This is a genomic window from Archangium primigenium, from assembly GCF_016904885.1.
Taxonomy (GTDB): Bacteria; Myxococcota; Myxococcia; order Myxococcales; family Myxococcaceae; genus Cystobacter; species Cystobacter primigenius.
Genome location: NZ_JADWYI010000001.1, coordinates 6,410,384 through 6,521,733, shown reverse-complemented (window position 1 = coordinate 6,521,733; position 111,350 = coordinate 6,410,384). Strand labels below are relative to the sequence as shown.

113 protein-coding genes (2 of these 113 running past the window's edge) are annotated in these 111,350 nt (G+C 69.6%); 81 read left to right on the top strand and 32 right to left on the bottom strand.

The window, feature by feature from the left end; all coding sequences use genetic code 11:
* Positions 1-558, bottom strand: partial view of a transglycosylase SLT domain-containing protein gene (locus I3V78_RS26625; protein WP_204491293.1) — the 5' portion only. It extends 156 nt beyond the left edge of the window; the window shows 558 of its 714 coding nt (coding positions 1-558); the start codon lies at positions 556-558; its stop codon lies off the left edge, out of view.
* Between the two features lie 320 nt (positions 559-878).
* Here I3V78_RS26625 and I3V78_RS26620 point away from each other — a divergent pair, with 320 nt between their 5' ends.
* From I3V78_RS26620 to I3V78_RS26545, 16 genes are all read left to right on the top strand, one after another.
* A complete protein-coding gene (locus tag I3V78_RS26620; protein WP_239576620.1) occupies positions 879-1,025 on the top strand; it encodes a lmo0937 family membrane protein in 147 nt (48 codons plus the stop codon).
* Positions 1,022-1,582 (top strand): hypothetical protein, encoded by a 561-nt coding sequence (locus I3V78_RS26615; protein ID WP_204491289.1) that lies wholly within the window; start codon positions 1,022-1,024, stop codon positions 1,580-1,582. The genes I3V78_RS26620 and I3V78_RS26615 overlap by 4 nt, the downstream gene beginning before the upstream one ends.
* Before the next feature lie 62 nt (positions 1,583-1,644).
* On the top strand, positions 1,645-2,691 hold the full coding sequence (locus tag I3V78_RS26610) for a HupE/UreJ family protein (protein WP_338023758.1): 1,047 nt from the start codon (positions 1,645-1,647) through the stop codon (positions 2,689-2,691).
* 136 nt (positions 2,692-2,827) lie between these two features.
* Positions 2,828-3,226, top strand: a complete 399-nt coding sequence (locus I3V78_RS26605; RefSeq protein ID WP_239576618.1) for a hypothetical protein — start codon at positions 2,828-2,830, stop codon at positions 3,224-3,226.
* Positions 3,227-3,263: 37 nt separating this feature from the next.
* Positions 3,264-4,037 carry a hypothetical protein gene (locus I3V78_RS26600; RefSeq protein WP_204491285.1) on the top strand — a complete coding sequence of 258 codons (774 nt, stop codon included), beginning with the start codon at positions 3,264-3,266 and terminating at the stop codon, positions 4,035-4,037.
* Positions 4,038-4,184: 147 nt separating this feature from the next.
* On the top strand, positions 4,185-4,862 hold the full coding sequence (rplC, locus tag I3V78_RS26595) for a 50S ribosomal protein L3 (protein ID WP_204491283.1): 678 nt from the start codon (positions 4,185-4,187) through the stop codon (positions 4,860-4,862).
* Between the two features lie 299 nt (positions 4,863-5,161).
* Complete coding sequence (locus tag I3V78_RS26590) at positions 5,162-5,977, top strand: outer membrane beta-barrel domain-containing protein (protein ID WP_204491281.1); 816 nt, start codon at positions 5,162-5,164, stop codon at positions 5,975-5,977.
* Positions 5,978-5,991: 14 nt separating this feature from the next.
* On the top strand, positions 5,992-7,053 hold the full coding sequence (locus I3V78_RS26585; RefSeq protein ID WP_204491279.1) for an outer membrane beta-barrel domain-containing protein: 1,062 nt from the start codon (positions 5,992-5,994) through the stop codon (positions 7,051-7,053).
* An 11-nt stretch (positions 7,054-7,064) separates the two neighbouring features.
* On the top strand, positions 7,065-8,603 hold the full coding sequence (locus I3V78_RS26580) for a tetratricopeptide repeat protein (RefSeq protein ID WP_204491277.1): 1,539 nt from the start codon (positions 7,065-7,067) through the stop codon (positions 8,601-8,603).
* Positions 8,604-8,930: 327 nt separating this feature from the next.
* Positions 8,931-12,530, top strand: coding sequence for a tetratricopeptide repeat protein (locus I3V78_RS26575; RefSeq protein ID WP_204491275.1), 3,600 nt, complete (start codon positions 8,931-8,933; stop codon positions 12,528-12,530).
* A complete protein-coding gene (locus tag I3V78_RS26570; RefSeq protein WP_204491273.1) occupies positions 12,527-13,834 on the top strand; it encodes a tetratricopeptide repeat protein in 1,308 nt (435 codons plus the stop codon). Before I3V78_RS26575 ends, I3V78_RS26570 begins: the two co-directional genes overlap by 4 nt.
* 153 nt (positions 13,835-13,987) lie before the next feature.
* Positions 13,988-14,254, top strand: a complete 267-nt coding sequence (locus I3V78_RS26565) for a hypothetical protein (RefSeq protein ID WP_204491271.1) — start codon at positions 13,988-13,990, stop codon at positions 14,252-14,254.
* A gap of 46 nt (positions 14,255-14,300) precedes the next feature.
* Positions 14,301-16,229, top strand: a complete 1,929-nt coding sequence (locus I3V78_RS26560; RefSeq protein ID WP_204491269.1) for an AgmX/PglI C-terminal domain-containing protein — start codon at positions 14,301-14,303, stop codon at positions 16,227-16,229.
* A gap of 92 nt (positions 16,230-16,321) precedes the next feature.
* A complete protein-coding gene (cglE, locus tag I3V78_RS26555) occupies positions 16,322-16,918 on the top strand; it encodes an adventurous gliding motility protein CglE (protein ID WP_204491268.1) in 597 nt (198 codons plus the stop codon).
* Between the two features lie 55 nt (positions 16,919-16,973).
* Entirely contained in the window at positions 16,974-18,536 is a 1,563-nt protein-coding gene (sitA5, locus tag I3V78_RS39475; RefSeq protein WP_338023757.1) for a SitA5 family polymorphic toxin, read from the top strand.
* A gap of 11 nt (positions 18,537-18,547) precedes the next feature.
* Positions 18,548-19,174 (top strand): hypothetical protein, encoded by a 627-nt coding sequence (locus tag I3V78_RS26545; RefSeq protein WP_204491267.1) that lies wholly within the window; start codon positions 18,548-18,550, stop codon positions 19,172-19,174.
* 9 nt (positions 19,175-19,183) lie between these two features.
* Here I3V78_RS26545 and I3V78_RS26540 read toward each other — a convergent pair whose 3' ends face one another.
* Positions 19,184-20,107, bottom strand: a complete 924-nt coding sequence (locus I3V78_RS26540) for an alpha/beta fold hydrolase (RefSeq protein WP_204491266.1) — start codon at positions 20,105-20,107, stop codon at positions 19,184-19,186.
* 1 nt (position 20,108) lies between these two features.
* On the bottom strand, positions 20,109-20,456 hold the full coding sequence (locus I3V78_RS26535) for a MerR family transcriptional regulator (protein ID WP_204491265.1): 348 nt from the start codon (positions 20,454-20,456) through the stop codon (positions 20,109-20,111).
* Between the two features lie 180 nt (positions 20,457-20,636).
* Between I3V78_RS26535 and I3V78_RS26530 the strand changes: the two genes are divergently transcribed.
* The 3 genes from I3V78_RS26530 (at position 20,637) to I3V78_RS26520 (ending at position 24,625) form a co-directional block, all read left to right on the top strand.
* Positions 20,637-22,985, top strand: coding sequence for a glycosyltransferase (locus I3V78_RS26530; protein WP_204491264.1), 2,349 nt, complete (start codon positions 20,637-20,639; stop codon positions 22,983-22,985).
* Positions 22,982-23,731, top strand: a complete 750-nt coding sequence (locus I3V78_RS26525; RefSeq protein WP_204491263.1) for a hypothetical protein — start codon at positions 22,982-22,984, stop codon at positions 23,729-23,731. The genes I3V78_RS26530 and I3V78_RS26525 overlap by 4 nt, the downstream gene beginning before the upstream one ends.
* A 129-nt stretch (positions 23,732-23,860) precedes the next feature.
* Positions 23,861-24,625, top strand: coding sequence for a polysaccharide lyase family 20 protein (locus tag I3V78_RS26520; RefSeq protein ID WP_204491261.1), 765 nt, complete (start codon positions 23,861-23,863; stop codon positions 24,623-24,625).
* 16 nt (positions 24,626-24,641) lie between these two features.
* Here the strand turns inward: I3V78_RS26520 and I3V78_RS26515 are convergent, their stop codons facing one another.
* Genes I3V78_RS26515 through I3V78_RS26505 form a run of 3 tightly spaced genes read right to left on the bottom strand, consistent with a single transcriptional unit; the run spans position 24,642 to position 25,990 of the window.
* Positions 24,642-25,154, bottom strand: coding sequence for an SRPBCC family protein (locus tag I3V78_RS26515; RefSeq protein ID WP_204491260.1), 513 nt, complete (start codon positions 25,152-25,154; stop codon positions 24,642-24,644).
* Positions 25,138-25,473: an ArsR/SmtB family transcription factor gene (locus tag I3V78_RS26510; RefSeq protein WP_204491259.1), complete on the bottom strand. Its 336-nt coding sequence runs from the start codon at positions 25,471-25,473 to the stop codon at positions 25,138-25,140. The genes I3V78_RS26515 and I3V78_RS26510 overlap by 17 nt, the downstream gene beginning before the upstream one ends.
* Positions 25,474-25,525: 52 nt before the next feature.
* A complete protein-coding gene (locus I3V78_RS26505) occupies positions 25,526-25,990 on the bottom strand; it encodes a hypothetical protein (protein WP_204491258.1) in 465 nt (154 codons plus the stop codon).
* Between the two features lie 66 nt (positions 25,991-26,056).
* On the opposite strand from I3V78_RS26505, the gene I3V78_RS26500 reads away from it, so the two are divergent.
* Both I3V78_RS26500 and I3V78_RS26495 read left to right on the top strand, forming a co-directional pair.
* Complete coding sequence (locus I3V78_RS26500) at positions 26,057-27,049, top strand: LysR substrate-binding domain-containing protein (RefSeq protein ID WP_204491257.1); 993 nt, start codon at positions 26,057-26,059, stop codon at positions 27,047-27,049.
* A gap of 32 nt (positions 27,050-27,081) precedes the next feature.
* Positions 27,082-27,585, top strand: coding sequence for a PTS sugar transporter subunit IIB (locus I3V78_RS26495; protein WP_204491256.1), 504 nt, complete (start codon positions 27,082-27,084; stop codon positions 27,583-27,585).
* On the opposite strand, the gene I3V78_RS26490 is transcribed toward I3V78_RS26495, so the two are convergent.
* Genes I3V78_RS26490 through I3V78_RS26480 form a run of 3 tightly spaced genes read right to left on the bottom strand, consistent with a single transcriptional unit; the run spans position 27,582 to position 31,423 of the window.
* Positions 27,582-28,355 (bottom strand): zf-TFIIB domain-containing protein, encoded by a 774-nt coding sequence (locus I3V78_RS26490; RefSeq protein ID WP_204491255.1) that lies wholly within the window; start codon positions 28,353-28,355, stop codon positions 27,582-27,584. The two genes, I3V78_RS26495 and I3V78_RS26490, sit on opposite strands and share 4 nt — an antisense overlap.
* Before the next feature lie 30 nt (positions 28,356-28,385).
* Positions 28,386-30,107 (bottom strand): MDR family MFS transporter, encoded by a 1,722-nt coding sequence (locus tag I3V78_RS26485; RefSeq protein ID WP_204491254.1) that lies wholly within the window; start codon positions 30,105-30,107, stop codon positions 28,386-28,388.
* Between the two features lie 11 nt (positions 30,108-30,118).
* A complete protein-coding gene (locus I3V78_RS26480) occupies positions 30,119-31,423 on the bottom strand; it encodes a glycosyltransferase (protein ID WP_204491252.1) in 1,305 nt (434 codons plus the stop codon).
* Between the two features lie 189 nt (positions 31,424-31,612).
* Between I3V78_RS26480 and I3V78_RS26475 the strand changes: the two genes are divergently transcribed.
* From I3V78_RS26475 to omp85, 4 genes are all read left to right on the top strand, one after another.
* Positions 31,613-32,224 carry a TetR/AcrR family transcriptional regulator gene (locus tag I3V78_RS26475; protein ID WP_338023755.1) on the top strand — a complete coding sequence of 204 codons (612 nt, stop codon included), beginning with the start codon at positions 31,613-31,615 and terminating at the stop codon, positions 32,222-32,224.
* Positions 32,225-32,354: 130 nt separating this feature from the next.
* On the top strand, positions 32,355-33,677 hold the full coding sequence (locus tag I3V78_RS26470; protein WP_204491249.1) for a pyridoxal phosphate-dependent decarboxylase family protein: 1,323 nt from the start codon (positions 32,355-32,357) through the stop codon (positions 33,675-33,677).
* A complete protein-coding gene (locus I3V78_RS26465; protein WP_204491247.1) occupies positions 33,674-34,798 on the top strand; it encodes a DUF819 family protein in 1,125 nt (374 codons plus the stop codon). The genes I3V78_RS26470 and I3V78_RS26465 overlap by 4 nt, the downstream gene beginning before the upstream one ends.
* A gap of 35 nt (positions 34,799-34,833) precedes the next feature.
* The gene (gene omp85 / locus I3V78_RS26460) at positions 34,834-36,195 is read left to right on the top strand and encodes an Omp85 family outer membrane protein (protein ID WP_204491245.1); all 1,362 of its coding nucleotides are present in this window, start codon (positions 34,834-34,836) and stop codon (positions 36,193-36,195) included.
* A gap of 76 nt (positions 36,196-36,271) precedes the next feature.
* On the opposite strand, the gene I3V78_RS26455 is transcribed toward omp85, so the two are convergent.
* The 3 genes from I3V78_RS26455 to I3V78_RS26445 form a co-directional block, all read right to left on the bottom strand.
* A complete protein-coding gene (locus I3V78_RS26455) occupies positions 36,272-39,445 on the bottom strand; it encodes a multidrug efflux RND transporter permease subunit (protein ID WP_204491243.1) in 3,174 nt (1,057 codons plus the stop codon).
* Positions 39,446-39,529: 84 nt separating this feature from the next.
* Positions 39,530-40,711, bottom strand: coding sequence for an efflux RND transporter periplasmic adaptor subunit (locus I3V78_RS26450; protein WP_204491241.1), 1,182 nt, complete (start codon positions 40,709-40,711; stop codon positions 39,530-39,532).
* Positions 40,699-42,081: a TolC family protein gene (locus tag I3V78_RS26445; protein ID WP_204491239.1), complete on the bottom strand. Its 1,383-nt coding sequence runs from the start codon at positions 42,079-42,081 to the stop codon at positions 40,699-40,701. The genes I3V78_RS26450 and I3V78_RS26445 overlap by 13 nt, the downstream gene beginning before the upstream one ends.
* A gap of 118 nt (positions 42,082-42,199) precedes the next feature.
* Between I3V78_RS26445 and I3V78_RS26440 the strand changes: the two genes are divergently transcribed.
* Positions 42,200-42,649: a MarR family winged helix-turn-helix transcriptional regulator gene (locus tag I3V78_RS26440; RefSeq protein WP_204491237.1), complete on the top strand. Its 450-nt coding sequence runs from the start codon at positions 42,200-42,202 to the stop codon at positions 42,647-42,649.
* A 160-nt stretch (positions 42,650-42,809) separates the two neighbouring features.
* Here I3V78_RS26440 and I3V78_RS26435 read toward each other — a convergent pair whose 3' ends face one another.
* On the bottom strand, positions 42,810-43,448 hold the full coding sequence (locus I3V78_RS26435) for a hypothetical protein (RefSeq protein WP_204491235.1): 639 nt from the start codon (positions 43,446-43,448) through the stop codon (positions 42,810-42,812).
* Between the two features lie 766 nt (positions 43,449-44,214).
* Here I3V78_RS26435 and I3V78_RS26430 point away from each other — a divergent pair.
* Positions 44,215-46,005 carry a hypothetical protein gene (locus tag I3V78_RS26430; RefSeq protein WP_204491232.1) on the top strand — a complete coding sequence of 597 codons (1,791 nt, stop codon included), beginning with the start codon at positions 44,215-44,217 and terminating at the stop codon, positions 46,003-46,005.
* 44 nt (positions 46,006-46,049) lie between these two features.
* Here the strand turns inward: I3V78_RS26430 and I3V78_RS26425 are convergent, their stop codons facing one another.
* From I3V78_RS26425 to I3V78_RS26410, 4 genes are all read right to left on the bottom strand, one after another.
* Complete coding sequence (locus tag I3V78_RS26425) at positions 46,050-47,276, bottom strand: hypothetical protein (protein ID WP_204491229.1); 1,227 nt, start codon at positions 47,274-47,276, stop codon at positions 46,050-46,052.
* 122 nt (positions 47,277-47,398) lie between these two features.
* Positions 47,399-47,800: a DUF3037 domain-containing protein gene (locus I3V78_RS26420; protein WP_204491227.1), complete on the bottom strand. Its 402-nt coding sequence runs from the start codon at positions 47,798-47,800 to the stop codon at positions 47,399-47,401.
* Positions 47,778-48,566, bottom strand: coding sequence for a HipA family kinase (locus tag I3V78_RS26415; RefSeq protein WP_204491225.1), 789 nt, complete (start codon positions 48,564-48,566; stop codon positions 47,778-47,780). The genes I3V78_RS26420 and I3V78_RS26415 overlap by 23 nt, the downstream gene beginning before the upstream one ends.
* A gap of 31 nt (positions 48,567-48,597) precedes the next feature.
* A complete protein-coding gene (locus I3V78_RS26410) occupies positions 48,598-49,767 on the bottom strand; it encodes a CPBP family glutamic-type intramembrane protease (RefSeq protein ID WP_204491222.1) in 1,170 nt (389 codons plus the stop codon).
* Positions 49,768-49,876: 109 nt separating this feature from the next.
* Between I3V78_RS26410 and I3V78_RS26405 the strand changes: the two genes are divergently transcribed.
* From I3V78_RS26405 to I3V78_RS26395, 3 genes are read left to right on the top strand one after another with little or no spacing between them, the layout of a single operon-like run.
* Positions 49,877-51,280 (top strand): hypothetical protein, encoded by a 1,404-nt coding sequence (locus I3V78_RS26405; protein WP_204491219.1) that lies wholly within the window; start codon positions 49,877-49,879, stop codon positions 51,278-51,280.
* The gene (locus I3V78_RS26400) at positions 51,281-52,456 is read left to right on the top strand and encodes a cytochrome c3 family protein (RefSeq protein WP_204491215.1); all 1,176 of its coding nucleotides are present in this window, start codon (positions 51,281-51,283) and stop codon (positions 52,454-52,456) included.
* Positions 52,456-52,893, top strand: coding sequence for an Ig-like domain-containing domain (locus I3V78_RS26395; RefSeq protein WP_239576614.1), 438 nt, complete (start codon positions 52,456-52,458; stop codon positions 52,891-52,893). The genes I3V78_RS26400 and I3V78_RS26395 overlap by 1 nt, the downstream gene beginning before the upstream one ends.
* Positions 52,894-52,915: 22 nt before the next feature.
* Here I3V78_RS26395 and I3V78_RS26390 read toward each other — a convergent pair whose 3' ends face one another.
* The 5 genes from I3V78_RS26390 to dnaJ form a co-directional block, all read right to left on the bottom strand.
* A complete protein-coding gene (locus I3V78_RS26390; RefSeq protein WP_204491210.1) occupies positions 52,916-55,468 on the bottom strand; it encodes a 1-acyl-sn-glycerol-3-phosphate acyltransferase in 2,553 nt (850 codons plus the stop codon).
* 38 nt (positions 55,469-55,506) lie between these two features.
* Positions 55,507-57,225, bottom strand: coding sequence for an arginine--tRNA ligase (argS, locus tag I3V78_RS26385; protein ID WP_204491208.1), 1,719 nt, complete (start codon positions 57,223-57,225; stop codon positions 55,507-55,509).
* 100 nt (positions 57,226-57,325) lie between these two features.
* Positions 57,326-59,008, bottom strand: coding sequence for a histidine kinase dimerization/phospho-acceptor domain-containing protein (locus I3V78_RS26380; protein WP_338023754.1), 1,683 nt, complete (start codon positions 59,006-59,008; stop codon positions 57,326-57,328).
* Between the two features lie 206 nt (positions 59,009-59,214).
* Positions 59,215-59,856: a HEAT repeat domain-containing protein gene (locus tag I3V78_RS26375; protein ID WP_204491204.1), complete on the bottom strand. Its 642-nt coding sequence runs from the start codon at positions 59,854-59,856 to the stop codon at positions 59,215-59,217.
* A 103-nt stretch (positions 59,857-59,959) separates the two neighbouring features.
* Positions 59,960-61,129 (bottom strand): molecular chaperone DnaJ, encoded by a 1,170-nt coding sequence (gene dnaJ / locus I3V78_RS26370; RefSeq protein WP_204496805.1) that lies wholly within the window; start codon positions 61,127-61,129, stop codon positions 59,960-59,962.
* A gap of 152 nt (positions 61,130-61,281) precedes the next feature.
* Here dnaJ and I3V78_RS26365 point away from each other — a divergent pair, with 152 nt between their 5' ends.
* The 36 genes from I3V78_RS26365 (at position 61,282) to rplQ (ending at position 83,895) form a co-directional block, all read left to right on the top strand.
* Positions 61,282-61,944 carry a hypothetical protein gene (locus tag I3V78_RS26365; RefSeq protein WP_204491203.1) on the top strand — a complete coding sequence of 221 codons (663 nt, stop codon included), beginning with the start codon at positions 61,282-61,284 and terminating at the stop codon, positions 61,942-61,944.
* A complete protein-coding gene (gene rimI / locus I3V78_RS26360) occupies positions 61,941-62,456 on the top strand; it encodes a ribosomal protein S18-alanine N-acetyltransferase (RefSeq protein ID WP_204491201.1) in 516 nt (171 codons plus the stop codon). The genes I3V78_RS26365 and rimI overlap by 4 nt, the downstream gene beginning before the upstream one ends.
* 203 nt (positions 62,457-62,659) lie before the next feature.
* Positions 62,660-63,031 carry a 30S ribosomal protein S12 gene (gene rpsL, locus I3V78_RS26355; protein ID WP_002623636.1) on the top strand — a complete coding sequence of 124 codons (372 nt, stop codon included), beginning with the start codon at positions 62,660-62,662 and terminating at the stop codon, positions 63,029-63,031.
* A 141-nt stretch (positions 63,032-63,172) separates the two neighbouring features.
* A complete protein-coding gene (gene rpsG, locus I3V78_RS26350) occupies positions 63,173-63,643 on the top strand; it encodes a 30S ribosomal protein S7 (protein ID WP_071900193.1) in 471 nt (156 codons plus the stop codon).
* Positions 63,644-63,746: 103 nt separating this feature from the next.
* A complete protein-coding gene (gene fusA, locus I3V78_RS26345; RefSeq protein ID WP_204491199.1) occupies positions 63,747-65,822 on the top strand; it encodes an elongation factor G in 2,076 nt (691 codons plus the stop codon).
* Between the two features lie 120 nt (positions 65,823-65,942).
* The gene (gene tuf / locus I3V78_RS26340; RefSeq protein ID WP_204489684.1) at positions 65,943-67,133 is read left to right on the top strand and encodes an elongation factor Tu; all 1,191 of its coding nucleotides are present in this window, start codon (positions 65,943-65,945) and stop codon (positions 67,131-67,133) included.
* A 184-nt stretch (positions 67,134-67,317) separates the two neighbouring features.
* The gene (rpsJ, locus tag I3V78_RS26335) at positions 67,318-67,626 is read left to right on the top strand and encodes a 30S ribosomal protein S10 (protein WP_002625389.1); all 309 of its coding nucleotides are present in this window, start codon (positions 67,318-67,320) and stop codon (positions 67,624-67,626) included.
* Between the two features lie 52 nt (positions 67,627-67,678).
* Positions 67,679-68,302, top strand: coding sequence for a 50S ribosomal protein L4 (rplD, locus tag I3V78_RS26330; RefSeq protein ID WP_204491196.1), 624 nt, complete (start codon positions 67,679-67,681; stop codon positions 68,300-68,302).
* Positions 68,299-68,592, top strand: coding sequence for a 50S ribosomal protein L23 (locus I3V78_RS26325; protein WP_095981174.1), 294 nt, complete (start codon positions 68,299-68,301; stop codon positions 68,590-68,592). The genes rplD and I3V78_RS26325 overlap by 4 nt, the downstream gene beginning before the upstream one ends.
* A gap of 31 nt (positions 68,593-68,623) precedes the next feature.
* Positions 68,624-69,469, top strand: a complete 846-nt coding sequence (gene rplB, locus I3V78_RS26320; RefSeq protein WP_204491194.1) for a 50S ribosomal protein L2 — start codon at positions 68,624-68,626, stop codon at positions 69,467-69,469.
* Positions 69,470-69,484: 15 nt separating this feature from the next.
* Positions 69,485-69,766, top strand: coding sequence for a 30S ribosomal protein S19 (gene rpsS, locus I3V78_RS26315; RefSeq protein WP_002625385.1), 282 nt, complete (start codon positions 69,485-69,487; stop codon positions 69,764-69,766).
* Positions 69,767-69,806: 40 nt separating this feature from the next.
* Entirely contained in the window at positions 69,807-70,151 is a 345-nt protein-coding gene (gene rplV, locus I3V78_RS26310; RefSeq protein ID WP_204491192.1) for a 50S ribosomal protein L22, read from the top strand.
* A gap of 48 nt (positions 70,152-70,199) precedes the next feature.
* A complete protein-coding gene (gene rpsC, locus I3V78_RS26305; protein ID WP_095981177.1) occupies positions 70,200-70,865 on the top strand; it encodes a 30S ribosomal protein S3 in 666 nt (221 codons plus the stop codon).
* 58 nt (positions 70,866-70,923) lie between these two features.
* Positions 70,924-71,343, top strand: a complete 420-nt coding sequence (rplP, locus tag I3V78_RS26300) for a 50S ribosomal protein L16 (protein WP_204491190.1) — start codon at positions 70,924-70,926, stop codon at positions 71,341-71,343.
* A 59-nt stretch (positions 71,344-71,402) separates the two neighbouring features.
* Entirely contained in the window at positions 71,403-71,609 is a 207-nt protein-coding gene (gene rpmC / locus I3V78_RS26295; protein WP_204491188.1) for a 50S ribosomal protein L29, read from the top strand.
* Positions 71,610-71,620: 11 nt separating this feature from the next.
* On the top strand, positions 71,621-71,935 hold the full coding sequence (gene rpsQ, locus I3V78_RS26290; protein ID WP_204491185.1) for a 30S ribosomal protein S17: 315 nt from the start codon (positions 71,621-71,623) through the stop codon (positions 71,933-71,935).
* 108 nt (positions 71,936-72,043) lie between these two features.
* A complete protein-coding gene (gene rplN, locus I3V78_RS26285; protein ID WP_002625379.1) occupies positions 72,044-72,412 on the top strand; it encodes a 50S ribosomal protein L14 in 369 nt (122 codons plus the stop codon).
* Between the two features lie 37 nt (positions 72,413-72,449).
* Positions 72,450-72,785 (top strand): 50S ribosomal protein L24, encoded by a 336-nt coding sequence (gene rplX, locus I3V78_RS26280; RefSeq protein ID WP_204491182.1) that lies wholly within the window; start codon positions 72,450-72,452, stop codon positions 72,783-72,785.
* Positions 72,786-72,962: 177 nt separating this feature from the next.
* A complete protein-coding gene (rplE, locus tag I3V78_RS26275; protein ID WP_204491181.1) occupies positions 72,963-73,613 on the top strand; it encodes a 50S ribosomal protein L5 in 651 nt (216 codons plus the stop codon).
* Between the two features lie 15 nt (positions 73,614-73,628).
* Positions 73,629-73,814: a type Z 30S ribosomal protein S14 gene (locus I3V78_RS26270; protein WP_204491180.1), complete on the top strand. Its 186-nt coding sequence runs from the start codon at positions 73,629-73,631 to the stop codon at positions 73,812-73,814.
* A gap of 155 nt (positions 73,815-73,969) precedes the next feature.
* Positions 73,970-74,371, top strand: coding sequence for a 30S ribosomal protein S8 (gene rpsH, locus I3V78_RS26265; RefSeq protein ID WP_204491179.1), 402 nt, complete (start codon positions 73,970-73,972; stop codon positions 74,369-74,371).
* A 55-nt stretch (positions 74,372-74,426) separates the two neighbouring features.
* Positions 74,427-74,996, top strand: coding sequence for a 50S ribosomal protein L6 (gene rplF, locus I3V78_RS26260; RefSeq protein ID WP_204491178.1), 570 nt, complete (start codon positions 74,427-74,429; stop codon positions 74,994-74,996).
* A 96-nt stretch (positions 74,997-75,092) separates the two neighbouring features.
* Entirely contained in the window at positions 75,093-75,449 is a 357-nt protein-coding gene (rplR, locus tag I3V78_RS26255) for a 50S ribosomal protein L18 (RefSeq protein WP_204491177.1), read from the top strand.
* A gap of 28 nt (positions 75,450-75,477) precedes the next feature.
* Positions 75,478-75,996, top strand: coding sequence for a 30S ribosomal protein S5 (gene rpsE / locus I3V78_RS26250; protein ID WP_095981188.1), 519 nt, complete (start codon positions 75,478-75,480; stop codon positions 75,994-75,996).
* A gap of 2 nt (positions 75,997-75,998) precedes the next feature.
* Entirely contained in the window at positions 75,999-76,268 is a 270-nt protein-coding gene (rpmD, locus tag I3V78_RS26245; protein ID WP_204491176.1) for a 50S ribosomal protein L30, read from the top strand.
* A 17-nt stretch (positions 76,269-76,285) separates the two neighbouring features.
* Entirely contained in the window at positions 76,286-76,804 is a 519-nt protein-coding gene (gene rplO / locus I3V78_RS26240) for a 50S ribosomal protein L15 (RefSeq protein WP_204491175.1), read from the top strand.
* A gap of 126 nt (positions 76,805-76,930) precedes the next feature.
* A complete protein-coding gene (secY, locus tag I3V78_RS26235; RefSeq protein ID WP_204491174.1) occupies positions 76,931-78,277 on the top strand; it encodes a preprotein translocase subunit SecY in 1,347 nt (448 codons plus the stop codon).
* Between the two features lie 138 nt (positions 78,278-78,415).
* A complete protein-coding gene (locus I3V78_RS26230) occupies positions 78,416-79,063 on the top strand; it encodes an adenylate kinase (RefSeq protein WP_204491173.1) in 648 nt (215 codons plus the stop codon).
* A gap of 25 nt (positions 79,064-79,088) precedes the next feature.
* On the top strand, positions 79,089-79,853 hold the full coding sequence (gene map / locus I3V78_RS26225; protein WP_204491172.1) for a type I methionyl aminopeptidase: 765 nt from the start codon (positions 79,089-79,091) through the stop codon (positions 79,851-79,853).
* A 136-nt stretch (positions 79,854-79,989) separates the two neighbouring features.
* Positions 79,990-80,208 (top strand): translation initiation factor IF-1, encoded by a 219-nt coding sequence (gene infA, locus I3V78_RS26220; RefSeq protein ID WP_002614803.1) that lies wholly within the window; start codon positions 79,990-79,992, stop codon positions 80,206-80,208.
* Between the two features lie 78 nt (positions 80,209-80,286).
* The gene (gene rpmJ, locus I3V78_RS26215; RefSeq protein ID WP_043321360.1) at positions 80,287-80,403 is read left to right on the top strand and encodes a 50S ribosomal protein L36; all 117 of its coding nucleotides are present in this window, start codon (positions 80,287-80,289) and stop codon (positions 80,401-80,403) included.
* A gap of 55 nt (positions 80,404-80,458) precedes the next feature.
* A complete protein-coding gene (rpsM, locus tag I3V78_RS26210; RefSeq protein WP_095981194.1) occupies positions 80,459-80,842 on the top strand; it encodes a 30S ribosomal protein S13 in 384 nt (127 codons plus the stop codon).
* 68 nt (positions 80,843-80,910) lie between these two features.
* Entirely contained in the window at positions 80,911-81,351 is a 441-nt protein-coding gene (gene rpsK, locus I3V78_RS26205; RefSeq protein WP_204491171.1) for a 30S ribosomal protein S11, read from the top strand.
* A 66-nt stretch (positions 81,352-81,417) separates the two neighbouring features.
* Entirely contained in the window at positions 81,418-82,044 is a 627-nt protein-coding gene (gene rpsD, locus I3V78_RS26200) for a 30S ribosomal protein S4 (protein ID WP_095981196.1), read from the top strand.
* A gap of 201 nt (positions 82,045-82,245) precedes the next feature.
* Positions 82,246-83,292 carry a DNA-directed RNA polymerase subunit alpha gene (locus tag I3V78_RS26195; protein WP_204491170.1) on the top strand — a complete coding sequence of 349 codons (1,047 nt, stop codon included), beginning with the start codon at positions 82,246-82,248 and terminating at the stop codon, positions 83,290-83,292.
* 177 nt (positions 83,293-83,469) lie between these two features.
* Positions 83,470-83,895 carry a 50S ribosomal protein L17 gene (gene rplQ / locus I3V78_RS26190; protein WP_204491169.1) on the top strand — a complete coding sequence of 142 codons (426 nt, stop codon included), beginning with the start codon at positions 83,470-83,472 and terminating at the stop codon, positions 83,893-83,895.
* Between the two features lie 120 nt (positions 83,896-84,015).
* Here rplQ and I3V78_RS26185 read toward each other — a convergent pair whose 3' ends face one another.
* Genes I3V78_RS26185 through I3V78_RS26175 form a run of 3 tightly spaced genes read right to left on the bottom strand, consistent with a single transcriptional unit; the run spans position 84,016 to position 86,882 of the window.
* Positions 84,016-84,645 carry a hypothetical protein gene (locus tag I3V78_RS26185; RefSeq protein WP_204491168.1) on the bottom strand — a complete coding sequence of 210 codons (630 nt, stop codon included), beginning with the start codon at positions 84,643-84,645 and terminating at the stop codon, positions 84,016-84,018.
* A gap of 43 nt (positions 84,646-84,688) precedes the next feature.
* Positions 84,689-86,080, bottom strand: a complete 1,392-nt coding sequence (locus tag I3V78_RS26180; RefSeq protein ID WP_420840430.1) for a tetratricopeptide repeat protein — start codon at positions 86,078-86,080, stop codon at positions 84,689-84,691.
* A gap of 10 nt (positions 86,081-86,090) precedes the next feature.
* A complete protein-coding gene (locus I3V78_RS26175) occupies positions 86,091-86,882 on the bottom strand; it encodes a lysophospholipid acyltransferase family protein (protein ID WP_204491166.1) in 792 nt (263 codons plus the stop codon).
* Between the two features lie 189 nt (positions 86,883-87,071).
* Here I3V78_RS26175 and I3V78_RS26170 point away from each other — a divergent pair, with 189 nt between their 5' ends.
* The 3 genes from I3V78_RS26170 to I3V78_RS26160 are packed head-to-tail and all read left to right on the top strand — an operon-like array spanning position 87,072 to position 90,578.
* Complete coding sequence (locus I3V78_RS26170) at positions 87,072-87,686, top strand: deoxynucleoside kinase (RefSeq protein WP_204491165.1); 615 nt, start codon at positions 87,072-87,074, stop codon at positions 87,684-87,686.
* Positions 87,683-88,855, top strand: coding sequence for a DUF2314 domain-containing protein (locus tag I3V78_RS26165; protein ID WP_204491164.1), 1,173 nt, complete (start codon positions 87,683-87,685; stop codon positions 88,853-88,855). Before I3V78_RS26170 ends, I3V78_RS26165 begins: the two co-directional genes overlap by 4 nt.
* A gap of 19 nt (positions 88,856-88,874) precedes the next feature.
* Positions 88,875-90,578, top strand: a complete 1,704-nt coding sequence (locus I3V78_RS26160) for a sigma-54-dependent Fis family transcriptional regulator (RefSeq protein WP_204491163.1) — start codon at positions 88,875-88,877, stop codon at positions 90,576-90,578.
* Here the strand turns inward: I3V78_RS26160 and I3V78_RS26155 are convergent.
* Positions 90,575-91,414 carry a DMT family transporter gene (locus I3V78_RS26155; protein WP_204491162.1) on the bottom strand — a complete coding sequence of 280 codons (840 nt, stop codon included), beginning with the start codon at positions 91,412-91,414 and terminating at the stop codon, positions 90,575-90,577. The two genes, I3V78_RS26160 and I3V78_RS26155, sit on opposite strands and share 4 nt — an antisense overlap.
* Positions 91,415-91,563: 149 nt before the next feature.
* On the opposite strand from I3V78_RS26155, the gene I3V78_RS26150 reads away from it, so the two are divergent.
* A complete protein-coding gene (locus I3V78_RS26150) occupies positions 91,564-92,481 on the top strand; it encodes a pseudouridine-5'-phosphate glycosidase (RefSeq protein WP_204491161.1) in 918 nt (305 codons plus the stop codon).
* A gap of 10 nt (positions 92,482-92,491) precedes the next feature.
* Here the strand turns inward: I3V78_RS26150 and I3V78_RS26145 are convergent, their stop codons facing one another.
* Positions 92,492-94,642 carry a lytic transglycosylase domain-containing protein gene (locus tag I3V78_RS26145; protein WP_204491160.1) on the bottom strand — a complete coding sequence of 717 codons (2,151 nt, stop codon included), beginning with the start codon at positions 94,640-94,642 and terminating at the stop codon, positions 92,492-92,494.
* A gap of 408 nt (positions 94,643-95,050) precedes the next feature.
* Between I3V78_RS26145 and I3V78_RS26140 the strand changes: the two genes are divergently transcribed.
* Positions 95,051-95,287 carry a hypothetical protein gene (locus I3V78_RS26140; protein WP_002625343.1) on the top strand — a complete coding sequence of 79 codons (237 nt, stop codon included), beginning with the start codon at positions 95,051-95,053 and terminating at the stop codon, positions 95,285-95,287.
* A gap of 83 nt (positions 95,288-95,370) precedes the next feature.
* Here the strand turns inward: I3V78_RS26140 and I3V78_RS26135 are convergent, their stop codons facing one another.
* From I3V78_RS26135 to I3V78_RS26125, 3 genes are all read right to left on the bottom strand, one after another.
* Positions 95,371-96,978 carry a CAP domain-containing protein gene (locus I3V78_RS26135; protein WP_204491159.1) on the bottom strand — a complete coding sequence of 536 codons (1,608 nt, stop codon included), beginning with the start codon at positions 96,976-96,978 and terminating at the stop codon, positions 95,371-95,373.
* Positions 96,979-96,986: 8 nt separating this feature from the next.
* On the bottom strand, positions 96,987-97,280 hold the full coding sequence (locus I3V78_RS26130) for a DciA family protein (RefSeq protein WP_204491158.1): 294 nt from the start codon (positions 97,278-97,280) through the stop codon (positions 96,987-96,989).
* Positions 97,281-97,344: 64 nt separating this feature from the next.
* Positions 97,345-98,592 carry an SGNH/GDSL hydrolase family protein gene (locus I3V78_RS26125; RefSeq protein ID WP_204491157.1) on the bottom strand — a complete coding sequence of 416 codons (1,248 nt, stop codon included), beginning with the start codon at positions 98,590-98,592 and terminating at the stop codon, positions 97,345-97,347.
* Positions 98,593-98,782: 190 nt separating this feature from the next.
* On the opposite strand from I3V78_RS26125, the gene I3V78_RS39985 reads away from it, so the two are divergent.
* From I3V78_RS39985 to I3V78_RS26085, 8 genes are all read left to right on the top strand, one after another.
* A complete protein-coding gene (locus I3V78_RS39985; RefSeq protein ID WP_204491156.1) occupies positions 98,783-101,323 on the top strand; it encodes a carboxypeptidase regulatory-like domain-containing protein in 2,541 nt (846 codons plus the stop codon).
* A gap of 53 nt (positions 101,324-101,376) precedes the next feature.
* On the top strand, positions 101,377-102,255 hold the full coding sequence (locus I3V78_RS26115) for a GGDEF domain-containing protein (protein ID WP_204491155.1): 879 nt from the start codon (positions 101,377-101,379) through the stop codon (positions 102,253-102,255).
* On the top strand, positions 102,252-102,860 hold the full coding sequence (locus I3V78_RS26110) for a hypothetical protein (protein WP_204491154.1): 609 nt from the start codon (positions 102,252-102,254) through the stop codon (positions 102,858-102,860). Before I3V78_RS26115 ends, I3V78_RS26110 begins: the two co-directional genes overlap by 4 nt.
* A gap of 25 nt (positions 102,861-102,885) precedes the next feature.
* Positions 102,886-103,317: a hypothetical protein gene (locus tag I3V78_RS26105; RefSeq protein ID WP_204491153.1), complete on the top strand. Its 432-nt coding sequence runs from the start codon at positions 102,886-102,888 to the stop codon at positions 103,315-103,317.
* Between the two features lie 4 nt (positions 103,318-103,321).
* Positions 103,322-103,486 carry a hypothetical protein gene (locus I3V78_RS26100; RefSeq protein WP_204491152.1) on the top strand — a complete coding sequence of 55 codons (165 nt, stop codon included), beginning with the start codon at positions 103,322-103,324 and terminating at the stop codon, positions 103,484-103,486.
* Positions 103,487-103,501: 15 nt separating this feature from the next.
* On the top strand, positions 103,502-103,915 hold the full coding sequence (locus I3V78_RS26095) for a hypothetical protein (protein WP_204491151.1): 414 nt from the start codon (positions 103,502-103,504) through the stop codon (positions 103,913-103,915).
* A 215-nt stretch (positions 103,916-104,130) separates the two neighbouring features.
* The gene (locus I3V78_RS26090; RefSeq protein WP_204491150.1) at positions 104,131-106,008 is read left to right on the top strand and encodes an amidohydrolase; all 1,878 of its coding nucleotides are present in this window, start codon (positions 104,131-104,133) and stop codon (positions 106,006-106,008) included.
* An 85-nt stretch (positions 106,009-106,093) separates the two neighbouring features.
* Positions 106,094-107,452, top strand: coding sequence for an aminotransferase class III-fold pyridoxal phosphate-dependent enzyme (locus I3V78_RS26085; protein ID WP_204491149.1), 1,359 nt, complete (start codon positions 106,094-106,096; stop codon positions 107,450-107,452).
* A gap of 43 nt (positions 107,453-107,495) precedes the next feature.
* Here I3V78_RS26085 and I3V78_RS26080 read toward each other — a convergent pair whose 3' ends face one another.
* On the bottom strand, positions 107,496-107,945 hold the full coding sequence (locus I3V78_RS26080; protein ID WP_204491148.1) for a VOC family protein: 450 nt from the start codon (positions 107,943-107,945) through the stop codon (positions 107,496-107,498).
* Positions 107,946-107,959: 14 nt separating this feature from the next.
* Positions 107,960-108,688 carry an iron-containing redox enzyme family protein gene (locus tag I3V78_RS26075; RefSeq protein ID WP_204491147.1) on the bottom strand — a complete coding sequence of 243 codons (729 nt, stop codon included), beginning with the start codon at positions 108,686-108,688 and terminating at the stop codon, positions 107,960-107,962.
* 257 nt (positions 108,689-108,945) lie between these two features.
* Between I3V78_RS26075 and I3V78_RS26070 the strand changes: the two genes are divergently transcribed.
* On the top strand, positions 108,946-110,550 hold the full coding sequence (locus tag I3V78_RS26070; RefSeq protein WP_204491146.1) for a PKD domain-containing protein: 1,605 nt from the start codon (positions 108,946-108,948) through the stop codon (positions 110,548-110,550).
* A gap of 87 nt (positions 110,551-110,637) precedes the next feature.
* On the top strand, positions 110,638-111,350 hold the 5' portion of the coding sequence (locus I3V78_RS26065) for an FAD-dependent monooxygenase (RefSeq protein ID WP_204491145.1). The gene runs 544 nt beyond the window's last position; only the first 713 of its 1,257 coding nucleotides appear in the window; it begins with the start codon at positions 110,638-110,640; the stop codon falls past the right edge of the window.

Below are 111,350 nucleotides of genomic sequence, written 5' to 3'. Positions count from 1 at the left end.
CAGGGTGGGCCCGGCGTTGTAGGCCACCAGGGCGCGCTCGGGCGTGCCGAAGCGGCTGATGAGGTTGGCCAGGTAGGCGGTGCCCAGCTCCACGTTGAGCTCGGAGTCGAACAGGTTGGTGCTGCGCTGCAGCTTGAAGCCGGCCTTGTCCGCCAGGTAGGTGCCCGTGTCCGGCATCACCTGCATGAGGCCCATGGCGCCCACCTGGGACACCGCGTAGTTGTTGAAGGAGCTCTCGGTGCGGATGACGGCCACCACCAGGAGCGGATCCAGCCCGTTGGCGCGCGCCTCGCGCACGATGGCCATGGCGAGCCGCCGCTGCTGGCGATCGGGCAGCTGCGAGGCCTGCACCGCCGCGGCGATGCCCAGGAGTTCCGCCTCGGCGTAGAGCTCCGCCTCGCGCTCCATGCGCGCCAGTTTGTCCTCCTGCTCGGCCAGCTTCGCGCGCAGCTCGCGCATCTCGGCGCTCTTGCCCCCGGGGATGTAGGGCTGGAAGGCCTGCGCCATCGTGCTCCCCAGACCCACCACCACCACCAGCGCCACCGTCCACGCCTTCATACCGTTCTCCCCCACACGCGCCATCGTTTGGGCCGCGTGTCCCCTTGCGGCAGTTGCCGAACCTCAAAGCAGTCCACGTGCCAGAGGCTAACTCCCTGGAATCACGGGTAGCGCGTCCAGGGTAGGACAATCCCCTCCAGGAAAAACGCCCGTTCCCCGCGTCTCGGGTCCAGGACGGGGCCTGTCGAAAGGAGGGGATGAAGAGGGGTTGCCCCCGCCCCCGGGGCACCCCAGCTTTGCGCCCGAGGCCTGGCGTGGCGCGCGCGAGAGGTGTGCGGGGCGCCCTGGGGTGGAGAGGAGTGGGCGGCGTGTATTGGACGATGAGCGCGATCCTGTTCTTGTTGTGGGTGCTCGGCTCGGTGACGGGTTCCACCGAGGGCCACTGGGTGCACCTGCTGCTGTTGTTCTCCGTGGTGACGCTGACGCTGGCGCTGGCGCAGCGGGGCAGGGGGTCCATGGCGTCATGAAGGACGCGCCCTCGGTCGTCCACGTGGAGCTGCCCCGGGACGCCGGGGGCTTCGTGCGGCGGGAGTGCCCGCGCTGCCAGCGGGACTTCAAGACGCGGCCGTGCCGCCACGACGCGAACATCCTGCAGCGCCGGCTCGCGTCGCTCTTTCCGTTCGAGAACGCGCACGAGAGCTTCGAGGACGTGCCCGACGGGTGGTGTCCTTATTGTGGGCACCGGGCCGCCGGGGACGAGTGGCTCACGCCGGCGCAGCAGGCCCACGTGGAGGACGTGGCGCGCTCGTGGGCCAACCACGTGCGCTACGAGCAGCTCGCGCACGTCTCGCGCACGCTGGCGGTCAATCCCCGGCCCACCTTCGTGAGCGCGCCGCCGGTGGCGATGCCCGGGCCCATGTCCCCGGACTCGGACGACCTGCGGCTCTTGCCGCTCGTGTGCTGTGGCGAGGACGTCAAGGCGCTCTGGGACTGGGAAGGGCCGCTGTTCTGCCCGCGCTGTGGCACCCGGCACGGGGGCCCGGAGGGCGCGCACGTCCCGGAGTGGGTGTTCATCCAGGAGTAGACGGGCGCGGAGCCAAGAGGGCAGGCTGCCGGCCCATGCGCTGGACGTGGACAGCCCGGAGGGTGGCGCCGCTCGTGTGGCTGGGCCTGCTCGCGCTCCCGGCACGGGCGCATGACGCGGACATCCTCTACGCGCAGCTCTGGCGCCCGGAGGCGGCGGGCGCCGAGGTGCGCGAGCGCATCACCCTCACGGCCGACACCCTCGCGCTGCTCCTCCCCGCGGACGCGGACGGCGACGGGGTGCTCACCCAGGCGGACCTCGACGCGCGCGCGCCCGCCCTGGCCCTGGGCTTCTGGGACGCCGTGCCGCTGAGCGCCGGGGACACCCCCTGCGCGCGCGGGGAGACGAGCGCCCGGGTGCGCGAGACGTACGTGGCGCTGGAGGCGCGCTTCACCTGCCCCCCCGGGGTGCTGCGCCAGCGCTTCTCCCTGCTGGCGCTCCTGCCCCCCTCCTACAAGGTCGTGCTGGGCAGCCTGGCCGAGGGCGAGCGGGGCCAGCGCTTCGCGGACGCGGCCCAGCCCACGGTGGTGATGGAGGAGCGCGCCGCCTCGGGGCTGCTCGAGTGGGTGGGGCTGGGGCTGTTCCACATCTTCCAGGGGGTGGATCACCTGGCGTTCCTCCTGGCGGTGCTGCTGGTGGGCGGCTCGCTCCAGCGGGTGCTGCTGCTGGTGACGGCCTTCACCGTGGCGCACTCGTTGACGCTGGGCGCCACGGCGCTGGGCTGGCTGCGGCTGGGGGAGGGCAGCGGCGGTTGGGTGGAGGTGGCGATCGCCGCGTCCATCCTCTGGGTGGCGGTGGAGAACCTCACGGGCCGGGGCCTGGGCCACCGCGTGGGGCTCACCTTCCTGTTCGGCCTGGTGCACGGCCTGGGCTTCGCGAGCGTGCTGGCCGGCTACGGGCTCGGCGACTCGGTGGTGGGCGCGCTGTTCGGTTTCAACCTGGGCGTGGAGCTGGGCCAGGCCCTCGTCGTCCTCGGGCTGCTGCCCGTCATGCGGCTCTTGCGCCGACGCCCCAGGTTGTACCAGCGGACAGTGCGCGTTCTGTCGCTCCTCCTCGCGGCCGGGGGAGGGTATTGGTTGGTGGAGCGGGCATTCGCGTTGATCGGTTGAATCCTGGCGAACCCGTTCATAGCTTCGAAACGGGGTAGGGGGCAGGACTTGGGGAGGGATGATGGGCGCGAGACATACCCGATTGGCCGCCGCACTCGCCGCGGCATGGGAATCCGAAGTGGTATCCGCACGGCGCATGACCATGCTCGCCGAACGGTTGGGGGACAGCCGGGGGCGGGCCCGACTGATGGTCCTCGCCGCGTTCTGCCGGGCACACGCCTCTCGGTTGCTGGCCCGTCTGGCGGCGCTGGGGCGCGGTCCCCTGCCCGTACCGCCCGAGGAGCTGACGCTCGACGACGACACGGTGCGTGAACTGCGGCGCGAGGCGGCTTTCGCCCGTGCGTCCGCCGCCCGCTACGAGTCCACCGCCGAGCTGGCCCGCCAGCACGCGGACCTGTCGAGCGCCTGGGTGTGCGAGCTCAACCGGACCGAGGAGCAGGATCGCTCCCGGGAGCTCTTCGCCCTGGCCGAGGGCGCCGCCCAGAGCGGAACCGTGGAGGCGCGGCCGGTCCAGGTCGCCGCCCCCGCCGAGTAGGCTGACAGCGCCCGCGCCTTTTGCGTAAAAAGGCGCCATGGCCAAGGCCGAGACCTACGACGATTTGATCTTCCAGTTGGGCGACCTCGCGCGGGATCGCCTCGCGGGCAAGCCCAACTGCCCGCGCACGATGGACCGCGTCTACCGTGCGGAGGCCGCCCTGGGCGCCCGGCAGGAAGAGCTGGCGGCGCTCGAGCAGCAGATGAACGACGAGGACGCCGCCTGGCAGGAGTACCTCGGCCAGTACGATCAGCGGAGAGCCGTCCAGGCGGAGATCGTCAAGAAGTGGAAGAAGGCGGTGGACGCCGTGGAGGGTCAGCTCAAGACCATCCGCAAGACGCTCATCTCCCGCCGGGCCGACCTGCGCTACGCGCAGACGTCGCTCAAGAAGATGGAGGCCAAGCACGCCGACCTGGAGCTCACCACCCAGGACGACTCGAAGCTGGCCATGTCCCGCGACAACATCAAGAAGAACCGCCTGCAGTCCATGCGCATGACGCGCGAGGTGGAGGACCTGGAGCGGCAGGTCGAGTTGGCGCTCACGCCCAAGCCCGGCCAGCCCGGCGCCCCGGGCCTGGTGGCCCACAAGCGCATGCTGGACATGGAGGACCAAATGACGGCCCGCAAGGAGGCGCTCGAGCAGGCCCTGGCGGACTACGACGCGGCGATCGCCCAGAAGGAAGACGAGGTGAAGGCCGCGGATGAATACCTGGAGCAGGCGCTGTTCCTGCTCGGCGAGGACGTGTACGCCCAGCGCATCGCGGACGCCCAGCTCGCCCCCTTCTACCCCCGGCTGGATCGCGCCCGGTGAGGGCCGCCCGCGCCCACGGTGCTTGACCCCGGGGGGGCAACTGGTACATTGCGCCGCTTCCCGGCGTCCGGGGAAGGGTCAAAACGGACGCAACTTGCTGAATTCATTGATGTTTTCGCGCGAGGCCGCGCGAGCTGTGAGGACGACGTGAAGGGTTTGATCGGTAAGAAGATTGGCATGACGCAGGTGTTCAACGACGAGGGCAACCTCGTTCCCGTGACGGTGGTCGACGTCAACACCTGCCACATCGTGGGCAAGCGCACGCCGGAGAAGGACGCCTACTCCGCCATCACGCTGGGCTTTGGTGAGATCCGCGAGAAGAACGTGAACAAGCCCCAGCTGGGCTTCTTCAAGAAGGCGAGCGCCCCGCTGCGCCGCCACCTGAAGGAGTTCCGCGTGACGGCCGAGGAGGCCGCCGGCTTCAACGTGGGCGACGCCGTCAAGGCGGACCTGTTCACCAAGGGCGAGCTCGTGGACGTCACGGGCATCACCAAGGGCCGCGGCTTCCAGGGCGTCATGAAGCGCTGGAGCTTCAAGGGCTCGCAGACGGCCACGCGCGGCACCCACGAGTACCGCCGTCACCCGGGCGCCATCGGTCAGCGTAAGACGCCCGGCCGCGTGTACCCGAACAAGAAGCTGCCCGGTCACTACGGCGTGGAGAAGGTCACCACCCAGAACCTGACCGTGGTGGACGTGGACGTGGAGAAGGGCCTGCTGCTCATCAAGGGCGCGGTCCCCGGCCACAACGACGGCATCATCGTCGTGCGCCCGAGCATCAAGGTCGCCATGCGCGCCCAGCACAAGGCCGCCCGCGCCGGGAAGTAGTCCGCCGCCCGCCCTGTGTGTGCTCCCTCCTTCCCGGGCCCTCCCGGGAGCGAGGGCCGGGCATCTCGTCCTACCGAGCCTCCAGGCACCGCCACAGGGTCTCCTCGACGCCCCGCTCCGGTCTCCCACCGGGCGGGGCGTTCGTGTTTTCCCCGGCAAGGGCCCCCGGCCCTCGTGCCCGGGGAAACGTTCTCCAGAGAGCGCTCGGTCTCTTCTCCGTATGAAAGCGCGTGCCCTGCAAGGCGCGCTCCCTTGATCCTAGGGAGCGGCATGCCCAGATGGATGCGCCATACGGACATATGACTCCACGGATCTCCTTTCGTTTCGTCTCGCTGGCCCTGGTGCTCTCGGCCCTGAGTGCGTCGGCCCAGCAGCAGGTACTGGATCCCGCCGCCGTGCGTCACCGGCTCTACTCGCCGGAGAACCGGCTGGAACTCTCGCTGGCGGTGGGTCTGCCCGCGCGTGAGTACCTCACGGGGCACTACAACCTGAACGTGGGCGTGGCCTACAACGCCTTCCGCACGCTCGGCCTGGAGGCGCGCGGCGGCTACGCGCTCAGCCGCCACACGGGCCTGGCGCGCTCGCTCTCCGAGAGCTTCCTCAACCGCGAGGACAAGCGCATCACCGACGAGCTGTCGGACATGTGGGAGATGGGCGCGCACGGGGTGGTGGGGGTCCGCTGGGCGCCCATCTACGGCAAGCTGTCGCTCCTGTCGGACGCGACGGCGCACTTCCAGGCCTACCTCTGGGCGGGCGGCGGACTCGCCTCGCTGCGGCGCGAGTCCATCGTGCAGTGCTCGCGCGTGGTCGATCGGGCGCGGGGCGTCTGTGACAACCGCACCAACCCCACGGACGCCTCCACCGCCACCGAGTCCTACTGGCGCACGGACAGCCGCGTGGCGCCGGTGGTGTCGGCCGCGGTGGGGCTGCGCTTCTTCCTCACCCAGCGCCAGGCGCTGCGCCTGGAGCTGCGCGACTGGGTCTTCCAGGACCAGTTCCGCGTCAACGTGGACCGTGAGCGCTGGGAGGCGGGGCAGGAGAGTGGTGAGCCCTCGCCCAACCCGGGATTCACGCACCTCGTGCAGTTCGACCTTGGCTACACCTTCCTTTTCTGAGGCCGCGCCCTCCCATGCGATCCACCGCGCTCTTGTCGTCGTTGCTCCTGGCGGCCGCGCCCGCCCTGGCCCAATCCCCCACCGGGACGCCGCCCTCGCCCGTCCGGCCGGAGACCCAGGTGTCTCCGCCCCTCCGGGCCGAGCCCGCCCCTCCCGCGCCTCCCGCCGACGCGCCCCTGGCCGCCGCGGCCGGGGACGCCCCCCTGCCCGTGGCCAACGCCGAGCAGCAGCGGCTGATCAACGGCGCGCCCCTGAACAACCCGAATGTCGCCGTGCACGTGGTGCAGAAGAAGCGCTTCGCGGACGCGGGCCGGCACGAGTTCACGCTCTACCCGGGGGTGCCGCAGATCAACGGCCGCTTCACCCGGCACGCGGGCACGGGCCTGCAGTACACCTACCACCTGCAGGAGAACTTCGGCCTGCAGCTGACCGGGCACTACAACTGGTACGCCAACGAGAGTGACTTCAACCTGGAGCTCATCGACAAGGTGCGCGAGCAGGCCCAGGCGGCCTCGGCGCTGCTCCTGTCGTGGGGGGCGCTCGCGGGCGTGGAAGTGACGCCGCTGTACGGCAAGTTCGCCTTCTACGACAACCACCTCTTGCAGTTCAGCGTGGTGCTCAGCGGCGGGGCGGGCTTCGGCTCCACGCGCGTGCTCATCCGCCCGGAGGTCACCCAGCAGGTGGACGGCGTGGGCTCGGTGGTGCCGGCGCGCTTCGGGGACACGGGCGGCAAGTTCCTCGGCTCGGTGGGCGGCGGCCTGCGCGTGCAGTTCGGCGACTCCATGGCCCTGCGCCTCGAGGTGCGCGATCAGGTCTACACCGCGCGCGTGGACCGGGTGGACGGCTGCAACCAGCGCGACTTCGGCCTCCTGGAGGAGGCGCGCGGCAGCGGCCAGACGTTCGCCGAGCTGGACCTGAGCGGCAGCTGCCGCTTCCAGAAGTTCGACGGCGTGGATCCGAAGACGGGCAAGAACTACCGGGAGGACATCGTGCTGGGCAAGGACCTGGTCGGCAATCCCTCCTCGGACGTGCTCAACAACCTCGGCTTCTACGCCGGCTTCTCCTACCTCTTCTGAGACCGCGCGCCATGTACCGACTCCTCCTGTCCTCGCTGCTCCTCCTCGCGCCGCTGGCCGCGTCCGCCCAGGACGCGGGCGCGTATGACCAGGCGCTCTCGGCCTTCAACTCGGGAGACGTGGCGCGCGCCGCGCCGCGCTTCCAGGAGCTGGCCACGCGCGCGAGCGACCCCGCCGTGCGCGCCCGCTCCGAGTTCTACCTGGCCCAGAGCCTGGTGCGCATGAAGCTGCCGGTGAGCGGCCTGCTCGCCTACGCGCGCGTGGTGGCCGCCGGGCCCCAGCACCCCTCCTACCTCCAGGCGCTGGAGGGCCTGGTGGACGTGCAGGAGACGCTCAACGAGCAGAACCTCGTGCCCAACCTGCTCGACAAGGCGTACACGCCCGAGGTGCGCGACACCTGGACGAAGCTGCCGCCCGGCGTGCTCGCCCGCGTCCACTACCAGCTGGCCACCATCAGCCACCGCCGCGGCAAGCTCGAGGAGGCGCGCACGCTGCTCGAGGCCGTGCCCGCCGACAGCCGCTTCTACGCCCGCGCGCGCTACCTGCTGGGCGTGGTGCTCGCGGATCCGCACTACCCGGGCCGTCCCGCCGAGGCCGATCGCCTGGACAGCGCCGCGCGCGCCGCCTTCCAGTCCGCGCGCGACGCGCTCCGGGACTCGAAGCAGGCGGGCCGCGAGGAGGTGGAGCAGCTCGCGCCGCTGGGCCTCGGCCGCCTGCACTACGGCCGCCACGAGTACCCGGCCTCCATCGCCGCCTACGAGTCCGTGCCGCGCTACGGCCGCTTCTGGGACCAGGCCCTGTTCGAGAACGGCTTCGCCCGCTTCCAGGACGAGGACTTCGGCGGCGCACTGGGCAGCCTCCAGTCCCTGCACGCCCCCCAGTTCGAGAACGCCTTCCAGCCCGAGTCGTGGATCCTCAAGGCGACCGTCTATTACTACTCCTGTCTCTTCGACGAGGTGAAGACCACGCTCGCCGCCTATGACGCGCTCTACGAGCCCATGGCGAAGCAGCTCGAGCCCTTCACCCGCGAGGACGTGACGCCCCTGAGCGCCTACAACCTGGTGGTGGCGGAGAACCGGCGCCTGCCCCAGCCCATCTACCTGTGGATCCACGACAACGAGCGCATCCAGGACGTGCGGCGCATGGTGGCGCGCGTGGAGGGCGAGCGCCGCCAGCTCAGCGAGCAGGGCGCCTGGCGCGGCACGGGGCTCGTGCAGGAGACGGTGTCCGCCCTGGAGGAGGCGCGCGACACCCTCACGCAGATCGGCGGACGCTACGCCAAGAGCCGGCTCCAGGAGGCCGCCCAGAACCTGCGCACCTTCTCGGATCAGGCGGAGATCATCCGCGTGCAGACGGCGCTCGACGAGAAGGACCTGCTGCTCGCGGGCGTGGATCAGAAGGGCCTGCTCAAGACGCAGTCCATCTACCGGCCGAAGATGCCGGGCGCCGACTGGAACTACTGGAAGTTCCAGGGCGAGTTCTGGCGCGACGAGATCGGCTACTACCAGTACACGCTCAAGCGCGGCTGCCCGGCCCGGCCCGAGCCCTGATCCACCGCTCCGGGCGGTTGTCCCCCTCGCGGCTGGCGGCCCGTTCCGCCAGCCGCGTTCGTTTGCGGGAGCGCCTCTGCCCGGTGGTGGACACTTCGAGCGAGGAGCCGGGCGAGCCGATCTCCGAGGTCCCCTCTCGGCGCTGTTCAGCCCTTGCCGATCTCCGAGGGTAGAGCACTTCTCATTCCAACTCCGCGTTTCTACTTTGGCCCGTACCTTACGGTGGGTGGTGACGGAGGCGGTTGGGGTGGTTCGGAGTGGCTCCACTGGGGAGAGCTTCGGCTGCCAAGGTGCCCTCTTTTTCCTGGCCCCACCACAGGAGCTCTCATGAAGTCGGTCCTTCGTTTCGGTGCGCTGGCGGTGGGGGTGGTGCTCACCACGGGCGGAACAGGAGAGGCGGCTCAACCCACGCGAAAGCCCACGGCCGCCGCGTCCAAGCGTCCCCCGTCCAAGAACGCCAAGGCGGCGAAGAAGCCCGCCAGCGCGGCTCGCAAGGCCCCGGTGGCGGCGGCGGCGGCGCAGGCCCCGGGTGCCATCGCGGCCCCGGAGCCCGAGCCCACGCGCGTGGGTCCCGCGCGCATGAGCCCGGCGGCCATGCGCGACGCGCCGCGCATCGCGGATGATCAGAAGGACGCCCTGGCGGACCGCAAGCGCGACGAGGCCCTGGAGGGCTTCAAGCGCCTCATCCCCAAGCTGCAGGCGGGCTCGCCGCGCAAGGCGGACATGCTCTACCGTCTGGCGGAGCTCAACTGGGAGAAGTCCAAGTACCTCTACCAGCAGGAGATGAACACCTACCTCAAGGCGGAGAAGGCCTTCGACGCGGCCACCGCCCGCGGCGAGAAGCTGGAGGCGCCCCAGCAGGATCACCGCGAGAGCGAGCACTACCGCGCGGAGACCATGTCGCTCTACCAGGAGATCCTCCGCGACTACCCGGAGTGGCCCCAGCGCGACGAGGTGCTCTTCTACCTGGGCTACAACCAGCAGGAACTCGGCAAGCGCGACGAGGCGGTGAAGACCTACCTGGAGCTGGTGGCCAAGTACCCCCAGTCCCAGTTCGTGCCGGACACCTACGTCCAGCTGGGCAACCACTACTTCGAGAACAACAAGCTCAAGGAGGCGCGCGGCTACTACGAGAAGGCGCTCGCCTCCAAGGTGCCCAAGGTCTACGCCTACGCCGTCTACAAGCTCGCCTGGTGTGACTACAACGCCGGCGGCTACGACGAGGGCCTCACCCGGCTGCACGAGGTGGTGGACTTCGCCAGCCAGCGCGGCGAGGAGCTGGGCGACCTGCGCACCGAGGCGCTCAACGACCTCATCATGTTCTACGTGAAGCTGGACAAGGCCCAGGAGGGCATCGCCTTCTTCAAGGCCAAGGCCCCGGAGAAGCGCCAGGAGCGCCTCATCTCCAAGATGGCCGTGCAGCTCGTGGACGTGGGCCTGTACGACAGCGCCATCGAGACCTACCGCGTGCTGCTGCAGGACCGGCCCATGGGCGCGAGCGCCCCGGAGTACCAGCAGGCCATCGTCCACGCCTTCGAGGGGCTGCGCCAGCGCGACAAGGTGCGCGCCGAGATGAAGACCATGGTGTCCGGCTACCGTCCGGGCAGCGCGTGGTGGAAGGCCAACGAGGGCAACACGCCCGTCCTGCGCAACGCCTTCAGCGTCACGGAAGAGGCCATGCGCGTCATGGTGACGGACTACCACCAGGAGGCGCAGAAGACGCGCCAGGTGGAGACGTACCGGCTCGCCCGCGACATCTACAAGCAGTACGTGGACACCTTCGCGTCCAGCACGGATCCCGAGTTCCTCTCCGACTCCGCCTTCAACATGCGCTTCTTCTACGCGGAGATCCTCTGGGCCCTGGAGGAGTGGGAGGCCGCCGCCACCCAGTACGACGCCGTGGCCGCCTTCCAGGTGCCCGACCGCGACTCGGCGCGCGAGGTCTCCAACGAGACGTACCGCAAGAGCGCCTCCTTCGCCGCCATCATGGCCTACGACAAGCTCGTGAAGATCGAGCGCGGGGAGCTCTCCAAGAGCGACCTCAAGGACGGCCAGAAGGTGGACGAGAACAAGTCCAAGGGCCAGGTGGAGAAGAAGGGCCGCATCACCAAGAAGGACGCCCACCAGGCCGAGGAGCCCCTCACGCGCCACGAGGACAAGCTCGTCGCCGCGTGCGACACCTACAACCGCCTCTTCCCGGACAACCCGGACGAGATCGACCTGCGCTACCAGGCGGCCCTCATCGTCTACGACCGGCACCACTTCCTGGAGGCCGCGCGCCGCTTCGGCGACATCATCCAGAAGTACCCCGCCGAGCGCCGCAGCCGCGACGCCGCCGACCTGACCATGTACGTGCTCGAGTCGCGCGAGGAGTGGGACGAGCTCAACAAGCAGGCGCGGCTGTTCCTCGCCAACGACAAGCTCATCAAGCCCAACCCCGAGTTCGCCGCCCGCGTGGCGCGCGTGGCCGAGGGCGCGCGCTACAAGTGGATCCACGAGGTCATCTACCAGAAGCAGAAGGAGCCGGCGCGCGCCGCCAGCCTCTTCCTGGACTACGTGAAGGAGTACCCGCGCTCGGAGAACGCCGACCGGGCCATCACCTCCGCCATGGTCATCTTCGAGGAGGCGGGCCAGGTGGACCGCGGCATCGCCGCCGGCGAGCGCCTGCTGCACGACTACCCCGGCAGCGTCTTCGAGCCCAAGGTGCGCTACACGCTCGCGCGCCTCTACGAGAAGATGGCCGAGTACGCCAAGGCCGCCGCCATGTACTCGGCCTTCGTGGACGCCCAGGACTCGGGCCAGCGCCTGCTGCAGTCCCAGAAGGCCCGCAAGGCCGAAGCGCGCGCCCAGGCCAAGAAGGCCAAGAAGGGCAAGCCCGAGGCCGCCGAGTCCGCGGAGACGCCGCCCGACGCGGCCGCGGGCTCGCGTGACGAGGAGCGCCGCGCGCTGCTCGCCGAGTCGGAGAAGTGGGTGTCCGACGCGCTCTTCAACGCGGGCCTGTGGTGGGAGGGCGTGGGCGAGAGCGACAAGGCGCTCGCCGCCTACCGCGCCTACCTCAAGCGCTTCAAGGATCGGCCCGACGTGCCGCGCATCGCCTACAACCTGGGCATCGTGTACGGCAAGGACGGCAAGTGGCCCGAGGCCTCGCGCACCCTCGAGTACTTCCTCACCGTCTACGGCAAGGACGCGCGCGTCTCCCAGGCCGAGATCTACCGCGCGCGCCACGAGCAGCTCGTCGCCTACCAGCACCTCAAGAGCGCGCGCAACGTGGATCGCGTGCGCTCGGACCTGCTCTACGGCTGGAGCAAGCTGAGCGCCGAGGACAAGCAGCAGCCGGACCTGATCGACGCCTACGGCCAGGCGCGCTTCCTCGCCGTGGAGGAGGACTGGCAGGCCTTCACCGCCATCCGCTTCAAGCGCGTGAGCACGGTGCGCGCGGACCTGGCCGCCAAGCAGAAGGCGCTGCAGAAGCTGGAGAAGCAGTACGTGGACGTGCTCGCCAGCGGCTCGGGCGAGTGGGGCATCGCCGCGCTCACCCGCATCGGCCTGGCCTACGCGGACTTCGCGCGCAACATCATCGACTCGCCCAACCCGCCGGGCCTCGACGAGGAGCAGCTCGCCATGTACCGCGGCGAGCTGGAGAACCTGTCCCTGCCGCTCGAGGACAAGGCCAGCGAGGCGCTGGAGAAGGCCCTGGGCAAGGCCTACGAGCTGTCCGTCTACAACGAGTGGACGGTCGCGGCCCAGGATCAGGTCAACCGCTATCACCCGGGCGCCTACGCCCAGGTGCGCCAGATGCCCTATCGCGGCAGCGAGTTCTTCGCCACCGCCGACAGGGTCAAGGACTCCGGAGTGGGCGCCCAGACCCCGTCCCAGGACGAGGCCTCGCCCACGCCGCCCACCGCCTCCCGGGAGGTGCTGCCGTGAAGACTTCCATCCTGCATCCCGCCATCCGCCTCGCCCTGTCCGCCGCCGCGCTGAGCCTGGCCGCGTGCGCCACCACCGCCCAGGTGCGGCCGGTGCCCGTGGCCACCGAGAGCCACCCCACGCCGGTGGCCGAGGCCCCCGCGGCCGAGGCCGCCGCCGAGGCCGCGAAGTCGCCCGAGCGCACGCCCGACAAGCCGCACCCGGCCCAGGCCGTGTTCACCGAGGCCGTGGCCGCCTTCGACGCGGGAGACTACGACGGGGCGCGCGCGGGCTTCGAGAAGGTGCTCAAGCTCGCGCCCCAGAGCCTCAACGCCCAGTTCAACCTGGGCCTCATCGCCGAGCGCCAGGGCCGCGTCGACGACGCCGTGGCCGCCTACGAGAAGGTGCGCTTCCTGGAGCCCGGCCACGTGTCCATGCTGCTCAACCTGGGCCGGCTCTACCGGCAGCAGGAGAAGTACCCGGACGCCATCTCCCTCTACGAGACGGGGCTCAAGACGCCCGGCAACGAGTTCGAGCCGGCGCTGCTCAACAACCTGTCCACCGCGTACCGGCTCGCGGGCAAGCCCGCCCAGGCCGAGTCGAGCGCCCGCCGCGTGCTGGCGCGCCACCCGGAGGACGCCGAGGCCTTCAAGAACCTGGGGCTCGCCGCGCTCGCCCAGGGCCGCTACCGGCTCGCCGAGACGGTGCTGCTCCAGGCGCGCAAGCTCGCGGACAAGGATCCCGGCGTCCACAACGACCTGGGCATGGTCTACCTCAAGCTGGAGCAGCGCCCGCGCGCGCTCGCCCAGTTCCAGAAGGCCGTGGCGCTCGACGAGCGCTTCGCCCCGGGCCACGTGAACCTGGGCGCGCTCGCGCTCGCCTGGCGCGACTACGCGGGCGCCGAGCGCGCCTTCGCCAAGGCGGTGGAGCTCGAGCCCGGCTCGTCCTCCGCGTGGCTGTCCTACGCCTGGGCCCTGGACGGACAGAAGGGGAGGGATCCCCAGAAGGGGCTCGCCGCGGGCGCCGCCTTCGAGAAGGTGCTCGCCCTGCGCGCCGAGTCCTCCGAGGCCGTGTGCGGCGCGGGCTGGGCCTACGCCGTCGAGCGCGCCGGCTGGGACAAGGCCGAGGGCTTCCTGCAGCGCTGCAAGGCCTCGGCGAGCACCAGCGCCCAGGACAAGCAGCTCATCGACTCGAAGCTCCAGGGCCTGGCCGCCCTGCGCAAGAGCGCGGCGGCGGCTCCGGCCGCGGTCGGCGGCAGCGGGGCGCTCCCGGACGCGGCTCCGGCCGAGTCCCCGGCCGAGCCCGCGCCCACCCCGGCCGAATAACCTTCCACCCCCGGGGAGAAGTTTTTTCCCCCGGGGGGTGGATCGCCAGCCGGGTGGATCTATTTTCCCAAGCAGTTTCGCGGAGTTCCACGGCTCCGCGACGTTGGATCGAGGCATGCAAGAGCGGTTGGGGTGCCTGCGAGGAGACCGCGGATGAGACGACTGATGATGGCGGTGACGATGACGCTGGCGGTACCGGCGCTCGCGCAGCAGGACCAGGTGAAGGTCATCCAAGAGGAGGACAAGGTGGTGGTCCGCAAGAAGACGACCATCGACTTCACCGACATGGCGGTGGAAGGCGAGCTGACGAAGCCCGAGGGCTCGTACGTGCTCAACCGCAAGAAGACAGATTTCCAGAGCCTCATCCGCGTCCGGGACAACTTCAATCCGGAGCTTCAAAAGTCAGTCGACAACCTCTAGCGGGCGGCAACTGGTTCACCGGGGACGGAAGGGCGAGGAGGGAGTTATGGCGGCGGGGAAGAGGAACGGTTTGACGCTGCGAATCACCGGTCCGGACGGCACCGTGCACGAAGCCGTGTCGGATGCCGAGAGCGTCATCGTCGGTTCGGGGGCGCAGGCGGCGGTGAAGATCTTGGACCCGGGTGTGTCCAACCTTCACGTGATGCTCAAGGTGGACGGTGGCGCGGTGACGGCCATCGACCTGGGCAGCGAGGCGGGCACGCAGGTGGGCGGCCAGCGGGTGGTGGGCCCCAAGCGGCTCGAGCCCGGAGACGTGCTGAGGCTGGGCGGCTCGCAGGTGGAGGTGCTCTTCGGCGAGCACTCGGCCGCGGGCGCCCAGGTCAACGAGGGCTCGCTCCAGGGCTCGGTGCTGCACCCGCCCACGCGGGTGGCCGAGCCCGTGGGCCCGCCCCGGACGGTGGGGCCCGCGGCGGGCGTGCCTCCGGGGATGCGCAACCGCGCTCCGGCGGCGGCTCCGGCGCGTCCCGTGGCGGCCCGTCCGGCGGTGGCCCATCCGGTGGTGGCCGGCAAGGTGCCGCGGCCCGCGGCGGCGGCCCACATCCAGGAGCCCCTGCCGCCCGAGGCGCTGCCCACCCAGGAGGAGCGCGTGCTGCAGGTGCGCCAGCTCTGGGGTGACCAGATGCTGGGCGTGCAGCACTTCGCCGACGGCGTGCCGGTGACGGTGGGCGAGGGCAAGAAGAACTTCTTCCACGTGTACGCCGACGACGTGGGCGCCCGGCACGTGCTGGCGGTGGCCCAGGGCGGCAAGTTCGAGCTGCGCGTGCCGGCCTCGGCCGGGGTGTTCGTCACCCACAACGGGGACGTGCGCACCAAGGAGTCGCTGCGCGCCGAGGGCCGGCTCACGGGCACCCAGGCCGAGCACGTGTACACGCTCGACCTGCACGAGCGCGCCGAGGTGTCCATCGGCACCCTCGCGTTCGTGGTGCGCTACGTGAAGCCCTCGCCCCTGGTGGAGGTCAACCGCCTGGCGGCCGCGGACTTCACCTGGCTGAAGATCGCGAGCATCACGATGCTGGCCGCGGGCGCCTTCGTGGCGGCCATGGTGTTCACGCCCCGCTCGGACGTGCCCACCCAGGACGACATCCTCCAGAGCCAGCAGCGCGTGGCCAAGCTGCTCGTGGCGCCGCAGAAGCCCATCGACATGAAGCGGTTCAAGAAGACCGCGGAGGAGGGCGAGAAGGCCAAGGGCGAGGAGGGCAAGTTCGGCAAGGAGGAGGCCCAGAAGGCCGAGGCCGAGCCGTCCAAGCCGGGCACCGCCATCGTCAACAAGAGCAAGAAGGAGCAGGACCGCAAGATGGTGGGCTCGGTGGGCCTCCTGGGCGCGATGAAGGGCCTCAAGGGCGGCGCCTCGGACGTGTTCGGTCCGGGCGGCCTGGGCACCGGCATCAACAGCGCGCTGGGCGGGCTCAAGAGCGGCGCGGGCATGGGTGACGCGCAGGGTGTGGGCGGCCTCGGCTCGCGCGGCAAGGGCGCGGGCGGCGGCGGCACGGCGCTGGGCATGGGCGGCCTGGGCACCCGGGGAGACGGCCGGGGCACGGGCGGCAGCGGCGGCATCGACCTGTCGGGCCGCGGAAAAACCATCACCAAGATCGTCCCGGGCAAGACCACCGTGGTGGGCGGCCTCGACAAGGACGTCATCGCGAAGATCATCCGCAGCCACCAGAACGAGATCAAGTACTGCTACGAGACGGAGCTGAACAAGAATCCGAGCCTCGCGGGCAAGGTGGCGGTGGCCTTCACCATCGACCCGGCGGGCGGCGTCGCCGAGGCGAACGTGACGGAGACCACGCTCAACAGCTCCGCGGCCGAGGCCTGCATGCTCTCGCGCATCCGCCGCTGGAAGTTCCCCGAGCCCAAGGGCGGCGGTGTCGTGGCGGTGACGTATCCCTGGTTGTTCTCGCCGGCGGGTGAGTAGAGGCCTTGCTGGCTGCCTAGAGTATCGCGGGTGAAGTCCGCCCCTCTCCCGGTCCGGGAGGGGGGCGGTTTTTTAGGAGAGGGTTCGTTGCGATGACCAAGCCGTTGTTGACCGCCGTGCTCGCGCTGCTGCCCACCGCCGCCCTGTCGGCCACGCCCCCCGAGGGCGTTCCCCTGGAGGTGCGCCGGGGCTTCTTCACCGAGGCGGACATCGGGGCGTTCTTCACGCTGGGCGGGGAGAACGCCTACTCCAACGCGCAGACGTACGTGCAGTTGGGCGTGGGTGTGGACGTGACCGAGCGCTTCACCCTGGGGCTGCACTTCGGCCTGGGGGCCTCCGCCGCCAACTGCTTCGCGGGCTATGCGCCGGGCACGCAACTGTGTGGCCGCACGGAGAACTTCACGGTGGCGCTGGCGAACGTGACGGCGGGCTACCGGGTGCCGCTGGCCACGCGCTTCTACCTGGTGCCCAAGCTGGCCGCGGGTGTGGCGCGCCTGGACCCGGCGCCCACGGGCTCGGGAGATCCGAGCCTCGCGGTGACGGCGCCCAACGCGGGCGTGGGCCTGGGGGTGGAGTACGCCACGCCGATGGACCACTTCACCGTGGGCGCGGACGTGCTGGCGCGCTACCTCATCGGGCCCAACATCCCGACCTTCGCCCTGTTCCCCCGGGTGAAGTACACGTTCTGATACGGTCCTCCTCGCGGCGGCGGCTCCTTCGCCGCCTCGTCGCTGGAGGAAGCCCGTGTCCACCCGTGCCGTGGGCCCCCGCCTGGCGGGGAGCGCGTGGCTGCTCGTCTTGTCCCTCCAGGTCGCGTGCGCGACGGTGCCGCGCACCGCGCCGCTCGGGGACAGACCGATTCATGACGCCGCCGGGGTGCTCCTGGAGCCGGACGCCGTCGCGACCCGGCCCGTGTCGATCGAGCGCGCCGCGTTCCAGCACGCCCTCCGGGGCCTCGTCCGAGACATGCGGGCAGACGGATCGCCTCGGCTGGCCGCGCACGACCGGCTGAAGACCGAGCCCTCCTCGCCCGACGAGGTGGAGACCGTCGGGATGGCGGGGGAGTGGTTGCTGGAAGCGGACGGCGACCGGACCCACACCTTCGTGCCCCTGCGCCAGACGGGGCCCGTGCCGCTCACCCCCGAGGCGGAGGAGTCCCTGCGCACCGGTTACCTGCGGTGGTGCGAGCACCAAGGGGGAGGCGATTGCCTGGGCCTGCTGGACGACGGTCCCTACCTGCGCGCGGATGACCGGAGGACGCTCGCCCTGGCGCTGGCCCTGGGCTCCGTGCTCGATGAAACGCGCGAGGCCCTGACGCGCGAGGTGCTGGATGCGCGGGCGTTGGTGTCCCTGGTGGTGTGGACGGCGGCCGTGTACTGCGCGATGTGGGCGGTGCCCGAGCCGACCTTGAAGGCCGTGGCGGCCACGCTCACGGTGCTGCTCGTGGGATGGTTGGGCGTGGACACGGTGTGGAGCCTCATGGATGGCTGGGCGCGGCTCACCCGGTCCGCGCATGACGCGAGCACCTTCGAGGACCTGCGCGCGGCGGGCGGAGCATTCGGGGCCGTACTGGGGGAGGACGCCGCCCGGGCGATGATCCTGGCGGTGGCTACGCTCTCGGGACGCACCGCGGGGGAGCTCGCGGCGAGGGTGCGATCGCTTCCGGGCTACCGCCTGGCGGGCGCCCAGTGGAAGGCACAGGGTGGGGCGGCGGTCCTGGAGACGGTGGAGGGGAAACAGGAGTCCCTCGCGGTGGCGGTGGCGGCCGTGGAGGCCATGGCGATGTCCCCCCAGGGCCCCACGGCGGTGGTGCTGCTCAAGAGCAGGGGGAGTGGGGGCCACGCACCCAGCGGCAGAGGTGCGACCACGGTCATCCGTCACCGGGCGGGCAACCGGCAGGTGGAACTCGCCAACGGGCAGCGTTGGCACCTGCCCCGGGGCAAATCCCTCGCGGACATTCCCACGGAAGACAAGGCGGGAGATGTGTTGCAGGAGGCCGTGACCCGGGCGGCGAAGGAATGGGGTCCTGACGGGCTCTCGGTCGCGGAGAGGAGCGCCATCAAGAAGGCCGTGGATCAGGGGAAGTATTGGCTGGCGCGGCTATTGGAGCGGGAAGCCCGAGGTCGTTACGTCCACGAAGCGGTGAGACATCAGCTTCAACCAGGTTGGCGGTTCAATGTCCGAGGCGTCGACATCATTGACCTGAAGACTGGCCATCAGTACGAGCTTCTCTCTGGAACTGAGTCCAATGTGGCTCGACACGGTCGTCGCATGGCGCGCGAGTTCTTCCGGATGATCATTTTTTGAGCGGAGTGGCCATGGCATGGTTTGAAAATGTTGTCCTCAAGAGCAAGTTGCTCGAGAACGAGCGACTGGATTTGAGCGACAAGAACTCGCTTTATTTTCTGGGCCCCGATCTGACGCTCAAGAGGTGCTCGGTCATCCTGAAGGTGTCCGCGAGAAACCTGCTCATCAAGCAGGCACGCTTCATCGATTGCTCCTTCGAGGTGAAGCAGCAACTCAAGAACCATCAGCAATGGGTATTCGCCTCGCTCGAGGGGTGCCGTTTCAAGGGGCGCCTGTCGGGGTGCGACTTCGGGCACTGGCCCGAGTATGGAGGGGGGGCGGAGCACGGTGCCATCAAGGACTGTGACTTCTCCGAGGCCCAGATGGACAGCTGCCGCATCATGGGGAGTGATCCGGCGACGCTGCGCTTCCCGCGGTGGCCCTGCTTCACCTTCCTGGATCCGATTGGCCACGCGGCGAAGTTGCGCGAAGCCCCATGGCCCGCCTTGTTTGGCCGCATCATCGTGAACGACCTGCATACCCATCCCGCCTGCACCACGGCCCTGACCTTCCACGCCCCCACGATCGCGAAGTTCGCTGAAACCACGCCGGAAGAACTCCGGGCCGTCATCGAGCGGTTCGACTGTCTGGTGTATTGAGCGGGCGTCTCACCGCAGCCCGGCCAGGAGCCGGGCGAGCTGCTCCGGCTGCGACGCGAACGGCGAGTGGCTGGTCTCCAGGGTCTTCTGCTCGAAGCGGTTGCCCGGCGTGAAGGCATCCGCCTCGCGGATCATCAGATCCTGCAGCGCGGGCGCCAGGGCACGGTCCTGGGCGCACCGCAGATAGGTCCGGGGAATGCGGCCCCAGCGCTCGCGGGTCGCGTGCACCTCGGTCGTGAAGAACGTGCTCGGCAGGTCCGGGGTGAGCGCGAGCGCGAAGGGCAGGAACGCGGGCAGCTCCACGTCCTGGTAGTACGCCGCGCGCAGCGCCTCGAGGTACGCGGCATCCCCTCGGGGGTTGATGCGGAACACGCCCACCACGTCCGGGTCCCCGATGAAGAGCGTCTCGCCGTAACCGGTCTTCGCCTCGGGCAGGGCGGCGTAGGCGCTCGCCGACTTGAGCTGGAGGGGGCAGTAGGCGCTCAGGTACACGAGTCGGCCGATGAGCTCCGGGGCCTGCTCGCCGACCTGCGTCAGCATCGTGCCCCCCATGCTGTGGCCCACCAGGATGGGCCGGGGACCCGGGCGCGGCGCCTTGAGCACGTCGATCACCGCCTGGGCGCCTTCCTCCAGCCGGATGTTGCGCAGGGGCGAGGGCTCGCGCGCGAATTGGGCCGCGTCTCCCGTGAGGTACGAGGCGGGGAAGCGCGCGTGGAGGCCATGACCCGGCAGGTCGACGGTGTCCACGCGGTGGCCGAGCGCCACGAGGTGCTGGATCACACGTGCCCAGTGCAGGGAGTGGTGCCAGGCGCCGTGCACGAGCACGAAGTTCTTGCTCGGAGGGCGAGGGGCCGCGTGGGCCCGTGCGCCTTCCACGAGCGGCAGCGTGGCGGTGGCGAGCGCCGCGTTCTTCAAGAGGTCTCTGCGATTCATGTCATTCTCGGGGAGTGGACAAGGTTTCGAGGAGCCGGACCCGGCGGGCCTCCAGCTCGGAGATCTGCCGCTCGACGTCGGCGAGCTTTTCCCGGTGGGCCTCACGCGCGTTGGGGCAGACGACATTCGACGCGTTCGTGAACATGCACGGCGAGAAGGTGGCGATCTCCTCCAGGGAGAAGCCCAGGCGGATCATGCGGACGATGTGCTGGATGCGGCGCACGGCGTCGGGGCTGAAGGTCCGGTAGCCATTGGACTGGCGGGTCGAGACGAGCAGTCCGGCCTTCTCGTAATGGCGGATCGACCGCGCGCTCGCGCCCGACAATCTGGAAAGCTGTCCGATGTTCATTCCCGCCTCGATGAAGAACGCTAGCACCTGACACGGGTGTCAAGGTCAAGCCCTGGTGCATGGTGCCACGGGGCGGCGGGGGCGGACACCAGCCGCCTCGGGGTCCTCGTTCTGTTTCCTCTTGAACGACCCCTGCTTTTCGCCGGAGGGAGGGTCCTGTCGCGCCGAGACTGCGGGGTCATGCGCGTCCTGCAAGTCATTCACGGCTACCCCATGCGGTTCAACGCGGGCTCGGAGGTCTATACCCAGGCCTTGTCCCAGGGGCTCGCCGAGCGGCACGAGGTGCACGTCTTCACCCGGTACGAGGATCCCTTCCGTCCGGATTACACCCTGCGCCAGGAGCGGGATCCGGATGATCCGCGGATCGCGCTGCACCTGGTCAACATGCCCAACAGCCGTGACGGCTACCGCCACGCGGGCGTGGACCAACGCTTCGCCGAAGTGCTGGAGACCCTCCAGCCCCACGTCGTCCATGTCGGGCACCTCAACCACCTGTCCACCTCGCTGCTCGAACAGGCGGCGTCCCGGCGGGTGCCCATCGTCTTCACCTTGCATGACTATTGGTTGATGTGCCCTCGAGGGCAATTCATGCAAATGCATCCGGAGGATCCCCAGGACCTCTGGGCCGCGTGCGAGGGCCAGGAAGACCGCAAGTGCGCCGAGCGCTGCTACGCCCGCTACTTCTCGGGCGCGGCCGAGGAGCGTGAGACCGACGTGGCCCATTGGGCGGACTGGGTGGGTCGGCGCATGACCCACGTGCGGCGCATGGCCGGGCTGGTGGATGCCTTCATCGCGCCCTCGCGCTACCTGCTCCAGCGCTTTCAGGAATTGCCCCTGCCCGCGCACAAGCTGCACTCCCTCGATTACGGTTTCGACCTCGGCCGACTGTCGGGCCGGGTGCGCCAGCCCGAGCAGGACTTCGTCTTCGGGTACATTGGCACGCACATTCCCGCCAAGGGCATTCATCACCTCATCGAGGCTTTTGGTCGGGTCCGTGGCCCGGCGCGGTTGCGCATTCATGGTCGACCCCGGGGCGCGAGCACGGAGTCGCTCCAGGCCCTGGCGCGGGCGCTCCCGGGAGACGCGGGAGCGCGGGTCGAGTGGCTGCCCGAGTACCGCAATCCCGACATCGTCCGGGATGTGTTCGACCACGTGGATGCCATCGTGGTCCCCTCCATCTGGGCGGAGAACTCACCCCTCGTCATCCATGAGGCGCTCCAGGCCCGCGTCCCCGTCATCACCGCGGATGCGGGAGGCATGCGCGAGTATGTCCAGGATGGGGTCAATGGCTTGCTCTTCGCGCACCGGGACGCCATGGCGCTCGCGCGGGCCATGCAGCGGCTGGTGGACGAACCCGCGCTGGCCGCGCGGCTGGGCGCACGGGGCTACCTGCAATCCGAGAGCGGCGACGTGCCCGACATGAAGGACCACGTCCACGACGTGGAAGCCCTCTATGCCCGGGTCATCCGCGACAAGCGTGCCACCCGTCCGCCGACCCGGCCCGGTCCCTGGCGCATCACCTTCGACACCAACCCGGACGACTGCAACCTGCGCTGCATCATGTGCGAGGAGCATTCTCCCCACAGCGACAAGCAACTCGTGCGCAAGGCGGCAGGGCTTCCCCGCCGCCGCATGCCCATCGCGCTCCTGCGTCGGATTCTCGAGGACTCACGCGACACGCCCCTGCGGGAGATCATCCCCTCCACCATGGGAGAGCCGCTGCTCTATCCCCACTTCGACGAGCTCATCGAGGTGTGCCGGGAGCAGGGGCTGTTGATGAACCTGACGACCAATGGCACCTTTCCACGCCTGGGCGCCAGGGAGTGGGCACGGCGTCTGGTGCCCATCCTCTCGGACGTGAAGATCTCCTGGAACGGAGCCACGCGCGCCACGCAGGAAGCCATCATGCCCGGCACGTGCTGGGAGCGGGTGCTGGAGAACCTGCGCACGTTCATCGCCGAGCGGGACGCGCGGGCACGGGCCGGAGGGCATCGCTGCCGGGTGACCCTCCAGCTCACCTTCCTGGAGACCAACGTGGGAGAGCTGGCCGACATCGTGCGGCTCGCCGCGAGCCTGGGCGTGGATCGGGTGAAGGGCCACCACCTGTGGGCGCACTTCGAGCAGATCAAGAACCTGTCGATGCGGCGCGACCCCGAGTCCATCCGGCGCTGGAACGCGGCGGTGCGTGAGGCCCGGCGGGCCGTGGCCGAGCACCCCCTGGCCGGTGGGCGGCACCTGCTGTTGGAGAACCTCCACGAACTGGCCGAAGGGGCCGTGGACGATATCGCTCCGGGGGCGCGCTGCCCGTTCCTGGGCAAGGAGGCCTGGGTGAGTGCCCTCGGCCGCTTCGACCCCTGCTGCGCGCCGGATGCGCAGCGGCGCTCGCTCGGTGAGTTCGGGGACCTCATCCAGGTGGGAATCCAGGACGTCTGGACGGGCGTGCCCTATCAGCGGCTGCGGGAGACCTACCAGGAGCAGCCGCTGTGCCGGGGCTGCAACATGCGGCAGCCGGTGGAGGTGGGCCCGTGAGCGCCTGGACGGAGACGCGGGTGGCGGCGGACCGGACCCATCACGTGCGTGCGGGCGTCGCGCTGTACCCGGCCCGGTTCCTGGAGGTGTTGTCCTTTCATGCCCCGGGCCTGGCGGCGGCGAGGGACACCACGGGCGCCTTCCACATCGACGTGTCGGGTCAGCCCGTGTACGCGCGGCGCTTCACCCGGACCTTCGGCTTCTACGAGGGACGGGCCACCGTGGTGCAGGGGCGCGAGGCCTTCCATCTGCGTGAGGATGGCTCGGAATTGTCCGCCGAGCGCCATGCCTGGTGCGGCAACTTCCAATCCGGCCGCTGTACGGTGCGTGACCGGGACGGGCGCTACTTCCATGTGGACCGGGAGGGCCACCCCGTCTACGCCCAACGCCACGCCTACGCGGGTGACTTCCGGGACGGTCTCGCGGTCGTGCAGGACGCCGAGGGATTGCACCTGCACATCCACGAGGATGGCCGGCCCCTCAACGGACGGCGTTTCCTGGACCTGGATGTCTTCCACAAGGGGTTCGCGCGGGCCCGGGATGAGCGCGGGTGGCACCATGTGGACACGGCGGGCGCGCCGCTCTACGGCGAGCGCTTCGCGATGGTGGAGCCCTTCTACAATGGACAGGCGAGGGTGGAGCGCGAGGACGGCGCCCTGCTCATCCTGGGGGAGGGGGGCGAGATCCTGCACACGCTGCGACCGCCCCGCCGGGACGAGTCGCAAGCCCTGTCCGGGGAGCGTTGACCGCGCCCTGGAGGTGCTCGGCACGCACTGAAAAGCCTTGAGGGCGTTTTCCTGGAAATGCGGTTATGATACGATATCCGTGTTTTGCTGCTCTGCGTCAGGCTTTTCCCCGCTCCCCCTCGAGGAACCATGAAGCTCAAGCACATCGGTCTGGTTGGCGCCTCCGTTCTCACCTCCGCCCTGGTCGCGCACGCGGCGGTCGGCTTCCACAACACCGGCACCCTGTCGGGCTGGAATGCCATCAACCGGGAGCACAAGGGCACGGTGAACGAGGTGACGAACGTCACCTACGAGGGCCCGACGGCCCTCAAGGTGACGCAGATCTACGACCCGTCCTATACCGGCCGCTACCACTCGGAGGTCGTGAAGCACAACGTGTACCGCCGGGGCGACACGGGCTTCTATGGCTTCGCCTTCCGGCTGCAGAACGACTGGCAGTTCCAGAGCCAGTCCTTCAACATCGCCCAGTTCATCGCCGATTTCGGCGACACGGGCTGTGACGACTACATGCCCTCGACCATGGTGTGGCTCTCGGGCAACCAGCTCAACACGCGCGTCAAGCAGGGCTCGGTGTGCAGCCAGAAGACGGTCAACTTCACCAACCTGGCCACGGTGAGCGCGGGCGACTGGCACAAGATCATCATCCAGACGAAGTGGGCGAGCGACAACACCGGCTTCATCAAGATGTGGTTCGACGGCCAGAAGGTGCTCGAGCAGTACAACCTGGCCACCACCGTGTCCGACGATCGCTCCTTCCAGTTCCGCGTGGGCCTGTATGCCAATGGCTGGCATGACAGCGGCTACATGCAGGGCAGTCAGGGCACGCGCAGCATCTGGTTCGACGAGATCGGCACGGGCACGACCTTCGCCGATGCCGACCCCGATCAGTGGTAGCGCGCGAGCCCGGGCGTCAGCGCAGCGAGGCGACGAGCGCGTCGAGCTGATCCATCGTCTCCAGCATGCCGGTCTCCATGCCCGAGGCGAGTGCTCCGGCGCGCGCCTCCGCGGACGGATACACCTCGTGTGACACGAGGTGTGTCTTGCCCTCGCGCTCGTCGAACGTCACGGTGATGCGCATCTCGCCCGCCTCGGCCATCGGCTCGAACACCTGGGTGTAGACCAGGCGCGAGGGCGGGGTGATCTCGGTGTACCGGCCCGAGAACGCGAACGCGTTGCCGTCCGGCGTGCGCAACTGGTAGCGGTAGGCGCCGCCCACGCGCACGTCGGCCTCACAGCCCACCAGGGTGACGCACAGGGATTGGGGCGCCCACCAGCGCTTGACGAACTCGGGCCGGGTCCAGGCGTCGAACACGATGCGGGCCGGCGCGTTGAAGGTGCGCGAGATGATGATCTCCCGCTCGCCGTGCAGCTCCACGGACGTGCGGTTCTTGGGGGCGGACTCCGGGCTAAGACTTGCGACCATGGGGCGTCTCCTTGTCCTTGAGCTCCTCGAGGAGCTCGTCCAGTTGGTCGAAACGCTCTTCCCAGAGCTGGCGGTAGCCCTCCAGCCACACGTGCAGCTGGCGGAGGGACTCCGCGCGCAGCGCGTAGAGCCGCTGTTGGGCGCGCGGGTGCACGTCCACCAGACCGGCTTCCTTCAACACCCGCAGGTGCTTGGACACCTGGGGTTGGTTGAGCTGGAGGCGCTCGCCAATGTCGTTCACCGCGTGGGGCCCCGAGCGCAGGAGCTCCACGATGCGAAAACGGTTGGGCTCGGAGAGCGCCGCGAACGTCTCGATCATGCGGGAGTATATGCCCATCATGGCATATGCCCGTCAAGGCATATGTTTCGGTTCAGGGCGAGGCACCGGCCAGGCCCAGCGAGGCCCGCCAGATACACAGGGTGAGCGCGAGGAGCAGGGGGGCGCGCAGGAGGCTCCAGCGCACCCAGCGCCGGGCCCGCGCGGGGTCCGTGTCCGTTCCCTGCTCGAACCGGATCACCCGGGGAATGAAGTAGGCGAACGTCCAGCCCCGGAGCACGACGTACAGCCCGGTGGAGGCGAGCAACCAGGCGCGCACGTCGGGCCGACCCCAGCAGGCCCAGAGCGCCACCGGCAGCGCGAGGGTGAGCACGCCGTGCAGGGGCACCCAGAAGCGCTTGCGGTCCAGGCCGCCGCGTTGGGGTTGGATGACCGCCAGGTTCGAGGGCCAGACGGTGTCGACGACGGCGTACTCGTACAGGCTTCCGCCGCACTCGAGGAGACACGCGACCAGCGCCAGCCGGAGAGCGCCCTCTGCGATGAGTTCCGAGACAGTCATGGGGGCAATGTAGCGGGGGGCATCCGTTTGTTCGCGTGATGGCTCGTGATGTTAAACATCACCGCCGTGAATCTTTCCGCCATCGATCTCAACCTGCTCCACGTGCTCGCCGTCGTCCTGGAGGAGCGCAGTGCCACCCGGGCGGCGCGGCGGCTGCATGTCACCCAGTCCGCGGTGTCCAACGCGCTCGCGCGGCTGCGGGAGGTGCTCAAGGATCCGCTCGTGACCCGACGGGGCAGGGGGCTGGTGCCCACGCCCCGGGCGCTCGAGTTGCAGCCCCGGTTGGCGGCGGCCCTGAAGGAACTGGAGCGGGTCGTGGAGACCGCTCCGGCCTTCGATGCGGCGCGCTGCGACCGGGAGTTCACCCTGGCGTGCGCGGACAACCAGCAACTCGCGGACCTGCCGCGGCTCTGTCAGGCGCTGGAGCGCGAGATGCCCCGGGCCCGGCTGCGCGTGGTGAGCATCGACGTGCTGCTGGCCACGAACGGGCTGGTGACGGGCGAGGTGGACCTGGCCATCGCCCCCTCCGGCGCGCCCCCCGGGATGCACGCGGCGCCCTTGTACGTCGAGTCCCCCGTGGCGGTGGTCCACCGCGATCATCCCTTCCGGGGCGCCGTGCTCACGCCCGAGGCCTTCGCGCGGATTCCCCAGGTCTCCTTCAACGTCGCGCTCGGACGGCCGGGCATTGGCAGTGCCCTCACCGACCGGGCGTTTCGCGCGGGGGGGCTGGACGCCGTTCCCACCCTGTACGTGCCGAGCTTCGCGGCGGCGGCGATGGTGGTGGCCTCGACCGAGCGGCTCGCGTGCATGCCCCGGCGCGTGGCGACGGTGCTCGCGGCGCATCTGCCCCTGCGGCTCGTGCGGCTGCCCATCGAGGGCCTCGCGATGCCGATGTCGCTCGTCTGGCATGCCCGCACGGAAGGCGATGCGGCCTCCGCGTGCTTCCGGGACCTGTTGCTGCGCACGCTGCGTGAGCCCGGCGAGCCGGCGCCCGCCTCCAGACGTTCACGGCCATCACGTGGAGCACCGAAGGGGTTGCCCGCTCCGTCCCCGATGTGACAAGGAACCCGCTCCACGGAGGAGGCGAGCCTATGGCTGTCGTCATGACCGTCGTGAATGCCAAGGGGATGGACGGACAGCTCTTGTTCCGGTGGTTGCCCCCCAAATGCGATGGATGTCTCGTGCTGGACGACGAGGTGGCGCTCACGGAGTCGCTCGCCTTCGTCTACAAGAACACGGCGCCCGAGAACCTCCCGGTGCACCTGCTCAGCGTGGCTCAGGCCGTCACGAAGCTGCCAGAGGCGGTGGCGAGCGCCAAGTCCTATGTCCTGCTGCTGCGCAGCCCGGCGCCCCTGGAGCGGTTGCGTCAGGCGGGCGTGGCCCTGGACTTCATGCGGGAGCTCTTCATCGTATCGACGCTCAACGCGGGAGAGCTCCACCCCGTCGCGGGCTCGTGGTCCTGCACCCGCGAGGAGCTGCGGGCGGTGGATCAGCTGGATCTGCTCGGCATCGACGTGCACTTCCAGCTCGTGCCCGAGGCCCCCTCGCACGACTGGGTGAACCTGCGCCGCCACTTCACGCGGCTGCTGGACTAGAAGATCGAGAAGAGCTCACCGAGCAGCTCCACGACGTCCAAGCCGACGCTCCACGAATCCACGTCGACGAGATCCACCGCCTCGGCCGAGCCCTTGGCGTCCTGGGAGAGGGCGACGGGGGTAGCGGCCAGGGCGGCCGCGGCGGCGGCCCGGCGGGCATGGAAGTCCTTCATGCCCAGGTGCTTCATCACCAGGTGGCCCGCGACGTGCGGCGCCACGTCCCGGCGCGAGCCGACCGCCTGCTCCGCGTCCCGGATGGTGCTCTCCACGCACTCGGGGTCCATCAGACACACCGGGGCCTGACAGCGCGCGCAGGCGGTCATGTTGGCCAGGCGGATGGGCTCGCCGCAGTCGGAGCACAAGAGGGTGTCCACGTGCTTGCGCAGCTCGACGAGCTCCTTGGCGTGCAGGGCCCGCACCAGCCCCTTCTCCCGGAGGAACTGGAAGAAGGTGATGAAGTGGCCGTGGTCGCCCGCGGTGCAGCGCCAGGACTGGTAGCGGTTGCCGTTGGCCAGGTCGTGGCACAGCACCAGCTTCGTGTCACAGCGCGGACAGGACAGGGGCCCCGTGCGCTTCGGAGGGCGGGCGCGGCGCTCGCCATACACCGCGCGAAAGAGCCGCAGGGTGCCGCCCGCGGACAGCTTCAGGCTCTCGTGGGTGTCGAACCACAACCCGCCACACGCCTGGCACACGTCGAGCTGGAGGGTGCCTCCCGTGCGTGTCCCCAGGGAGTGCTCCCCCATGGGCTTCTTGCACTCCGGACAGTTCATGCCCGCCAGTGTAGCGCGCCCGGGCCCCGCTCAGGACGCGGGCGCGTTCGTCCGGCGCAGGGGGATCTCCCGGGTGAACACGGCGAGCACCAGGGCGCACAGGCTCAAGAGCAGCGCCCAGTCGAAGACGCGCGCCACGGCCCGGGCGAACGCGGCGCGCACGGCCCGCTCGCCCGCGTGGGTGGCCTCGAGCGCCTGGGCCTCCTCCCGCGCGAGGGCCGCCCCATCGGCGCCCGGCGCGTGCCGCAGGGCCTCGTAGCGGGCGCGCACCTCGGCGGTGGGCGTGGAGGCCCCGGGCCCTGGACTCCCGGGGGCGTCCTCCTGGGTGCCGCCCCCCCTGCGGATGCGCTCGGCGTCGAACCAGGCATCGAACCGGGCGTGCAGCCCCGGGGGCACCCGCTCGCGCACCCCGGGCAGCGTGGTGGTGAGCGAGTGGGTCAGCGACAGGGTGAGGATGAGGCCGAACACGGCGCTGCCCAGGGCCTGCCCGAGCTGCTGGAAGAACTGCCGGCCCGCCGTGGCGGTGCCCACCTGGTGCGGGGCCACCGCGTTCTGGATGGACAGGGTGAGCATGGGCTGGAGCGGGCCCATGCCGCAGCCGAACACGAAGGTGCCCACGCCGATGTGCCAGAGCGTGCTGTCCACCGTGAGCCGGCTGAGCAGGTACAGCCCGAGGCTCGTCAGCACGAGCCCGCCCAGGACGACGGGCTTGTAGTGCCCCGTGCGGCTCACCAGGCGCGCCGTCACCAGGGACGTGGGCACCACGGCGAGGGTCAGGGGAATCATCGCGAGGCCCGCCTCGCGCGCCGTGGCTCCCAGGCCGTTGACGGCGAAGATGGACAGGAAGAGCAGGGCGGCGAAGAACGCCGCGCCCGTGAACACCGACGTCAGGGAGATGAGCGAGAAGACGCGGTTGTGGAACAGGGTGAAGGGGATGATGGCGTGGGGGCTCTTTCGCTCCACGCGGATGAACAGCACCAGCCCCACGAGCGACACGCCGAGCATGCCGAGCACGGGCGCGGACAGCCACGCCGCGAGCGGCCGGTCTCCCCGGAGCGTGAGCAGGAGGGGCACCGTGGCCACCACGAGCAGGAAGGCGCCGAGCCAGTCCACCCGGGCGCGCACCCCGCTGTGCAGCCGCGGCATCTTGCTCACGATGAACGCCACCGCGAGCGCCCCGAGCGGCAGGTTGATGAAGAACACCCAGCGCCAGCCCACCGTGTCCGTGAGCGTGCCGCCCAGCAGCGGGCCGATGATGCTGGAGGCGGCGAACACCGTGCCGAAGATGCCCTGGTAGCGCGCGCGCTCGGCGGGCGCGAAGAGGTCCGCCGGGACGGCGAAGGCCGTGGAGGTGATGGCCGCCGCGCCCATGCCCTGGATGCCCCGGAAGACGACCAGCGCGAGCATGGAGCCCGCGAGGCCACACAGCACCGAGCCCACCAGGAAGATGGCGATGCCCACGAGGATGATGGTCCGCCGGCCCAGGCTGTCCGACAGCCGGCCGTAGATGGGCACGAGCGTGGTGCTGGCGAGCAGGTAGGACGTCGACGTCCAGGCGAACAGCTCCATGCCGTGCAGCTCGGACACGATGCGCGGCAGGGCCGTGGCGACGATCGTCTGATCCAACGCCGCGAGGAACAGCGCCATCATCACCCCCGCCAGGACGAGCGCCTTGGTGCGGGGCGTGAGGGTGCTCACGTAGTCGATGCGCGCGTCGGGCGGCGCCGGGGTGGCGGTGGCGGTCAGGGACATGGGCGGGCTCGTCAGGCGGCGGAGGCGAGCGCCGCGACGTCCACCCGGCCCGAGCGCGCGAGCTGCTCGAGGGCGCGCACGGCGACCTGCTCTTCCTTGAGGTGTTGGATGTCCGAGGCGACGCGGCGCGCGCGGGCCCGCAGGCCCTCGTCCGCGAGCAGGTCCTGGAGCGCGGCGCGGATGGCCTCGGGCGTGGCCTTGTCCAGCGGCAGGTAGCGCCCGAGGCCCGCGCGCTCCACCAGGGTGGCGTTGAGCGGCTGATCGCCGAACAGGGGGATGACCAGCATGGGCAGACCATGGAGCAGGGCGCGGCCCACCGTGCCCCAGCCGCCGTGGGTGATGAGCGCCCGGGCCTGGGGGAACACCGCGTCGTGCGGCACGTACTTCTCGATGCGGACGTGGCCGCCCAGCCCCTCGGGCACGTCCTGGGCCCCCGCGGCCGTGGCCAACACCGGCACGCTCAGGGGCGCCACGGCCTCCAGCACCCGGCGGAACAGGCCCTTGTCCCCGGGCGTCGTCGTGGTGCTGACGATCACCGTGCCGGGCACCACGCGCGGCGCCTCCTGGAGCGTCTTGGCGGAGACGTTGAAGGTGGTGGGCCCCACGAAGAGCTGGCGGTCGCGCAGCGCCAACCCCGAGGCGAGGCCGCGGTGCCCCATGACGATGTGCAGGTGCGGGGACACCATGCCCTGGATGAGCTCCGCCGTGCGGCCGGTGTAGGGCGGCAGGCCGAGCATGGCGCGCTGCGCGTTGAGGGGAATGAGCTGGCCGAGCAGCGTGTGCGCCACCCCGGGAAAACGGCGCACGTGCCGCAGGGGAGAGGCCTCGCTGAGCATCAGGGGGACACTGTCCTGGGTGAGCGTGGTGCCCATGTTGCCGGCGCTCGCGTGGGGAATGCCCGCGCGCTCCGCGGCCCAGGCCGCGCCCACCTCGAAGAAATCATAGACGACGCAGTCCACCCGCTCGCGCTTGAGCAGTGCCTCCAGCTCCTTGGCGAGCTGGACGTTGTTGGCCTGCACCACGCTGCGCATCTGCACGAACGTGAAGGGCGCCTTGGGCAGCCACGCGGGCAGGCGGACATGCGGGGCGAGCGCCGTGAAGTCCTGGAGGTCGAGCATGTGCTCGTAGGGCACGTGCTCCGCGCCCGCGGCCTTCGCGTCCGGAGTGGCGCTCGCGCGGGCCTTGAACAGCACCCGGTGGCCCCGCGAGGTGAGCTGCTGCGCGAGGTCCAACACCCGCAGGTAGTGGCCCGGCGCCGAGGAGCTGGTCAGCAGGAACGTCGCGGGCTTGGAAGACACTTCCGTCGTCGAGGTCATGCGTGTCCGTCCTGGAATCCGGCGGCGGCCACGTGTCACACGTGACCACCGCAACGGGTTGTTGCGATGGATATAGACGCCGCGTGTCATCATCGCAACTGGAAGTTGCGATGGACGCTGGGCGGGAGGGAGGCCATGTTGTGGGGCAGGGGCGCGGGATGTGCGTCCGGCAGGGGAGCGAGCGGACACGTGGCGGTCAGGCGGACGACGTCCAAGAAGAGCGCGCTCGTGCGGGGAGAGCCCGTGGTGCGCGGGGTGCTGGAGGCCACGCTCGAGGAGCTGGTGGCCAAGGGGTATGGGGCGCTGCGCGTCGAGGACGTGGCGGCGCGCGCCGGGGTCAACAAGACCACCATCTACCGGCGCTGGCCCACCAAGCCCGAGCTGGTGAAGGCGGCGCTGCGCGCGTCCACCCTCGAGCAGCTCGTGCTGCCGGACACCGGCTCGCTCCGGGGGGACTTGTTGGGGGTGGTGGGCCACATGGCCTCGGTGATGAAGTCCCCCGAGGGCCAGGCGCTGCGGCGCATCCTCATCGCCGAGGAGCAGGACCCGGAGTTCTTCGCCCTCGCGACCGTGATCCGCGAGGCCCTGGACGCCCGGCCCCAGCCCTTGTTCGATCACGCGCGGGCGCGCGGGGAGATCGGGCCGGAGGGCGTCGACGGCAAGGTGGTGATCAGCATGATCGCGGGCATCGTCCAGCACCGGCTCTTCGTGGAGCGCCGCGAGCCCGACGCCGCCTTCCTCGAGCGCGTGGTGGACCTGCTGCTCCACGGCCTCCTGGCGCCCGGCGGGCGCGGCCGCTGAGCGCCGGAGTCCGGGCGGTGTCGCGGCACGTCAAGGGCCGCTCCCACGGGTTGTGAACATCCGGACACGCGTGACGGGTGGTTTCTCTTATAGTGCGCTCCACCCGTCCCCCCCCTCTCTTGGAGTCGAGATGTCGAAGAGTGCCCGCCTGGCGTCCCAGGGGCTGAGTCATCTGGAAGTGCTCGCGCGCATGCGCGACATGCGCACCGAGGACGCCAACTGGAGGGAGGGCCGGACGTGGAGCCTCGTGTACAACGCGGGGGAGGACGTGCGCCGGGTGGCCGCCGAGGCCTACACGGAGTTCATGTCCGAGAATGGCCTGAGCCCCCTGGCCTTCCCGAGCCTGCGGCGCTTCGAGGCCGAGGTGCTCGCCATCGCGGCGGAGCTCTTCCACGGGGACACCGCCGCCGGGACGATGACGTCCGGGGGCACCGAGTCCATCCTCATGGCCGTCAAGACGGCGCGCGACTTCGCCCGGGCGGAGCGGGGCATCACCGAGCCGGAGCTGGTGCTGCCCGCCTCCGCGCACCCGGCCTTCCAGAAGGCCGCGCACTACTTCGGCCTCAAGCCGGTGAACGTGCCCGTGGCGGCGGACTTCCGCGCGGACGTGGCCGCCACGCGCGCCGCCATCGGCCCGCGCACGGCGCTCGTGGTGGGCTCGGCGCCGTCCTATCCGCACGGGGTGATGGATCCCATCCCCGAGCTGGCCGCCCTGGCCCAGGAGCGGGGCGTGCTCTTCCACGTGGATGCGTGTCTGGGCGGCTTCCTGCTGCCGTTCGCCCGGCGGCTGGGCCACGCGCTCGTGGACTTCGACTTCGCGGTGCCGGGCGTCACCAGCCTGTCCGCGGACCTGCACAAGTACGGCTACGCGGCCAAGGGCGCCTCGGTGGTGCTCTACCGCACGCCGGAATTGCGGCGGCACCAGTTCTTCACCTACGCCGGGTGGAGCGGGGGCCTGTACGTCTCGCCCTCCATGGCGGGCACGCGGCCGGGCGGCGCCATCGCCGCGGCGTGGGCGGTGCTCAAGTACCTGGGGGAGGAGGGCTACCTGCGGCTGGCGGGCCAGGTGCTCGACACGGCCCGGGCCCTGCGCGAGGGCATCGCCGCGGTGCCGGGCCTGCGGCTCATCGGTGAGCCCGGGCTGAGCATCTTCGCCTTCACCTCGGACACCCTGGACGTCTACGCGCTCGGGGACGTCATGGAGGCGCGGGGCTGGAAGCTGGACCGGCAGATGTCGCCCCCGGCGCTGCACCTGATGGTGACGCCCGCCCACGCCCAGGTGGTCAAGCCCTTCCTGGAGGACCTCGGCGCGTGCGCCGCGAGCCTCGCGCGCGGAGAGCCCGCGCCGGATGGCAGCGCCGCCCTGTACGGCATGCTGGGCTCCCTGCCCGACCGCAACGAGGCCGAGGGCTTCCTCCTGCAGTTCATGGATGGCCTGTACTCGGGCGAATGACGGCGGTGCTCCAAGTCCTGGCCCTGGTGGGCTTTCCTGGCCTCGTCCTGTTCGCCGCGCGCCACGTCCGGCCGCTCGCCTGGGTGGGGCCGGTGGTCGTCTGTTACGGCTTCGGCATCCTCCTGGGCAACCTGCCCGGGTGGAGCCCGGACGTGAAGCTGAGCCTGACGGTGAGCGAGGCCGCCGTGCCGCTCGCCATTCCGCTGCTGCTCTTCTCCACGGACGTGCCCCGGTGGAGCCGGCTGGCGCGGCCCACGCTGGTGTCCTTCGCGCTCGCGTGCGTGTCCGCCATGGTGGGCGCCGCGGGGGTGGGGTGGCTGCTCAAGGACGGCTCGGACGAGTGGTGGAAGATGTCCGGCATGCTGGTGGGCGTCTACACGGGCGGCACCGCCAACATGAACGCCGTGGGCCTGGCGCTGCGGGTGCGCGAGGAGACGCTCATCCTGCTCAACACGGCGGACATCGTCGTGGGGGCCGTGTACCTGCTCTTCCTCGTCACGGTGGCCCAGCGCGTGGCGCTCGTCTTCCTGCGGCCCTTTGCCAACCCCTCGGGCTGGGTGGACGGCGGCGAGGCCTCGGAGACGTCCGGGCCGCTGGGGCCGCGCGCGCGGGGCATGGCGCTGGCCCTGGGGCTGGCGGCCGGGCTCGTGGGCGTGTCCGTGGGGGCGTCGTGGCTCGCGCTGGGGGGGCTGGAGCCGCCGGTGGTGCTCCTGCTGCTCACCTCGCTGAGCCTCGCGGCCTCCTTCGTGCCCGCGGTGCGGCGGCTGCCGGGCAGCTACGCCCTGGGGGACTACGCGCTGCTCGTCTTTTGCGTGGCGGTGGGCACGCTCGCCGACGCCAGCCGCCTGCGGGACACGGGCGCGTTCGTCTTCCTCTTCTGCGCGGGCGTGGTGCTCGCCTCCGTGGTGCTGCACTTCGCCCTCGCGGCGCTCTTCCGCATCGACGCGGACACCGCGCTCATCACCTCCACCGCCACCATCTTCGGGCCGCCCTTCATCGGTCCGGTGGCCCGCGCGCTCGGCAACCGCGAGCTCGTGGTGTCGGGCCTCACCACCGGGCTCATGGGCTACGCGGTGGGCACCTACCTGGGATTGGCCGTGGCCTGGTGGCTGCGGCCCTGAACAACTCATCCTCTTCCGTGCATCTGGAGTCGTACATGCCACCGATTCAAAAGACGTGGGCGGGCGTGGTGTTGGCGCTGTGGGCGGCCTCGGCGGGCGCGCAGGACACCGCGCCGCCGGAGCCCGTGCCTCCTCGTGAAGTGGAAGTCCCGCCCGCCGTGGAGCGCTCGCCCGTGCGCACGGGCTGGCGCGTGCAGGGCCTGCCCCTGGTCAACTACAACAGCGACGAGGGCCTCGGGTATGGCGCCCGGCTGATGCTGGTGGACCGGGGCAACGGCACCGAGCGGCCCTACCGCATGGTGTTCGTGGCGCAGTTCTTCCAGACGACGCGCGGGGTGGCCAACCACCGCCTGTTCCTGGACGCGCCCCGCTTCCTGGAGTCGCGCTGGCGGCTGGCCGCCTCGGTGGGCATCATCAACGATCGCTTCTCGCCGTACTTCGGCCTGGGGCAGCGCGCCGGGTACACGGCCGCGTACGCCACCTGCGCGGACCGGAGCACGCTCTCCACCAACCCGGACGTGTGCCCGGACAACCCGGACTTCCGGGGGCTGCGCTACTACACCTACGATCAGCGCACCCTGCCGAGCATCATGCTCAACGGGCGCCGGCAGCTCGGGGACAGCCCCTGGCAGTTGGAAGTGGGCTACCGCTTCCGCCTGACCGACGTGCGCACGCGCTACGGCGCGGACGACCTGGGCCAGGCGCGCGAGTCCCTGCTGGAGGAGGACATCCGCGCCGGGCTCGTGGGCGGGCTGGGCGAGGAGCGCGCGGGGGGCCTGTTGCGCCTGCGCTCGGGTGAGGTGAACGCGGGGGTGATCCTCGACCTGCGGGACAACGAGCCGGCGCCCGTGCGCGGCATGTTCCACGAGTTCGCCCTGCGCGGCGCCGCGCCCGCCACGGGCAGCGCCTTCACCTACGGCGGCGCCTCGCTCAACCTGCGCTTCTACCACCCGCTCTTCACCGAGCGCCTGGTCGCGGCGCTGCGGCTGTTCGGCGACGTGGTGGCCGGGGACGTGCCCTTCACGCTCTTGAGCACCTTCACGGGCATCGAGTGGCGCGAGGGCTTTGGCGGCATCGGCGGCGTGTACTCCGCGCGCGGCATCCTCAAGAACCGCCTGCAGGGCAAGGCGAAGCTGCTGGGCAACGGGGAGCTGCGCTGGAAGTTCCTCTCCGTGGAGCCGGGCGGACAGCGGCTGGACTTCACGCTCATCTCCTTCTTCGACGCGGGGCGGGCCTGGACGGATCCGCGCTTCCGGGACGCGACCACCACGCTCTATGGCGCCGGGGGCGGGTTGCGCATCGCCTGGGAGGAGAACTTCGTCGTCCGGGCGGACTACGGCGTGAGCCCCCGGGATGGCACCACGGGCTTCTACCTCGACTTCAACCACATGTTCTGAGGGGTCCCGAACGACGAAGGGCCCGGCCTCCCCTGGGGGAAGCCGGGCCCTTCGTCGTTTCAGCGCCGCGCGGACCTCAGGGCGAGGGCGCGGGGACTCCGTGAGAATCCGCGTCCGAGCCGGAGTCGTTGGAGCCGGAGCTGGCCGGGGCCTCGGCCTCGCCCCGGAGCTTGAGCATCAGCACGTACAGGCCGGGGATGAAGAGGAAGTTCACCACCGTGGACACGAGCATGCCGCCGAACACCGTGGTGCCCAGGGAGTTGCGCGACGCGGCGCCCGCGCCCGTGGCCGTCATGAGCGGCACCACGCCCAGGAGGAACGCGATGGACGTCATCAGGATGGGCCGCAGACGCACCGCGGCGGCCTCCACCACCGCCTCCGCCGCGCTCTTGCCCGCGGCGCGCAGCTGCTCGGCGAACTCCACGATGAGGATGGCGTTCTTGCTGGCCAGGCCCACGAGCATCACCAGCCCCACCTGACAGAACACGTCGTTGGCGAAGCCGCGCGCGAGCTGCAGGCCGATGGCGCCCATGATGGCCAGCGGCACCGACAGGATGATGACGAAGGGCAGGGTGAAGCTCTCGTACTGCGCCGCGAGCACGAGGAACACGAAGAGCAGGCCCAGGCCGAAGATGATGACCGTCTGACCGCCGCTCTCCTTCTGCTCGAGGCTCAGGCCCGTCCACTCCGCGCTCATGCCCGGGGGCAGCCGCTCGGCGGCGAGCTGCTCCATGGCGGCGAGCGCCTGACCCGAGGACACGCCGGGCGCGCCCTGGCCGTTGATCTCCGCGGAGCGGAACAGGTTGTAGTGCCGGATGACCTGGGCGGAGACGATGGGGTTCACCTTCACCAGGGACTCCAGGGGGATCATCGCCCCGGCGTCGCTGCGCACGTAGAACGAGCCGATGTCCTGCGGGCTGTCGCGGAAGCGCTGCTCGGCCTGCATGTACACGCGGTAGGTGCGGTTGGCGTAGTTGAAGTCGTTGACGTACTGGCTGCCCATGTAGATCTGCATGGTGCCGAAGATCTGCTCGATGGGGACGCCGAGCGCCTTGGCCTTCTGCCGGTCCACCTCCACGTCCAGGAGCGGCGTGTCGGCGTTGAACGAGGTGAACACGCCGCGCAGCTGGCCGTCCTCGTTGCCCGCGGCCACCAGCTCGGCGGTGGAGGTGGCCAGCTCGTCGAGCGAGCGCGTGCCCGCGTTGTCCTCGACGATGAACTGGAAGCCACCGACGCTGCCCACGCCGCGGATGGCCGGGGGCTGGAAGGGCAGCACGCGCGCGGTGCCGATGGCGCCGAACGGGCCGCGCAGCCGCTCCACCAGCGCCGCCACCGAGTGCTCCTTGCCCACGCGCTTCTCCCAGGGGGTGAGCGGCACGAAGATGGTGGAGTAGTTGGAGCCGTTGCCCGACATGGAGAAGCCGCCGATGGCGAACATGGTCAGCACCTCGGGCTGGGCCAGGAGGATCTTCTCCACGTCGGCCATCACCTTCTCCGTCTGGGTGAGCGCCATGCCCTCGGGGCCCTGGATGGAGACGATGATGTAGCCCTGGTCCTCGTCGGGGATGAAGCCCGTGGGCGCCGCGCGCAGGAGCATCACCGTGCCCGCGATGCACAAGAGGAAGGCGCCGAGGATGACGAGCGGGTAGCGCAGGATGCCGCGCAGTCCGCGGCTGTAGGTGTCGCGCGTCCAGTCGAGCCCGCGGTCCATCATCCGGAAGAACACCCACTTCTCGCCGTGGTGGTGCTTGAGCAGGCGGGCGCTCAGGGCGGGGGTGAGGGTGAGGGCGCAGAAGGTGGACAGGGCCACGGACGCGGCGATGGTGAGCGCGAACTGGCGGTAGATGGCGCCGGTGGTGCCGGGGAACAGGGCCACGGGGACGAACACCGCCACCAGCACGATGGAGATGGCCACCACGGCGCCCGCCACTTCCTTCATGCCCTCGCTCGCCGCCTTCATGGGGGACAGGCCCCGCTCGGCCATCAAGCGCTCGATGTTCTCGATGACCACGATGGCGTCATCCACCACGAGGCCCGTGGCGAGCGTGAGGCCAAAGAGGGTGAGCGTGTTGATGGAGAAGCCCATCAGGTACACGAAGGAGAAGGTGCCGATGAGCGACACCGGCAGGGTGATGGCGGTGATGAGCACGCTGCGCCAGCCGTGCAGGAACAGGAAGATGACGAGGATGACGAGCGCGATGGCCTCCACGAGCGTGTGCATCACCTCGTTGATGGAGGCGCGCACCGCGAGCGTGGTGTCCGTGCCCGTCTTGTACTCGAGGCCCGGGGGGAACTGCTGCGCGAGCCGCTCCAGCTCCCGGTAGACGCCGTCGCGCACGTCCAGCGCGTTGGCGGTGGGCAACTGGAACACGCCCATGCCCACGCCGGGCCGGCCGCCAAAGCGCAAGAGCGTGCTGTAGCTCTCCGCGCCCAGCTCCACGCGGCCCACGTCCTTGACCCGCACCACCTTGCCGTCCGCGGCGGTGCGCTGCAGCACCACCTCGCCGAACTCGTCGGGCTCCAGGAGCCGACCCCGGGCACGCACCGCCATCTGGTAGGGCTGATCCGTGTCGCTCGGGGGCTGGCCCACCTGGCCCGCGGCCACCTGGAGGTTCTGCTCCTGGAGCGCGCGCGTGACGTCCTGGGGGGTGAGGCCGCGGCTGGCCAGCGCCGTGGGGTCCAACCACAGGCGCATGGAGAACTTGCGCTCGCCGAAGATGCGCACGTCGCCCACGCCCCGCACGCGCTTGATGGCGTCCTTGAGGTTCACGTCCGCGTAGTTGGTGAGGAACTGGGTGTCGTAGCGGTTGTCCGGACTGGACAGGCCGATGGTCAGCAGCATCTGGCTGGAGGCCTTGTTGACCACGATGCCCGTCTGGTTCACCTGCGAGGGCAGGCGCGCGGCGGCGCGGCTCACGCGGTTCTGCACGTCCACGGCCGCGACCTCGATGTCGCGCGTGGGCTCGAAGGTGACGGTGATCTGACTGGTGCCGTCGTTGCCGCTCGTGGAGGTGATGTAGCGCATGCCCTCCACGCCGTTGATCTCCTGCTCCAACGGGATGGTGACGGCCTGCTCCACCACCTCGGCGCTCGCGCCCACGTAGGTGCTGGTGACGGTCACCTGGGGGGGCGCCAGGTCCGGGTACTGGGAGATGGGCAGGGTGGGAATGGCCACCGCTCCGGCCAGCGTGAGCAGGATGGAGCAGACGGCGGCGAAGACGGGCCTGCGGATGAAGAAATCGACGAACACGGAGGTGACGCCCTCATTCTCTCGGCGGTGCTCTCGGCCCCCCGCGCTCATCGCGGGGGGACCGGGCTCACGCGGTTGCTTGGACTAGCGGCTGCCCCCGGCGATGCCGCCCTGGGCCTGGACATTCTTCTTGTCGGCCTGCATGGACTCGGGCTGGGAGGCCGCGGCCTGCTTCACCTTCACCACCGCGCCATCGCGCAGCGATTGCAGCGAGCTGACCGCCACGCGATCTCCCACCTGGAGGCCGTTCTCCACCACGTACGACGTGGCGCCCAGCGGGCCGAGCCGCACGGGTCGACGCTCCACCACCGTCTTGCCCTCCTTGTCCGCCACCACCAGGGCGAAGGGCTGGCCGCTCTGGCGCACCACCGCGAGCACCGGCAGCTGCAGGGCCTCGCGCGTGGAGTAGATGAGGCGCGCGCGCACCAGCTCGCTCGGGCGCAGGCCCGCGGTGTTGCGGAACGCGGCCTTGACCTCCACGAGCTGCGTGCGCGGGTCGGCCAGCGGGGCCACGAAGAAGACGGGGCTGGTGAGCAAGAGCTTGCCCTGGGCGTCGAGGATCTCCAGGGGCGTGTCCAGGCGCAGGGACCGGGCGCGCTCGGAGGGGATGGCCACGCTCACCTCCAGCACGTCCGCCTGGGCGATGCTGGTGAGCGGGGTGGTGGCGCCCACGAAGTCCCCCAGGCGCACGAGCACGTCACCCACGGTGCCCGCGAACGGGGCGCGCACCGTGAGGAACTGCAACTGCACCGAGCGCTGCGTCTCCTGGGCCGCCGCGGCGCGCGTGCTGGCGTCCAGCGCGTCCACCTGGGCGCGCGCCTGATCCAGCTCCTGGGCGCTCGCGAGGCCCTCCTTGTAGAGCGACTCGATGCGCGCGCGGGTGCGGCGCGACTGCTCCAGGTTCACCTCGGCCGAGGTGCGCTGGGCCCGGGCGCTGTCGAGCGCGGCGCTCGCCTCGCGCGAGTCCACGTCCAAGAGCGGCGCGCCCTGCTCCACCTTCTGGCCGGGCTTCACGTGGATGCGGCGCACGTAGCCGGCCACCTGGGGCAGCACGGTGATGCTCTGCCGCGACATGAGCGTGCCCAGGTACTCGCCGGTGTCGCGCACCTCGCCGGGCGTCAGCTGCACCACGTCGATTTCACGGGGGGGCGGGGCGGCCTTGGCCGCCGGTTTGCTCCCACAGGCCGAGGCGCCCGCCAACAACGCCGCGCCCCAGACTCCCATCATCATCGCCTTCAGGGGGCGTCCCTTGTTCACCAGTCGCACCGCGCCTCCGTCAAGAATGCATCCAGGCGTGCCTGGACGAGCTCGAATTCACGCAACACCAGGGACAGCTCCGCCTGCCGCAGGGCGGCCCCGCTCTGGACCAGCTCCAGACTGCTGCCACGGCCCACCTCGTAGGCCCGGCGGGTGAGCTGATCCGTCTTCGCCGCCAGCTCCCGCGACTCCGCGGACGTCTTCACCAGGGACTCGGCCACGCCCACGTTGCGCTGGGCGCGCGTCACCTCTACCTGCACGTTGCGCCGCGTATTCTCCAGGGATTCGGCCGCCTGCCGCTCCAGGCCCGTCCGCTCGCGCACCAGGCCTCCCCGGGCGCCGCCCTCCCACAGGGGCAAGGTCAGCACCGCGGCCAGGCTCCAGGTGGCCAGCTGCGCCGGCGCCGGATCCGAGGTGGTGTAGCCGGAGAGGTTGCTCGCGAGGCCCAGCGTGGGCAGGTAGCCCGCGGTGGCCTGCTGGCGGCTGTCGCGCGTGGCGGTGAGGTTCTTGCGCGCCGACTCCACGTCCGCGCGCGCCTCCGGGCCGTCGAGGGGCGCGCACGCCTGCCGCGTCTCGTCCACCAGCCCCTGGAGCTGGAACGCGGGCTCCACGCCCACCTGCTCGGGCAGGCCCACCGCGAGCCCGAGGGCCTCGCGCGTGCGGCGCAACTGCTCGTCTCCGGCGATCAGCGCCTGGCGCGCGACCTCCACGTCCTGGCGCGCGCGCACCACGTCCAGTTGCGTGCCCGAGCCCAGCTCGAACGCGCGCTGGGTGAGCGCCGCGCGCTCCAGGGCCCGGAGCAGGCCCACGCGGTTGATCTCCGCGGAGCGCTCGGCGGCCACGGTGGCCACGAGCGTGCGCGCGAGCCCCAGGGTGAGTCGGCGCTGGATGTCCGAGAGGTTCGCCCGGGCGCTGTCGGTCGCCGCCGACGCGGAGGACAGGCCCCGCCAGGCGCCCACGTCCACCAGTGACTGGGTGAGCGACGCCGTGCCGCTGAGCAGCGGCACCGTGGGGATGGGCTGGCCCGCCTGGGGGATGATGGGCGCGCCCGTGAGCCCCACGGCGAGGTTCGGGTGGAGCAGATCCTCCGTCACGCCCATGGACAGGCGCGCGTTGGGCAACAGGAGCGACAGCGACTGGCGCCAGCGGCCCTGGGCCCGCTCCACGTTGGCCTCCGCGGTGCGCAGATCCGTGGAGCGCTCGCGCACCAGCCGCAGCGCCTCCTGCCACGAGGCCACCTGCCGCGCGGCCGACGGGGCCGGGGCCAGCATCGGATCGTTCACCTGCGCCTGGAAGGGCGGGGGCGCGGCGGTGGGCTCTTGAGCCAGGGCCGGGACCGCCGTGAGCGACATCAGGAACAGCGCCAAGCGCGAGGACATACCAGTTGGAACACCCAGGACGACGAGGGGGGTGGGCCCCGGTTCGGGACCCCCGACCGCACCCATGTGCGGTCCGTGGTTGACAACTATTGTCGACCACAAGCATTGTATAGGTCAAATGACCCTGGCTGAGCAAGTGGGTTCGCTGCGCCGCGCCATCCACCGGGTAATCAACCGCCGGTTGAGTGGGCGCACGCGTCGGCCCTTCCAACACCTGATCGCGATGAAGTGCATCGCCCACGGCGAGGTACGCAGTCAGGTGGACCTGGCGGATCGCCTGGGCATCGACGCCCCGGCGGTGAGCCGACTCGTGGACCGCCTGGTGGAGGATGGGCTGGTGACCCGGCAGGCGGGCGAGAATCGCCGCTGCGTGAAGCTTCAGACCACCGAGAGTGTGGGGCCGGAGCTGGAGCTGTTGGGCGAGGCGGCGCGCGCGGTGGACGAGGAGGTGTCGCGGCACTTGACCGAGGCGGAGCTGCACGAGCTCAGACGCCTCTTGGACAAGGCCCTGGGGGCACTGACGCAGGGCCCCTCCGCGCAGGAGCGGCCCCTGGACGAGGCGGGCTAGTCGGGCCGGACCTGGGTGGTGGCGCCGGGGAGCTGGAGCGCCTCGAAGGTGCCCTGCGGCGCCGCGGCCGTCACCCGCAGCAGCACGTCACACGGCTAGGTGGAGGGCACCCCAGAATCGCGAGAACGCGTCCCAGATGGGCAGTCGCAGGCGCTCATGATTACCTGAGACGGAAGAACTTGATGTTCGAGGCATCCAGAGCCCGATCGCCGCCTCCACACTTCTCTAATCCCTGCTCTCCGCCTGCTCGTCCCGCGCCTCGAGAGCAAAACTCATTGGTATCCCAAAAGATACCTTTCTCCCGCGTGACCTTGGTCACGATCTCCATGTGCTTGGCGTTCCCAAAATCCCACGAGGCGATATCTCCTCGGGCCGACTGGCGCTGTTCGATCTGCTCACAGCGAGGAACGACTCCCCCGGTGTAGAACTCCTTGGCGCCGTAATACTTTCCTCCGTCGCGCATGCGCGACTTACCTGCCAAGTAGATCACGTCACCGACGAAGACGTTACAGAGATAGTCGCCGCCTGTGCCCGATGATTGGAAGATCGCATAGCGATCGGCGGGCCAACCATCGTAGGCGCGCTTCAATGTCGGCCAATGTCTCTCGCTTAAGCTGTTGTCAGGGATGCCCGCGAGATCCGCGATGACCTTGGCTTTCTTGTCGCCCACGTTGAGCAGCGCCTTGAAGGCCTTCCAGGATTCTATTTTGCTCGGCCGCTCCTTTGCGCCAGTCAAGCCTCGATTTGGTGAGAAAAACCAGCCCCGCGTTCCGCTTTGGAAAAGCTCGTAGGACTGCATCGTTTTTTGGTCTTTTCCAAGAAGCTCTGCCTTTTCCGCAACGATGGGATGGGCACTCGGAGGGGGCGGTGGCGGCATGGCTCCTCAGCAGACAAGATGCTGTCGTTGTTGATCTACGTCGGACGTGTCCATTGAGGTGGACAGTCTGACTCTCAAGTAAATCAATGAAGCAGCCCATCAGGTAGCTGCTTGGGCGCGCGTACCGTGAGTACGGTATCGGGAGTACTGTAGGGCTGTCAACTTGGACTTTGCCTGTGAGGAGGCGCGTGAATATGGCGAGTGGAGTGTCCACGAAGTTTTGGGCATAGTCGCGGGGAATGAATTGCTCTGATGGATGAGAAGGCGTCCCGCACGACACATCCACCTCAGCCCGGAAGAGGCCTCTTACCTGAATGCATCGGTGCGAGACGGACATACCGAGTCGCCCGCGGGCGTTTTCTTCCCCTGCGCATCGGCGTTGTGTGGCTGGCGTGCTGCGAGTCGGCTGGAGTCGGGCTACACATGACCCACTGGCTCACTTATGACCCGGCTCGTGTCGCGCAACCGCGAGGCATCGTCCCATCTCGACTTCCTCGTCCACCTCGAAGTGAGCTGGCCCGAGTACAATTACCTCTACGCCCAACCATCCACCTGCTCCTGGTGTCGAACCGCGATGCACGAATGGGTGGCGCGGACCCTCTCCTGACTACTGACTATGTCCGAAAACTTCGTGGACATTCCATGCGCACGGACTGCGGGGTGTTCTGTGATGAGGTGTTGGCGACTCATGATTCTCGCTCACTTGGTTGCGTCGGGCGGTTCCATCGCCATGACTTCGACGGTAGTCGACTCGGAGTTCGAGAAAACACCTATAATCGAGCCGTTGCCCGAGGGGGTCAATCAAGGTGAAGAAGACCCCTGGGAGGCAGGATACGGCGAGTTGCCACGGCAGGGGTCGGAATGGACCGAAGGAGATTTGACTGTCTCTGTCGCCACGGGAGTACTTCGCCCCGCGCGCGGCTATCTGCCGCTGGATATCATCATAAACAATCAAGGGACTGTCCCGCGCGCCTTGCACATTGGGTTCACTCCCGCGGGGATGTCCGTGGAGTCTGTTGTTAGAAACGTGGGGGTAGCGCCGGGACAGCGCGTGAGCGCCTGGATTTATGTCCCGGTATCCATGCGCTACGGAACGGTCCGGTTGACGGGCGCGGGTACCAGCTTTCAGCCGTTCGACTTCAGCGCGCTGGATGCCCGAGGCGAAGCCGTGTTGGTACTGGGATCAGAGACGCTCCTACTGACAGGAACAAACCTGCCTCGAATGGACCAACGGCCAAGGATCTCAGCGCGTTTTGTGCCGCCAGGAGATGCGCCGCAAGAACTGACCGCGTATGTGGGGCATGCGGCGACCGTCGTCGCGGGAGCGACTGATGAGTTGTCCGTGCAAGCCTGGAATGCACTCGAGGCCTATGCCGCGACAGGTGGTCGGTTGATTCTCACCCTCCCTCCCGCGGATATAGACAAGCGCCTGCCGCTGCTCACGGACACCGGTCCCGGCGTCCACCGCTATGGCTTCGGGCATGTGCGCCTGTGTCATCATCCGGACGAGTGTGGCCAGGGACTGCTCTGGGATGTGCATTCCATTGGGTTGGGTTTGCATCTATGGCCTGTCGCCGCTGTTGGACCGCCGATGGATTGGGAAAGTGGAAACCATGTATTGGCCAATGGAGAACAGCCTCTACTGAACAGCGACCGGCCATCGCCAACAGCCAGGCTTCTTGTCTTGACTGTTCTCCTCGTTCTCTTGATGCTGATTGGCTGGGTTTGTCTTGCCCAGTACAAGAAATCCGTGGTGCGCATTTCCATTCCATTGTTGTTGGTGCTGTCCACCATGGTCTGGAGTTTGTCTAGGGAGGGGTTTTCCTCCCGATCCTCTCGCTACAGCCTCGTGTTCCTGGACCGGGAGCGGAGTCGTGCAGTGACGATTGGCGTCTTCGGTTACGAGATTGGCCTGAGGTCGAAGACCGTGCGGATTCCCGCATTCGGTGCTCTTCTTGGTCCCGATGTGAACGAACTCCAACAACCCATCACAGCGGATTGGACGGATGGTTTGGTGGACTTGCCGAGGGTTTTTCCTGGGCGGACCTATCAGGAGTGGGGAGACGTCGCGGTGGTGCCAACACGTTCTCGTCTGGTGGTTGATCGCGAGGGCAAGGGAATACGGGTCCACAATGGATTGGGCGCACCGATCATGGAGGGTTTCGTCCGGTTCGACGACAAGGTGTGGGCTCTTCCACCCCTCGCCGATGGAGAGTCAGCGGCCGTCGTACAAACTCCAACCTCGACCGAACGCCATACGTTCGAGAGTTTCGCGCGCTTCCCCGTGACGGTTCACCGTCGTTTCTCGGGTATTGCCTGGCAGGAGTTCAACCAGCCGCTCGCCGATGGGCAGTTTTTCGCGAAGCTGGGTGGCGCGGGCTTCGGCCCGACGGAGCAAATGCATACGGTCTTGCAGGAAGGTATTCACTTCATGCAAGGTCGGCTCGACGCACCGTCACCGTCGCGTTTCCCTGATTGACGTGAGGCTCGGTGTAGAGCTTGCGGTCACTAACAGACCCGAGGTCAGTCGGGCCGGACCTGGGTGGTGGCGCCGGCGAGCTGGAGCACCTCGAAGGTGCCCTGCGGCGCCGCGGCCGTCACCCGCAGCAGCACGTCACCGGCCGGGTGCAGCGACACCTCGAAGCGCATGGCCTGGCCGTTGCGCGTGGCGGTGCCGGTGATGGCCGGGGGCGTCTCCGGCGCGGGCCCCTCCGGCTCGGCCTCCTGGAAGTCCGGGAAGCGCGTGCGCAGGTCCCTCAGGGCGGCCTCGCGGGCCTCGTTCGCGTCGAGGACCTCCTCGGGCGCGCTGCGCAGGGCCACCAGCAGGTGACCGTTGCGCTCGGGGTGGGACAGCCACACGTCCGCGGGCGCGTCCAGGGCACCCGGGCTGTCCGGCTTGTGGCGGAACCACCCGTCCGAGGGCACCCGCAGGCTGTAGGCCCGCTTGGTGCCGACGATGGAGTCCTCGTGGGTGAGCTCGCGGCCCTGCAGGTCCGGCCGCAGCGCGATGCGCGCCCGCTCGTCCAGGGACTGGGTGGCGTCGAGCTTCACGAAGCCGATGACCTCCACCAGGCTGGCGAGCATCACCGCGGTGAGGCCCGCGCCGGCCAGGGTGACCGAGGGCTTGCCCCAGATGAGCACCATCACGCCGCAGGAGAAGGCGAACGTCACCAGGGTGAAGAGGAACTGGCCCTGGTGGAGGCTGATGCCGCCGAACAGGAACATGCCCACGATGAGGCGCACGAGCGCCAGGGTGCGCAGGTTCGTCTTGCCCTGCAGGAAGCCGATGCCCAGCAGCGCGTCCACGCCCACGCCCACGAGCGTGCCCGCCAGTTGCACCGCCCGGAGCGGTCCGTCCGAGGACTGCGAGGGCAGGAAGAGGAACTCGAAGACGTGGAACACGGCGTTGAGCAGCAGGATCGCGCCCCCGAGCCCCAGGGTGGGCGGCCCCTCGGCCTTCGCGGGCGTCGGCGCCTCGAGCGCGTGCGCCCGCTCCAGGGCGGACGCGGCGGGTGTCAGATCCGGGATGTATTCCACGGAGCGGACAAACTCTCCCCCCGGGTGCGGAGCCACGGCGGCGGCGGCGGGCGCCGCGACGGCGGCACGCACCGGGGCGACCCGTGGAGTGGCCGCCGGCGTGGCCGTGCGGGGCGTGGTGGCCGAGGTGCGGCCACAGCGGGGACACAGGCTCTGCGCCCGGGGCCGGTGCTTGAGTCCGCAATGGGGGCAGATGGTCCAGGCAGCGTCCACGGTATCCCTTCCTGGTCGACCACGGCGCCCCGGGTGCGCTTTCCCGGGAGCTGAACCCGAGTTGTATCAGACCCCCGCTTCCGGACGGTAGCGGGCCCCCCCCTGGGGTTCCCTTGGGCCCCTCAGGGCGCGCGGGGCAACGGGTGCACCATGCACCGCATGAGGTGCTCGAGCGCTTGTGCGGGGTTCTCGCACAGGCCCGCGTGCACGGGCCCGGTCTGGATCATCGTGCTGCGCGGGGCCACCAGCCAGTGGAAGCGCTCCTTCTGGGGGAGCTGGCCGACGGGGCCCGCCTTGCGCCCGCCCGCGCACAGCCGGGGGATCGTCTCCAGGTGCTCGCGCAGGAGGTCCCCGGGGGCGCCGGGCGCCAGGGCCTCGAGCCGCGCGAGATCCAACGTCACGCGCGCGTCGAGGAAGCGGTGGGTGAGGCAGTAGAGGATGACGCCCGCGTTGAGGAACTCCTCGCGCTCCACCCGGGGCACCACGCGGATGATGGCGTAATCAAACGAGCTGGGAGCGGGCACGCTCGGCCTCCTCGAGGAACGCGGGCGCCGCCTGCAGGCGCTCGATCAGGAACGCGGCGTAGGCCTCGCGGTGGGCCTCCACCGAGGCGAAGTGCGGCTCCACCGCGGGGCCGAGCCAGGCGTCCGGCACCCGGGCGACGATGCCCCGGATGACCTCGGGCGTCACGCGCTCGCGCAGGTGGGCCAGGGCCTGGGTGAGCCCGGTCGCCCACGGCAGGAGCACGTGGTCGCGCACCGGGGCGAAGCGGCTCCGGGCGCGCTCCAGGGAGTCGTCCCAGGCGTGGTGGAAGTACAGGGACGCGCCGTGGTCGATGAGCCACAAGGCGCGGTGCCAGCACAGCAGGTTGGGGTTCCTCGGGGTGCGGTCCACGTTCGTCACGTAGGCGTCGAAGCACACGATGGCCGAGGCCTCGTCGGCCGGCGGGGGCGGGCCCACCGTGGGATCGAACGTGATGGAGCCCGGCAGGTAGTCCATGGCCAGGTTGAGGCCCGCGCTGGCCTTGATGAGGTCGCGGATCTCCCCGTCCGGCTCGGCGCGGCCCAGGGCGGGATCCAACTGCATGAGCACCAGCTCCGGCATGCGCAGGCCGAGCGTGCGCGCCAGCTCGCCGGCGAGGATCTCCGCCACGAGCGCCTTGATGCCCTGGCCGGCGCCGCGGAACTTGAGGACGTACATGCCCGAGTCCTCCGCCTCGACGATGGCGGGGCACGAGCCGCCTTCCCGGAGCGGGGTGACGTAGCGGGTCGCGGTGAGGGTTCTCAACATGGGGACTCCTTCGCGCGGGGCGGCGGGGACGTCAAGGCTTCGCGTCCCGAGGGTGGCGCGATTGGCGCAGGCGCTCCCGGGCGTACTCCTCCAGCGGCGCCTCGCCCCGGTGCACGCGGACCCGGAGCTCGTGGAGCGCGTTGCGCTCGGCGTGCAGGGCATCCGGGGCGTTCTCCGGCACGGGCTTGAGCTTCAAATCCCAGTCGATCTGGCTCAGCTGTACCCCCAGCGGGTCCACCCCCACGTACACGGCCAGGGACAGCACCGCCGTCATCATCCACGGGAAGGCCAGGCGCACGAGCCGCGTCGGGGGCTCCAGGTACACGGGGGGCTCGGCCGCCTCCAGCTCCCGCTCGGGACGGGGCGGACCGCCGAGCAGGGAAGGAAAGCGCTCCGCGGCGGCCACGAGCGCCATCAGGGCCGCGCAGCCGCCCACCGTGAGCACCACCACGCCCAGGCCCTCGCCCCGGGACGTGGCGTCGGTGGCGGCGGGCACCTCGCCCGCCGCGCTCCTCGCGCCGAAGAACAGGGCGAGGGACACGAGGTTGTTGGCCGCGTGGGCGAGCACGCCGGGCCACAGCGAGCCGGTGCGCAAGAGGAGCCAGCCGAACAGCAGGCCCAGCTCCACGCGCGCGAGGAAGCCCATCCGGTCGAAGTGGAAGGCGCTGAAGATGACCGCCGAGGTCACCAGGGCGCGCCAGGGCGGGCCGCCCCGGCCCTTGAGCCCCTGGAAGAACACCCCCCGGAAGAAGAATTCCTCGCACAGGGGCGCGAAGAGGCCCACCCCCGCGCCGATGAGCACGAGCTCCAGGGGCGTCTGGCCGGTGAACAGCCCCGCCACGTCATAGTCCTGCCAGCCCTTGGGCAAGAGCTTCTGGGCCACGTACTGCAGGGGGGCCACGATGCCCGCGAAGTTGGCCAGGCCCAGGGCGAACCCGAAGGCCGCCATGCGCGGGGTGCCCTGGGACAGGCCCGTGTAGCGCGCGGGCTCCCGGCCGGTGGCGCGCAGGACGAACCACCCGCCGCCGAGGAACACGAAGAGCTGGGTGAACCACACCCCGAAGGCGAGGTTGAGCAGCTGCGCCGGCGCGGCGAACACGAAGGCCAGGAAGATGCCCAGCGTGGCCAGCACGGCCACCGCCACCGGATCCAGGGGTCCGAGGCGAGGGGGTGGGGGGGGAGGGGTACCGACGTCGTCCACCGAGGTTCTCCATCCGCGAGAGGAAGGGGTCAAAACACGACGCACCCGGAAAAGTCGCTTCTATAATGCACGGACCTTGATGCCTCTCCCTGAACGAACACGGCGACGGATGCGGCGAGCGCCGCGGCGGGTGCTCGCGCGCGCGGGCGCGCTGGCGGTGGTGTTGGGCCCCGCCATGGCCTCGGCCTCGGCCTTCCAGGTGGAGGCGCGCACCGAGGCCCAGGCGTATCAGATCCGCTCCTACCGCCAGTCCACTCCGAGCGAGCCGGTGCTGCTGCCGCGCCGGCGGATCGTCCAATACCTGGGGCTCACCGGGTACGAGCTCGTCACCGGGCAGGACGTGGGCTTCGAGTCGAGCTTGCGCCTCTTCGCGGACCTGGGACTGCCCCGGGGCGAGGCGGCGAAGATCGACGGGCTGCGTTCGGAAGACGCGGACCTGCTCTACGCCTTCGTGCGCTACGGGGTGGGGGGCGTGGAGGGCAAGCTCGGACGGCAGCTGTACGTGGACGTGGCGGACATCCTCGCCTTCGACGGGCTGAGCGTGCGCTACATGAGCCGGCTGGGCGTGGGCGCCGAGGTGTATGGCGGCCTGTGGGTGAAGGGCGCCGGCTTCCTGTCCTCGTCCGTGTACCAGCCGGACGGCACGCGCGAGAGCGACGTGCGCCGCCTGGACCAGGGAGTGGCCGGCGCGGACCCGACGCTCACGGCGCTCGAGCCCCTCTATGGCGCCAAGCTGCTCCTGGAGAACCTGGGGGGCGTCGCCGCCTCGCTGGGCTACCGCCGCGCGATGGTGGACGGCAAGACGGACATCGAGCGCGCCACGGTGGAGGCGCGCTATGGCCGAGGCCTGGGGCTGAGCGCGCTGGCCGGCGTGGACTTCGATCTGCTGCGGCGCCAGGCGGCCCAGGCCCGGGCGCAGGTGCGCTGGGATGGCGAGGTGCTGGCGGTGAGCGGCGAGGCGCTGCGGCTCTCGCCCGTCTTCTCCGCGGACTCCATCTGGTACTGGTTCGCCTACGCGCCCCGGGACGAGGCGCGCGTGCGCCTGGACGTGTTTCCCCGGGGCGTGCTGCGCTACTACGCGCAGGCGGTGGGCAGCCGCTACCACACCGTCATCAACGACACGCTCCAGCTCGCGAAGGTGGACCTGTCCGGGCAGCGCTCGAGCACCCTGGGCGGCTCGGTGGGCGCGTCGCTGCGGCGCGAGCGCTTCCGCTCGGCGCTGGACGTGACGTACCGCGAGGGCTACGGCGGCAGCCAGCTGTGGGCGGACCTCACCGCGGGCTACGGCTTCGGCGAGGGCCGCTTCACCCTGGACGGCCGCCTGTCCGCGGCGCGCATCCGCGATGGCTTCAACCCGTTGCTCGCGGGCAACTTCCTCGGCACGCAGGTGTGGGCCAGTCAGGCGCTGTCGCGCGCCGCCCGCCTGTCCCTCGTGCTCGAGAACAACGTGAATCCCTTCACCCGCTGGGACTCCAAGGTGTTCTTCCTCTTCGATCTGAAGGCGAGCCTGTAGATGGATCGCTCCACGCGCACCTATCTGCTCCTGGCCGTCGTGTCGCTGCTGGTGGGAGGGAGCCTCGCCTGGGCCGCCACCGCCCGCGAGCGCAGCCTCGCCATCTACCCGCCCCAGCGCGTGCCCCTGCGCTTCGACCACCAGCAGCACCTGGCCGCGGGTGCCGAGTGCGCCACCTGCCACGACTCCGCCCGCAACAGCGTGTCCGTGAAGGACCGCAACCTGCCGGGCCACGAGGAGTGCGGCTCCTGCCACGACATCGACGCGGCGAAGAAGGGCGAGAAGACGGATCCGCCCTCGGCGTGCAACACGTGCCACCCGGGCTTCGACGCCACGGTGCGCCTGGAGCCGCCCAAGCTGGACATGCCCGCGGCCAACCTGCACTTCAACCACCAGGTGCACGTGAAGAAGAACGTGGACTGCGCGGTGTGCCACGGGGCCATGGAGCAGGTGGGGCTCGGCACCCGGCAGCAGCTGCCCAAGATGGCCACCTGCCTCAAGTGCCATGACGGCAACGCGGCCTCCAAGGAATGCACCACCTGCCACCTCGCGCAGCCGTCGGGGCGGCTGCAGCTCACCTTCCCCTCGGGGGTGCTGCGGCCCATGCAGGGCGACCCGCTCGGCCTGGACCACGGGCCGCGCTACGAGTTCACCCACGGCAGCCGCGCGGCGGTGGACCGCTCCACCTGCATGTCCTGCCACGCCGAGTCCTACTGCCAGACGTGCCATGACGGCCTGCAGAAGCCCCTGTCGGTGCACCCCAACGACTTCATCACCCTGCACCCGGTGCAGGCGCGCCAGGACTCCACGCGCTGCTCGAGCTGCCACCGCGCCCAGTCCTTCTGCGTCGCGTGCCACGAGCGCTCGGGCGTGGGGCAGAGCGCGGACCGCTCGCTGCGCTCGCGCAACGTGAAGGTGCACCCGGACTACAACCTGTGGGTGGAGACGCCCGGGCCGCAGCACCACGGCCTCGCGGCCTCGCGCGACATGCAGTCGTGCGTGTCGTGCCACCGCGAGGAGTCGTGCATGACGTGCCACTCGGCCAAGACGGGTCGGCAGATCAACCCCCACCCGCCGGGCTTCAAGGCCGCGTGTGGGCGCGTGGCGGCGGCCAATGACAGGCCCTGCCTCAAGTGCCACACCGAGCCGGACCTCTCCCAGAAGGGGTGCCGCTGATGCGCCGCCTGCTCTGGCTGGGGCTGTTGGGGTGCGGGGCGTGCCTGGAGCCCGGCGAGCCGTTCCTCGCCGTGGCGGACAGCAAGCCCCCGGAGGTGGTGTCCACGGAGCCGGGCCCGGGCGGGACGGTGACGGCCCGGGGCACGGTGCAGATCCTCTTCTCCGAGCGCATGGAGACGCGCACGCTGCGGCCAGGCATCGCCATCTTCGCGGGCCGCGAGGAAGTGCCCCTGGCGGTGACGGTGTCGCCGGAGCTGCCGGGGGAGGAGGACAACGTCGAGCGCGGGGACATCCCCTCGCTCGTCACCGTGAGCGCCGAGGGCGGCGCCTTCACGCCCGGCACCGGCTACACGCTGGTGCTGCGCACCTCGCTCACGGACTCCCAGGGCAACCCCCTGGCCCGCGAGGTGCGGGTGCCGTTCCAGACGGCACCCTGAGCCGCCCCGCGCCGCCGGGGCCTCAGCCCTGGTGGCGCAGGTAGCCGCGGATCTCCTCGGCGAACGCCTGGCAGTCCTTGAGCTCGGGCGCGGTGGGACCGAGCTTGAGCTTCTTGTCCTCCTCCACGAGGTAGCGCTGGTCGAGCATGTAGTGCACGGCGTTCTCCAGCGTCACCTTGGCCAGGGACTCGGCGGCGGTGATGCGGCCCGAGTGGTACTCGGCCCGGCCCACCTCCAGCGCCTGGCGCACGAAGCTCTTGCGATCCTGGGCCATGCCCGCGGGCACCTCGGGCAGGGTGAGGGCGGCGATGAGGTAGGCCTCCAGGTAGTCGCGCAGCAGGTCCGCGAGGAACTCCAGCTCCGGACGGGCATGGGGCTCGGGGGCCACGCCGAGCATGTCCCCGTCGTGCAGCACCAGGCCCATGCGCACCAGCCGATCCACCACCTCGGTGAAGATGGTGTCGAAGCTGGCGCCCACCCGGTAGATGAACTCCAGCTTGAAGAGGCGCGAGAGCCACAGGGCGCGGGTCTTCACCTCGTCGAACGGGGCGGGGAAGCGCCCGAGCAGCGCGGTGGCCACCAGGGCCCGCCCCGCCACCAGGTTCATCAGGGTGTTCTTGTAGAACGACATCTCCCCGCGCCGGTCGTCCTCGGCCTGGTAGATGACGTCGTTGTTGGCCTTGAGCGTGCGCACCATGCCGTCCGAGCAGAAGGTGTTCATCGCCTCCCGGATGGGACCCATGGCCTCGGGGTGGCTCGGCGAGTCCTTGAGCAGGGCGGCCAGGGGCGCCATCTCCTCGCCGGCGATGCGGCGCAGGAGGGTGATGCGCTCGCCCAGCTCGCGGCTCGTCATGCCGCGGCGGCGGTGGGCCAGGAGGGCGGCGCTCACCAGGGCGTGGGGCGTCACGGTGGACACCTTGCTGATGCCGTACATGACGCGGTTGCCCAGCGCGCGCACCAGGCCCTTCTTCTGCTCGTCGCTCAGGGCCTGGGCCGGGTCGAGCCCGCGGCTCTTCATCAGCTCCACGAGCGACAGGGGCTCATCGAAGGTGAGGTGGATGCGGCCGTAGCTGGAGGCGAGCACCTTGGGCGTGCTCAACAGGGCCTTCAAGTCCTCGGGCTTCTTCTCCCCGCCGGCCAGCTCCTTCGAGTAGCTGCCCGACTCCACCACCTTCTCGTAGTCGATGGAGACGGGCACGAAGATGAGATCGTTGCGCGCGCCCTCGAGCACGGACTCCACCTGCCAGGTGAACATGCCGAGCTTGGGCTGCAGGAGCTTGCCGGTGCGCGAGCGGCCGCCCTCGGGGAAGAACTCCTGGTGCACGCCGTCGTGCACGAGCTTCTTCACGTAGGCCTTGAACGTGGCGGCGTAGACCTTGTCGTCCTTGAAGGAGCGGCGCAGGAAGAAGGCGCCGCAGCGGCGCAGCAGGGGCCCGAGCGGCCAGAAGGACAGGTTGGCGCCCGCGGCGACGAGCGGCACCGCGTAGCCGCGGTTCCAGAGGATCCAGCTCATCACCAGGTAGTCCACGTGGCTCTTGTGCGAGGGGCACAGCACGAGCGGCGCGTGGCTGGCGGCCTTGAGGGCGCGGTTGAGGCCGGCCTCGTCCACCTCGATGCCGTCGTAGATGCGGTGGAAGACCCAGTCGAGCACGGGCGACACGAAGGCGAGCGTGGTGGGGCTGGCCTTGGCGGCGATGGCCTCCAGGTTGCGCCGGGACTGGCGCAGCACGCTCTCCGGGCGGCGGTTCGTCTCGGCGGCCACGGCGTCCAGGGAGCGGCGCAGCGAGCGGTCGCGCAGCGTCTCCTCGAGGATGCGCTCGACGGGCTTCTCCGGGGGGCCGAACACGGCGCGCGTCTCGCGCGACAGGTGGTGGTGCAGGGCGCTCCTCACCTTGCGGGCGATGAGCTCGTCGGAGTCCTGGGGGTTCTGCTCGATGAAGCGCTTGAGATCGATGGGCTCGCCCACGCGGAACTGGGCGCGGCGGTAGTTGCGGAAGAAGGCCACCATCGAGTGCAGGAAGCCGGGGGCCTCGGGCGAGCCGAAGACCCGGTCCCACACGTTGGGCATGAGGCGCGCGGTGCGCTTCTCCCAGACGAACAGCTCGGGCACGAGGAAGACGGTGCGCTCCTCGCGCCGGGCCATGGCGACCAGGGCGGGAAAGGGGTTCTCCTCGATGTCCTTGCCCGTGGCGCTCAGGAGCGCCGTCTTCTTGAGGAAGATGAGGCCACTGCCGCCCGTGGCCAGCGCGTGGCCGAAGCGCTCGGCGAAGGGGCCGCGCTGCTTGCTGTTGCGAAAGGGCCGGGTGAACCAGGGCCGCAGGTTCACCACCGCGCGCACCAGCGGCAGGCCCCGGCGCACCATGGCCCAGGCCAGGTAGAGGTAGTTGATCCACGCCGTGGTGCGCATGACGTGCACCACGAAGCCCTTGGCCTGGAGCGCGCGCAGCTCGGCCTCGGCCTCCGGGGGAAAGCGCACGCCGTCGAAGTAGCGCTGCCCGAGGACGCGGGAGACGGGCCCGAACTCCTTGCTCAACGCTTCCTGGTGATCGACGACGGGTGTCAGGACGGTATCCACGTGCGAGCCCCCTGGGTGTTTCCTCGGCTGAGCCTGCGTTACATGTTCTCGGGAGTGGCGATGCCCAACAGCGTCAGGCCGGCGGCGAGCGACGCGCGGGTGGCGTCGGTGAGCGCCAGACGCGCCGCCTTGAGCGGCTCGTTGTCCTCCAGCACCACGCGCTTGTTCCGGTCCTGGTTGCCCGCCGTGTAGTAGCTGCTGAACGTCGCGGCCAGGTCGAGCAGCCAGCGCGCCACGAAGCTCGGCTCCTGCTGCTCGGCGGCCTCCTGCACCACCACGGGCAGCCGCGCGATGGCGCGCAGCACGGCCTGCTCCTCGGGCAGGGTGAGCAGCGCGGCGTCATAGGTCGCCGGCGCGCCGCCGCCCTTGCGCAGGATGTTGCAGGCGCGCGCGTGGGCGTACTGGAGGTAGGCGCCCGTGTGGCCGGTGAGGTTGAGCACCTCGTCCCAGTCGAAGGTGTAGTCGGTGGCCCGGCGGTTCTTGAGGTCGCCGAAGAAGATGGCGCCGAGGCCAATCTGCTCGGCGAGCTTCTCCGGGTCGTCCGTCTGGATCTTCCCCTCGGCGATGTTCTTGTCGACGATGGTGCGCGCGCGGGCCCGGGCCTCGTCGAGCACGTCGGTGAGCAGCACCACGTTGCCCTGGCGCGTGCTCATGCCGTGCACCCGGCCGAAGTTCACGTGCGTCATGCGGTCCACGAACGCGCGGCCCATGGCCTTGAGCACCCGGAAGAGCTGACGGAAGTGCAGCGCCTGATCCGTGGCCACGATGTAGAGCGACTTGTCGAAGTGGAAGCGCTCGTGGCGGTCGATCGCCGCCGCCAGGTCGCGCGTGGCGTAGAGCGTGCTGCCGTCGTTCTTCTTGAGGAGCACGGGCGGCTCGTTCTCCTCGTAGGGCAGGTCCACGATGGTGGCGCCCTGGGACTCCTTGACGCCCACCGTGCGCGCGATCTCCTCGATGACCGGCTCCATCTTGCCCTGATAGAAGCTCTCGCCCTCGATGTGCTCGAACGTCACGCCCAGCCGCGCGTAGATGCGCTTGAAGTCGCGCACGCTCGTCTCGCGGAACTCCTTCCACAGGGCGAGCGCCTCGCCGTCGCCGGCCTCCATGCGCCGGAAGAACTCCCGGGCGCGCTCGTCGAAGGCGGGCTCCTTCTCCGCGCGCTGGTTGGCCTTCACGTACACCTGCACCAGGTGCGCCATGTCCTGGCGCTTGTCCGACTCGCCGTACTCCTGGAAGCCCACGGCCACCAGGCCGAACTGCTTGCCCCAGTCGCCCAGGTAGTTGATGCCCTCGACCTTGTAGCCGAGCGCCCGGTGCAGGTTGGCCACGGCGTGGCCGATGACCGTGGAGCGGATGTGGTGGAAGGCGATGGGCTTGGCGATGTTGGGCGAGGAGTAGTCCATCACCACCGTCTTGCCCGCGCCCACGTCCGAGCCCCCGTAGCGCGTGCCCTGGGTGCGCGCCGCGTCGATCACCTCGGCGCTGAAGGGCAGGGGGGCAAAGCGCGCGTTGACGTAGGGGCCCGTGGCGGCGATCTCCAGGCCGGGGACCTTCAGGCCCTGGGCGAGCGCGGCGGCGATGGCCAGCGGGGCCTTCTTCTGGGCCTTGGCCAGGGGAAAGGTGGGAAAGGACAGGTCGCCGTGGGCGGGATCCGCGGGCTTCACCTGGGAGTCGATCTCGGAGGCGGGCACGCCCAGCGACTGGGCGAGCGCCTCGACGAAAGCGGTCCGGTAACGGGAGTAGACGGGAGGGCTCATTGACGCGCGCGATACTAAGCGAAGCGCGCGTCTATCCCTCGCACCTTCTGCATGTGCTCGTCGCGTCGACGCGGTGCGTCGACTCGGGGGCGGGCGCGCGTCAGGAGACCGCGGGATTGCGGCGGCTCGGGCGGACCACGGCGCCCACGGTGTCGAGCAGCCGGGGCAGCTGCAGGGGCTTCTCGAAGAAGCCGTCGATGCGATCCAGGCCCTGGCCCGCGCCCAGCGTGGAGACGTCGCTCGCGCCGGAGATGATGTAGACGGCCACGTCGGCGAGCGACTCGGTGCCGCGGATGAAGCGCAGCACGGAGCGTCCGTCCTCTTCGCTCAGGCGCAGGTCGAGCAGCACCATGGCCGGGCGGATGTGCGAGAGGATGGAGCGCGCCTCGGCGGCACCCGAGGTGGACATCACCCGGTAGCCCTCCTGCTCGAGCACCTGCTGGAGCACCTCGCGGCAGTCCGCGTCGTCCTCGACGAGCAGGATGCCGCCGGCGCGCGGGCCCGTCTGCACGAAGTCCGGCGAGCTGACGGCGCCGGCGAACAGGGGCATCACCATCTGCAGGCTGGTGCCCTCGCCCAGGGTGCTCGCGGCCTCCACGCGGCCGCCGTGCAGCGCCATGATCTTCGCCACGAGCGGCAGGCCGAGGCTGTGACCCTGGCCGCGCACGCCGGGCCGGTGGAAGGGATCGAAGACGTGCTCCAGGTCCTCGGTGCCCAGGCCCGGGCCGGTGTCCTTCACGGTGAGCAGCGCGAGGCCGTCCTCGCTGCCCACGCGCACCTCCACGCGGTCGTCCGCCTCGCAGCGGTTGATGCCGCTCTCCACGAGGTTCTGGATGGCCTCGGCGATGCGCTCGCGATCCCCGCGCACGAAGACCTCGCCGGTGGAGGGCAGCACGAGCTGCACCTTGGACTGCTCGGCGGACGGGGTGAGGGCGCGGATGACCTCCTCGGCCACGGCGCGCAGCCCGAAGGGCCGCTGGTTGAGCTGCATCTTGCCGGCCTGGAGCCGGGACATGAGCAGCAGATCGTTCACCATGCGCAGCATGCGGTCCGCGCTGCGATCGCACACCTGCACCGCGCGGCGCTGGGAGTCGGCGAGCGGGCCGAGCTTCTCGCGGCCCAGCATGGCCAGGTAGGCCTTGATGGTGGTGAGCGGGTTCTTGAGATCGTGGGACACGTTGCCCAGGAGTTCGTCGCGGCTCTGCTCGAGCGCCTTGAGGCCCGCGATGGCCGTCTGCAGGTCCTTGTTGCGCCGGGCGCTGTCGTCGCGCAGGCGCGCCACTTCATAGGCGGCGGACAGCTGGCCCGCGAGCGCCTGGAGCAGGGCGTCGGACACCGAGCGGCGCGGGGCGAGCACGGCGAGCACGCCGCTGATGCCCTGGGGGCTCTCGAGCGGCACGGCCACGGTCTCCTCGTCGCGCAGGATGGCGCGCTCGGCGAAGGCGCGGCCGATGATGCCCTCCTCGGGCGTGGCGGCGGTGATGCGCTCGTCGTAGCGGCCGCGCACGTGCTCCACCTGGAGCTGGTTGCGCGAGGGCACGAAGCGCGCCACGTAGCAGGCCTTGGCCTGCAAGAGGGTGTGGATGTGCTGGAGCTGGGCGCGCAGGGCCTCGGTGGGGCCCTCGCTGGAGGAGATGTGCCGGGCCATCTCCACGAGCGTGCGCTCGGCGTCGTCGTTCTCCACGGGAGGCTGGGGCTTCACCGCGCGCCGGGACGGCTTCTTCACCACCTCCGGGCGGAGGGTGACGACTTCGGCCAGATGGGGAACCTTCTTCTTGGGCACGGGCAGACCTCGGCAGCCAGGGGTCGAGGCGCGCGGACACGCCCGACCCATCCGAGCGCGATCCTGCGCCAGGCCGCGTCCCCCACGAAACCCCCTGGCGCGGCGCGGGGGGCACGGAGCTGACGGCAGGACAGTTGCCGTGTCCAGTTCACGACACAGGGCGGGGAGGAGGCAGCCGACCTGAGGCATCCTCCCCGGCCGGGGGCTCAGGCCTTGAAGCCGCTCTCGTCGGCGGCCTGCTGCGCGGCCACCTGCACGCGGCGGGCGGTGTCGCCCTGGGTGAGCTTGAGGATGGGCTCGCGCGCGGGCTCGTGCTTGAGGGGGCCGAGCGCCTTGAGGGCGGCGATCTTCACGTCATCCGCCATGTCGTCGAGGTAGGGCAGCACCGCCGGGGCGATGCGCTCGTCCTGCTTGCCGGTGACGTAGTGCAGCAGGACGATCTTCTTCTGCGGATCGCGCATGTAGTGGGCGCTGAGCGCGGCGAGCGTCTCCACGACGCTGGTGGTGACCTCGGCCTCGCTCTGCAGCGCCTCGAGCACGCGGATGGCCCAGGAGGTGGCCTGCTCGCTCTTGCGCAGGAAGTCGGTGACGGGCGCCACGGCGTCCTTGCCAAAGCCCTTGATGAGCTCGAAGACGTGCTCCTTCTCGTCCGCGTCCGTGGTGAGGGGCTCCACGGTGATGGTGTAGCGGTGCATGAGCACGGTGACCGCCTCGGGGATCTTCATCTCCCCGAGCTGCTGCAAGGCCTTCTGCCGGCTGTTGGGATCCCCGTACTTCTGGGTCACCTTGGACTTGAGCTTGAGCGCTTTGTCGGGGCCGGAGCCGCCGAGGAAATCGAAGATGCCCATGGGAGAAGAGGCTCCGAGACGAGAGGAAGAGGCGGGTACGGGGGCCGTGTAGGACGCGGCGCGAGCGAACGCAAGGGGCTTGGCGGGGCAGGAGGGGGCCGGCTCACAACTGGAGCGTGCCCCGCACGTCCGAGGAATAGGCGCGCGCGAGCGTCTCGGCGGCCTGGCGGGCCTCTTCCGAGGGCTGCTCGGGCACCTTGACCTGGAGGGTGAGGTAGAGGTCTCCCGGCGCGCCGCCCTTGAGCGAGGGCGAGCCGCGCCCCTTGAGCCGCATGCGGCGGCCGGACTGGGAGGCGGGGGGCACCTTCACCGTGACCTCTCCCTGGAAGGTGGGCACGCGGATCTCCGCGCCGAGCATGGCCTCGGGCACCGTCACCGGCAGATCCATGTGGAGATCATCCCCCTCGCGGCGCACCAGGGGGTGCTCGGCCACGATCATCTCGATGTACAGGTCACCCGAGGGGCCCCCGCGAGCGCCCGCGGCCCCCTGGCCGGCCAGGCGCATCTTGGAGCCGGTCTGCACGCCGGCGGGCACCTTCACGGTGAGCCGGGTCGTCTCCTCGACGACGCCCGCGCCCTGGCAGGCGGGGCAGGGAGGCGCGGCGCGTCCGGAGCCGCGGCAGGTGGGGCAGGTGCCGCCCGTGGACATGCCCAGCACGCCGCCCCCCCGGCGGACCTTGCCGCTGCCGCCACAGGTGGCGCAGGTGGTGGGGGCTCCGGACTGGCCCGAGCCCTGGCAGCGTCCGCAGCGTCCGGGCCGCTGCAGGGAGATGTTGCGCTCGGTGCCGGTGAGGGCCTCGGCGAAGCTGACCGTGAGCGTGGCGGTGATGTCCTCGCCCGCGACGGGGCCCTGGGCACGGCCGCCGCCCGCGCGCCCGAGGATCTCCCCGATGTCCACGCCGCCGCCGCCCGCCCGCCCGAAGATGTCCCCGAGGATGTCCCCGATGTCGAAGTCCGCGCCGCCGCCCCCGCCGTAGGGCATGCCGCCGCCGCCGGCGCGCGCGGCCTTGTAGGCCCGGTACTGCTCGGCCTTCTTCTCGTCGAAGCCGAGCTTGCCGGCCTCCTCGCCGAACTCATCGTAGAGCTTGCGCTTGCGCTCGTCCGACAGCACCTCGAAGGCGGAGTTGAGCTGCTTGAATCGCTCCTCGGCCTCCTTGTTGCCCGGGTTGACATCGGGGTGGTACGTGCGCGCGAGCTTGCGGAAGGCCTTCTTGATTTCGTCGGCCGACGCCGTCCGGGGCACGCCGAGAATCTGGTAGTAGTCGTCCGCCATGACCGTGACGTCCTCCTTGAGGGGATGAACGTAACCCGTCATTGGGCCCGCGCCAGCAGGGTGTGTGCCTTGGGTTCAAGATGTATAAACTGAACCGAGTGCCGAGGGAGAGCATGGGCGCGCCGCGCGGACGACGAGCGAGGGGGTGGGGGATGGGCGGCCTCGTGCTGGCGGCCCTGTCCCTCGGGGGGCAGGCGGCCGGGCAGTCGGGCGCCACCGGAGGCCAGGTCATCGACCGGGTCGTGGCGGTGGTGGGCGGCCAGGTGCTCACCCTGAGCGAGCTGTCCTTCGAGGCCCGCGTGGCGCTCGTCCTGCGAGGGGGCGTGCGAGCGGCCGAGGCGTCCCTGGACGAGCGGACGCTGCGAGGGGCCCTGGACCTGGCCATCAGCCAGCGGCTGCTGGTGGCGGGGGCCGACCGGCTCCAGGCGTTCGCGGCGGAGCGCTCGGAGGTGGACGCCCGGGTCAAGCTCTTTCGCGACCGCTTCGAGGACGAGCCCGCGCTCCTGGCCTTCCTGACGCGCTACGACGCGGACTTGGATCAATTGACGGCGGTGCTGGAGCGGGGCGTGCGGGCCGAGCGCATCCTCGACAGCCGGATCCGCCTCCGGGCGCAGGTTGGCGAGGCGGAGGCCCGGCGCTACTGGGAGGAGAACAAGGCGATGATGGGCGGCTCGTACGAGGGGGTCCGCGAGGCGCTCAAGGAGCGCTTGATGCGCGAGCGTTATGGCCAACTGGCCAAGGAGGAATACGCTCGGGTTCGCAAGGATGCGCGGGTGCGGGGCGTGGCGCCCTTCGCGCGGGAGGAGCAGCCATGAGGCGCATGCGCGAGGACACCCGGCCGAGCCGTCGGGGCAAGCCTGATCCGGCCTTCCTCATCCGGAGGATGACCCGCGAGGACCTGCCCGCGGTGATGGACCTGGAGAAGGCCTCGTTCCGCAACCCCTGGTCCCAGGAACTGCTCCAGCGCGAGCTCACGCACGACTGGTCCATCATCTTCCTGCTGGAGGAGCCCCTTCCCGAGGGCGGCCGACGGCTGCTGGGCATCTCCATCTTCTGGATCGTGCATGACGAGGTGCACGTGCTCAACGTGGCCACCGCGCCGGAGCACCGGCGGCGGGGGGTGGCCCACGCGCTCATGGACGCCACGCTGGCCGAGGGGCGGGCACGCAAGTGCTGCCTGGCGACGCTCGAGGTGCGCAAGGGCAACGAGGCGGCCATCAACCTCTACAAGGCCTTTGGCTTCCGGGCGGTGGGCGTGCGGCCCAACTACTACGTGGACGAGGGCGTGGCGCCCGAGGACGCGATCGTGATGGTCCTCGACTTCTAGCGACCAGGGGAGTAGAGGGGCGGCCCTGCGCGGCAGGATGGGAATGGGGACGCGGGTCACCGGGGGATGCATCCCGCCGGGCGTCCGTGCTTGACACGGGGGGCCCCCTCTTTATACTCGCGGCCCTTTTTAAGCGCAGTGGTAGGTCTGTATGCGCCCCCGGGTACACCCGCTCGGGGCAATCGAGAAGGAAGAGGAGTTCAGTGCCAACCATCAGCCAGCTGGTCCGCCAGGGCCGCGAGAAGTTGAACATCAAGGGCAAGAGCCCCGCTCTGAAGGAGTGCCCCCAGAAGCGTGGCGTCTGCACCCGCGTGTACACCACCACGCCGAAGAAGCCGAACTCGGCCCTTCGCAAGGTGGCGCGTGTTCGCCTGACGAACGGAATCGAAGTGACGTCCTACATCCCCGGCGTGGGCCACAACCTCCAGGAGCACTCGGTGGTGATGATCCGTGGCGGCCGTGTGAAGGACCTCCCGGGCGTGCGCTACCACATCATCCGCGGCACGCTGGACTCCGTGGGCGTGGCCGGCCGCAAGCAGAGCCGCTCCAAGTACGGCGCCAAGCGTCCGAGCTGAGCTCGGAGCTGATCACCTTCGCATCCTTCATGGGAACGCTTGCCCCGCACCCTGGGGAGCCTTCCTGAGTCACCAACGCAGTTCGAAGCCCCCACGAAGCCTCCCGGGTGCATGGGAGCGGGGCGTAAGGGATAGAAAAAGATGCCTCGTCGTCGCGTAGTAGCCAAGCGCAAGATCCTTCCTGATCCGAAGTTCCAGGACCGCCTCGTCACGAAGTTCGTGAACGACCTGATGCGCAAGGGGAAGAAGTCCATCGCCGAGCGGGTGTGCTACGGCGCCTTCAGCCTCATCGAGGAGCGTGCGAAGGAGGACCCCCTCAAGACGTTCAAGAAGGCCCTGGACAACGTCAAGCCCGTGCTCGAGGTGAAGAGCCGCCGCGTCGGTGGCGCCACCTACCAGGTTCCCGTGGAGGTCCGTCAGGACCGCCGCGTGGCGCTGGGCATGCGCTGGATCATCACCTACGCCAAGGCGCGCGGTGAGAAGACGGCCATGGAGAAGCTGGCGGGCGAGATCATGGACGCCGCCAACAACCGTGGCAACGCGGTGAAGAAGCGCGAGGACACGCACAAGATGGCCGAGGCCAACAAGGCCTTCGCCCACTACCGCTGGTAGTCGTCCTCCAGTCGTTCGCAGTGCCCGGCACCCGGATGCGCTCTCTCGCGCGTCCGGGTGTTTCCGGTCTTTGACATCCGTTTCCAGCAAGAGGTTCGGAGCAATGCCCCGCGAGTATCCGCTCGAGCGCTATCGCAACATCGGCATCATGGCGCACATCGACGCCGGCAAGACGACGACCACGGAACGGATCCTGTTCTACGCGGGCGCCATCCACAAGATGGGCGAGGTGCATGAAGGCACCACGACCACGGACTGGATGCCGCAGGAGCGCGAGCGTGGCATCACCATCACCTCGGCGGCCATCACCGCGGCCTGGAACCGGAACGATCAGAAGTACCGCATCAACATCATCGACACCCCCGGCCACGTGGACTTCACCATCGAGGTGGAGCGTTCGCTGCGCGTGCTGGACGGCACCGTGGCGGTCTTCGACGCGGTGAACGGCGTGGAGCCCCAGTCGATGACGGTGTGGCGCCAGGCGGACAAGTACCGGGTGCCGCGCATCTGCTTCATCAACAAGATGGATCGCGTGGGCGCGGACTTCGCCATGTCCGTCGACAGCATCCGCGAGAAGCTCGGCGCGCGTCCGGTGCGCCTGCAGCTGCCGCTGGGGGCCGAGGACAAGCACCGCGGCGTGATCGACCTGGTGCGCATGAAGGCGCTCGTCTTCCAGGACTCGGAGATGGGCAGCCGCTACGACGAGGTGGACATCCCCGAGGAGCTGCGCGCGGAGGCCGACGCGGCCCGCGGCGAGCTCGTGGAGATCGCCGCCGAGCAGGATGACGCGCTCACGGAGAAGTTCCTCGAGGGCCAGGAGCTGACCGAGTCGGAGATCCGCGCGGCCATCCGCAAGGGGTGTCTGTCGCTGAAGGTCTTCCCGGTGTTCTGTGGCTCGGCCTTCAAGCACAAGGGCGTACAGCCGCTGCTGGACGCGGTGGTGGACTACCTGCCGGGCCCATTGGACATCCCGCCGGTGCACGGCAAGAGCCCCAAGGGCCAGGAAGAGACGCGCGAGACGCGGGACAACGCGCCCTTGAGCGCGCTGGCCTTCAAGATCATGCCGGACCCGGCCTTCCCGTCGCAGACGCTCACGTTCCTGCGGCTGTACTCGGGCAAGCTGGAGTCGGGCTCGGCGGTGTGGAACTCGGTGAAGGGCAAGCGCGAGCGCATTGGCCGCTTGGTGCAGATGCGCGCGGACAAGAAGGACGAGGTGGCCGAATGCTACGCCGGGGATATCTGCGCGGTGGTGGGCCTCAAGTTGGCGACGACGGGGGACACCCTGTGCGACGACAAGCACCCCATCATCCTGGAGCAGATGGAGTTCCCCGAGCCCGTCATCGACGTGGCCATCGAGCCGAAGTCCACGGCGGATCAGGACAAGATCCTCACCAGCCTGGCGCGTCTGGCCGCGGAGGATCCGTCCTTCCGGGTCCGCACCCACGAGGAGACGGGGCAGACGCTGATCGCGGGCATGGGCGAGCTGCACCTGGAGATCATCGTCGATCGGCTGCGGCGTGAGCACAAGGTGGACGCCAACGTGGGCAAGCCCCAGGTGGCCTACCGGGAGACGATCGCCAAGCAAGTGGAGACCGAGGGCAAGTACATCCGGCAGGTGGGCGGCAAGGGCCAGTACGGCCACATCTGGCTGCGCGTGAGCCCCAACAAGTCGGGCGAGGGCTTCGCTTTCTCCAACACCATTCCCGCGGAGAAGGTCACCCGGGAGTTCGTGGAGGCGGCCCGTCAGGGCATCCAGGAGTCGCTGTCGAGTGGACCCATCGCCGGCTACCCGCTCCTGGACGTGAAGGTGGAGGCCTTCGATGGCTCCATGCACGAGACGGAGTCCAACGAGATGGCGTTCAAGATCGCCGGCTCGATGGCCTTCCGGGACGCCGTGCGTGGGGCGGACCCCGTGCTCCTCGAGCCCATCATGGACTGCGAGATCGTCACCCCGAACGACTTCATGGGCGACGTGATCGGCGACGTGACGGGGCGCAGGGGAAAGGTCCAGGGCATGGAGCCTCGGCCGGGGGACTTGCAGGCGGTCTTGGCCCTGGTTCCGCTCGCCAAGATGTTCGGCTACTCGACCGACCTGCGCAGCCGCAGCCAGGGAAGAGCGACCTACACCATGCGGTTCAGCCACTACGCTCCAGCGCCCAAGGATGTCCTCAACCGGTGAGGCGTGCTGGGCCCCCGGAAGAGGGGGCGGGCGATTTCATTTGACGTTTTCGTACGTTTGAAGCACCACGCAGCACATTTTCTCGACCCGGTCTCCTGGCCGGGTCTCTGAGGAGCAGGGATGAGCAAGGAAAAGTTCGACAGAAGCTTGCCGCACGTCAACATCGGCACCATCGGCCACGTTGACCACGGCAAGACGTCCCTCACGGCGGCCATCACGAAGGTGCTGGCGAAGACCGGCGGCGCGACGTTCCTCGCGTACGACCAGATCGACAAGGCGCCGGAGGAGCGCGAGCGCGGCATCACCATCTCCACGGCGCACGTGGAGTACAAGACGAAGAACCGGCACTACGCGCACGTGGACTGCCCGGGACACGCCGACTACGTGAAGAACATGATCACGGGCGCGGCGCAGATGGACGGCGCCATCCTGGTGGTGTCGGCGGCGGACGGCCCGATGCCGCAGACGCGCGAGCACATCCTGCTGGCCCGTCAGGTGGGCGTGCCCTACATCGTGGTCTTCCTGAACAAGGTGGACCTGCTGGATGACCCCGAGCTGCGCGAGCTCGTGGAGATGGAGGTGCGTGACCTCCTCAAGAAGTACGACTTCCCCGGGGACTCGATTCCGATTGTTCCGGGCAGCGCGGTGAAGGCGCTCGAGGGCGACGCGTCGGAGATTGGCGAGCCGGCGATCCTGAAGCTGATGGAGGCGGTGGACAGCTACATCCCCACGCCCCAGCGCGCCACGGACAAGCCCTTCCTGATGCCGGTGGAGGACGTGTTCTCCATCGCGGGCCGCGGAACGGTGGCCACCGGCCGCGTGGAGCGCGGCATCATCAAGGTGGGCGAGGAAGTGGAAGTGGTGGGCCTGAAGGCCACGCAGAAGACGGTGGTGACGGGCGTGGAGATGTTCCGCAAGCTGCTGGACGAGGGCCGGGCGGGCGACAACATCGGCGCGCTGGTGCGCGGCCTCAAGCGCGAGGACATCGAGCGCGGCCAGGTCATCGCCAAGCCGGGCAGCATCACGCCGCACACCAAGTTCAAGGCGCAGATCTACGTGCTCTCGAAGGAGGAGGGTGGCCGTCACACGCCGTTCTTCAAGGGCTACCGTCCCCAGTTCTACTTCCGCACCACGGACGTGACGGGCACGGTGAAGCTGCCGGACAACGTCGAGATGGTGATGCCGGGCGACAACATCGCCATCGAGGTGGAGCTCATCATGCCGGTGGCGATGGAGAAGGAACTGCGCTTCGCCGTGCGTGAGGGTGGCCGTACCGTGGGCGCCGGCGTCGTCGCCGAGATCATCGCCTAGTTTGTAGAATTTCACTTGCCTCGGCGGCTCAAAACAGCGAAAAGCCGGGGCAGTGTGAATTAGGTTGCATACACCGGGGCCGCGGTGGTACTTGCCGCGCCCCTTCGAAGAGACGGCTCTGTGACATCCAGGGGACGTTGGGCGTAGCGCCTCCAACAGAGGCCGTACAAAGAGGTTTTTGCGAATGGCGACACAGAAGATCCGCATCCGGCTGAAGGCCTACGACTCCAAGCTCCTGGATCAGAGCGCTGGGGAGATCGTTGAGACGGCGCGGCGCACGGGCGCCAAGGTTGCCGGTCCGATCCCCCTGCCCACGCGCATCAACAAGTTCACCGTGCTGCGTTCGCCGCACGTGGACAAGAAGAGCCGCGAGCAGTTCGAGATCCGCACCCACAAGCGCTTGCTCGACATCCTCGAGCCGACCCAGCAGACGCTGGACGCGCTCATGAAGCTGGATCTCTCGGCCGGCGTTGACGTGGAGATCAAGTCCTGAGGGACGGGGTAGCGCCCGACCGGGTTCACTCCATTCCCCAGAGGAAATAGCCATGGCAAAGTTCGACGTAGTCGATCTCGATATGAAGAAGGTGTCGGAGCTCGAGCTCTCCGACGAGGTTTTCGGCGCCGAGCCGAACGCGCACCTCTTTTATGAGGTCGCGAAGATGCAGCAGGTGAACCGTCGCCGCGGTACGGTGGCGGTGAAGAACACCTCGCTCGTGAGCGGTGGCGGCAAGAAGCCCTGGAAGCAGAAGGGTACCGGCCGCGCCCGTCAGGGTTCCATCCGCGCCTCCCACTGGGTGGGTGGTGGCAAGGCGATGGGTCCCAAGCCTCGGGACTACTTCTACCGGCCGCCCAAGAAGGTCCGCCGGGGTGCGCTCAAGGCGGTCCTGTCGCTGCGCGCTCGCGAGAAGACCCTGATCATCCTGGACGGCTTCAAGCTGGATGCTCCGAAGAGCAAGCAGGCGTTCGATGCCCTGACCAAGCGGCTGAAGCTGGCCGGCGCGTTGGTCATCGACGCCAAGGACAACATCAACCTGCACCGCAGCGTGCGCAACCTGGCGAAGTTTGACGTGCTGCCGCCCGAGGGTCTCAACCTCGAGTCCGTCCTGCGCCACAAGCACCTGGTGGTCACTTCTGCGGCCATCAAGACCATCGAGGGGGCGCTCTCGTGAACGCCAATGACGTCATCAAGGGGCCGCTCATCACTGAGAAGTTGGATCAGGCCCGCGAGAAGTTCCGCCAGTACTCGTTCATCGTCGACAAGAAGGCCACCAAGTACGACGTGGCCAACGCTGTCGAGAAGCTGTTCAAGGTGAGCGTCGAGGGCGTGCGCACCAACATCGTTCGCGGCAAGACCAAGCGCGTGGGGCGCTCGATCGGCAAGCGGCCGAACTTCAAGAAGGCGGTCGTCACCCTCAAGGAGGGGGACAAGATCGAGCTCTTCGAGGGAGGCGCGGTCTAGCGCACTGCGCTGACTGACGTAGAGGACCACTATGGGCATCAAGAAGTATAAGCCGACCTCCGCCGCCCGCCGCCTCATGACGGTGTCCGACTTCGCGGACATCACCAAGGGCACGCCGGAGAAGAAGCTCACCGAGTCTCTGTCCAAGTCCGGTGGCCGCAACGCTCACGGTCACATCACCCGGCGTCACCAGGGTGGTGGTCACAAGCGTCGCTACCGCATCATCGACTTCAAGCGTCGTGACAAGGACGGCGTGCCGGCCAAGGTCGCGGCGGTGGAGTACGATCCGAACCGCTCCGCCAACATCGCCCTCCTGCACTACGCGGATGGCGAGAAGCGCTACATCATCGCCCCCGTTGACATCAAGGTCGGCGACACGGTGATGGCGGGCGAGAACGCGGACATCCGTCCGGGCAACAGCCTGCCGCTCATCAACATCCCGGTGGGTACGATCATCCACAACGTGGAGCTCAAGCCCGGTCGCGGTGCGCAGATCATCCGCTCGGCGGGTTCCTCCGGCCAGCTGATGGCGAAGGAGGGTCGCTACGCCCAGGTGCGTCTGCCCTCCGGCGCGGTGCGCATGGTGCTCATCGAGTGCCGCGCCACCGTGGGCCAGGTCGGTAACCTGGAGCACGAGATCATCCGCATCGGCAAGGCGGGCCGCAGCCGCTGGCTGGGCATTCGTCCCACCGTCCGCGGTCTGGCGATGAACCCGGTCGACCACCCGCACGGTGGTGGTGAGGGCAAGTCCGGCCAGGGTAATCCGCACCCCGTGTCTCCGTGGGGCCAGAAGACCAAGGGTCTGAGCACGCGCACGAACAAGCGCACTGACAAGTTCATCGTGAGCGTCCGCCGTCCGGGCGCGCGCAGCCAGTAGTCGAGGGTTCAAGCAATGGCGCGTTCGATTAAGAAGGGTCCGTTCGTCGATGGTTACCTCGTCAAGAAGGTCGAGGACATGATCAAGACGAACAAGAAGAGTGTCGTGAAGACGTGGTCCCGCCGTTCGACCATCCTTCCGGAGTTCGTGGGTCACACCTTCGCGGTGCACAACGGCCGCAAGTTCATCCCCGTCTTCGTGACCGAGAACATGGTGGGCCACAAGCTCGGCGAGTTCGCCCCGACGCGTACGTTCGGCGGTCACTCGGCGGAGAAGAAGGTCGCCAAGGGCAAGTAGTCGGCCCCGCTGACAGGCGGCGTCCGCCAGAGGAGATGACATGGAGTCGAAGGCACATCTGAGGTTTCTGAGCATGTCGCCGCGGAAGGTTTCCACGGTGGCGGCGCTTATCCGGGGCAAGTCGGTCGGACAGGCCCTGAACATCCTGCGCTTCACCAGCCGCGCCGCGGCACTCCCGGTGGCCAAGCTCATCAAGAGCGCCGTGGCCAACGCGACCGACCTGTCCAAGGGGCAGGTCGATGTGGACAAGCTCGTCGTGAAGACGATCTCGGTGGATCAGGGTCCGACCCAGCGCCGCTACATGCCGCGCGCCATGGGCCGGGCCTCGCGCATCAACAAGAAGACCAGCCACATTCACGTGGTCCTGGCCGAGGCGGCCAAGTAGTAGGCCGCCCGCCTGGCGCACCACGCAACCGATTGAAGGAGACGCACGTTGGGCCAGAAAGTCCATCCCATTGGGTTCCGCCTCGGGGTCATCAAGACCTGGGACTCCAAGTGGTTCGAGCACAAGAACTACGCGCAGTGGCTGCATGAAGACATCCGCATCCGCGAGTTCGTGAAGAAGTCGCTCAACCACGCGGGTGTCTCCAAGGTGGAGATCGAGCGCGCGGCGAACAAGGTGAAGGTCAACGTGCACACCGCGCGTCCCGGCATCGTCATCGGCAAGCGCGGCGCGGGCATTGAGACGGTGAAGAAGGACCTCCAGCAGTTCACGAAGAACGAGGTCTTCCTCAACATCGTCGAGGTTCGCAAGGCCGAGACCGACGCGCAGCTGGTGGCCGAGAACATCGCCACCCAGCTCGAGCGCCGGATCGCCTTCCGCCGCGCCATGAAGAAGGCGCTGCAGACCGCGATGAAGTTCGGCGCGAAGGGTATCCGCGTGTCCTGCTCCGGCCGCCTCGGTGGCGCGGAAATGGCTCGCTACGAGTGGTACCGCGAGGGCCGCGTGCCCCTGCACACCCTCCGCTCGGACATCGACTACGGTTTCGCCGAGGCGAAGACGACCTACGGCAAGATCGGCTGCAAGGTGTGGATCTGCCGCGGCGACATCCTTCCCACCAAGGGTGGCCAGGGCGCCGCGCCGGCCTCCACCCGCTAACCTCTCCGGGAGCCGCTCCCCCAAGGAGCGGCTCCGTTGGGATTGAAGGATACCGACGATGCTTCAGCCTGCTCGTACGAAGTTCCGCAAGATGCACAAGGGCCGCATGCCGGGCCTGGCTCATCGTGGCAGCGATCTCACCTACGGTGAGTACGGCCTCATGTCCCTGCAGCCGGGGTGGCTCACCTCGCGGCAGATCGAGGCGGCCCGTATCGCGATGACGCGCCACATCAAGCGTGGTGGCAAGATCTGGATCCGCGTGTTCCCGGACAAGCCCATCACCAAGAAGCCCGCCGAGACCCGCATGGGTACCGGTAAGGGTGGCGTGGAGTACTACGTCGCGGTGGTCAAGCCCGGTCGCATCCTCTACGAGATGGAGGGTACGACGCCCGAGGTGGCCAACGCCGCGTTGAAGCTGGCCCAGGCCAAGCTGCCGGTGCTGACGAAGATCGTCACCCGCAGCGAGCTGGCGCTCTAGTTCCGCCGCGGGCGGCTCTTTGATATGAGAGTCGCCCGCTGGCTCTGAGGAGATTTGAAATGGCGACTGCGAAAGAACTCAAGGATCTCTCGGCGGACGACCTGAAGCGGCGCGCGGCGGAGTTGCGCGACACGCTGTTCCAGGACCAGCTGAAGCGGGCAACCGGCTCGCTGGACAACCCGTCCGAGCGGACCCAGCACAAGCGCGATCTGGCGCGCATCCTGACCGTCCTGGGTGAGAAGGCCCGGACGGAGAAGAAGGCTTAGGAGCTTTTCTCATGGCTGAAGCGACTCAATCCACTCCCGCCACGACCCCCTCCCGCGGCCGTCCCAAGACCCGCGTGGGCATCGTGACCTCCAACAAGATGCAGAAGACGGTGGTGGTCACCGTCTCGCGCCGCTCGGCTCACCCCAAGTACGGGAAGATCCTGAACGCGCGGGAGAAGTACAAGGCGCACGTCGAGGATCACGACTACCCGGCGAAGATCACCATCAACGAGGGTGACCGCGTGCGCATCGCCGAGACCCGTCCCGCTTCGAAGGACAAGCGCTGGCGCGTGGTCGAGGTGTTGGAGAAGACCAAGAACGTCTGAGCCGTCCGAGCCCGCGCAGCCACCTGGCGCGCGGGGACCGTGGCTCGAGCCGCGCGGAGCCCGTCCGAAACGGATGGGCCTGCAGCAAGCTGAGAGAGGGAATTCCAGATGATTCAGATGACGAGCGTGCTCGACGTGGCCGACAACTCGGGCGCCAAGAAGGTGTTCTGCATCAAGGTGCTGGGTGGTTCCAAGCGCAAGTACGCGTCCATCGGCGATGTGATCGTCGTGTCGATCCGCGAGGCGCTGCCCAACTCCAAGGTGAAGAAGGGTGACGTGGCCAAGGCGGTGATCGTGCGCACGGCGCGCGAAGTGGGTCGCCCCGACGGCAGCTACATCAAGTTCGATGGCAACTCCGCCGTCCTCATCAACAAGGACATGGAGCCCATCGGGACGCGCATCTTCGGGCCGGTGGCCCGCGAGCTCCGCGCCCGCAAGTTCATGAAGATCATCTCGCTCGCTCCCGAGGTCCTCTAGTAGGGCATCAGGCGGTCCGCGAGGAGGGAGAGGAACCATGGAGAAGCTCAAGGTTGGAGACACCGTGCAGGTCATCGCCGGCGCAGAGCGCTCGGAGAAGACCGAGGCGACCAAGCGCGGCAAGATCCTGAAGATCGACCGCGAGGCCGAGCGCGTGACCGTCGAGGGTCTGCGCGTCGTCAAGCGGCACCTGCGCAAGACGCAGCAGCAGCCCGAGGGTGGCATCGTCGAGAAGCCCGGTACGATCCACATCTCGGACGTGCAGCTGGTCTGCGCCAAGTGCGGCAAGCCGACCCGGGTCGGCATCCGGCTGGACGGGGACAAGAAGAAGCGGTTCTGCAAGCGCAAGGATTGCAACGGCCTGATTGACTAGGGTCGGCGGTTCAGGCATGTATGCGCGCCCTTCGCCCTGCCCGGGTGAGGGGAGAGCAGACAAGCATGCGTCACCGGGGCTCCGAAGGACCCGTAGGGCTCCGGTGTTTTCACTTTTCACGAACGACTGATCGGCGCGCGGGGTCTAGAGCGGCGCTCCGAAGCAGGGGACAAGACGATGGCCGAAGAGAAGAAGGACGCGGCGAAGAAGGAAAAGAGGGGCCGCAAGAAGGACGAAGTCAAGAAGGCTGGATTCGCGGCGAACATCGAGGAAGGTCTCGAGGCCAAGCCGGCGCGGCTCAAGCTGCGCTTCCGTAAGGAAGGCGTGTCCGCCCTCATGAAGGAGCTGGGGCTCAAGAACCCCATGCAGGTTCCGCGTCTCGAGAAGATCGTCGTCAACATGGGCCTCGGCGAGGCGCTCGCCAACGCCAAGATCCTCGAGTCCGCCGTGGACCAGCTCGGCGCCATCACCGGCCAGAAGCCCGTGGTGACCCGCGCTCGCAAGTCGATCGCGAACTTCAAGCTGCGCCAGGGCCAGGCCATCGGTGCCGCGGTCACGCTGCGCGGCGACCGGATGTACGAGTTCCTCGACCGCCTCATCACGGTGGCGCTGCCCCGCGTTCGCGACTTCAAGGGCGTGTCGCCCAAGGCGTTCGACGGCAAGGGCAACTACACCCTGGGCGTGCGCGAGCAGATCATCTTCCCGGAAATCAACTACGACCAGATCGAGAAGGTGAAGGGGCTGAACATCAGCTTCGTCACCACTGCGGAAAACGACGAGCAGGGGCTGGCGCTGATGCGTCACTTCGGTATGCCGTTCCGCCAGTAACGAGGATCCGCACCCATGGCCAAGCTCTCGAAGATCGCTCAGGCGAAGCGCAAGCCGAAGTTCGCCGTCCGCGCCTACAACCGCTGCCCTCTGTGCGGCCGTCCGCGCGCGTTCCTGCGGAAGTTCAACATGTGCCGCATCTGCTTCCGCAACCGCGCCCTGCGCGGTGAGGTCACCGGCGTCACCAAGTCGTCCTGGTAGTATCGGACGCGGGTCCCCGGGCTCCCGTTGGAGTCGGGGACCTCGTTGTGAGTTCATGCTGTGCAACCGTGGCGAACCCCTGGGATGGGCCCAGCAGGCGCGGCGGTTGCGAACGCGAGGTCGGCCTGGCCGCCTCGCCAGGAAGGTAGCCATTCATGTCGGTCGTCAACGATCCCATCGGCGACATGCTGACCCGTCTGCGCAACGGTTCGCGTGCGCGGCACGACAAGGTCGTCATGCCCCACTCGAACCTCAAGCTCGAGATCATCAAGGTCCTCAAGTCCGAGGGCTTCATCGGGGACTTCACGGTCCACGAGCGCGCGCCGCAGAACGAGATCTCCGTGCAGCTCAAGTACGGTCCGGATCGCGCTCCGGCCATCACGGGCATCCGCCGCATCTCCAAGCCCGGCCTGCGCCGTTACGTCAACGTGCGTGAAATCCCCCAGGTTCTCGGGGGACTCGGCATCTCGATCCTGTCCACCTCCAAGGGCGTCCTGGTGGATTCCGAGGCTCGCAAGCAGAAGGTCGGCGGCGAGCTGCTCTGCACCGTCTACTAGCCAGCGGTCCGGGTGCCGCGGCTTCGGCCGCGACCTGGTCCTGCACGAGGGAATCATGAGTCGGATTGGAAAGCTTCCGGTCAAGCTGGCGGACAAGACGAAGGCCACTGTGGTGGGCCGCCAGGTCAGTTTTGAAGGCCCCAAGGGCAAGATGGTCGTTCAGCTTCCCGCCAAGGGCGTGAAGGTGACGATCGCGGGCAACGAGGTTCGGGTGGAGCGCGAGGATGAGTCGCGCGAGTCCCGCAGCCTGCACGGCCTGACCCGTACGCTTCTGGCCAATGCGGCCAAGGGCGTGTCCACGGGGTTCGAGCGCCGTCTGGACATCCGCGGCGTCGGTTTCCGCGCCGAGGTCAAGGGCAAGGCGATCAACTTCGCGCTGGGTTACTCCCACCCGGTGGTGTTCAACCTTCCCGAGGGCGTGACGGCCGAGGTCGACAAGACCGCCCGCACCGAGGACGGTCTGCCCACGCTGGGTCTGACGTTGCGTTCCGCGGACAAGGAAGTCCTTGGCGCGGCCGCCGTCAACATTCGCGCGCTGCGCCCGCCCGAGCCGTACAAGGGCAAGGGCATCAAGTACGCGACCGAGAAGATCCGCCGGAAGGAAGGCAAGACCGGTACCGCCTAGTCGTAGTGAACACCCAACCGCATGGCCCCAAAGAGGGCCATGCGATCATCCGGGGGCGGAACTCCCCATCGCCGCCGGACGGAGAAGGAATCAGCCATGTCGAACAAGGTCGATCCGCGCATCAAGAGGAAGAACCGCATCCGCAAGAAGCTCTCGGGTACCACCGAGCGCCCGCGGCTCACGGTCTACAAGAGCCTCAAGCACATCTACGCCCAGGTGGTGGACGACACCACGGGTCGTACCCTGGCCTACGCCTCCTCGCTGTCCAAGGATCTCAAGGGCAAGGACGAGGGCGACAAGAAGGCCGACGCCAAGCGCGTGGGATCGCTGATCGCGGAGAAGTGCAAGGCGGCCAATGTCGAGGCGGTGGTGTTCGACCGCAACGGCTTCCCGTACCATGGTCGGATCGCCGCCGTGGCCGATGCCGCGCGCGAGGCCGGGCTGAAGTTCTAAGACACCTTTCGAAGAAGGAAGTTCCCAAGTGGCAACTCCGATCAATCCGAACGATCTCGACCTCACCGACCGCGTGGTGAACATCAACCGCGTGGCCAAGGTGGTGAAGGGTGGCCGGCGGTTCTCGTTCGCCGCCCTCGTGGTGGTGGGTGACGGCTCCGGTCATGTTGGCGTGGGCCTGGGCAAGGCCAACGAAGTTCCCGAGGCCATCCGCAAGGGTGGTGAGAACGCCAAGAAGAACCTGTTCCGCGTTCCGCTGCAGGGTCACACCATTCCTCACGAGGTGCTCGGGCACTTCGGCGCGGGCTGGGTGCTGCTCAAGCCGGCGGGTGAGGGTACGGGCGTCATCGCCGGTGGCGCGGTGCGTGCGGTCCTCGAGGCGGCGGGCATCCGCAACATCCTGACCAAGAGCCAGGGCTCGCGGAACCCCCACAACGTGCTCAAGGCCACGGTGGCCGGGCTGAAGAATCTGCGCTCCCCCGAGCAGGTGTCCCGCCTGCGCGGCAAGGACGTGGGTCCCACGAAGTCCGAAGAGGCGAGGGGCTAATCATGGCGCTGAAGGTCAAGCTGACGAAGAGCTCCGCGGGTTCTTCCGTGGACCAGCTCGCGACCATCGCGAGCCTCGGGCTGAAGAAGTTCGGCTCCGAGCGAATCCTTCAGGACACGCCCACGGTGCGTGGTCTGGTGAACAAGGTCCGTCACCTGGTGACGGCCGAGACGGTGCAGGGTGATGCCCCCAAGGTCACCCGTCGCAAGCCTCGGAAGATCCGGGCCCGGGACGCCGCGCGCGCCCGCGAGGCCCAGGCCGCCAAGGCCTAGGTAAGAGGACTCAGACAATGTCGACGACGCTCAACAATCTGAAGCGGCCCGAGGGCTCCTGGCACCGGAAGAAGCGGGTGGGCCGTGGACAGGGCAGCGGCCTGGGCAAGACGGCCGGTCGCGGTGGCAAGGGCCAGAAGGCTCGTTCCGGCAACATGCGGTTCGAGGGCTTCGAGGGCGGTCAGAGCCCTCTGCAGCGCCGCCTGCCGAAGTTCGGTTTCAACTCGCCCAACCGGACCATCTACGCGGTGGTGAACCTGTCGGACCTCGAGGGCTTCGACGCCGGCACCACGGTGGACGTGGAGAGCCTGGAGAAGAAGGGCCTCGTGAAGGGCCGCTACGACGGCGTGAAGGTGCTCGGCAGCGGTTCGCTCACCAAGAAGCTGACGCTGCGGGTCCACAAGCTGTCGGCTTCGGCTCGCGAGGCCATCGAGAAGGTCGGCGGTTCCGCCGAGGAGCTGCCGCTGGTGGCTCACAAGCCCGAGTCCGCCGCGAAGGCGCACGCGGGCAAGGGCGTGAAGCAGGCCCGGAAGTGAAGGTAGGGCGGGCCACACTCTCAGTGGTGTCCGCCTTGCCAACGGTGTAGGATTTCGCGCCCCTCTCCGAATGCGGATTGGGGCGCTGTTGTTCTCGCCTAAACCTTTTTAGGGGATGGATCCCACGTGGCTCTGAACGCCTTCGCCAACGTCTTCCGCATCGCGGAGTTGCGTAGCCGGCTCATCTATACGCTGATGCTGCTCGCGGTGTACCGCATCGGCATCTTCATCAACACGCCTGGGGTGGACCGGGCGGCGATGAACGCGTTCATGGACGCCCAGCGCCAGTCGGGCGGCCTGTTCTCGCTCTTCAACCTCTTTTCCGGCGGCGCCCTGAACCAGATGTCCATCTTTGGTCTGGGCATCATGCCGTACGTGTCCGCCTCCATCATCATCCAGCTGCTGGCCGTCGTGGTGCCCAGCCTGGAGCGACTGCAGAAGGAAGGTGCGGGCGGTCGTCAGAAGATCAACCAGTACACGCGCTACGGCACCATCCTGCTGTCGACGGTCCAGGGCATCGGCATCTCGCGCTGGTTGGCGTCCTTGGGTCGCTCCGACGCGGGTCAGAACGGCTTCAACCAGGTGGTCGTGCCCAACGACAACGCCTGGTTCACCTTCATGACCGTCATCAGCCTCACGGCGGGCACCGCCTTCATCATGTGGCTGGGTGAGCGGATCACCGAGCGCGGCATCGGCAATGGCATCTCGCTCATCATCTTCGCGGGCATCGTGGCGGGCCTGCTGCCGAGCGGCAAGACGCTGCTGGACCTGGTTCAGCAGGAAGTGGTGAGCATGGCCGCGGTGATCGCCCTGCTCGCCTTCATGGTGGCCGTGGTCGCCGTGGTGGTCTACGTCGAGCGAGGCATGCGCCGGATTCCGGTGCAGTACGCCAAGCGCATGGCGGGTCGCCGGATGTTCGCCGGCCAGGCCACGTACTTCCCGATGAAGGTCAACACCGCCGGTGTGATTCCCCCCATCTTCGCGGGCGCGCTGCTGTCGTTCCCCGCCACCCTGGGCACCTGGTTCCCGGTCCTGCAGGGAGTGCAGCGCAGCATCGAGGCCAGCCCCTGGGTGTACAACGGCCTCTTCGTGCTGCTGATCGTCTTCTTCTCCTTCTTCTACACGGCGCTGACCTTCCGGCCGGACGACGTGGCGGACAACATCAAGAAGCAGGGCGGCTACATCCCGGGCATCCGCCCGGGTCGTCAGACGGCGGATTTCATCGAGGGCGTGCTCAACCGCATCACCTTCGGTGGAGCGCTCTACCTGGCGGCCATCTGCGTGATCCCCTCCATCGTCACCAACCTGTTGGGCGTGCGCTTCACCTTCGGTGGCACCGCGCTGCTCATCGTCGTGGGCGTGGCGTTGGATACCGTCCAGCAGATCGAAGGCCATCTGATCAGCCGCAACTACGAGGGATTCGCGGGCCCCCGGGGTCCCCGTATTCGCGGCCGGGTTCGCGTAGCGGCCTAGTTCCTGGCTGCCGCTTCGCGGGCGCTCCTCCCCCTCACCCCGGGAGGGGCGCCTCGTCGTTCCGGGGTGTACGAGTCGCGGGCGGATGCAGCCATGGCGCACTTCCGCGCTCCTTCCTGACGCGCTGAGAGAGAACACATGAACCTCATCCTGTTGGGCCCGCCTAACGCCGGGAAGGGGACCCAGGCGAAGAAGTTGTACGCGGATTTCGCGATTCCCCAGATCTCCACGGGGGACATCCTCCGCAAGGCGGTGCGTGAAGGCACCGAGTTGGGCAAGCAGGCCGGGCCGTTGATGGCCGCGGGGGCCTTCGTGCCGGACGAGCTCGTCATTGGAATCGTCGAGGAGCGTCTCAAGGAGGCCGATTGCGCCAAGGGCTTCATCCTGGACGGCTTCCCGCGCACCACGCCGCAGGCCGATGCCCTCGATCGCATGCTGGCCAAGCTGGGCAAGGGTCTGAACGCGGTGGTGTCGTTCGAGGTGCCGCACGAGACGCTCGTCGAGCGCGGTTCGGGTCGGCGCTCATGCCCGTCCTGTGGCTCCGTCTACCACGTGACGCAGAACCCCCCGCGGCGGGCGGGCCTGTGCGACAAGGATGACTCGCCCATCGTCCAGCGCGAGGACGACACCGCCGAGGTGATCGAGCGGCGGCTCAAGAAATACGATACGGAGACCGCGCCCTTGAAGCAGTTCTACGCCCAGAAGGGCCTGCTCAAGAGCATCGACGGCGTGGGTTCCCCGGAAGGCATCTACGAGGAGCTCAAGAAGGCCCTCGGAAGGGCCTGAGCGCCTCGCCCAGCCCCGGAACCGCATGAGCCAGGTCGAGATCAAGAGCAAGGACGAGATCGTCCTCATGCGGGAGGCGGGGCGCATCGTCAGCGAGATCCTGGACGCGCTCGAGCAAGCCGTCGCACCCGGGGTCACCACTTGGGACCTCGATGCGCTCGCGGAGAAGCTGATCTACGAGAAGGGTGCCCGGCCGGCCTTCAAGGGCTACCACGGCTTTCCCGCCTGCCTGTGCGCCTCCGTGAACCACGAGGTCGTCCACGGCATCCCCTCGAGGAAGCGCACGCTTCAGGAGGGGGACCTGATGAAGCTCGACTTCGGGGTGGTGTACCGGGGGTTTTTCGGGGACTCGGCCCGCACCGTGCCCGTGGGCAAGGTGACCGCCGAGGCCCAGGCACTGATCGACGCCACGCGGGAGTCCCTGAACAAGGGGATCCAGGCCATGGTCGCGGGCAACCGGATTGGTGACATCGGCCACGCGGTGCAGGGGTATGTGGAAGCCCGGGGGTTTTCAGTGGTACGGGATTTCACTGGGCATGGAATCGGCCGTCGGTTGCACGAGAAGCCCGAGGTTCCCAACTACGGGCAATCCGGCAGTGGGATGAAGCTTCGTCCAGGAATGGTCCTCGCGGTGGAGCCCATGGTGAACCAGGGCACGTATGAGGTCGCCCTCCTGGACGATGACTGGACAGCCGTTACCCTCGACAACAAGCTTTCCGCTCACTTCGAGCACACCGTGCTCATCACGGAGGGAGCGCCCGAGATCCTTACCCGGCGTCGGTCGGGGTAGGAGAGTAGAATACGAGGAAGTGCCCGGCTGTTGGACGGGTTTGGTGGTTTTCCAGCGCGAGGATGCTTGCCACTTCTGGACCAAAGTGTTATCCCGCCGCGCTTTCCGAGTTCAGGTGGTCCAGAGGGTTATCTGATTGCCGAAGGATGATTCCATCGAAGTCGAGGGGACGGTCATGGAGCCCCTCCCGAACGCGATGTTCCGCGTGGTGCTGGACAATGGCCACAAGGTGCTCGCGCACATCTCGGGGAAGATGCGGATGCACTTCATCCGTATCCTCCCGGGCGACAAGGTGAAGGTGGAGCTGTCCCCGTACGATTTGACCCGGGGCCGGATTACCTACCGAGCGAAGTAGCAAGGGCCTGGTTCCGCTCAGTGGCGGCCAGGCCTTCAGGGCTTTTTTCTTCTAAAACGAAGGAAGGGAAGTACCGCCATGAAGGTTCGGGCGTCCGTCAAGAAGATCTGCGACAAGTGCAAGGTTGTCCGTCGCAAGGGTATCGTGCGCATCATCTGCGCCTCCAACCCCCGGCACAAGCAGCGCCAGGGCTAGAGTCCCTCCGGGACTCTGAGCTCCAGACCAACTCCATTCAGAAGGAACGACGAAGATGGCTCGTATCGCCGGCATCGATCTCCCGCCCAACAAGCGCGCGGTGATCTCGTTGCAGTACATCTACGGGATCGGCAACAAGACCGCTCATGACATCATCGAGGGGGCGGGCATCGATCTCGCCACTCGCACCAAGGATCTCACCGAGGAGCAGACGCGGAAGATCCGTGAGCTCATCGAGGCGAACTACAAGGTCGAGGGTGACCTGCGCCGCGAAGTGACGATGAACATCAAGCGCCTGATGGACCTGGGGTGCTACCGTGGCCTGCGTCACCGCAAGGGTCTGCCGGTGCGCGGTCAGCGGACGCACACCAACGCGCGTACCCGCAAGGGTCCCAAGCGTGGCATCGTGCGCGCCAAGCCGGCGACGGCCGCTCGCTAGTTCTTTCACCTGCGCCGGCTCCGTGAGGGGCCGGTGTCGATCACCTACTTCCAGGAGCAACGAGTTCCATGGCTGAAGAGACCAACGCGCCGGCGGCCGCCACGGCCCCCGCGGCGGGCGGCGAGGCCGCCGCGCGCAAGAAGAACAAGAAGGGCAAGAAGAACATCCTCAACGGCGTGGTCCACATCCAGTCCACGTTCAACAACACCATCATCACGATCACGGACGTGTCCGGGAACGTGATCTCCTGGTCCTCCGCTGGCGCCCGCGGCTTCCGCGGCAGCCGCAAGTCGACGCCGTTCGCCGCCCAGGTGGCCGCCGGTGACGCCGCGGCCAAGGCCATGGAGCACGGCCTGAAGAACGTGACGGTGCTGGTGAAGGGGCCTGGCGCCGGCCGTGAGTCGGCCCTGCGCGCGCTCGCCGCCGCCGGCCTGAAGATCGCGCTCATCCGCGATGTGACGCCCATCCCGCACAACGGCTGCCGTCAGCCCAAGCGCCGCCGCGTCTAGTTCCATTCCGGGCCGCTTCCCGTCCGGGGAGCGGCCCTAGACCATCTTTCGACACGGAGAAGCATCGTGGCCCGTTATACCGCCTCCTCCTGCCGCATCTGCCGGCGTGAGAACCTGAAGATGTACCTGAAGGGTGACCGCTGCTACACGGACAAGTGTGCCATCGAGCGGCGTCCCTATCCCCCCGGCCAGCACGGCCAGGGTCGCGTGAAGTTCTCTGGCTACGGCGTGCAGCTGCGCGAGAAGCAGAAGGTCAAGCGCATGTACGGCCTGCTCGAGAGCCAGTTCCGCGGCTACTACCACCGCGCCTCGGCCGCCAAGGGCAAGACGGGTGAGAACCTCCTGCAGCAGCTGGAGCTCCGCCTGGACAACGTGGTGTTCCGCATGGGCTTCGCGGACACGCGCAACGAGGCGCGTCAGCTGGTGCGCCACGGCCACTTCACCGTGAACGGCAAGCGGGTGAACATCCCGTCCTTCGCGGTCAAGCCCGGCACCACCGTGGAGGTGGCCGAGAAGAGCCGCAAGATGCTGCGCATCGCGGAGGCCCTGGAGACCGTGGACCGCCGTGGCGTGCCGCAGTGGATCGACCTGGACAAGAAGTCCTTCAAGGCGACGGTGAAGAGCCCGCCCAACCGCGAGGACCTCACCATGCCGATCCAGGAGCAGCTCATCGTCGAGCTCTACTCGAAGTAATCCCCCCGGCCTGCCTGGCCTCCAGGCGAGCCGAGGATGCTTCCGCACACGCCCTGGCCTCACCGCCGGGGCGTCGTGCTTCTGCCGGTGCCTTGTTCCCCCAGGGCCCGGCCGTTATTCAGACAACCCCCCTCGTGCCCATCCTCCCGCCTTTCCGGCGGGGACGTCGGTGGTGCGGCACGCCCCGAGGAGCAGAAGCACATGGCTGACACTTTCATCGCGAAGAACTGGCGGGACCTCATCAAGCCGCGTCGGCTCGAGGTCGATCAGGACTCGCTGACCCCCACCTACGGCAAGTTCGTGGCCGAGCCCCTGGAGCGGGGCTTTGGCACCACGCTGGGCAACTCGCTGCGCCGGGTGCTGCTCTCCAGCTTGCAGGGTGGCGCGGTCACCACGGTGAAGATCGAGAACGTGGACCACGAGTTCCAGACCATCCCCGAGGTGGCCGAGGACGTGACGGACGTCGTGTTGAACCTGAAGGAGGTCCTCCTCCGGATGCACACGAACGAGACCAAGACCCTGCGCATCGAGGCGGAGGGGCCCAAGGAGGTCAAGGCCGGTGACATCATCGCCGACCAGGACGTGGAGATCCTCAACCCGGGTCACCACATCTGCACCATCTCCGAGGGTGGCAAGGTCCGCATGGAGCTCACCTGCCGCCGCGGCCGGGGCTACGTGCCCGCCTCCGCCAACAAGGTGGTCGGCTCGCCCATCGGCACCATCCCGATCGACTCGCTCTTCTCGCCCATCCGCAAGGTGAACTACCAAGTCACCAACGCGCGCGTCGGTCAGGTCACCGACTACGACAAGCTCACCCTCGAGGTGTGGACGGATGGTTCCGTCACGCCCCAGGACGCGGTCGCCTACGCGGCGAAGATCGTCAAGGAGCAGCTCACGGTCTTCGTGAACTTCGACGAGACCGAGGAGCCGGTCGCCGTCGAGGCGCCCAAGGAGGAGGCCAAGCTCAACGAGAACCTCTTCCGCTCGGTGGACGAGCTGGAGCTGTCGGTGCGCTCGGCCAACTGCCTGCAGCAGGCCAACATCAAGACCATCGGCGACCTCGTGCAGCGCACCGAGGCCGAGATGCTCAAGACCAAGAACTTCGGCCGCAAGTCCTTGAAGGAGATCAAGGAGATCCTCGCGGAGATGGGCCTGTCGCTCGGCATGAAGCTGGAGAACTGGCCGCCGAAGACGCCTCCGGCGGCGCCTCCGCCGTCTCCGGCCGCCGCGGCGGCTCCCAAGGCCTAGCGTTTCGTGCTTTAACCCGCGCGTCCGGGGCGGCATGGCCGCATGCCCTGGACGCACGGGGGACCCTCACCGGTCCCACACATCGATGGTGGAGCCCGTGCCGGTTTCCATCCTTCCCACCCGGTACCTCATACGGCCGGAGTGGTGGGCTCCCACGCGGGCCCGGAGTCAGCACCCATGCGTCACAAGGTCGGACAGAGGAAGCTCCACCGCACCACGAGCCACCGGCTCGCGATGCTCCACAACATGGTCACCTCGCTGCTCGAGCACGAGGCCATCCGCACCACGCTGCCCAAGGCCAAGGAGGCCCGGGCCCTGGCCGAGCGCATCATCACCCTCGGCAAGCGCGGTGGGTTGTCCAACGTGCGCCTCGCGGAGCGGACGGTTCGCAACCGCGCCATCCTCCAGAAGGTGTTCAGCGAGTACAAGACGCGCTACGCCACCCGTCCGGGCGGCTACACGCGCATCGTGCGTCTGGGCTTCCGTCGCGGTGACGGTGCCGAGATGGCCCTGCTGGAGCTGGTGGATCGTCCCGCCAAGGCCGCCCCGGCCGAGGCTCAGGACACCGGTGCCGCCGAGGCCCCGGAGACCAAGACGGAGTAGTCGGCCGTCTCAGTCGATGTCGTTCACGCGAGCGTCCTTCCCTCCGGGGAAGGGCGCTTTCGTGTTTCTGGAGGCCCCCTGGCGCACCGGGAAGGCGCCCCGGCGCGCCGGACCCGCGCCTCAGTGCTGCTCGTCCACCGTCAGGTTCTTGTTGTTCTCCATCAGGGTGGCCCGGCCGTCCGCCGTGCGCATCTCCACCCCGTGGATGACGATGTCACTGGGCGCGACCTGTCCCTGCGCGCCCAGCAACTGCTTGGGCGTGATGGTGACGTCCTTGCCCGGCTCCACGCGCGCCACCGAGGCCCGCCACTCCTGGCCCCGGAAGTCCTTGACGACGATGGTGACGTCGACCCAGGGCTCCTTGCTCTTGTTGACGAACATCAGCGCGGAGCGGCCCGCGGGGACGAGCTTCGCCCCGAACTCGCCCGTCTCCTTCACGCCGCGCGAGCACGTCACCCCCACCGTGGCGATGGTCAACAGCAACCAGCCGCCCACGATGAAGGCCTTGTACTTGAAGAAGCGGTCCTGCTGCCGGAAGTCCTGGACCATCTCCTTGGCGATGGCCAGGGCGTTGAGCGCGGCATTGGCGGACTCGTCCTGCAGCCGCTTGCCCACCGCGCCCGGCGGCAGGGCCTTGGGCGGGGGCGCGGCTCGCGCGGCGGACATCACCCGCGGGTTCGTCGTGGACGACGCGCGGGGCGGGTTCGTGGACGACGGCGGCGGCTGCGGGTGGTTGGCACCATCACTCATCAGGTCCCCAGTGTAGAGGTCCGGGGCCCGCCCTGGCTAGGCTTCACGGGCTCTTGAGTTGCTGCAGCGCCCGCGAGGCCACCGCGTTCTCCGGCTGGGCCTCCAGCACCTTGCGCAGCCACCCCTCCGCCTTGCGCGCCGCCTCCCGCCGCGTCTCCGGCCGAGACGCCTGGCGCGCCTGCTCCGTGAAGAGGATGCCCAGGCGCAAGGTGAACTCGATGTTCTCCGGATCCTTGTCCACCACGTGCAGCAACTCGCGCTCGGCGCCCGCCCAGTCGCCCTCCAACTGGAGGACCAGGGCCCGCTTGCCCCGCGGCGGCACGGCGTCCGGCTGCAGGAAGGTGAGGATGCGAAAGGCCTCGTCCGCGGCCCTCAGGTCCTTGCGCTCCAGGTGCAAATCCCCCAGCCGGAACCACGCCAGGTCCAGCAGCGGGTTGAGCGCCACCGCCTTCTCCAGGTAGGGCCGCGCCGCCTCCGGACGCTGACGCGTCAGGTACAGCTCCCCCAGGTAGAAGTGGTTCTTGCCGTCCGTGGGCGCCAGCTCGATGGCCCGCTTGAACTCCTCCACCGCCCGGCCCGCGTCATCCACCCGCTGCCAGGCCAGGCCCGTCAGCGCGTGCACCACCGCCAGGTCCGGGTAGTCCTGCAGAATCTCCTCGAAGGCGATGATGGCGGGGTGGGGCGCGTCCAGCTCCTGCAGGTAGCGCATGCCCTCCTCGAGCTTGGGCTCGGCCGCCTTGGGGAAGCGCGCGAACGGGTCCGCGATCTGATCCATCAGCGCGCGCGCCGTCGCCACCTCCGCCGGGCTCGGCTCCTTGCCCACCAGCACGGCCAGCTCCGCCACCGCGCCCGCTGAATCTCCGGTGCGCGCGAGCGCCTTGGCCAGCGGCAGGCGCGTGCCCGCCCGCTCCGGTGCCAGCTCCACCGCCCGGCGCAGGGGACCCACCGCCGCCGCGTACTGCTCGGATTCCACCAGGGCCACGCCCAGGCGGTAGTGGAACTCGGGCTCGTCGGGCTTGAGCTCCCGCGCCCGCTCGAAGGCGGCCACCGCCGGGGCGCCCGCCTCCGAGGCCCGCGAGAAGTACGCGAGCCCGAGCATGTAGTGGTTCACCGCCCGCTCGCCCTGGGCGTTGCGGCGCTTGAGCTCGGCGATCCACGCGTCCGTGCGTCCCGCCTTCACCTGCGCCGCGGTGAGCGCGCGTGCCACCTCCAGGTCCTCCGGCGCCCGGGTGGCCTCGGCCTCCAGCAGGGGCAGGGCGCGCTCGGGCTCGTTGCGCGCGAGGTACTCGCGGGCCTGGGCCCGGGCATCCAGCGGCGCGCCCGCGGCGGTGTGCCGGCAGCCCGTGGCGAGGCCCAGGCCGAGCACGGCGGTCAGGCCCAGCCACGGCAGGCGCCGCGCGCGGGAACGAAAGGGGGTGGGGGAAGGGGCAATCACGCGGGGCTCCTCACAAGGCCTTGTGGCGACGGGACCGGGAACGGCCTTCGACCCCCGCCTCGGCGACGACGTCCTCGGCATCGCCGCCCTTGCCGCCCAGCTCCAGGCTCTGCGCGATGATGACGTCGCGCACCGCGCGGGCCAGGCCCTCGCGGTCGTTCTCGGCGAAGGTCGTGGTGTCGATGGGCTTGCCGATCTTCACGTACACGGGACCGGGAACAATGTTCCAGGAGTTCTTGGGCATCACCGTGCCCGAGCCCTCGATGGTGATGGGCACCACGGGCACGCGCGCCTTGAGCGCCAGGGCGAACGGCCCCTTCTTGAAGGGCAACACCTTGCCGTTGTCCGACCGGGTGCCCTCCGGGTAGAGGAACACGCTGGTGCCCCCGCGCACCTTGCGCGCCGCGGCATCCAGCGAGGCGATGGCCTTCTCGCGCTGACCCCGGTTGATGAAGATGTGGCCCGCCACCCACAGGTACCAGCCGATGAGCGGCACGTACTTGAGCTGGTGCTTGGCCACGAAGCGGAAGGGCACCGGCACCGCCATGAAGTGGATGGGGATGTCCAGGGTGGACTGGTGGTTGGAGACGTAGATGGTGGGCCGCTTGGGGTCCACGTTCTCCTGGCCCGTGACGATGAGCTTCGCGCCGCCCGTGGCGACCAGGATGGGCGACCACAGCCGCCGCACCACCCACAGCGTGGAGTCCGTGTTGAGGGTGAACAGCGCCGCCAACAGGGTCATGGGAAAGAACACGGCGGTGGAGATGGCGGTGACCACCATGCACAACAGGTTGCGTAGCATCCAGGCGACCTCGACTTCGTCCGAAGGGAGCACCTCCGCTCGAGCGCCGGACGGCCCTGGCCTCGTCCAGGACCGGAGCGCCTCCCACCCCGTCAAGGGGGGGAGGCATGAGCGGAGGCTGCTTCTCGTCGTATCTATCACCACCTTCCACTGGTGTGTGCTGCCCGGTGGGGGTAGAAGCGCAGGGCCTTGGCTCGAAAGAAGTTCATCGCGATCGCGGGAAACATCGGCGCGGGGAAGACGGAGCTCACGTCCTTCCTGTGCCGCAAGTACGACCTCACGCCTTTCTTCGAGCCCAACGACGAGAATCCCTACCTGGCCGATTTCTACCGGGACATGAAGACCTGGGCCTTTCGCTCCCAGCTCTTCTTCCTCACCGCCAAGTTCCGGCTCCAGCGGGACATGGAGCGCGCGCCGGGCATCGCCCTGCAGGACCGGACCCTGTACGAGGACGCGGAGATCTTCGCCAAGAACCTCCACCGCCAGCGCTTCATCGACAAGCGCGACTGGGACATGTACCGCTCGCTCTACGAGACGTTCTCGCAGACCCTGGCGCCGCCGGACCTGATGATCTACCTGCGCTGCCCGGTGCGCACGCTGCGCCAGCGCATCCGCCTGCGCGGCCGCGAGATGGAGCAGGACATCCCCCCCGCCTACCTCAAGCGGCTCAACGATCTGTACGAGGAATGGTTCACTGGCTACAAGTTGTCCCCCGTCCTGGTTCTTCCCACGGACAAGCTGGACTATGTGACCAACCTGGTGGACCGCGTGGACCTCTTCCGACAGATCGAGAAGCACCTGTGAAGGAGGTCTACCTCGTCGCCCTCGAGAGCGACGCGCCCGTGCCCGCCGAGGCCCTGGCCACGGCGTTCGAGATCGAGGAGCTGGCGTTCACCCCCCACGAGGAGGGCGCGGGCTTCATCGTGGAGGCCGAGGACGCGCGCGTGGAGGTCGTCTTCGAGTCGCGGCCCGCCCCCCGGGAGTGGACCGCGGACCTGTTCTCCGGCAGCGAGCCCGCCCTGGAGGCGCTCGGCAAGGCCCGGTCCTTCTACCGGCTCGCCTTCGACATGAGCACCCTGCAGCCCACGGTGCCCGTGTTCGCCGCGCTCGTGTGCTCCCGGGTGCTGCTCGCGCACGCGAGCGGGGTGCTCGTGGACATCACCTCGTCCAAGGTGCACGAGTCCGACGACGTGGCGGAGATCACCGAGCTGGACTTCGACATCCGCGACCACGTGAACCTGCACGCCGTGGAGGTCATCGAGGGGGAGACCCCCTTGTGGGTGCACTCGCACGGCATGGAGAAGTTCGGCGCGCGCGACCTGGAGATCTTCCACCTGGGCGAGCAGGACCTCTTGCCCGCCGAGGCCTTCCTGCACGAGCTGTGCACGGACCTGGCGTTCGGGCAGGGGCCGCCCTTGCGCACGCAGATGGGCACGAGCGAGGGCCAGGCCTTCATGCTGGTGCCCTCCGAGGAGGCGCGCAACAACCTGCTGGGCGTGCCGCTGGATGCCTTCGAGGGCCACGAGGGCCTGTTCCTCACGGTGGTGTCGCCCCAGGGCCGGCACAACACCGCGGAACTGCTGCGCCCCTTTCGCGAGCGCTTCGTGCAGGAGCCCACCGAGCGCACCGAGACGATGCACCGCGAGTCCCAGGCGCTCCTGCCCGCCTTCAAGGCGCGGCTGTTGCGCCGCGGCCTCATGGAGCCGCTCACCTTCCTGGTGCGCGCCCCCTTCGAGACCCATCCCGAGGGCCGCTCGATGACCGAGCAGCTCTGGCTGGAGGTGCTCTCCTGGGAGGACGCCACCATCGTGGGCCGGCTGGTGGACGGCGCGGTGCACACCACCGAGTGGCGCAAGGGCGCCCACGTGGAGGTGCCCGAGGCGGACGTGAATGCCCTCGCGCTCAGCCGCGAGGGCCGCACCCTCGAGGACGACGAGGTGCGCGCGCTGCTGGTGGCCGAGCGCCCCATCTAGACGTGACGGCCCCGCGCCCATGCCCTCCCTGATGATGCTCTCGGGCCCCTCGGCGGGCCTGCGTCACGAGCTCCTCGCGGAGGCGACGATTGGCCGCAGTCCCTCGTGCGAGCTGCCGCTGCCCGCGGACGACCGCATGTCGCGCCGCCACGCGCGCTTCTTCGTGCGCGACGCCCAGGTGTTCGTGGAGGACCTGGGCTCGCGCAACGGCACCGCCGTCAACGGCGAGCGCATCCAGGGCGAGGTGGCGCTGCAGCCGGGCGACCGCGTCCAGGTGGGCCAGACGACGGTGCTCCTGGCGCCCGAGGGCCCCGCGGTGCGCGTGGGCACGCCCCGCGCCGGCACGCGCCAGCTGCCCATCCAGGAGGTGCTGCCCCACGTGGGCATGGAGGCCGCGCTGTACTCGGCCGGCGCCGCGCTCCTGGGCGCCACGAGCGAGGCGCGCGTGCTGCGCTACCTGGCCGAGCAGGCGCTGCTCGCGCTCCACGCCGACGCGGCCGCGGCGCTCCTGGGCAGCGTCAAGGGCCTGCTCACCGCCGCGGTGGTGGGCGCGCCCGCCGTGGAAGTCCCCCGCGACATGGCCAACGCCGCCCTGGAGCGCGCCGAGCAGGGGCGCTCGGACACCGTGCTGTGCTCGCCCCTGGTCGCCAGCGGAGGGCCTCCTTTCGGGCTGCTCTACGTGGAGCGCGCCCAGGGCCCCTTCTCCGAGGCGGAGGGCCAGCTCGCCATCATGCTCGGCCGGCTCGGCGGCGAGGCCTACGCCGCGGTGCGCTCGTTCTCCGGGCCGCAGCCCGAGCGCGTGGAGCTGGTGGGCACCTCGCGGCCCTTCCGCAAGCTCGTGGAGCAGGCCCGCCGCGCCGCCGCGAGCGAGGCCCCCGCCGTCTTCGTGGGCGAGCCCGGCACCGGCAAGGCCCTGTGCGCCCAGTACGTCCACACCCGCTCGTCCCGGGCGCTCGGGCCCTTCGTGCGCGTGGACTGCCGGGACGAGGCGCTGCTCGAGGACGCGCTCTTCGGCCGCACGAGCCGCCCCGGCGAGCCCCCGCTCCCCTCCGCCCTGCTGCGCGCCGACGGCGGCTCGCTGCTCCTGGTGCATGTGGAGCGGCTGCCCCGGGCCCTGGCGGAGCGGCTCGCCCGGCTGCTGTCGCGCAAGCGGGCCCCGGGGCGGGAAGGGGGCGAGGAGCCCGTGGACGTGCGGCTGCTGGCCACCGCGAGCGAGTCCCCCCGGGTGCTCGGCTCGCGCGGGGAGCTGGAGGACGCGCTGGCCTCGCGCCTGGCCGGCCTGGAGCTGGAGTTGCCCCCGCTGCGCGCACGCCGCGCCGACATCCCCCCGCTCTTCGAGCGTTTCGCGCTCCGGGGCGCGCACGCCGCCCGGGGCCCGCCGCCCGTGCTGTCCCCCGAGGCCCGCGCGCTGCTGCTGGAGTACCCCTGGCCCCACAACGCGCGGGAGCTGGAGCTGCTGGCGGAGCGGCTCGGTCGGCTGCACCCGGGCGTCTCGCTCGCCCCGTCGCTGCTGCCCCCCGAGTTCCATGGCGCGGGGAGCGCGGCCGAGTCGCTCTCCCTCCAGGAGCGCGTGGCCCGCCTGGAGCGCGACACCATCGCCGAGGCGCTGCGCACCGCGCGCGGACGGAAGATCGTCGCCGCCCGGCTCCTGGGCATCAGCCGCCCCACGCTCGACAAGAAGATCGAGGACTACGGCCTCACCGTGGAGCGCCGGCGCGGCTAGCGCTTGCGGCTCACGAGCACCCCGGCGAGCACGAGCCCCGCGCCCACCACCTGCCAGGCCCCCGGACGCTCGCCGCGCACGAGCCACGCGGTGAGTGCCGCCACCACGGGCGTGCCGCTGCTGTAGAGCGCCGTGCGGCTGCTGCCCACCACCTGCACGCTCCGGCTCCAGATGAAGTAGGCGAGCACCAGGGGCCCCAGCGCCGAGTACACCAGGCCCGCCCAGGCGCCCGGACTCGGCTGGGCCAAGGACATGGCCCGTATCGAGGGCAGGCCGAGCAGCACCACGCCGGGCGCGCCCACGAGCATGGAGAGCGCGGTGATGCGCAGCGCGGACATCTCCTGCCCGAGCCAGCGCAGGCCCACGGTGTAGAGCGCCCAGCACACCGAGCAGGCGAGGATGAGCGCGTCGCCCAGGCGCGTGGAGGCGTCCAGGCCCGGCCCCCGGGCGAGCACGATGAGCACCACGCCGGGCACCGCGAGCACGAGCCCCAGCACGACGGGCCGCCGCAGCCGGTCCACCCCCAGCGCGGCGCCGAACAGGGCCGTGAGCACGGGCGTGCCCGAGGTGAGCAGCGCGCTGTTGGCCGCGGTGGTGTGGGCCAGGCCCACGACGAAGCAGTACTGGTAGAGCGTGTGGCCCACGAGGCTGAGCCCCACGACCTTGAACCAGACGGCGCGCGACAGGGGCTTCCAGCCCTCGAGCGCGACGAGCACCCCGGCCATGGCCACCGCCGCCAGGGCGAAGCGCAGGGCCATGAAGGCCTCGGCCGGCAGCGAGGCCAGCGACTCCTTGACCACCGTGAAGTTGGTTCCCCAGATGAGGACGGCCAGCATCAGGGCCAGGTCCTGCGAGGAGAAGGCGCGCGGGGTAGGGGCGGGGGAGCGGACGGGGTCCAAGGCGGACGGCGGCATAGCGCCTCGTGCCAGACGTTGGCAATCACCCCGCGCGAGCACTCCGCGCCGTCCTGGCGTATATGCGCCCCATGAACTTGCGTTTCTCCGAAGAGGTCCGGCGCGCCCGGGAGCAGGGCACGCCGCTGGTGGCACAGGAGACGAGCGTGGTGGCGCAGGGCCTGCCCTACCCCCACAACCTCACGGCGGCGCGGGCCTGCGAGGAGGCCGTGCGCCGCGCTGGCGCCGTGCCCGCGCCCATCGCCGTGGTGGACGGCGAGGTGTGGGTGGGACTGGAGGAGGCCCAGATGCGTCGGCTCGCCGAGGGCAAGGAGCGGCTGCTCAAGCTCGCCTCGCGCGACCTGCCCGTGGCCATCGCCCAGAAGGCCACCGGCGGCACCACCGTGAGCGCCACGTGCGAGGTGGCCGCCGCCGCCGGCATCCGCGTCTTCGCCACCGGGGGCATCGGCGGCGTGCACCGCGGCGTCTCCGAGCACCTCGACATCTCCCAGGACATCTGGGCGCTGCAGCGCTTCCCCGTGGCGGTGGTGTGCGCGGGGGCCAAGTCGGTGCTGGACCTGCCCAAGACGCTCGAGGCGCTGGAGACCGCCGCCGTGCTCGTGCTCGGCGTGGGCACCGACGAATTGCCGTCCTTCTACAGCCGCGGCTCGGGGCTGCCCCTGGAGCACCGCGTGGAGGATGCCGCCGGGGGCGCCGCCGTGCTCCGGGCCCGCTTCGACACGCTGGGGCAGGGCGGGGTGCTCTTCACCGTGCCGCCGCCCGAGGAGACGAGCCTGCCGCGCGCCGAGGTGGAGCTGCACATCGCCTCCGCCATGGCCGAGGCCGACCGCCAGGGCATCCGGGGCAAGGCGGTGACGCCCTTCCTGCTCACGCAGCTGGCCCAGCGCACGAGCGGCAAGAGCCTGCGCGCCAACCTCGCGCTGCTCGAGAACAACGCCCGCTTCGCCGGCCAGCTCGCCGTGGCCTACGCCCGGGGCGAGGCGCGCTGAGCCCCGCGGCTCAGAACGTCACGCCCTCGGTGGCGGGCGTGGGCACGGTCAACGACAGCCGCGGGGCCGTGCCCGCCTTGTCCCCGTAGAAGGCCTGGTAGAGGTAGAGGTCCGCGAGCACCTGCTTCACGTAGCCCCGGGTCTCGCGGAACGGAATCTCCTCGACGAAGAGATCCAACGGCAGCGCGCCCTTGTCCTTCACCCACTTGACGGCCGACTCGGGCCCCGCGTTGTAGGCGGCGGCGGCGAGCGCCGGATGGGCGAAGCGCTTCATGAGCTGGGACAGGTACCAGGCGCCGTAGCGGATGCTCAGCGCCGGGGAGAAGAGCTCGGCGGGATCCGGCTCGGGCTCGGCCAGCCGTTTGGCGATGGCGCGCGCGGTGGGCGGAATCACCTGCATGAGGCCGCGGGCGTCGGCGGCGCTGGCCACCTCGGGACGGAAGGCGCTCTCGCGGCGCATGATGGCCCAGACGAGGTAGGGGCTCACCTCGTAGCGCGTGGCCTCGCTCTGCACCGCGTTCTCGAAGGCGCGCGGGTAGAAGGCGGCGAGCGCGTCCGGCGCGCGGGCCCCGAAGGCCCGGCCCCAGAGGTGACGCGCGGCCACCGCGTGCGCGCTGCCGAACTCGCCCAGCCGCAGCAAGGCCCCCGCGAAGGCGAGCGCCTGCTCGGCGTCCCGGATGCGCGCGGTGCGCGCCTGGACCTCCTCGGCCGCGTCGCGGAACAGCCCCGCCTGCGCGAGCGCCACGCCGCGCTCGAGCTCCGGCGGCACGCCCTGGCCCACGGGCGGCCGGGGCGACTCGGGAAAGCCCGCGGGGGGCTCCTGGCCCAGCTCCCGCAGCCGCTCGGTGGCGAGCAGGGCGTAGTAGGAGTTGGGCGCGCCGGTGATGACGGTGGCGTAGCCCGGCGCGGTGACGTCCGCTCCGGCGCCCTGGAGCGCGTGGCTCCGGGCCTTCCAGTAGCGCGCCTGGGGCACGAGGCTGCTCTTGGGAAAGCGGTTCACCAGCGCGTCCAGCACCTCGCGCGCCTGGGGGTGCTGCTCCAGGCGCAGGTGCGCGAACGCGCGGTACCACAGCGCCTCGTCCTGGCGCTTGGAGGCCGCGTGGCGCTGCTCGAAGGCGGTGAAGGACTTCACCGCGTCCTCGAAGTGGCCCGCCTGGATGTCCAACCAGCCCACGAAGAAGCCCGCCTCGGCGGCGGCGCCCTCCTTGGGGAAGTCCTTCTCCAACGCCACCATGAGCTGGCGCGCCGTGGCGTTGTCTTCCTTGAGGGCGCGGCGCGCGGTGAGGTAGGCGGCCTCGGCGGCGACGCCCGGCGGGCCCTTGCGCGCGAGGGCGAGCTGCTCCTGCGCCTCCTTCTTCTTGCCCGCGGTGAACAGCACCTGCGCGCGCACCAGCGCCACCCGGGCGCGGTCCACGGGCGTGCGCGCGAGCTTCGCGGCGGCGAGCGTCTCCAACTCCTCCAGCGCGCGGGACGTGGCGCCGGCGTCCAGCAGCCCCCGCGTGCGCTGCAGGTGCTCGGCCAGGCTCAGCCGGGGCGGCGGCTTGAGGGCCTCGAGCGCCGCCAGGGCCTCGGTCGCGTAGGGGTGGGCGGGAAAGCGCAGCGCCACCGCGCGCAGGTCCGCGCGCTGACCCGTGGCGTTGCCCACCGCGCCGCGCGCCTCGGCCCGCTGGAAGAGCAGCTCCACCGTGGGCGTCTCGGTCGCGGCGGCCTCCAGGAGCGGCGCGGCCTCCTTCGCCTTGCCCGCGGCGAGCAGGGCCTCGCCCCGGCGCGTGCGCGCCCGCGCCGTCAGGGCCGGGGACGCCTTGTCCAGGGCCCGGCCAAACGCCGCGGCGGCCGCCTCCGCGTCCCCCGCGTAGAAGTGCGCCTGGCCCAGGTAGTACGCCAGATAGGGCTGGAGCGGCTCGGCCACCTGGGCGCCCGTCAGCCGCGCGCGCGCCTCCTCCACGTCGCCCTCGGCCAGCGCCAGCGTGCCCACCAGCAGCGACAGCCGACCCGCGTCCGCGCACCGGCTCGCCTCACACGCCTGGAGGTCCGTCTGGGCCCGTGTGCGCGCATCGGCGCGGTGTAGTCGGACCGCCTCCAGGGTGGACGCGGACTGGGCCCCGGCTCCGGACCCCGACGTCAGCACCGCGAGCAGCCCCCATCCCGTCCACCGCCTCATGCGCATCTCCTTGTTTCCCCTTTTGTTTTCGCCCGCCCCGCAGAGCAAGGGCAGGACAACTCCAAGTGTGGCGTACACATTCCCACCTGTCTCGTTCTGTGAGACGACGGCTGGCTGTTCCGGGGGCGGTTTGACAGACGGGCCGACAAGTCCTAGATCGGCCCCCGCGACGCAAGGGGCCAAGTGTTGGCGGGCGGGCGGTCAATCGGTCGTGAGACCGAGGAAGTGCAGACTAGTGGGCGTCCGGAGGCCGGCTCCGTTGTACCCGGGGACGCGGGCTTCTAAGAGGGGTGCGGCCGGCGCGGCGCATGACCCGTGAGGTTGTCCCAGGCAATCTCACGTCGCGGGCCGCTGGCGGCCCATTGAGTACGGGGGGAGATAACCGTTTGATTGGGAGGGCTCCGTTCCATGTTCAAGCCGTGTCCGACTGATTTGCCGCAGACCATCAACCCCGAGGCCGGGCCCAAGCGGGCGGGCGTCGAGACGCATCGCAATCTCAACTGCAATTACTACGACAACTGCCTGGATGAGGCCGTGCGCCGCGGCTGGCAGTCCTTCACGTGCGTGAAGTGCCAGCTCAACCAGCAGGTGGCCCCGCCCCAGATGGGCATCGAGGCCTACGCCACCCAGCGGCGCGCCATCTAGGGCGCGCCTTCCGGGCGTTTCTTCCGCCGCATCCCGCTGTCCGCTGTCCGTTGTCGCCCTGTCCCGAGGCTTCCGGAGCAATCTCAGTCGGAAGCCGGGCCCACCGGCCCCGGGCGCAGGTGAGCCGTATCCCGTCCCGCGCCCTCGCGTGCCTTGGTGGCTCTTCCCGAGGACGTCCGCGTGGCGGCGTAGATGACCACCACCCAGTAGCGATCCTTGCCCAGCGTGGGGGAGTCCCCCTGGACGGCGCCCACGCCCAGCGCGGTGTTCTCGCGCAGGCCCAGGCTCCGGGCGTCCGGCAGCGACGCGGGGCTGTCCGTCACGTAGAAGTCCACCGACGCGCTCCGGGCGCCCTCCACGGCGTTGAAGACGCGCTCGTGCACGGGATCTCCCGGCAGCTGCGCGGGCGGCAGGTTCAACGCGAGCGCGCGCCGCGCCTGCTCCTGGGCGAGCGCGTCCAGCACCGCCAGGCGCTGGAGCGGCGCGAGGCCATGCGCGGCGCGGTGGCCGGCGAGCACCTGGTGCATCTCCTCCACGGGGGGCAGCGCCGAGCGCACCGGCGCCCCCGAGGAGAACAGCTCGGTGAGCAGCACCTGGGGCCGCCCGTCCACGGAATGGAACGCCACGCCGATGCCCGCCTGGGTGAACGGGGTGCCCAGGAGGTTGCCGCGGTGGCCCGGGCTCAACTCGATGCCGAAGTGCGCGGCGAGGGGCCCGGCGGCCATGCCCAGGTTCTCCCCGGAGGAGCGAAAGCGCACCCCCGCGGCGTTGAGCCGGCCCCTCAAGTCCTGACCGTCCGGCGACACGTGGGCGAAGAAGCCCTCGCGCGCCATGCGCTCGCTGTAGGCCTGGGCCACCTGGGTGAGTGCCTCGTCCGGCACGAGCGGCTGCAGCTTGTGCGCCCGGCGCAAGGCATTGATGCGCTCGAGCACCTGCGCGCGCGCGTCCGCGATGTCCGTGGGCTCCACCACCGGCTCGCTCTCGCCCTCGTGCCGGGACGTCGCCACGTCCACGAGGAACAGCGCCGCCACCTCCGGGCCCCGCTCGCCCCGGCCGACGAGCTCCACCGTGTAGCGGCCCGCCACCGGGAACAGCACCCGCGTGCACGCGCTGCCCTCCACGTCCCGCGTGAGCGGCGGGTGCTCCACGCGCCCGTCCGGCAGCGTCACGTACACCTCGGCCGCGCGCAGGGGCGCGAGCAGATCTCCACAGAGCGTCTGCCCCTGGCCGGGCGTGTCGAGCACGCGCGGAAAGGGCCGCAGGGACGCCTTGCGCTCGGCGAGCAGCACCACGAGCGCGCTGGTCGTCCCCTGGCGCGCCATGCCCACGCCCACGTGGCTCGCCGGCTCCTGGTTCAGGTCCCGGCGCGCCTCGAGCGTGCTCACGGCCATCTCCCCATCCCCGGCGCGCACCACATAGGAGCGGGGGCTCGGGTCCGCGCCGCCCGCGTCGCTGAGCGCCTCGGTGAGGGTCACCAGGTCCACCGCCCCGGTGACGCCCCGCTCGAGGGCCCTGCGGGCGAGCTCGCGCGCCGCCTGGGTCAGGGCGGGGTCCGGGTGGGGCGAGCGCCGGCCGATGCGCTCGAACTCCTGGTGGATGTGGTGGAGCGCGCGCTGCTCCAGGATGGAGGGACCCGGCGGGGGGCCCGGGGGCGTGGCGGCCATCAGCACGCCGAGGACGAGGGCGATCATCGCGGGGGTTACTCCAGCCGGAAGACGAGCGAGGACACGGTGTTCGGGCCCAGCCGCGTGTTGAGCTGCTCGCGCAGGGCGGCCTCCTGGCGCGACAGGGTCTGGGCCCACTCGGCGCTGGCCACGGTGATGACCAGGGTGCCCGCCTCGAGCGCGTGGGGGCGGGAGTGCCGGGCGATGTTCGCGCCCACCGTGGCGCTCCACACCGGACCGAGCGCGCGGCCGCGGCCGGACTGCTCCGCCAGCCGCGCGAGGACTCGGGGAAGGAGCTGATCGAGGGTCTTCGGTTCGCGCCGGGTCATGTCCGCCCATCATCGACCGGCGCGCGGGGAATGCCAACGCGCCCGTGCGCCCCGGCGCGCGCCGTCAGAAGCCCAGCCCCTGGAGGAAGGGGACGAGCTCGTCCGCCATCCCGGCGTGGAAGGCGGCGGTGGGGTGCCAGTCCTCCCCATACGGGTCACCCGCGATGGGGGTGAAGACGAAGCCATGCACGCGCGTGTCGCCCTCGGCCCGCACGCGCGCCACCATGTCCGACACGTCCCGCCGCAGCCGGGTCCACAGCGCGCGGCCCGAGGGGTAGGTGTCGCTGGTCATCGGCCCCACCGCGCACACGATGACGGCCTCGGGGTAGGCCGCGCGCAGCTCGTGCACGAACTCGGCGTAGGCCTGCTTGAAGGACTCGGAGGGCGGCGCGGTGGGCAGGCCCGCGCCGTCCGCCACCGCGAAGTCGTTGGTGCCCAGGTTGATGACGATGACATCGGGCACGTAGCGCGAGGGCTCCCAGCGCGGCTCGGCCTGGTGGGGCAGGGTGCGCCGGTAGACCAGCGGCAGCACGCCGTCGCGCGCGCCCGTGTTGGCGCGGTACACGCCCTGTCCGGACACGCACGTGGTCACCCACTCGGCGCCCAGCCGGCGCGCGGTGAGGGGCCCGAAGGCCGCGAGGATGTCCTGGTTGCGCGCGTGGTAGCCGGTGTTGGGCTCGGTGTACGTGGGCGCGGCGATGCTCACCGCGTTGCCGTAGCCACACGTGATGGAGTCCCCGATGAACTCCATGCGCCGCGCGGGCGGGGCCGGCGGCTCCAGGAGCGTCCCCTCCAGCCGCAGGCCGAGGAAGCGCATCGCGCCCGCGTAGGCCTCGGTGCGCTTGACCAGCTCGATGGTGTGCTCGCCCCGCGGCAGGCCCCGCACGCCCGGCAGCCAGGGCGCGCCCGGCTGGAGCGCCAGCACCCCGCGCGACTGCCCGTCCACCCGCACGTCGACGAAGGTGGTGTGGGCCTCGCCCCCCTCGCCCAGGTCCTCGAAGCGCACGTCCACGCCCGAACACTGACAGCGCAGGCGCACGGTGCTCCCGGGGTACGCGGACGTCGGCCCCTCGCGCGCCTCCCGGTCCACGCGCCCGATGAACCGCAGGCGGGCGTCGTCCGGGGCCACCTCCGTCCAGGCCCAGGCGTGCTCCCCGCCGGGCGGCGCGGGGGCTCCGGGCTCGGGAGCGCCGGGCTCGGGCCGCTGGGGGGCGGGCGCCGGCTCCGGCTCGGGGGCGAGCTGATCGTCGAGGGGTTCACAGCTCACCAGGGCGACCACCGGCAGCCATCGTGCGACCCGCGACCCGCGCATCCGTTCGCCTCCTTTTCGGGGGAGCGCAGTATCCGACCCCGCGCGGTGGACGTCACCGGGGGGACCCCGGCGTCCCGGCTCCGGCTTGACAATCCCCGGGGGGTGCCGTTTGCCTGGAGTTCCCCGATTGGAGTCGCCGATGCTAAGCCCCCGTCTCCTGGCGCGTCGCGCCATGTTGGTGTGTTGCGCCGTGGTTGGGCTCGCCGCCTGTGCCGACTCCTCGAACGCCCCCTGGTTCGATCCCCAGACGCCCACGGAGGATCTCCCCGGCAGCTGTCAGGTGGATCAGGACTGCCCGGCGCCCAACCTCTTCTTCTGTGACACGGCGCGGGCGCGCTGCCAGGCGGCGTGCCGCGTGCGCGAGGACTGCACGGCGGCGCGGCGGGGCGCGTACCGGATCCCCGCGTGTGACGCCAACCCCCTGGGCTGTCAGTGCGACAACAGCCAATGCGTGGAGGCGATGTGCTCGGCGGACGCGGAGTGCGCGGCGTCCGGAGGCGTCTGCCGGGAGGGGCGCTGCGCGGCGGCGCCGGACGCGGCCCGGGCGAGGGCCTGCGAGGTGACGCCGGACGTGCTCGTCGCGCGCGTGGGCGCCCCGGTGCGCTTCTCCGTGCGGGCCTGGGAGGCGTCGGGCGCGGCGCTGGGCGTGGCCGAGAGCGCGGTGGAGTGGACGGCGGTGGACCCGGAGGTGGTGCGGCGCGAGGGCGCGGGCGCCACGTTCGTGGGGGTGCTGCCCACGCGGGAGGCGCGCGCGCTCGTGCGGGCGCGGGTGGGCGGCGCCACGTGCACCGCGCGTGTCCGGGTGCTGTCGGCGGACGTGCCCGCGGGGCGCCTGCGGGTGGTGGTGACGGACGCGCTCACGGGCCGTCCCGTGCCGGAGGCGACGGTGGTGGTGGCCGATGCGCTCGGGGTCATCCAGCAGGAGGACGAGACGGACGCGGAGGGCGAGCTCCTGCTCGGGGCCTTGACGGGGGAGGGCAGTGTGTCCGTCTTCCACGCCGACTTCGGCTACCTCACCGTCGCGCACTCCGGGCTCTCGGGCCCGACGGACCTGCGCCTGCCCCTGCGGCGCGACCCCGAGGCGCTCCGGGGCGGGGCCGTCACCTCCTTCGAGGCGGTGGTGGCGGCGCGGCCGGAGCTGCACGCGGGCCTGGCGGGCCTGAGCGCGCCGGACGCGGTGACGGACCTGCGGGCGCCGCCGCTGCTCGCCCCCGTGCGCCGCGAGGTGTTCCAGGTGGACGGGCAGGCGCGGCTGGTCGCGCTGCCCGAGGGCGCCTACGCCGCGCTGCCGGACAGCACCCTGCGGCAGACGGAGGTCCGGGCGCGAGGGCTCGCCGGCGTGTGCGCGCCCACGGGGCCGGAGGACACGGAGTCGGAGGCGGCGACGCGCCGGGGCGCGTGTGGCGTGCGCACCGCCTGGGCCCTGGGCGGAGACATCCCCTCGAGCGTGCTGCCCCGGGGCGTGGGCGGCGTGGTGGACGTGGGGCCCCTGCTGGCCAGCCGCGTCCCCCAGGTGCGCTCCTTCAGCTCCTCGGTGGTGCGGGACGTGCGCTTCTCCCTGGCGGCGCCCGGCGCGGAGCAGCTCGTGCCCGTGGCCCATGACGTCACCACGGACAAGGCCATGCCCCTGGGCTTCGCGTTCGCGCTCCGGGTGCCCGCCCTGCCGCGCTTCCGGGGCGTGTTCCTGGACAGCGTGGCCGTGCTGGGCCAGGCGGAGGTCGCGGGCCGGGGCCTCGTCCCCCTGGGGCTGGGCTTCGGGGTGAACACGACGCCGGTGGATCAGAACACGGACACCCAGCCGGGCCTGGGCGCGCCGGGGCTGGTGGCCGTGCGCATGGCCCCCACGCACCACGGGCTCGAGGGCAGTCCCTACCTGCTGCTCCTGTCGGCCACGCCCGCCGCCGAGGAGGAGGGCGCGGAGGCCTCGAGCGTGCTGCTGCACCGGGGCCTCGCCACGCTGCCCTTCGATCCGCGCGGAAGCGCCCCCGTGGCGGTGGCCGGGCCCTTCCTGGGCGTGCCCGAGGGCGCGCGCTACGCCACCGAGGGCGGTGCGCGGCGCTGGCTGCGCTTCGTCTCGGCCCCCGCGCTGCCCGAGGGCGCGCTGCTGCGGGGCGTGTTCACGGACGGGGCGGGGCGCCGCTGGACGGTGCTCCTGGACGCGGCGCGGGCCGTGGAGGGCCTGCGCCTGCCCGTCCCGCCCGCGCCCTTCGAGGACCGCACCTACCTGGGCGACCACCTGGGCTCGCGCGCCGGGCTGTCGATGCAGGCGCTGGACGCGCGGCGCACGGGGCGCGCGGAGGGCGAGGTGCTGCGGCTGGAGGATCTCCTGGCGGCGCGGAGCGTGGACCTGGCGGGGCTCGACGCGGCGGTGGTGGGCTGGGCGGCGCTCAACTCGGTGTGGCCTCGGGTGCGCTGGGTGGAGCCCGCCGAGGAGGGCCAGAGCGTGCCCCGGGGCGCGCGCCTGCGGGTCCGGGTCACCTCCTTCCGGGTGGGACAGGACGCGCTGGCCGAGGGCACGGTGCGCCTGACCTTCGAGGGGGGCCAGGGCTGCGCGGGGCAGGTCGTCGAGGGCACCAGCGTGGACACGCAGGGGCGGGGCGAGGTGGAGCTGCCCCTGCCCGAGGCGTGCTCAGGCACGGAGGTGCGACTCACCGCGAGCCTGCTGGACAGGGAGGGCGCGGCGTTGTCTCCGCCCACCACCCGCGCCCGGACCGTGACGATTCTCCCCTGAGGCGGTCACCAACTGGCTTCCAGGGTTTTCCAGATGATAAGGTCTGGTCCGGTATGGCGCAGAATGACACCGTCGTCACGGTCATCTCGAAGATCTCCGAACGGCCCGTCGATTTGGACGCGGCGCTGGTGGTCATCTACGGCCTGGAGCTGGGGCGCAAATACGATCTGCGCACCGAGCAGACGCTGATCGGCCGGGCGGCCAAGGCGGAGATCCAGGTGGACCAGGAGTCCATCAGCCGCAACCACGCCTGCATCACCAACACGAGCCGGGGCGTGTTCATCAAGGATCTGGGCTCCACCAACGGCACGTTCGTCAACGACGAGCCCGTGCAGGGCGAGCAGTCCCTGCGCAACGGGGATCTGGTGAAGATCGGCCGGACGATCTTCAAGTTCATCGCGGGCGGCAACATCGAGACGGCCTACCACGATGAGATCTACCGCCTGACGACGATGGACGGGCTGACGCAGATCTACAACCGGCGCTACTTCGAGGAGGCGCTGGAGCGCGAGGTGTCACGCTCGCGGCGCTACGAGCGCAGCCTGTCGCTGGTGATGTTCGACGTGGACCACTTCAAGCTGGTGAACGACCGCTACGGGCACCTGGCGGGAGACCACGTGCTCAAGCAGCTCGCCTCCACGCTGCGCACGCGCATCCGCCGCGAGGACGTGTTCGCCCGCTACGGCGGCGAGGAGTTCGGCCTGTTGCTGCCGGAGATCGACCTGGCCGGGGCGGTGTTGCTGGCGGACAAGGCGCGGCGGCTGGTGGAGAAGCAGCGCTTCGAGTTCGACAAGAACGTGATTCCCGTCACCGTCTCCCTGGGCGTGGCGATCCTGGAGTCCACACACCGGGATCTGGTGGACCTCAAGCGCGCGGCGGACGGCAAGCTGTACGAGGCGAAGTCGGCGGGCCGCAACCGGGTCTGTTCGTGACGTACCAGGCGCCCGCGATGCGGGAGGCCCTGCTGGGATTCGATCTGCGCGAGCTGTTCATCCCGCCGGACACGGCGTGGAGCGCCGAGCGGCGCGCCACCTATCTGCTGCGCGAGGGCGTGCGCAAACCCCTGTCGGTGGACCCGCGCGTCTGGCCGAGCCTCTTCGGCGCGGACTTCCCGGGCCGGAGGGGCCCCAACGCGGGCCTGTGGGACGACCTGTCGCGCATGCGCAAGGCGCGGGGCGTGCCGCTGTCCAAGGCCCACGAGGCGGTGGCGGTGGGCTGGATCTCCGCGGATGGGTTTTCGACCGCGTCGCCGCTGGGCCCGTTCCAGGAGCGGATGGACCCGCCCACGGCCAGTGATGACTGGTCGTTCCTCGGCTTCGACGTCGCGGATGCCGGCTTCATCAGCGGTCTGACGAACTGTGGATATGTCGCCGGGGAGCGCGACGGACTGCGGGCCACCTGGAGCCCGGCGCTCAACGTCCACCACCTCTTCTCCGGGCTCGACGAGGCCTTCGCCTTCAAGGCCGTGGCGGACCGGCGCGTCCCCGAGCACGCGCCGTTCTTCGTCTATTCGTTGTGGCTGATTCCGCGCCCGTGAGCGGTGCGCGGGGGGACGTCCTCGCATGTGCATCGTGACGTGGGTGGTGTCGGGTCAGGACTTCGCGGCGTACGCCTTCCTGGAGCGCTTTCCCAAGCTCAAGCGCAAGCTGGAGGCCGAGGATGACGTCTGGAGCCGGGGCGACCCCGTGGGAACCAAACGCCAGCGGGTCGACGGGGGCTTCTCCCTGACGATCTTCGACGAGGACACCACGGAAGGCGCGGTGGCCGAGGCCCGGCGCGTGCTGCTGGCCTTGGAGCCCGTGCGCGCAGCGCTCGAAGGCCAGGAGGTCCAGAGCGTCCTGCGCATCGGTCTGTATGTGGGCACGCAGAAGAGCTTCGTTCCGGTCCTGAATCTCAGCCGGGAGGATCTCCAGTTCTTCGCCCAGGCGGGCGTCTCCGTCACGGTCCTGGGCTATCCCACGAGCGAGGACGAGGACGAGGACAAGGCGGAGTGAACCCGTGCGGATGCGTCGCGGAATCGCCATCACACTGACTTTGGTCGTGGTGCTGCTGCTCGCCGTGGCGATCCCGTATGGGGTTCGCGAGTTGCGCATCGACGGGTGCCTCGACGCGAGCGGGGCCTGGGACGAACACACCGCGCGGTGTGTCTTCGCGAAGCCGTGAGGCCTTGTTCACGCGATGAATGGCCAATTCAATCTCTTTGCTGCCTTCTGGCTCTTGGGAGGACCGGCGCTCGCATTGGGTGCCGCTGTCTGGGTTGGCGCGGAGCACGGGTTTGGACTCGCCGCCCTGACCTTCGCCGCCATTCTGGTGGCTTGGTTCCTGCTCCGCGAGCTGTTGGGCATCGCGGTCGACGTGCTCTATCGCTTCTTCCCCCTCCGGCCGACGTGCCGGAACGGACGCTGCCAGGCGTTTGATTACCAGTGGGTGCGTTTCGGCGAGAGCACCGTGACCTGGCGCTGTGGGTGCGGGACGGAGTACCGGCAGGAGGGCGCGATGTTCTCCGAAGTGGATGCCGAGGGCCGTGTTCGGCCCTACATGCGCAAGCACTGGGGCCGGTGGCGCCCCGTGTCCCGAGATGAGTCTCGTTGAGGAGAGCTTGGCGGGGATCCGGACACGTCAGTCGCCCGCGTGACGTGTCACTGACACGTCCATGACGCGTCAGCGGGCCTTCACTCGAGGCACAGAACTCGCACACCCCGCGTCATGACGACCGTGTTCCCTCGGAAAGCCTCCGGATCCGAGGCGCTGGCACCGTCATTGCTCAGGACCTTGGCGTTCCAACCCTTTCCCCCCGGGTCCTCGCCATGCGTCATTCCCACGAGTCCAGCTGTACCCACTGCTCCTGCAACAACCCCGTGATGGTCGCCCTGGAGAAGGAGTTGTTCCAGCCGGAGCTGCTGAACGCCCTGTCCAAGAGCCTGCAGCCGACCCCGTCCGCGGCCCCGGCCTCGCTGCTCATCACGGGGGGCATCATCCGTCCCCTCATCAACGGCTCGACCGAGACCGTGGAGGCGCTCGGCATTCACGGGGGCAAGGTGGTCGCCGCCGGGACCCTCGCGGCGGTCCAGGCCGCTCTGTCGAGCCAGGGCATCACCTATACCACCCGCCAGCTGAGCGCTGGGCAGACCCTGCTGCCGGGGCTCATCGAGCCGCACGTCCACATCGTCCCCACCGCGATGACGGGGGGATGGCTGTCCTTGAACCGGATCTCCGGCCAGAACCTGATGGCGACGTATGACACGGCCTGGATGACCCAGACGCTCCAGGCCTACGTCGCCCAGGCGGGCCCGCCCAATGGCAACTGGGTCCTGGCCAAGAGCGTGGATCCCTCCCTGATGCCCTTCGAGGGCCCCAACCTGGTGACCTTCACCAACACGATGCTCGACAGCATGGTGAGTGACAGGCCCCTGTTCATCCTGAGCGCGTCCATGCACACGGCCTACGTCAACACCGCCGCGCTGCAACTGACGTATGCGCAGCTCTCCCCGCAGGAGAAGACCACGTACCCCACGTTCGGGGATTACGAGACCGCCACCCAGGGCCAGCTGCAGGAAGAGGTCGGCATGGCCCCCGCCCTCAAGGCCCTTCCCCAGCAGCAGAAGACAGACATGCTGCTCGGGATGGGCAAGCACCTGGCGGCCTTCTTCCAGGAGGCCAGCTCCCGCGGAGTCACCTTCCTGTACGACGCCGGCATGACGACGAAGTACAAGAACCTCCTGCAACTCTACCTCGCGGTCGCGCCGAAGAAGACGCGCATCGGCGCGGCGCAGATCTGCTTCACCCAGGCCGACGTCGAGGCCATGGGGGCGTACCAGACGGTCACTGCCTACAGCGACATCTACTACGGCCACGCCAAGCTCGTCTCGGACGGCTCCAATCAGGGACTGACCGGCTACCAGTCCACGCCCTATGACTGCCAGGCCATCAACCCCCAGGGCATCTTCAACCTCGTGGACCCCAACGACCCCGATCCCACGCAGGTGCCGAGCCTCTATACCCAGATGGTGCAGACGGCCGTGGTCTCCCAGGGCTGGCCCCTGATGATCCACGCCAACGGGGACCTGGCCGTGAAGTTCGCCCTGCAGGTGTACAGCGCGGCCATCCCGAAGCAGAAGGACCCGGGCCTTCGCCATCGCATCGAGCACTGCTCCCTGCTCATCCCCGATCAACTGGCGACCCTGCGGCAGTACGGCATCTCGCCCAGCTTCCTCATCGGGCATGTGGGCTACTGGGGCTACGCCTTCAGCGAGATCATCTTCAAGGACAAGGCGCAGCACAACCTGGACCTCAGCCGCTCCGCGCTCGCGGCCGGACTGCGGATCTCCCTGCACAGCGATTGCGAGGTGAGCCCGATGGGGCCCCTGCGCATGATGGAGCAGTCCATCACCCGGCGCATGGAGGCCGCGCCCGTCGGGCCCAACGGCGTGCCTCCCGCGCTGAACGCCGACGAGTGCCTGAGCGCGGAGCAGGCGCTCCTGGCCGTCACCCGCGACGCGGCCTGGCAGTGCTACGCGGACGCGTGGGTGGGCGCGCTGGACACGGGCATGTTCGCCGACTTCGTCATCCTGGCGCAGGATCCGCTCACGCTGAGTGACCCCTACCTGAAGATGCGGGACATCCCCGTGGTGGAGACGTGGAAGGACGGGGCGCCCACGTACACGGGCGGGACCACGGGCACGTAGCCGCGAGCGTGGCTTGAGGGGGGCTCGGCGGCCGTGGAATAGTCCGCGCCCCCGTGTCCCGCTTGGGACGGAAAGGCCGGCCGCCGTGAGCACTCGACAGGACGTCCCCCCGAAGACCGCGGCCTGGCTCCATGACCGGGCCCACGTGTTCCACTCCTGGTCGGCGCAGGCCACGTTGGACCCCGTGGTGGTGGCCGGCGCGCGGGGGTCGCGGTTCTGGGACGAGAGCGGCCGGACGTGGCTGGACTTCTCCAGCCAGCTCGTCAACGTCAACGTCGGCCACCAGCACCCCAAGCTCATCGCCGCGCTCAAGGCCCAGGCCGACACGCTGTGCACCGTGGCGCCCTACCACGCCAACGCGGCCACGAGCGAAGCGGCCCGGCTCATCGCCGAGGTGGCGCCGGGCGACCTCAACAAGGTGTTCTTCACCAATGGCGGGGCCGAGGCGATCGAGAACGCCGTGCGCATGGCGCGCCACCACACGGGGCGGCACAAGGTGCTCGCGGCCTACCGCGGCTACCACGGCGCCACGGCGGGCGCGGCCTCGCTGACGGGCGATCCGCGCCGTTGGGGCAGTGAGCCCGGCATGCCGGGCGTGGTCCGGTTCTGGGGCCCCTACCTGTACCGCTCGGCCTTCCATGCCACCACGCTGGAGCAGGAGCGGGACCGTGCGCTGGCGCACCTCGCCGACGTGCTCGCGATGGAGGGCCCGCACAACGTCGCCGCCATCGTGCTGGAGACGGTGGTGGGCGGCAGCGGCATCCTCGTCCCGCCGGACGGCTATCTGGAGGGGGTGCGCGCGCTGTGTGATCAGCACGGCATCATGCTCGTGGCCGACGAGGTGATGACCGGCTTCGGGCGCTGCGGCGAGTGGTTCGCGGTGGACCGGTGGAAGATCACCCCCGACCTCATCACCTTCGCCAAGGGCGTCAACTGTGGCTATGTCCCGCTCGGCGGGGTGATTCTCAGCGAGCGGATCGCCGAGACCTTCGCGCATCGCCCCTATCCCGGAGGCCTGACCTACTCGGGGCATCCGCTCGCGTGCGCCACGGCCGTGGCGTGCCTCCAGCTCTACCGCGAGGAGCGCATCATGGAGCACGCCCGGCACCTGGGCGACGACGTCCTGGGTCCGGCGCTCCGGGAGTTGCAGCAGCGCCATCCGTCGGTGGGTGAGGTGCGGGGCGTCGGGGTGTTCTGGGCGCTCGAGCTGGTGCGCGACCGGAAGACGCGCGAGCCGCTGGTGCCCTACAACGCCTCGGGCGCGGCGAACGCACCCATGGCGGAGCTCGTGAACGCCTGCAAGGCGCGAGGGCTGTGGCCGTTCACGTCCGGCAACCGCGTGCACGTGGTGCCGCCCCTGACGATCAGTGACGAGGAGGCGCGCGAGGGCCTGGCCATCCTCGACGAGGTGCTGTCGCTCGCGGACCGGCACGTCTCGGCGTGAGCGGAGGGGAGGGGACCGGGAGCCCCCGGCCCCTCGGGGTGCTTCAGGCGCGGGACGAGGCGGGCGCCTCGCTCAGCTCCTTGGAGAAGATCTGATCCTGGTTGCGGAACGCCTTGAACTCCAGCGCGTTGCCCGAGAAGTCGTGGATGAACATGGAGACGTGTTCGCCCACCTTGCCCTCGAGCCGCACGTGGGGCTCCTTGACGAAGCGCACGCCGCCCTTCTTCAACCGCGCCAGCAGATCATGGAAGGCCTCCCAGTCGAGGTTCAGCCCGAAGTGGGGGATGGTGACGTCGCTGCCGTCGAAGTCGGACGCGCTGGTCGGCCGCTCGGGGGCCAGATGCGCGACGATCTGGTGCCCGTAGAAGTCGAAGTCCACGTAGTGGTCGGTGCTGCGCCCCTCGGGGCAGCCGATGACGCCCGTGTAGAAGGCCCGCGCCGAGGCGAGATCCTTCACCGGGAACGCCAGATGGAAGTCCTTGATGGTCGCCATGGTGTGCTCCTCTTTCATGCCTTGTGGGCTGTCACGCCCGCGGCCTCGAAGATGTTGTCCCAGAACCGGTCGAAGACGCCCTTGCTCTTGCGGTAGCCGCCCACCAGGCCCTCCAGCGCCGAGGGATCCTCGTCCACCGCCGCCATGAGCGCCGCGCGCAGCCGCTCGCGGTGCTCGATGTCCACCTCGCCCGTGTGGATGTCCCAGAAGCGCGGATCCATCCGGTCCGCCAGCACCTGGATGGCCGGGTTCTTCATGAAGTGGGTGTGCATGGCCGCGAGGTAGACCTGGCACAGGCACTCGCCGCCCATGCCGCGCAGGCCCACGGCGTACCAGGGCGAGGCCTTCATCACCAGGTCGCTCATCTCCCCCAGGAGCTGGAGGTTGCCCGGGTGGGCGTTCTTCTCGAGCTCCTCCCGGGGGATGCCGAGGCTCACCAGGAAGTCGTCGTAGAGGCGCTGGTGGGCCTGCGTGTGCTGGCCGTTGCCCAACTCGTCGTTGAGGAAGTCGGCCATCAGGCTGCGCAGGTTGCCGAACGGCAGGCGGTAGACCAGGAGCGCCAGGTCGCTGATGTAGAAGAGGGTGAAGTAGCGGTACTGCACGAAGACCTTCTTGAGGACGTCGAGCGGCACGTGCGCGAGCGACTGGAGCTTGCGGTCCGCGAGGTACTCGGTCTGGGTCCGGGCGTTGTCCGCCATGCGCCAGAACTCTTCCTTCAAGGCCTGGAGGGATTGCTGATCCACTAAATGCCCTTTCTCCCGGGGGGGAGTGGTTGGTGCACCAGGGAACGGAGCGTAGCCGCGTTCTCTTCAAATCTCGAAAAACGAGAAGTCACTTCGGGCTCCACCAAGTGTGAAGCCAGACCGCTCTCGGGTTTTACCTGTTTATATTGATTTCCGTGTTGACATCTGGCTTTCGGCGCTCGCACTGTGCGCCCGTCGCCAAGGCTGGCGACGGATGCCAGCGCGTCCCCGAGACGCGCATGGCGGGAGATGTCCCCATGCCGAAGTCGAAGACCCTCTCGTCCTGCCTTCGTTCCGCCCGCCGGGCCCTGCCGGGGCTCGCCGCCCTGGCGCTGGCCGCGCTCACGCCCGACGCCCAGGCCCGCTCGGCGGTCTATGGCGGGGGCCCGTTCTATTCCGGTGGCACCGCGGTGATGGACGACCTGCGCGCCTCGGGCTTCACCACCGTGATGCTGTGGAGCTTCCACATCGAGGACAACGGGGACCTCGTCTACAACGACATCCCGGTGGTCAAGAACGGCGCGTACGTGGGCGATCCGGCCTGGCCCACGCGGCTGGCCTCGCTCAAGACGGCGCCGACGTCGGTCAACCGCATCGAGGTCTCCATCGGCGCCTGGGGCGTTCCGGACTTCGAGCGGATGATCAAGCTGGTCAACGGCACCGCCGCCGGCTGTGGCAGCACGCTCGTCTGCGGCACCGGGAGCAACAGCATCCTGTACCGCAACTTCCAGGTGCTCAAGAGCATCACGGGCGCCGCCGCGGTCAACTTCGATGACGAGAGCGCCTACAACCTCACGCCGACCGCCCAGTTCGGACAGATGCTGGTGGGCCTGGGCTACAAGATCACCTTCGCGCCCTACACCAACCAGAGCTTCTGGAAGGGCCTCAAGGACAACCTGGGCAGCGCGGTCGATATCATCTACCTGCAGGTGTACGACGGCGGCGCGGGCAACAACCCGGCGAGCTGGAACACCGCCATGGGCATGACCGTGGACCCGGGCCTGTGGTCGCGCCACGGCTCGGGCTGTGGCAGCGGCGACAGCCCGGCCACGGTGCAGAGCAAGATGAGCAACTGGAAGGCCTCCGCGGGCATCGCCGGTGGCTTCATGTGGCTCTACGACGACATCCAGGCGTGCAAGGCGCAGGGCACGTCCGCGCAGTACGCGTCGGCGATCAACACCGCGGTCAGCGGCAACACCCCGCCCGTGGCCCACTTCGGCGTCACCGTGAGCGGCCTGACCGCGACCTTCAGCGACGCCTCCACCGACAGCGACGGCACCATCGCCGCGCGCAGCTGGAACTTCGGTGATGGCACCGGCTCGACCGCGACCAACCCCAGCCGGGTCTACGCCAGCGCCGGCAACTACACCGTCACCCTGACCGTGACGGACAACAAGGGCGCCACCCACACCAAGACCCAGACGGTCTCGGTCGGCTCGGGCTTCGTCAACCTGGCGCTCAACAAGCCGGCGACGGGCTCCACCGCCTGCAACACCACCGAGACGCCCGCCAAGGCGGTCAACGGCAGCGTCTCCGGTGGCACCACCGACAAGTTCTGCTCGCTCGTCTCCCCGGGCTGGCTGCAGGTGGATCTCGGCTCGGTGCAGACGGTCAAGAGCTTCGTGGTCCAGCATGCCGGCGCGGGTGGCGAGTCGAACACCTGGAACACCAAGGCGTTCACCATCCAGACCTCGAGCAACGGCACGACGTGGAGCACCCCGGTGACGGTGACCAACAACACCGCCAACACCTCGACCCACGCCATCAGCGCCACCTCGGCGCGCTACATCAAGCTCAACGTGACCACCGCGTCCCAGGTGGGTGATCCCGCCACGCGCATCTACGACTTCGAGGTGCGCTGAGCCCGCACCCTTGCGCCAGGTCCGTGCCATGGCTAGCCCTCTGGGTGAACCGGGGATCCTTCGCCCCGGTCCACCCAGGACACGGACATGACCTCTCCCTCCATTCTCATCGCGGGCGCGAGCATCGCGGGCCCCGTGCTCGCCTACTGGCTGCGCCGCTACGGCATGAACCCGGTCGTCGTGGAGCGGGCTCCGGACCTGCGGCTCGGCGGGCAGACGGTGGACCTGCGGGGGGCGGGCAAGGATGTCGTGTACAAGATGGGCCTCGAGCGGCAGGTCCACGCGCGGACGACCCGCGAGGAGGGAATCCATTTCCTCGACGAGGGCGGCCAGATACGCGCCTCCCTGAGGGCGGACGACTTCGGGGGTGAAGGTCCCATCGCGGGGGTGGAGATCCTCCGGGGCGAGCTCGCCTCGATGCTGTACGAGCACACGCGCCACGAGACGGAGTACCTGTTCGGCGACCGGGTGGAGTCCCTGCACGAGGAGGACGACAAGGTCCAGGTGCGCTTGCTGAACGGGGGCGAGCGCACCTTCGATCTGGTGATCGCCGCGGACGGCACGCGCTCGAAGACGCGGGATCTGGTGTTCGGCGCCGGGACCGAGCTCCGGTTCCTCGGGGGCTACGCGGCCTACTTCACCATTCCGCGCGTCGACTCCGATGGCACCTGGGCCCGCGCATGCGCACTACCGGACGGCCGGAGTGTCCTGTTGCGCCCCGATAATCTCGGGACGACCCGGGCCCTGCTCACGTACCTGTCGTCCAATCCGGGCCACGACAAGCTCGATCCCCGGGCCCA

What these genes read in the sequence shown, in the direction of transcription:
- I3V78_RS26620 (WP_239576620.1), top strand. Translation starts at nt 879, where the DNA reads ATGAGCGCGATCCTGTTCTTGTTGTGGGTGCTCGGCTCGGTGACGGGT.
- I3V78_RS26615 (WP_204491289.1), top strand. Translation starts at nt 1,022, where the DNA reads ATGAAGGACGCGCCCTCGGTCGTCCACGTGGAGCTGCCCCGGGACGCC.
- I3V78_RS26605 (WP_239576618.1), top strand. Translation starts at nt 2,828, where the DNA reads ATGACCATGCTCGCCGAACGGTTGGGGGACAGCCGGGGGCGGGCCCGA.
- I3V78_RS26600 (WP_204491285.1), top strand. Translation starts at nt 3,264, where the DNA reads ATGGCCAAGGCCGAGACCTACGACGATTTGATCTTCCAGTTGGGCGAC.
- I3V78_RS26590 (WP_204491281.1), top strand. Translation starts at nt 5,162, where the DNA reads ATGACTCCACGGATCTCCTTTCGTTTCGTCTCGCTGGCCCTGGTGCTC.
- I3V78_RS26585 (WP_204491279.1), top strand. Translation starts at nt 5,992, where the DNA reads ATGCGATCCACCGCGCTCTTGTCGTCGTTGCTCCTGGCGGCCGCGCCC.
- I3V78_RS26580 (WP_204491277.1), top strand. Translation starts at nt 7,065, where the DNA reads ATGTACCGACTCCTCCTGTCCTCGCTGCTCCTCCTCGCGCCGCTGGCC.
- I3V78_RS26575 (WP_204491275.1), top strand. Translation starts at nt 8,931, where the DNA reads ATGAAGTCGGTCCTTCGTTTCGGTGCGCTGGCGGTGGGGGTGGTGCTC.
- I3V78_RS26565 (WP_204491271.1), top strand. Translation starts at nt 13,988, where the DNA reads ATGAGACGACTGATGATGGCGGTGACGATGACGCTGGCGGTACCGGCG.
- I3V78_RS26560 (WP_204491269.1), top strand. Translation starts at nt 14,301, where the DNA reads ATGGCGGCGGGGAAGAGGAACGGTTTGACGCTGCGAATCACCGGTCCG.
- cglE (WP_204491268.1), top strand. Translation starts at nt 16,322, where the DNA reads ATGACCAAGCCGTTGTTGACCGCCGTGCTCGCGCTGCTGCCCACCGCC.
- I3V78_RS26545 (WP_204491267.1), top strand. Translation starts at nt 18,548, where the DNA reads ATGGCATGGTTTGAAAATGTTGTCCTCAAGAGCAAGTTGCTCGAGAAC.
- I3V78_RS26540 (WP_204491266.1), bottom strand. Translation starts at nt 20,107, where the DNA reads ATGAATCGCAGAGACCTCTTGAAGAACGCGGCGCTCGCCACCGCCACG.
- I3V78_RS26535 (WP_204491265.1), bottom strand. Translation starts at nt 20,456, where the DNA reads ATGAACATCGGACAGCTTTCCAGATTGTCGGGCGCGAGCGCGCGGTCG.
- I3V78_RS26530 (WP_204491264.1), top strand. Translation starts at nt 20,637, where the DNA reads ATGCGCGTCCTGCAAGTCATTCACGGCTACCCCATGCGGTTCAACGCG.
- I3V78_RS26520 (WP_204491261.1), top strand. Translation starts at nt 23,861, where the DNA reads ATGAAGCTCAAGCACATCGGTCTGGTTGGCGCCTCCGTTCTCACCTCC.
- I3V78_RS26515 (WP_204491260.1), bottom strand. Translation starts at nt 25,154, where the DNA reads ATGGTCGCAAGTCTTAGCCCGGAGTCCGCCCCCAAGAACCGCACGTCC.
- I3V78_RS26510 (WP_204491259.1), bottom strand. Translation starts at nt 25,473, where the DNA reads ATGATCGAGACGTTCGCGGCGCTCTCCGAGCCCAACCGTTTTCGCATC.
- I3V78_RS26505 (WP_204491258.1), bottom strand. Translation starts at nt 25,990, where the DNA reads ATGACTGTCTCGGAACTCATCGCAGAGGGCGCTCTCCGGCTGGCGCTG.
- I3V78_RS26495 (WP_204491256.1), top strand. Translation starts at nt 27,082, where the DNA reads ATGGCTGTCGTCATGACCGTCGTGAATGCCAAGGGGATGGACGGACAG.
- I3V78_RS26490 (WP_204491255.1), bottom strand. Translation starts at nt 28,355, where the DNA reads ATGAACTGTCCGGAGTGCAAGAAGCCCATGGGGGAGCACTCCCTGGGG.
- I3V78_RS26485 (WP_204491254.1), bottom strand. Translation starts at nt 30,107, where the DNA reads ATGTCCCTGACCGCCACCGCCACCCCGGCGCCGCCCGACGCGCGCATC.
- I3V78_RS26480 (WP_204491252.1), bottom strand. Translation starts at nt 31,423, where the DNA reads ATGACCTCGACGACGGAAGTGTCTTCCAAGCCCGCGACGTTCCTGCTG.
- I3V78_RS26470 (WP_204491249.1), top strand. Translation starts at nt 32,355, where the DNA reads ATGTCGAAGAGTGCCCGCCTGGCGTCCCAGGGGCTGAGTCATCTGGAA.
- I3V78_RS26465 (WP_204491247.1), top strand. Translation starts at nt 33,674, where the DNA reads ATGACGGCGGTGCTCCAAGTCCTGGCCCTGGTGGGCTTTCCTGGCCTC.
- omp85 (WP_204491245.1), top strand. Translation starts at nt 34,834, where the DNA reads ATGCCACCGATTCAAAAGACGTGGGCGGGCGTGGTGTTGGCGCTGTGG.
- I3V78_RS26445 (WP_204491239.1), bottom strand. Translation starts at nt 42,081, where the DNA reads ATGTCCTCGCGCTTGGCGCTGTTCCTGATGTCGCTCACGGCGGTCCCG.
- I3V78_RS26440 (WP_204491237.1), top strand. Translation starts at nt 42,200, where the DNA reads ATGACCCTGGCTGAGCAAGTGGGTTCGCTGCGCCGCGCCATCCACCGG.
- I3V78_RS26435 (WP_204491235.1), bottom strand. Translation starts at nt 43,448, where the DNA reads ATGCAGTCCTACGAGCTTTTCCAAAGCGGAACGCGGGGCTGGTTTTTC.
- I3V78_RS26430 (WP_204491232.1), top strand. Translation starts at nt 44,215, where the DNA reads ATGATTCTCGCTCACTTGGTTGCGTCGGGCGGTTCCATCGCCATGACT.
- I3V78_RS26415 (WP_204491225.1), bottom strand. Translation starts at nt 48,566, where the DNA reads ATGTTGAGAACCCTCACCGCGACCCGCTACGTCACCCCGCTCCGGGAA.
- I3V78_RS26405 (WP_204491219.1), top strand. Translation starts at nt 49,877, where the DNA reads ATGCGGCGAGCGCCGCGGCGGGTGCTCGCGCGCGCGGGCGCGCTGGCG.
- I3V78_RS26400 (WP_204491215.1), top strand. Translation starts at nt 51,281, where the DNA reads ATGGATCGCTCCACGCGCACCTATCTGCTCCTGGCCGTCGTGTCGCTG.
- I3V78_RS26395 (WP_239576614.1), top strand. Translation starts at nt 52,456, where the DNA reads ATGCGCCGCCTGCTCTGGCTGGGGCTGTTGGGGTGCGGGGCGTGCCTG.
- argS (WP_204491208.1), bottom strand. Translation starts at nt 57,225, where the DNA reads ATGAGCCCTCCCGTCTACTCCCGTTACCGGACCGCTTTCGTCGAGGCG.
- I3V78_RS26375 (WP_204491204.1), bottom strand. Translation starts at nt 59,856, where the DNA reads ATGGGCATCTTCGATTTCCTCGGCGGCTCCGGCCCCGACAAAGCGCTC.
- dnaJ (WP_204496805.1), bottom strand. Translation starts at nt 61,129, where the DNA reads ATGGCGGACGACTACTACCAGATTCTCGGCGTGCCCCGGACGGCGTCG.
- I3V78_RS26365 (WP_204491203.1), top strand. Translation starts at nt 61,282, where the DNA reads ATGGGCGGCCTCGTGCTGGCGGCCCTGTCCCTCGGGGGGCAGGCGGCC.
- rimI (WP_204491201.1), top strand. Translation starts at nt 61,941, where the DNA reads ATGAGGCGCATGCGCGAGGACACCCGGCCGAGCCGTCGGGGCAAGCCT.
- rpsG (WP_071900193.1), top strand. Translation starts at nt 63,173, where the DNA reads ATGCCTCGTCGTCGCGTAGTAGCCAAGCGCAAGATCCTTCCTGATCCG.
- fusA (WP_204491199.1), top strand. Translation starts at nt 63,747, where the DNA reads ATGCCCCGCGAGTATCCGCTCGAGCGCTATCGCAACATCGGCATCATG.
- tuf (WP_204489684.1), top strand. Translation starts at nt 65,943, where the DNA reads ATGAGCAAGGAAAAGTTCGACAGAAGCTTGCCGCACGTCAACATCGGC.
- rpsJ (WP_002625389.1), top strand. Translation starts at nt 67,318, where the DNA reads ATGGCGACACAGAAGATCCGCATCCGGCTGAAGGCCTACGACTCCAAG.
- rplD (WP_204491196.1), top strand. Translation starts at nt 67,679, where the DNA reads ATGGCAAAGTTCGACGTAGTCGATCTCGATATGAAGAAGGTGTCGGAG.
- rplB (WP_204491194.1), top strand. Translation starts at nt 68,624, where the DNA reads ATGGGCATCAAGAAGTATAAGCCGACCTCCGCCGCCCGCCGCCTCATG.
- rpsS (WP_002625385.1), top strand. Translation starts at nt 69,485, where the DNA reads ATGGCGCGTTCGATTAAGAAGGGTCCGTTCGTCGATGGTTACCTCGTC.
- rplV (WP_204491192.1), top strand. Translation starts at nt 69,807, where the DNA reads ATGGAGTCGAAGGCACATCTGAGGTTTCTGAGCATGTCGCCGCGGAAG.
- rplP (WP_204491190.1), top strand. Translation starts at nt 70,924, where the DNA reads ATGCTTCAGCCTGCTCGTACGAAGTTCCGCAAGATGCACAAGGGCCGC.
- rpmC (WP_204491188.1), top strand. Translation starts at nt 71,403, where the DNA reads ATGGCGACTGCGAAAGAACTCAAGGATCTCTCGGCGGACGACCTGAAG.
- rpsQ (WP_204491185.1), top strand. Translation starts at nt 71,621, where the DNA reads ATGGCTGAAGCGACTCAATCCACTCCCGCCACGACCCCCTCCCGCGGC.
- rplN (WP_002625379.1), top strand. Translation starts at nt 72,044, where the DNA reads ATGATTCAGATGACGAGCGTGCTCGACGTGGCCGACAACTCGGGCGCC.
- rplX (WP_204491182.1), top strand. Translation starts at nt 72,450, where the DNA reads ATGGAGAAGCTCAAGGTTGGAGACACCGTGCAGGTCATCGCCGGCGCA.
- rplE (WP_204491181.1), top strand. Translation starts at nt 72,963, where the DNA reads ATGGCCGAAGAGAAGAAGGACGCGGCGAAGAAGGAAAAGAGGGGCCGC.
- I3V78_RS26270 (WP_204491180.1), top strand. Translation starts at nt 73,629, where the DNA reads ATGGCCAAGCTCTCGAAGATCGCTCAGGCGAAGCGCAAGCCGAAGTTC.
- rpsH (WP_204491179.1), top strand. Translation starts at nt 73,970, where the DNA reads ATGTCGGTCGTCAACGATCCCATCGGCGACATGCTGACCCGTCTGCGC.
- rplF (WP_204491178.1), top strand. Translation starts at nt 74,427, where the DNA reads ATGAGTCGGATTGGAAAGCTTCCGGTCAAGCTGGCGGACAAGACGAAG.
- rplR (WP_204491177.1), top strand. Translation starts at nt 75,093, where the DNA reads ATGTCGAACAAGGTCGATCCGCGCATCAAGAGGAAGAACCGCATCCGC.
- rpmD (WP_204491176.1), top strand. Translation starts at nt 75,999, where the DNA reads ATGGCGCTGAAGGTCAAGCTGACGAAGAGCTCCGCGGGTTCTTCCGTG.
- rplO (WP_204491175.1), top strand. Translation starts at nt 76,286, where the DNA reads ATGTCGACGACGCTCAACAATCTGAAGCGGCCCGAGGGCTCCTGGCAC.
- I3V78_RS26230 (WP_204491173.1), top strand. Translation starts at nt 78,416, where the DNA reads ATGAACCTCATCCTGTTGGGCCCGCCTAACGCCGGGAAGGGGACCCAG.
- map (WP_204491172.1), top strand. Translation starts at nt 79,089, where the DNA reads ATGAGCCAGGTCGAGATCAAGAGCAAGGACGAGATCGTCCTCATGCGG.
- rpmJ (WP_043321360.1), top strand. Translation starts at nt 80,287, where the DNA reads ATGAAGGTTCGGGCGTCCGTCAAGAAGATCTGCGACAAGTGCAAGGTT.
- rpsM (WP_095981194.1), top strand. Translation starts at nt 80,459, where the DNA reads ATGGCTCGTATCGCCGGCATCGATCTCCCGCCCAACAAGCGCGCGGTG.
- rpsK (WP_204491171.1), top strand. Translation starts at nt 80,911, where the DNA reads ATGGCTGAAGAGACCAACGCGCCGGCGGCCGCCACGGCCCCCGCGGCG.
- I3V78_RS26195 (WP_204491170.1), top strand. Translation starts at nt 82,246, where the DNA reads ATGGCTGACACTTTCATCGCGAAGAACTGGCGGGACCTCATCAAGCCG.
- rplQ (WP_204491169.1), top strand. Translation starts at nt 83,470, where the DNA reads ATGCGTCACAAGGTCGGACAGAGGAAGCTCCACCGCACCACGAGCCAC.
- I3V78_RS26185 (WP_204491168.1), bottom strand. Translation starts at nt 84,645, where the DNA reads ATGAGTGATGGTGCCAACCACCCGCAGCCGCCGCCGTCGTCCACGAAC.
- I3V78_RS26175 (WP_204491166.1), bottom strand. Translation starts at nt 86,882, where the DNA reads ATGCTACGCAACCTGTTGTGCATGGTGGTCACCGCCATCTCCACCGCC.
- I3V78_RS26160 (WP_204491163.1), top strand. Translation starts at nt 88,875, where the DNA reads ATGCCCTCCCTGATGATGCTCTCGGGCCCCTCGGCGGGCCTGCGTCAC.
- I3V78_RS26155 (WP_204491162.1), bottom strand. Translation starts at nt 91,414, where the DNA reads ATGCTGGCCGTCCTCATCTGGGGAACCAACTTCACGGTGGTCAAGGAG.
- I3V78_RS26150 (WP_204491161.1), top strand. Translation starts at nt 91,564, where the DNA reads ATGAACTTGCGTTTCTCCGAAGAGGTCCGGCGCGCCCGGGAGCAGGGC.
- I3V78_RS26145 (WP_204491160.1), bottom strand. Translation starts at nt 94,642, where the DNA reads ATGAGGCGGTGGACGGGATGGGGGCTGCTCGCGGTGCTGACGTCGGGG.
- I3V78_RS26140 (WP_002625343.1), top strand. Translation starts at nt 95,051, where the DNA reads ATGTTCAAGCCGTGTCCGACTGATTTGCCGCAGACCATCAACCCCGAG.
- I3V78_RS26135 (WP_204491159.1), bottom strand. Translation starts at nt 96,978, where the DNA reads ATGATCGCCCTCGTCCTCGGCGTGCTGATGGCCGCCACGCCCCCGGGC.
- I3V78_RS26130 (WP_204491158.1), bottom strand. Translation starts at nt 97,280, where the DNA reads ATGACCCGGCGCGAACCGAAGACCCTCGATCAGCTCCTTCCCCGAGTC.
- I3V78_RS26125 (WP_204491157.1), bottom strand. Translation starts at nt 98,592, where the DNA reads ATGCGCGGGTCGCGGGTCGCACGATGGCTGCCGGTGGTCGCCCTGGTG.
- I3V78_RS26115 (WP_204491155.1), top strand. Translation starts at nt 101,377, where the DNA reads ATGGCGCAGAATGACACCGTCGTCACGGTCATCTCGAAGATCTCCGAA.
- I3V78_RS26105 (WP_204491153.1), top strand. Translation starts at nt 102,886, where the DNA reads ATGTGCATCGTGACGTGGGTGGTGTCGGGTCAGGACTTCGCGGCGTAC.
- I3V78_RS26095 (WP_204491151.1), top strand. Translation starts at nt 103,502, where the DNA reads ATGAATGGCCAATTCAATCTCTTTGCTGCCTTCTGGCTCTTGGGAGGA.
- I3V78_RS26090 (WP_204491150.1), top strand. Translation starts at nt 104,131, where the DNA reads ATGCGTCATTCCCACGAGTCCAGCTGTACCCACTGCTCCTGCAACAAC.
- I3V78_RS26080 (WP_204491148.1), bottom strand. Translation starts at nt 107,945, where the DNA reads ATGGCGACCATCAAGGACTTCCATCTGGCGTTCCCGGTGAAGGATCTC.
- I3V78_RS26070 (WP_204491146.1), top strand. Translation starts at nt 108,946, where the DNA reads ATGCCGAAGTCGAAGACCCTCTCGTCCTGCCTTCGTTCCGCCCGCCGG.